Origin of the sequence: Nonomuraea sp. NPDC049480, from assembly GCF_044465905.1 — a bacterium.
Lineage (GTDB): Bacteria > Actinomycetota > Actinomycetes > Streptosporangiales > Streptosporangiaceae > Nonomuraea.
Genome location: NZ_JBITMD010000014.1, coordinates 169,293 through 284,635 on the forward strand (window position 1 = coordinate 169,293; position 115,343 = coordinate 284,635).

Annotated in this window: 96 protein-coding genes and 3 pseudogenes (1 of these 99 only partly in view); 59 read left to right on the plus strand and 40 right to left on the minus strand. The window is 69.4% G+C overall.

Going from position 1 to position 115,343, the window contains the following annotated elements; all coding sequences use genetic code 11:
• Positions 1-200: 200 nt before the first annotated feature.
• The 5 genes from ACIBX3_RS34870 (at position 201) to ACIBX3_RS34890 (ending at position 4,272) form a co-directional block, all read left to right on the plus strand.
• Positions 201-1,235 (plus strand): LacI family DNA-binding transcriptional regulator, encoded by a 1,035-nt coding sequence (locus tag ACIBX3_RS34870; RefSeq protein ID WP_397124587.1) that lies wholly within the window; start codon positions 201-203, stop codon positions 1,233-1,235.
• A gap of 324 nt (positions 1,236-1,559) precedes the next feature.
• Positions 1,560-2,381: an LLM class flavin-dependent oxidoreductase gene (locus ACIBX3_RS34875; protein ID WP_397124589.1), complete on the plus strand. Its 822-nt coding sequence runs from the start codon at positions 1,560-1,562 to the stop codon at positions 2,379-2,381.
• A gap of 91 nt (positions 2,382-2,472) precedes the next feature.
• Positions 2,473-2,967: a methylated-DNA--[protein]-cysteine S-methyltransferase gene (locus ACIBX3_RS34880; RefSeq protein ID WP_397124591.1), complete on the plus strand. Its 495-nt coding sequence runs from the start codon at positions 2,473-2,475 to the stop codon at positions 2,965-2,967.
• A gap of 13 nt (positions 2,968-2,980) precedes the next feature.
• The gene (locus tag ACIBX3_RS34885; RefSeq protein ID WP_397124593.1) at positions 2,981-3,712 is read left to right on the plus strand and encodes a 2OG-Fe(II) oxygenase; all 732 of its coding nucleotides are present in this window, start codon (positions 2,981-2,983) and stop codon (positions 3,710-3,712) included.
• 59 nt (positions 3,713-3,771) lie between these two features.
• Complete coding sequence (locus ACIBX3_RS34890; RefSeq protein WP_397124595.1) at positions 3,772-4,272, plus strand: hypothetical protein; 501 nt, start codon at positions 3,772-3,774, stop codon at positions 4,270-4,272.
• A gap of 286 nt (positions 4,273-4,558) precedes the next feature.
• On the opposite strand, the gene ACIBX3_RS34895 is transcribed toward ACIBX3_RS34890, so the two are convergent.
• Both ACIBX3_RS34895 and ACIBX3_RS34900 read right to left on the minus strand, forming a co-directional pair.
• A complete protein-coding gene (locus ACIBX3_RS34895; RefSeq protein ID WP_397124597.1) occupies positions 4,559-5,728 on the minus strand; it encodes a sensor histidine kinase in 1,170 nt (389 codons plus the stop codon).
• Positions 5,725-6,387, minus strand: coding sequence for a response regulator transcription factor (locus tag ACIBX3_RS34900; protein WP_397124599.1), 663 nt, complete (start codon positions 6,385-6,387; stop codon positions 5,725-5,727). The genes ACIBX3_RS34895 and ACIBX3_RS34900 overlap by 4 nt, the downstream gene beginning before the upstream one ends.
• A 133-nt stretch (positions 6,388-6,520) precedes the next feature.
• Between ACIBX3_RS34900 and ACIBX3_RS34905 the strand changes: the two genes are divergently transcribed.
• From ACIBX3_RS34905 to ACIBX3_RS34970, 14 genes are all read left to right on the plus strand, one after another.
• Positions 6,521-8,044 carry a hypothetical protein gene (locus ACIBX3_RS34905; protein ID WP_397124601.1) on the plus strand — a complete coding sequence of 508 codons (1,524 nt, stop codon included), beginning with the start codon at positions 6,521-6,523 and terminating at the stop codon, positions 8,042-8,044.
• Between the two features lie 160 nt (positions 8,045-8,204).
• Entirely contained in the window at positions 8,205-8,993 is a 789-nt protein-coding gene (locus ACIBX3_RS34910; RefSeq protein ID WP_397124603.1) for a S1C family serine protease, read from the plus strand.
• A gap of 25 nt (positions 8,994-9,018) precedes the next feature.
• A complete protein-coding gene (locus ACIBX3_RS34915) occupies positions 9,019-10,008 on the plus strand; it encodes an AAA family ATPase (RefSeq protein WP_397124605.1) in 990 nt (329 codons plus the stop codon).
• A 3-nt stretch (positions 10,009-10,011) separates the two neighbouring features.
• The gene (locus tag ACIBX3_RS34920; RefSeq protein WP_397124607.1) at positions 10,012-10,893 is read left to right on the plus strand and encodes a DUF58 domain-containing protein; all 882 of its coding nucleotides are present in this window, start codon (positions 10,012-10,014) and stop codon (positions 10,891-10,893) included.
• A gap of 97 nt (positions 10,894-10,990) precedes the next feature.
• The gene (locus ACIBX3_RS34925) at positions 10,991-11,941 is read left to right on the plus strand and encodes a VWA domain-containing protein (RefSeq protein ID WP_397124609.1); all 951 of its coding nucleotides are present in this window, start codon (positions 10,991-10,993) and stop codon (positions 11,939-11,941) included.
• On the plus strand, positions 11,942-12,991 hold the full coding sequence (locus tag ACIBX3_RS34930; RefSeq protein ID WP_397124611.1) for a VWA domain-containing protein: 1,050 nt from the start codon (positions 11,942-11,944) through the stop codon (positions 12,989-12,991). It abuts the gene before it with no gap.
• A gap of 325 nt (positions 12,992-13,316) precedes the next feature.
• A complete protein-coding gene (locus tag ACIBX3_RS34935) occupies positions 13,317-14,477 on the plus strand; it encodes a sensor histidine kinase (RefSeq protein WP_397124613.1) in 1,161 nt (386 codons plus the stop codon).
• Positions 14,474-15,151, plus strand: coding sequence for a response regulator (locus ACIBX3_RS34940; protein WP_397124615.1), 678 nt, complete (start codon positions 14,474-14,476; stop codon positions 15,149-15,151). Before ACIBX3_RS34935 ends, ACIBX3_RS34940 begins: the two co-directional genes overlap by 4 nt.
• Positions 15,152-15,642: 491 nt before the next feature.
• Positions 15,643-18,525: an AAA family ATPase gene (locus ACIBX3_RS34945; protein WP_397124617.1), complete on the plus strand. Its 2,883-nt coding sequence runs from the start codon at positions 15,643-15,645 to the stop codon at positions 18,523-18,525.
• Between the two features lie 15 nt (positions 18,526-18,540).
• Positions 18,541-21,303, plus strand: coding sequence for an AAA family ATPase (locus ACIBX3_RS34950; RefSeq protein WP_397124619.1), 2,763 nt, complete (start codon positions 18,541-18,543; stop codon positions 21,301-21,303).
• A 13-nt stretch (positions 21,304-21,316) separates the two neighbouring features.
• Positions 21,317-24,100, plus strand: a complete 2,784-nt coding sequence (locus ACIBX3_RS34955; RefSeq protein WP_397124621.1) for an ATP-binding protein — start codon at positions 21,317-21,319, stop codon at positions 24,098-24,100.
• A gap of 371 nt (positions 24,101-24,471) precedes the next feature.
• Positions 24,472-24,762 (plus strand): hypothetical protein, encoded by a 291-nt coding sequence (locus ACIBX3_RS34960; RefSeq protein WP_397124623.1) that lies wholly within the window; start codon positions 24,472-24,474, stop codon positions 24,760-24,762.
• 10 nt (positions 24,763-24,772) lie between these two features.
• Positions 24,773-24,898 carry a hypothetical protein gene (locus ACIBX3_RS34965; RefSeq protein WP_397124625.1) on the plus strand — a complete coding sequence of 42 codons (126 nt, stop codon included), beginning with the start codon at positions 24,773-24,775 and terminating at the stop codon, positions 24,896-24,898.
• 185 nt (positions 24,899-25,083) lie between these two features.
• On the plus strand, positions 25,084-25,737 hold the full coding sequence (locus ACIBX3_RS34970; protein ID WP_397124627.1) for an alpha/beta fold hydrolase: 654 nt from the start codon (positions 25,084-25,086) through the stop codon (positions 25,735-25,737).
• A gap of 103 nt (positions 25,738-25,840) precedes the next feature.
• Here ACIBX3_RS34970 and ACIBX3_RS34975 read toward each other — a convergent pair whose 3' ends face one another.
• A complete protein-coding gene (locus tag ACIBX3_RS34975) occupies positions 25,841-26,872 on the minus strand; it encodes a saccharopine dehydrogenase family protein (RefSeq protein ID WP_397124629.1) in 1,032 nt (343 codons plus the stop codon).
• A 100-nt stretch (positions 26,873-26,972) separates the two neighbouring features.
• Here ACIBX3_RS34975 and ACIBX3_RS34980 point away from each other — a divergent pair, with 100 nt between their 5' ends.
• Positions 26,973-27,983: a helix-turn-helix domain-containing protein gene (locus ACIBX3_RS34980; protein ID WP_397124631.1), complete on the plus strand. Its 1,011-nt coding sequence runs from the start codon at positions 26,973-26,975 to the stop codon at positions 27,981-27,983.
• 130 nt (positions 27,984-28,113) lie between these two features.
• Here ACIBX3_RS34980 and ACIBX3_RS34985 read toward each other — a convergent pair whose 3' ends face one another.
• Positions 28,114-29,310, minus strand: a complete 1,197-nt coding sequence (locus ACIBX3_RS34985; RefSeq protein ID WP_397124633.1) for an IS630 family transposase — start codon at positions 29,308-29,310, stop codon at positions 28,114-28,116.
• 98 nt (positions 29,311-29,408) lie between these two features.
• On the opposite strand from ACIBX3_RS34985, the gene ACIBX3_RS34990 reads away from it, so the two are divergent.
• Positions 29,409-29,729, plus strand: coding sequence for a hypothetical protein (locus tag ACIBX3_RS34990; protein WP_397124635.1), 321 nt, complete (start codon positions 29,409-29,411; stop codon positions 29,727-29,729).
• A 42-nt stretch (positions 29,730-29,771) separates the two neighbouring features.
• On the opposite strand, the gene ACIBX3_RS34995 is transcribed toward ACIBX3_RS34990, so the two are convergent.
• A complete protein-coding gene (locus tag ACIBX3_RS34995) occupies positions 29,772-30,314 on the minus strand; it encodes a DUF664 domain-containing protein (protein WP_397124637.1) in 543 nt (180 codons plus the stop codon).
• Positions 30,315-30,550: 236 nt separating this feature from the next.
• On the opposite strand from ACIBX3_RS34995, the gene ACIBX3_RS35000 reads away from it, so the two are divergent.
• The 3 genes from ACIBX3_RS35000 (at position 30,551) to ACIBX3_RS35010 (ending at position 33,710) form a co-directional block, all read left to right on the plus strand.
• Complete coding sequence (locus tag ACIBX3_RS35000; RefSeq protein ID WP_397124639.1) at positions 30,551-31,768, plus strand: MFS transporter; 1,218 nt, start codon at positions 30,551-30,553, stop codon at positions 31,766-31,768.
• 64 nt (positions 31,769-31,832) lie between these two features.
• Entirely contained in the window at positions 31,833-32,519 is a 687-nt protein-coding gene (locus tag ACIBX3_RS35005) for a CGNR zinc finger domain-containing protein (protein ID WP_397124641.1), read from the plus strand.
• Positions 32,520-32,657: 138 nt separating this feature from the next.
• Positions 32,658-33,710 carry a LacI family DNA-binding transcriptional regulator gene (locus tag ACIBX3_RS35010; RefSeq protein ID WP_397124643.1) on the plus strand — a complete coding sequence of 351 codons (1,053 nt, stop codon included), beginning with the start codon at positions 32,658-32,660 and terminating at the stop codon, positions 33,708-33,710.
• Between the two features lie 45 nt (positions 33,711-33,755).
• Here ACIBX3_RS35010 and ACIBX3_RS35015 read toward each other — a convergent pair whose 3' ends face one another.
• A complete protein-coding gene (locus ACIBX3_RS35015) occupies positions 33,756-35,018 on the minus strand; it encodes an MFS transporter (protein WP_397124645.1) in 1,263 nt (420 codons plus the stop codon).
• Between the two features lie 140 nt (positions 35,019-35,158).
• On the opposite strand from ACIBX3_RS35015, the gene ACIBX3_RS35020 reads away from it, so the two are divergent.
• Genes ACIBX3_RS35020 through ACIBX3_RS35035 form a run of 4 tightly spaced genes read left to right on the plus strand, consistent with a single transcriptional unit; the run spans position 35,159 to position 38,528 of the window.
• Positions 35,159-36,193 (plus strand): Gfo/Idh/MocA family protein, encoded by a 1,035-nt coding sequence (locus ACIBX3_RS35020; RefSeq protein WP_397124647.1) that lies wholly within the window; start codon positions 35,159-35,161, stop codon positions 36,191-36,193.
• 27 nt (positions 36,194-36,220) lie between these two features.
• Positions 36,221-36,691, plus strand: a complete 471-nt coding sequence (locus ACIBX3_RS35025) for a heme-degrading domain-containing protein (RefSeq protein WP_397124649.1) — start codon at positions 36,221-36,223, stop codon at positions 36,689-36,691.
• Positions 36,688-37,608 carry a TolB family protein gene (locus tag ACIBX3_RS35030; RefSeq protein ID WP_397124651.1) on the plus strand — a complete coding sequence of 307 codons (921 nt, stop codon included), beginning with the start codon at positions 36,688-36,690 and terminating at the stop codon, positions 37,606-37,608. Before ACIBX3_RS35025 ends, ACIBX3_RS35030 begins: the two co-directional genes overlap by 4 nt.
• A 17-nt stretch (positions 37,609-37,625) precedes the next feature.
• Positions 37,626-38,528 (plus strand): sugar phosphate isomerase/epimerase family protein, encoded by a 903-nt coding sequence (locus ACIBX3_RS35035; RefSeq protein ID WP_397124654.1) that lies wholly within the window; start codon positions 37,626-37,628, stop codon positions 38,526-38,528.
• 297 nt (positions 38,529-38,825) lie between these two features.
• Here the strand turns inward: ACIBX3_RS35035 and ACIBX3_RS35040 are convergent, their stop codons facing one another.
• On the minus strand, positions 38,826-40,577 hold the full coding sequence (locus ACIBX3_RS35040) for a potassium/proton antiporter (RefSeq protein WP_397124656.1): 1,752 nt from the start codon (positions 40,575-40,577) through the stop codon (positions 38,826-38,828).
• A 266-nt stretch (positions 40,578-40,843) separates the two neighbouring features.
• On the opposite strand from ACIBX3_RS35040, the gene ACIBX3_RS35045 reads away from it, so the two are divergent.
• The 3 genes and pseudogenes from ACIBX3_RS35045 to ACIBX3_RS35055 all read left to right on the plus strand — a co-directional run bounded on the left by ACIBX3_RS35045 (position 40,844) and on the right by ACIBX3_RS35055 (position 44,045).
• Entirely contained in the window at positions 40,844-41,326 is a 483-nt protein-coding gene (locus ACIBX3_RS35045; RefSeq protein WP_397124658.1) for a cation:proton antiporter regulatory subunit, read from the plus strand.
• 5 nt (positions 41,327-41,331) lie between these two features.
• Positions 41,332-42,492 (plus strand): cation:proton antiporter, encoded by a 1,161-nt coding sequence (locus ACIBX3_RS35050; RefSeq protein ID WP_397124660.1) that lies wholly within the window; start codon positions 41,332-41,334, stop codon positions 42,490-42,492.
• A 378-nt stretch (positions 42,493-42,870) separates the two neighbouring features.
• Positions 42,871-44,045 (plus strand): annotated as a pseudogene (locus ACIBX3_RS35055) (IS3 family transposase).
• A 175-nt stretch (positions 44,046-44,220) separates the two neighbouring features.
• On the opposite strand, the gene ACIBX3_RS35060 reads toward ACIBX3_RS35055, so the two are convergent.
• Positions 44,221-44,706 (minus strand): hypothetical protein, encoded by a 486-nt coding sequence (locus ACIBX3_RS35060; protein ID WP_397124662.1) that lies wholly within the window; start codon positions 44,704-44,706, stop codon positions 44,221-44,223.
• Positions 44,707-45,318: 612 nt separating this feature from the next.
• Between ACIBX3_RS35060 and ACIBX3_RS35065 the strand changes: the two genes are divergently transcribed.
• Together ACIBX3_RS35065 and ACIBX3_RS35070 are read left to right on the plus strand one after the other, a co-directional pair.
• Complete coding sequence (locus tag ACIBX3_RS35065) at positions 45,319-46,341, plus strand: zinc-dependent alcohol dehydrogenase family protein (RefSeq protein ID WP_397124664.1); 1,023 nt, start codon at positions 45,319-45,321, stop codon at positions 46,339-46,341.
• 99 nt (positions 46,342-46,440) lie between these two features.
• Positions 46,441-47,481: a helix-turn-helix domain-containing protein gene (locus ACIBX3_RS35070; RefSeq protein WP_397124666.1), complete on the plus strand. Its 1,041-nt coding sequence runs from the start codon at positions 46,441-46,443 to the stop codon at positions 47,479-47,481.
• Here ACIBX3_RS35070 and ACIBX3_RS35075 read toward each other — a convergent pair.
• Positions 47,475-48,224: a DUF1963 domain-containing protein gene (locus ACIBX3_RS35075; RefSeq protein ID WP_397124668.1), complete on the minus strand. Its 750-nt coding sequence runs from the start codon at positions 48,222-48,224 to the stop codon at positions 47,475-47,477. The genes ACIBX3_RS35070 and ACIBX3_RS35075 overlap by 7 nt on opposite strands.
• Positions 48,225-48,405: 181 nt before the next feature.
• On the opposite strand from ACIBX3_RS35075, the gene ACIBX3_RS35080 reads away from it, so the two are divergent.
• The gene (locus ACIBX3_RS35080) at positions 48,406-48,900 is read left to right on the plus strand and encodes a hypothetical protein (protein ID WP_397124670.1); all 495 of its coding nucleotides are present in this window, start codon (positions 48,406-48,408) and stop codon (positions 48,898-48,900) included.
• On the opposite strand, the gene ACIBX3_RS35085 is transcribed toward ACIBX3_RS35080, so the two are convergent.
• Entirely contained in the window at positions 48,853-49,656 is an 804-nt protein-coding gene (locus ACIBX3_RS35085) for a helix-turn-helix domain-containing protein (RefSeq protein WP_397124672.1), read from the minus strand. The genes ACIBX3_RS35080 and ACIBX3_RS35085 overlap by 48 nt on opposite strands.
• Before the next feature lie 88 nt (positions 49,657-49,744).
• Here ACIBX3_RS35085 and ACIBX3_RS35090 point away from each other — a divergent pair, with 88 nt between their 5' ends.
• A complete protein-coding gene (locus ACIBX3_RS35090) occupies positions 49,745-50,125 on the plus strand; it encodes a nuclear transport factor 2 family protein (RefSeq protein WP_397124674.1) in 381 nt (126 codons plus the stop codon).
• 91 nt (positions 50,126-50,216) lie between these two features.
• Here ACIBX3_RS35090 and ACIBX3_RS35095 read toward each other — a convergent pair whose 3' ends face one another.
• Positions 50,217-50,618: a winged helix-turn-helix transcriptional regulator gene (locus tag ACIBX3_RS35095; protein ID WP_397124676.1), complete on the minus strand. Its 402-nt coding sequence runs from the start codon at positions 50,616-50,618 to the stop codon at positions 50,217-50,219.
• Positions 50,619-50,685: 67 nt separating this feature from the next.
• Between ACIBX3_RS35095 and ACIBX3_RS35100 the strand changes: the two genes are divergently transcribed.
• Together ACIBX3_RS35100 and ACIBX3_RS35105 are read left to right on the plus strand one after the other, a co-directional pair.
• Positions 50,686-51,171 (plus strand): luciferase family protein, encoded by a 486-nt coding sequence (locus ACIBX3_RS35100; RefSeq protein WP_397124678.1) that lies wholly within the window; start codon positions 50,686-50,688, stop codon positions 51,169-51,171.
• Between the two features lie 14 nt (positions 51,172-51,185).
• A complete protein-coding gene (locus tag ACIBX3_RS35105; protein ID WP_397124680.1) occupies positions 51,186-52,100 on the plus strand; it encodes an NADP-dependent oxidoreductase in 915 nt (304 codons plus the stop codon).
• A 905-nt stretch (positions 52,101-53,005) separates the two neighbouring features.
• On the opposite strand, the gene ACIBX3_RS35110 is transcribed toward ACIBX3_RS35105, so the two are convergent.
• Entirely contained in the window at positions 53,006-53,728 is a 723-nt protein-coding gene (locus tag ACIBX3_RS35110; protein ID WP_397124682.1) for a TetR/AcrR family transcriptional regulator, read from the minus strand.
• A 97-nt stretch (positions 53,729-53,825) separates the two neighbouring features.
• Here ACIBX3_RS35110 and ACIBX3_RS35115 point away from each other — a divergent pair, with 97 nt between their 5' ends.
• Both ACIBX3_RS35115 and ACIBX3_RS35120 read left to right on the plus strand, forming a co-directional pair.
• Positions 53,826-54,776, plus strand: coding sequence for an NADP-dependent oxidoreductase (locus ACIBX3_RS35115; protein WP_397124684.1), 951 nt, complete (start codon positions 53,826-53,828; stop codon positions 54,774-54,776).
• 25 nt (positions 54,777-54,801) lie between these two features.
• Positions 54,802-55,065: an SDR family oxidoreductase gene (locus tag ACIBX3_RS35120; protein ID WP_397124784.1), complete on the plus strand. Its 264-nt coding sequence runs from the start codon at positions 54,802-54,804 to the stop codon at positions 55,063-55,065.
• Here the strand turns inward: ACIBX3_RS35120 and ACIBX3_RS35125 are convergent.
• Both ACIBX3_RS35125 and ACIBX3_RS35130 read right to left on the minus strand, forming a co-directional pair.
• On the minus strand, positions 55,057-55,917 hold the full coding sequence (locus ACIBX3_RS35125) for an LLM class flavin-dependent oxidoreductase (RefSeq protein ID WP_397124686.1): 861 nt from the start codon (positions 55,915-55,917) through the stop codon (positions 55,057-55,059). The two genes, ACIBX3_RS35120 and ACIBX3_RS35125, sit on opposite strands and share 9 nt — an antisense overlap.
• Before the next feature lie 78 nt (positions 55,918-55,995).
• Positions 55,996-56,925: an alpha/beta hydrolase family protein gene (locus ACIBX3_RS35130; protein ID WP_397124688.1), complete on the minus strand. Its 930-nt coding sequence runs from the start codon at positions 56,923-56,925 to the stop codon at positions 55,996-55,998.
• Between the two features lie 127 nt (positions 56,926-57,052).
• Between ACIBX3_RS35130 and ACIBX3_RS35135 the strand changes: the two genes are divergently transcribed.
• The 6 genes from ACIBX3_RS35135 (at position 57,053) to ACIBX3_RS35160 (ending at position 69,134) form a co-directional block, all read left to right on the plus strand.
• Positions 57,053-57,664 carry a TetR/AcrR family transcriptional regulator gene (locus tag ACIBX3_RS35135; protein WP_397124786.1) on the plus strand — a complete coding sequence of 204 codons (612 nt, stop codon included), beginning with the start codon at positions 57,053-57,055 and terminating at the stop codon, positions 57,662-57,664.
• 496 nt (positions 57,665-58,160) lie between these two features.
• Entirely contained in the window at positions 58,161-58,760 is a 600-nt protein-coding gene (locus tag ACIBX3_RS35140) for a hypothetical protein (RefSeq protein WP_397124690.1), read from the plus strand.
• A complete protein-coding gene (locus ACIBX3_RS35145) occupies positions 58,761-59,693 on the plus strand; it encodes a zinc-binding dehydrogenase (protein ID WP_397124692.1) in 933 nt (310 codons plus the stop codon).
• A gap of 326 nt (positions 59,694-60,019) precedes the next feature.
• Positions 60,020-60,859, plus strand: a complete 840-nt coding sequence (locus tag ACIBX3_RS35150) for a prephenate dehydratase (protein ID WP_397124694.1) — start codon at positions 60,020-60,022, stop codon at positions 60,857-60,859.
• A gap of 908 nt (positions 60,860-61,767) precedes the next feature.
• Positions 61,768-68,442: a DUF5615 family PIN-like protein gene (locus ACIBX3_RS35155; protein ID WP_397124696.1), complete on the plus strand. Its 6,675-nt coding sequence runs from the start codon at positions 61,768-61,770 to the stop codon at positions 68,440-68,442.
• Positions 68,439-69,134, plus strand: coding sequence for a DUF3027 domain-containing protein (locus tag ACIBX3_RS35160; protein ID WP_397124698.1), 696 nt, complete (start codon positions 68,439-68,441; stop codon positions 69,132-69,134). Before ACIBX3_RS35155 ends, ACIBX3_RS35160 begins: the two co-directional genes overlap by 4 nt.
• 357 nt (positions 69,135-69,491) lie before the next feature.
• Here ACIBX3_RS35160 and prfH read toward each other — a convergent pair whose 3' ends face one another.
• Together prfH and ACIBX3_RS35170 are read right to left on the minus strand one after the other, a co-directional pair.
• Positions 69,492-70,115, minus strand: a complete 624-nt coding sequence (gene prfH, locus ACIBX3_RS35165) for a peptide chain release factor H (RefSeq protein ID WP_397124700.1) — start codon at positions 70,113-70,115, stop codon at positions 69,492-69,494.
• The gene (locus tag ACIBX3_RS35170; RefSeq protein ID WP_397124702.1) at positions 70,112-71,305 is read right to left on the minus strand and encodes an RNA ligase RtcB family protein; all 1,194 of its coding nucleotides are present in this window, start codon (positions 71,303-71,305) and stop codon (positions 70,112-70,114) included. The genes prfH and ACIBX3_RS35170 overlap by 4 nt, the downstream gene beginning before the upstream one ends.
• Before the next feature lie 572 nt (positions 71,306-71,877).
• Between ACIBX3_RS35170 and ACIBX3_RS35175 the strand changes: the two genes are divergently transcribed.
• From ACIBX3_RS35175 to ACIBX3_RS35190, 4 genes are all read left to right on the plus strand, one after another.
• Positions 71,878-73,107: a cytochrome P450 gene (locus ACIBX3_RS35175; RefSeq protein ID WP_397124704.1), complete on the plus strand. Its 1,230-nt coding sequence runs from the start codon at positions 71,878-71,880 to the stop codon at positions 73,105-73,107.
• A gap of 216 nt (positions 73,108-73,323) precedes the next feature.
• Positions 73,324-73,764: a cupin domain-containing protein gene (locus ACIBX3_RS35180; protein WP_397124706.1), complete on the plus strand. Its 441-nt coding sequence runs from the start codon at positions 73,324-73,326 to the stop codon at positions 73,762-73,764.
• A gap of 104 nt (positions 73,765-73,868) precedes the next feature.
• On the plus strand, positions 73,869-74,087 hold the full coding sequence (locus ACIBX3_RS35185; RefSeq protein ID WP_397124708.1) for a hypothetical protein: 219 nt from the start codon (positions 73,869-73,871) through the stop codon (positions 74,085-74,087).
• A 171-nt stretch (positions 74,088-74,258) separates the two neighbouring features.
• Complete coding sequence (locus ACIBX3_RS35190; RefSeq protein WP_397124710.1) at positions 74,259-77,057, plus strand: AAA family ATPase; 2,799 nt, start codon at positions 74,259-74,261, stop codon at positions 77,055-77,057.
• Between the two features lie 106 nt (positions 77,058-77,163).
• On the opposite strand, the gene ACIBX3_RS35195 is transcribed toward ACIBX3_RS35190, so the two are convergent.
• From ACIBX3_RS35195 to ACIBX3_RS35235, 9 genes and pseudogenes are all read right to left on the minus strand, one after another.
• Positions 77,164-77,478 carry a hypothetical protein gene (locus ACIBX3_RS35195; protein ID WP_397124792.1) on the minus strand — a complete coding sequence of 105 codons (315 nt, stop codon included), beginning with the start codon at positions 77,476-77,478 and terminating at the stop codon, positions 77,164-77,166.
• Between the two features lie 32 nt (positions 77,479-77,510).
• Complete coding sequence (locus tag ACIBX3_RS35200) at positions 77,511-78,806, minus strand: Na+/galactose cotransporter (protein ID WP_397124712.1); 1,296 nt, start codon at positions 78,804-78,806, stop codon at positions 77,511-77,513.
• Between the two features lie 70 nt (positions 78,807-78,876).
• A pseudogene (locus ACIBX3_RS35205) lies at positions 78,877-79,182 on the minus strand (Na+/galactose cotransporter); the annotation flags it as partial.
• Between the two features lie 109 nt (positions 79,183-79,291).
• On the minus strand, positions 79,292-80,356 hold the full coding sequence (locus ACIBX3_RS35210; protein WP_397124714.1) for a ferritin-like protein: 1,065 nt from the start codon (positions 80,354-80,356) through the stop codon (positions 79,292-79,294).
• 111 nt (positions 80,357-80,467) lie between these two features.
• Positions 80,468-80,755, minus strand: a complete 288-nt coding sequence (locus ACIBX3_RS35215; protein ID WP_397124716.1) for a WhiB family transcriptional regulator — start codon at positions 80,753-80,755, stop codon at positions 80,468-80,470.
• 318 nt (positions 80,756-81,073) lie between these two features.
• The gene (locus tag ACIBX3_RS35220; protein WP_397124717.1) at positions 81,074-81,232 is read right to left on the minus strand and encodes a hypothetical protein; all 159 of its coding nucleotides are present in this window, start codon (positions 81,230-81,232) and stop codon (positions 81,074-81,076) included.
• Positions 81,233-81,239: 7 nt separating this feature from the next.
• A complete protein-coding gene (locus ACIBX3_RS35225) occupies positions 81,240-81,959 on the minus strand; it encodes an alpha/beta fold hydrolase (protein ID WP_397124718.1) in 720 nt (239 codons plus the stop codon).
• A complete protein-coding gene (locus ACIBX3_RS35230; RefSeq protein ID WP_397124720.1) occupies positions 81,956-82,918 on the minus strand; it encodes an alpha/beta hydrolase in 963 nt (320 codons plus the stop codon). The genes ACIBX3_RS35225 and ACIBX3_RS35230 overlap by 4 nt, the downstream gene beginning before the upstream one ends.
• Positions 82,919-83,283: 365 nt before the next feature.
• The gene (locus tag ACIBX3_RS35235; RefSeq protein WP_397124722.1) at positions 83,284-86,034 is read right to left on the minus strand and encodes an AAA family ATPase; all 2,751 of its coding nucleotides are present in this window, start codon (positions 86,032-86,034) and stop codon (positions 83,284-83,286) included.
• Positions 86,035-86,511: 477 nt separating this feature from the next.
• Here ACIBX3_RS35235 and ACIBX3_RS35240 point away from each other — a divergent pair, with 477 nt between their 5' ends.
• Positions 86,512-87,171 (plus strand): sigma-70 family RNA polymerase sigma factor, encoded by a 660-nt coding sequence (locus ACIBX3_RS35240; protein WP_397124788.1) that lies wholly within the window; start codon positions 86,512-86,514, stop codon positions 87,169-87,171.
• A 119-nt stretch (positions 87,172-87,290) separates the two neighbouring features.
• On the opposite strand, the gene ACIBX3_RS35245 is transcribed toward ACIBX3_RS35240, so the two are convergent.
• The 5 genes and pseudogenes from ACIBX3_RS35245 to ACIBX3_RS35265 form a co-directional block, all read right to left on the minus strand.
• On the minus strand, positions 87,291-87,413 hold the full coding sequence (locus tag ACIBX3_RS35245; protein WP_397124724.1) for a hypothetical protein: 123 nt from the start codon (positions 87,411-87,413) through the stop codon (positions 87,291-87,293).
• A gap of 100 nt (positions 87,414-87,513) precedes the next feature.
• A complete protein-coding gene (locus ACIBX3_RS35250) occupies positions 87,514-88,269 on the minus strand; it encodes an SDR family oxidoreductase (RefSeq protein ID WP_397124726.1) in 756 nt (251 codons plus the stop codon).
• Positions 88,266-88,703 (minus strand): tannase/feruloyl esterase family alpha/beta hydrolase, encoded by a 438-nt coding sequence (locus ACIBX3_RS35255; protein ID WP_397124790.1) that lies wholly within the window; start codon positions 88,701-88,703, stop codon positions 88,266-88,268. The genes ACIBX3_RS35250 and ACIBX3_RS35255 overlap by 4 nt, the downstream gene beginning before the upstream one ends.
• Before the next feature lie 41 nt (positions 88,704-88,744).
• Positions 88,745-88,855 (minus strand): annotated as a pseudogene (locus ACIBX3_RS35260) (hypothetical protein); the annotation flags it as partial.
• Positions 88,839-88,997: a hypothetical protein gene (locus ACIBX3_RS35265; RefSeq protein ID WP_397124728.1), complete on the minus strand. Its 159-nt coding sequence runs from the start codon at positions 88,995-88,997 to the stop codon at positions 88,839-88,841. The gene ACIBX3_RS35265 and the pseudogene ACIBX3_RS35260, both read right to left, overlap by 17 nt.
• A gap of 148 nt (positions 88,998-89,145) precedes the next feature.
• Here ACIBX3_RS35265 and ACIBX3_RS35270 point away from each other — a divergent pair, with 148 nt between their 5' ends.
• Positions 89,146-91,902: an AAA family ATPase gene (locus tag ACIBX3_RS35270; protein WP_397124730.1), complete on the plus strand. Its 2,757-nt coding sequence runs from the start codon at positions 89,146-89,148 to the stop codon at positions 91,900-91,902.
• 107 nt (positions 91,903-92,009) lie between these two features.
• Complete coding sequence (locus ACIBX3_RS35275) at positions 92,010-92,972, plus strand: ankyrin repeat domain-containing protein (RefSeq protein WP_397124732.1); 963 nt, start codon at positions 92,010-92,012, stop codon at positions 92,970-92,972.
• Here ACIBX3_RS35275 and ACIBX3_RS35280 read toward each other — a convergent pair.
• From ACIBX3_RS35280 to ACIBX3_RS35290, 3 genes are all read right to left on the minus strand, one after another.
• Positions 92,960-94,123: an acyltransferase family protein gene (locus tag ACIBX3_RS35280; protein ID WP_397124734.1), complete on the minus strand. Its 1,164-nt coding sequence runs from the start codon at positions 94,121-94,123 to the stop codon at positions 92,960-92,962. The two genes, ACIBX3_RS35275 and ACIBX3_RS35280, sit on opposite strands and share 13 nt — an antisense overlap.
• A gap of 137 nt (positions 94,124-94,260) precedes the next feature.
• Positions 94,261-95,259, minus strand: a complete 999-nt coding sequence (locus tag ACIBX3_RS35285; RefSeq protein WP_397124736.1) for a glycoside hydrolase family 43 protein — start codon at positions 95,257-95,259, stop codon at positions 94,261-94,263.
• A 411-nt stretch (positions 95,260-95,670) separates the two neighbouring features.
• On the minus strand, positions 95,671-96,270 hold the full coding sequence (locus ACIBX3_RS35290) for a TetR/AcrR family transcriptional regulator (protein WP_397124738.1): 600 nt from the start codon (positions 96,268-96,270) through the stop codon (positions 95,671-95,673).
• 79 nt (positions 96,271-96,349) lie between these two features.
• On the opposite strand from ACIBX3_RS35290, the gene ACIBX3_RS35295 reads away from it, so the two are divergent.
• The 3 genes from ACIBX3_RS35295 (at position 96,350) to ACIBX3_RS35305 (ending at position 99,142) form a co-directional block, all read left to right on the plus strand.
• Complete coding sequence (locus ACIBX3_RS35295; protein ID WP_397124740.1) at positions 96,350-97,180, plus strand: alpha/beta hydrolase family protein; 831 nt, start codon at positions 96,350-96,352, stop codon at positions 97,178-97,180.
• The gene (locus tag ACIBX3_RS35300) at positions 97,177-98,346 is read left to right on the plus strand and encodes a YbfB/YjiJ family MFS transporter (protein WP_397124742.1); all 1,170 of its coding nucleotides are present in this window, start codon (positions 97,177-97,179) and stop codon (positions 98,344-98,346) included. The genes ACIBX3_RS35295 and ACIBX3_RS35300 overlap by 4 nt, the downstream gene beginning before the upstream one ends.
• 67 nt (positions 98,347-98,413) lie before the next feature.
• Entirely contained in the window at positions 98,414-99,142 is a 729-nt protein-coding gene (locus tag ACIBX3_RS35305) for an alpha/beta hydrolase (RefSeq protein WP_397124744.1), read from the plus strand.
• A gap of 34 nt (positions 99,143-99,176) precedes the next feature.
• Here ACIBX3_RS35305 and ACIBX3_RS35310 read toward each other — a convergent pair whose 3' ends face one another.
• The 3 genes from ACIBX3_RS35310 to ACIBX3_RS35320 all read right to left on the minus strand — a co-directional run bounded on the left by ACIBX3_RS35310 (position 99,177) and on the right by ACIBX3_RS35320 (position 102,146).
• On the minus strand, positions 99,177-99,557 hold the full coding sequence (locus tag ACIBX3_RS35310; RefSeq protein WP_397124746.1) for a hypothetical protein: 381 nt from the start codon (positions 99,555-99,557) through the stop codon (positions 99,177-99,179).
• A 47-nt stretch (positions 99,558-99,604) separates the two neighbouring features.
• On the minus strand, positions 99,605-100,420 hold the full coding sequence (locus ACIBX3_RS35315; protein ID WP_397124748.1) for an oxidoreductase: 816 nt from the start codon (positions 100,418-100,420) through the stop codon (positions 99,605-99,607).
• Between the two features lie 373 nt (positions 100,421-100,793).
• Positions 100,794-102,146 carry an esterase/lipase family protein gene (locus tag ACIBX3_RS35320; RefSeq protein ID WP_397124750.1) on the minus strand — a complete coding sequence of 451 codons (1,353 nt, stop codon included), beginning with the start codon at positions 102,144-102,146 and terminating at the stop codon, positions 100,794-100,796.
• A 74-nt stretch (positions 102,147-102,220) separates the two neighbouring features.
• Between ACIBX3_RS35320 and ACIBX3_RS35325 the strand changes: the two genes are divergently transcribed.
• Positions 102,221-106,183 (plus strand): hypothetical protein, encoded by a 3,963-nt coding sequence (locus ACIBX3_RS35325; protein ID WP_397124752.1) that lies wholly within the window; start codon positions 102,221-102,223, stop codon positions 106,181-106,183.
• Between the two features lie 259 nt (positions 106,184-106,442).
• Here the strand turns inward: ACIBX3_RS35325 and ACIBX3_RS35330 are convergent, their stop codons facing one another.
• From ACIBX3_RS35330 to ACIBX3_RS35340, 3 genes are all read right to left on the minus strand, one after another.
• Complete coding sequence (locus tag ACIBX3_RS35330; protein WP_397124754.1) at positions 106,443-107,129, minus strand: DUF4097 family beta strand repeat-containing protein; 687 nt, start codon at positions 107,127-107,129, stop codon at positions 106,443-106,445.
• A gap of 104 nt (positions 107,130-107,233) precedes the next feature.
• On the minus strand, positions 107,234-108,427 hold the full coding sequence (locus tag ACIBX3_RS35335) for a lipase family protein (protein WP_397124756.1): 1,194 nt from the start codon (positions 108,425-108,427) through the stop codon (positions 107,234-107,236).
• A 249-nt stretch (positions 108,428-108,676) separates the two neighbouring features.
• Positions 108,677-112,165 (minus strand): helix-turn-helix domain-containing protein, encoded by a 3,489-nt coding sequence (locus ACIBX3_RS35340; protein ID WP_397124758.1) that lies wholly within the window; start codon positions 112,163-112,165, stop codon positions 108,677-108,679.
• 191 nt (positions 112,166-112,356) lie between these two features.
• Between ACIBX3_RS35340 and ACIBX3_RS35345 the strand changes: the two genes are divergently transcribed.
• A complete protein-coding gene (locus ACIBX3_RS35345) occupies positions 112,357-112,752 on the plus strand; it encodes a hypothetical protein (RefSeq protein ID WP_397124760.1) in 396 nt (131 codons plus the stop codon).
• A gap of 20 nt (positions 112,753-112,772) precedes the next feature.
• Positions 112,773-113,147, plus strand: coding sequence for a hypothetical protein (locus ACIBX3_RS35350; protein ID WP_397124762.1), 375 nt, complete (start codon positions 112,773-112,775; stop codon positions 113,145-113,147).
• A gap of 661 nt (positions 113,148-113,808) precedes the next feature.
• Here ACIBX3_RS35350 and ACIBX3_RS35355 read toward each other — a convergent pair.
• Entirely contained in the window at positions 113,809-114,138 is a 330-nt protein-coding gene (locus tag ACIBX3_RS35355; protein WP_397124764.1) for an FHA domain-containing protein, read from the minus strand.
• Between the two features lie 255 nt (positions 114,139-114,393).
• Here ACIBX3_RS35355 and ACIBX3_RS35360 point away from each other — a divergent pair, with 255 nt between their 5' ends.
• Positions 114,394-115,343 carry the 5' portion of an alpha/beta hydrolase family protein gene (locus ACIBX3_RS35360; protein ID WP_397124766.1) on the plus strand. 334 nt of this gene lie beyond the right edge of the window, so 950 of the gene's 1,284 nt are visible here — the first part of the coding sequence; it begins with the start codon at positions 114,394-114,396; its stop codon lies off the right edge, out of view.

Here is a 115,343-nt window from a genome sequence, read left to right on the forward strand (position 1 = left end):
GCGAGGCTTCGGCGGGGATGCATGATGCTCCTTCGACGGGGGGTGAGGGAGACTACGAAGAAACAAAATGAAACAAGTCTGTAAAATGTTTCGTGTCACATGAGTACCCGCATGGTTCCGCCCTGTCAAGAGTCCCGTGTGCACCGCCCTGGAGATCGAATAACGGTATGCTGTGGCTGTGAAACGAAGTGATGTAACACATGGCTAGGCGGAGCAGTGGCAAGGTCACCGTCCGAGCCATCGCCACCGAGGCGGGCGTATCGATCGCGACCGTTTCGCGGGTCATGAACGGCCATGAGTACGTCGCGCCAGAAACGCGCGCCCTGGTGCAGGAAGCTCTGAACAGGCTCGGAGGCACGGCTCTGATCCCGGGCACCGCTTCGGAGGACTCTTCCGCGGGCGCCGTCTACGTACGCTGCCCCTATCTGCTGACCGACTACTTCGGGATGATCGTCTCCTCGGTGGCCGAGACGCTCGACCTGCACGGCCGCCGCCTCATCCTCAGCGCAGGCGACGCGGCCCGCGAAGCGAGCGTCATTTCCGGGCTTCCCGACGACCCGGACATCGCCGGAGCGATTTTCATCGTCCCCTCGGAGAGCAACGAGGAGCTCGAGGAGCTACGTGCCCAGGGGTTCCCGTTCGTCGTGATCGATCCGCGCCTCCAGCCACCACGCGACATCGCCTCGGTCTCGGCCTCCCATTTCGCCGGCGCACGGAACATCACTGCCCACCTCGTCCAACTCGGGCACCGCCGCATCGGCGTCATCGGCGGCCCTCAGGAGTGGCTGGCCAGCGAATACCGTCTCGCCGGCCATACCTCCGCCCTCGCCGACGCCGGACTCCTCACCTCTCCCGAGCTCATCGTCCGCAACCGCGAACCGGCCACCGACTGGGGCTACGACTCCGCCTGCCGCCTCCTCGACCTTCCCGAACGCCCTACCGCCATCGTCGCCTTCAACGACAAGTCCGCCGTCGGCGCCCTGCGTGCCGCCTTCGAACACGGCCTCCGCGTCCCCGAAGACATCTCGGTCACCGGGTTCGACGACCTCTACCTCAGTCTCAGCACCCTTCCCAGGCTCACCACCGTCCGCCAGCCCCTCGAAGAGATGGGTCGCATGGCCGTCAGCCTCCTCATGCGTCTCATCGCGGGTCACGCCGTCGAGGCCCTCCACATCGAACTCGCCACCCACCTCGTCATCCGCGACTCCACCGGTCCCGCCCCGGCCCCGCTGTAGGACGAAAGGGCGTGCGCCGCGAGGCGCTGCCGGCCGACATCGCCATGCCGGCGGATGAGTGGTTCATGGCCGCGCATCAGGAGGCGATGGCCACGGTCCGGCAGAGCGACAACCGACGTCGGCGGGGCCTGGCGAACTGGAGGCTGGTCCCCGGGCCGCATCGGGCAGGTGCGTGTGTCTGGCCGCCTCTGGATCACCCTGGCGAACGTGTTCACCGTCATCCCGGCGCGGCAGCTGAGTTCTTGGCGGGTAAGTTCCGCAGGTGAGGCGTGATCGAGGAGGGCGAGCATGCGCGGGTGCCGGCCGGCTGACATACGCGTTTCGGTGCTGGATACCTCCCCGATCGTGCAAGGGTCCACGCCGAGGCAGGCGCTGCACAACACGGTGGATCTCGCGATACTGGTCGACGCACTGGGCTATCACCGCTATTGGGTGCCCGAACATCACGGCATGCGCGGCGTCGCCAGCTCCGCCCCCGCTGTCCTCGTCGGCCACCTCGCGAACGCCACGCAGCACCTCCGCGTCGGCGCGGGCGGGGTGCTGCTGCCCAACCACGCCCCGATCGTGGTGGCCGAGCAGTTCGGCACGCTGGCCGCACTCCACCCGGGACGGATCGACCTCGGCCTCGGCCGCGCGCCGGGCGGGCCCCGGCCGGCCGTGGACGCAGTCCGTCCCGAGGGAGAGCGGACCGCGAAGACCTTCCGCCAGCAGCTCGATGAGCTTCTGGCCTACCTTGACCCACCCGAGGACGCGCGGGTCAAGGCGATTCCCGTCCTCGGTGGGAACGTCCCGCCGATCTGGCTGCTCGGCTCCACGACCACCAGTGCCGAGCTTGCCGGCGAACTCGGCTTGCCCTATGCCTTCGCCCACCACCTCAACCCTGAGATGGCAGCGGACGCCATGCGCGTCTACCACCAGCGGTTCCGCCCCTCAGACCACGCCGCGACACCGGCAACGCTGGTCAGCGTGTCCGTCATCGCCGCCGAGGACGACGAACGCGCCGAACGGCTCGCCGGCTCCACTCGCCGTCTGTCCTACGAGTTGGTTGCCTCCATCGCTGACCAGCTCCGCCCGAGCGCGAAACGCATACGGGCGGGTCCCGACACCATGCCCCGGCGTGCGCGACCCGAGCAGCGGGACCGCTGAAGGTCAGCCATGACCCAAGCACGATGTCCGAATACCGCCGGGATTGGCGGCCGGCTCAGCGTTATACCTGGTAGGAGCGAAAGGACAAACGATGACCGTCTATACGATCATGAAGAGTCCGCTGGGTGAGCTGCTGCTGGTCGGCGAGGAGACGGCGGCGGGCGTCACGCTCACGGCGCTCGGTTTCCCCGGCGAGGACGACGGCCGGCCGGGCCGGCGGCGTGCCCCGGAGCTCTTCACGGAGGCCGAGCGGCAACTGCACGAGTACTTCGCGGGCGAGCGCACCACATTCGACCTGAAGGTGGCCGGCGGGGGCACCGCGTTCCAGGAGCGCGTGTGGGCGGCGGTCGACGTGGTGCCGTACGGCACCACGATCACCTACGGCAAGCTGGCCGCGCAGGTCGGAGCGCCCCGTGACCGCATCCGCGCGGTCGGCGCGGCGGTCGGCGCGAACCCGCTGCTGATCGTACGGCCCTGCCACCGCGTGATCGGCGCGGACGGCTCGCTGACCGGGTACGCGGGCGGCGTGGAGCGCAAACGGCGGCTGCTCACCCACGAGGGAGCGCTGCACCCCCTGTTCGTCTGATGGAGAACTGTTCATGACCACGACAACCGATCTGACTGGTAAGCCGCGCGAGCGGGTGGCCCACGCCGACTGGCCGGCGATGGCCGCCGAGGTGAACGAGCTCGGCTGTGCCCTGACCCGCCGAATCCTGACCCCGGCCGAATGCCGGAGCATCGCCGGCCTCTACGACGAAGCCGGGCTGTTCCGCTCGACCGTCGACATGGCCCGCTTCCGATTCGGATCCGGGCAGTACCGCTACTTCGACAACCCCTTCCCGGAGCTGGTGCAGCAGCTGCGGGAGGCGTTCTACCCGCACCTGCTGCCGATCGCCCGGGACTGGGCGGCCAAGCTGAACCGGCCCGCGCCGTGGCCGGACACGCTGGCTGAGTGGCTGCAGCTGTGCCATGAGGCCGGGCAGTCCAAGCCGACCCCGATCCTGCTGCGCTACCAGCCGGGCGACTGGAATGCCCTGCACCGCGACCTGTACGGAGACCTGGTGTTCCCGCTGCAGGTCGTGATCGGCCTGGACGAGCCGGGCCGCGACTACTCCGGGGGCGAGTTCCTGCTGGTCGAACAGCGGCCCCGGGCCCAATCGCGGGGCACGGTCACCATGCTGGAGCAGGGCTGCGGCCTGATCTTCACCACCCGTGACCGGCCGGTCCGCTCGGCGCGGGGATGGTCGGCCTCGCCCGTACGGCACGGCGTCAGCACGATCCGTACCGGCCTGCGGCACACCTTGGGCCTGGTCTTCCACGACGCCGCCTGAATCCTGATAAATCACACGAAAGGGCGTGTAACGACATGCCGGCCGCAGTAGCCTCGCCGTTGATCCGAACCCAGCACGTCGCCGCACCGCCAGCACCCACGACCGCCGAAGTGGCCGCGCTCATGGACCTGCTGACCGGGCACCGGCCCCGAGTCGAGACGATCACGCTCGGCCACGGCCGCGACGCCGCCTCTGCCGCGGCCGCTCGGTTCTTCGCCCGCGCCTGGCTCGCTCGCGGCGGGCAGATCCTGACGGTCGTCAGCTGGCCGGAGGAAGCCGCCTCCTGGCTGCGCCAGGCCACCCGCTTCGCCGCGGGCGATCCCGACGCCTGGGTGGTCGCCGGAGCGGCGCCGGGATGGGCGCAAATGAGCCGCCGCCTGCGGCACAGCACCACCTGGGACCCGGCTCGGACCTTCGCCTTCGCCTCGATCGGCAGCGCCGAGACCGTACGGCTGGCCGGTCCCGGCACCCTGGACGGGCTGCGCGGCGCCGCAGCCTACGGCGGCACCTGGCGGATCAGCCGCCATTCCATCACCCATGTCGGGCCGGACATGCCATGAGTTCTCAAGGCGAAGCTTGGGAGAGTGCGGGCTGACCCTTGTGCACACGTCTTGAGCTGGGAAAAGCCCGCTTCATGCGTGCGCTGTGGAAGATCATTCCGTGTATGTCCCAGCGTGAACAGGGATCCGGACTGCCTCCCGGTCACACCACACAGTGCCGTCCACATAGACCCGATGACGCTGCAACGCGGCGATCCGATTCCGTAGTTTCGGTGGCCGCGGCTGCCGCGACGTCCGTGGTTTCGGTGGCCGCGGCTGCCGCGACGGTGGACCGTCGAGGGGTCCTTCAGCCGGATGATGCGCTCCGGCCTCGGTCGCGAGTCCCCGCGTGGTCGTTCCCTGACGTCAGGGAAGGTTCGGATCCGTACGCGAACCGCACGGTGATGGACAGGCCGCCTTCGGGGCGTGCGGCGGCGGTGAGGGTGGCATGGTGAGCTTGGGTGACGGCATGGACGATGGCGAGGCCGAGACCGTAGCCGTCGCGGCGGCCCTGACGTTCGGGCGCCAGTTTCTGGAAGGGTTGAAAGAGGCGCTGGATCTGGTTGTCGGGGATGACCGGCCCGGTGTTGGTGACCGTCAGGGTCGCCTGCGTGCCGGAGGCCTCAGTGGTGACCTTTACGTGCCCGTCTGGGTGGTTGTGGCGGATGGCGTTGTCGATGAGGTTGGCGACGAGGCTTTCGATCAGTCTCGGGTCCCCGGCCGTCACTGAGGGCGTCAGGTGTCCGGCGAGGTCGATGCCTGTCTCCGTTGCTTGGTCGCGGCGGGAGGCGAGCACTCCTTCGACGACGTGGGCGAGGTCGAAGGTGTCCCAGCGGGTGACGCCGCGCTCGCTGGTGGCCAGGGCGAGCAGTGCGTGGACGAGCCTCTCCTGGTGTCCGCCGAGAGCGAGGGCCTCCTGGCAGGCCGAGCGCAGGGTGTCGGTGTCGGCATCGGGGTCGGCGAGGGTGACCTCGAGGAGGGTGCGCAGGCCGGCGAGAGGGGTGCGCAGCTCGTGGGAGGCGTTGGCGACGAAGTGTCGTTGGGCGTCGAAGGAGGCTTGAAGGCGGGCGAACAGGCCGTCGAGGGTGTGGCCGAGTTCGGTCAGCTCGTCCGTGGGCTCGCCGAGGTCGAGGCGCTGGTGGAGGTTTCCGGCGGAGATGATTTGGGCGGTGGCGGTGATGGCGCGCAGCGGGTGCAGGAACCGGCCGGCGACGTACCAGCCGAGAGCCAGGGCGACGGGAATCAGGATGACCAGGGCGACGGCGGATCCCGTGAGGAGTTGGGGCAGGCTGATCCCGGGCCCGGTTTCGGTGATCGTGCTCGATGTGGGGCGGTCTTTGGGGATGGCCGCGTTGATGCTGGCGAGCGGGACGGCGACGAGTACGAGCACGAAGACCCCGGCGGCGTAGATGCCCGCCGCGTAGGCGAGCCCGAGCCGCGTCTGCAGAGACCTTCTGGCCAGCCGCTGGGAGGTCATGGCGATCCGATGCGGTAGCCGCCTTCGCGGATGGTCTCGATCACGGGCGGGTCGCCGAGCTTGGCCCGCAACCGATGCATGGTGTGCTTGACGGCGCTGCTGAAGGGGTCGGCGGCCTCGTCCCAGACGCGTTCGAGCAGTTCCTCGGCGGAGATGACCAGGCCGGGCGCGGCGAGCAGGCATTCGAGCAGGGCGAACTCCTTGGGGCTCAGCTCAAGGCGCCGGCCGGCCCGGAACGCGGTGCGGCGGGCCGGGTCGAGGGTGATGTCCCCGCATGCCAGGGTGGGCGGCAGCGGCGGGGTGGCGCGGCGGGCCAGTGCACGGACGCGGGCGACCAGTTCGGCGAACGCGAACGGCTTGGGCAGGTAGTCGTCGGCGCCGAGGCTGAGCCCGTCGACGCGGTCCTCGATCGTGCCGGAGGCGGTGAGCATCAGGACGCGGGTCTCGCAGCGGCCGTGGGCGAGTCGCCGGCAGATCTCGTCCCCGTGGACGCCGGGCAGGTCGCGGTCGAGGATCACCACGTCGTAGCGGGTGACGGCCAGGCGCTCGAGGGCGGCGGTTCCGTCCAGGACGACGTCGACGGCCATGCCCTCGCGGCGCAGCCCGGTTCCGATGGAGCGGGCGAGGACCTCGAAGTCCTCGACGACGAGGACCCTCACCGCCACTCACCGCCGGTGGTCGTACGGGCGCGGGGCCGAGGTGTCATGCGTCAACGATGGCAGATCCCAGGTCTCAGCCGGGTCGCAGCGGCTGCGACCGTGCTGGAACCGGGTGCCTCGTACAACCGTCGGCATGAATCCATTCACGCCTCACCGATCCAGCCAACGGGTCGAGCAGGACGGTTTCCCCCAGGTGCTGCGCGCGGAGTGGACCAAGTTCCGCACCGTGCGGGGCTGGGTGCTCGCCATGGCGGCCTCCGTGCTGGTCACCGTGTCGCTCGGACTGCTGATCGCCGGGGGTGCCCACAGCGCCTGCGTGACCGGGAAGGGCGAGGGTCCCTGCCCCGCGCCTTTGGTGGGTCCCGATGGTACGGCGGTGAACGACAGGTACTACTTCGTGCACCAGCCGCTCAAGGGGAACGGCAGCATCACCGCCCGCGTGTCGGACATGACCGGGCAGATCCGGCTGCCGGATGTCGTACCCGGGGTGCGCAAGGTCGAGGAGGGGGTGGTGCCGTGGGCGAAGGCCGGACTCCTGGTCAGGCCGAGCCTCAAGCAGGGCACGCCGTATGCCGCCGTCATGCTCACCGGAGCCCACGGCGTGCGGATGCAGCACAACTACATCCACGACGTGCCCGGCGGTCCTCACAATGGCCCGCAGTGGCTGCGGCTGACCAGGTCGGGCGACACCATCACCGGCTACGAGTCAGACGACGGCAAGAGGTGGACCGAGGTCAGCACGGTCAAGTTGACCGGGCTGCCGGAGACGGTCGAGATCGGGCTGTTCGCCGCCTCGCCAGGCGTCTTGTGGGAGATGGCGCAAGCCTTCGCCCAGGTCACCGCCACCTTCGACCAGATCAAGCTGCAGGGCGCGAACGGTTCGTGGCGGCGTGACGACGTCGGCGTCGTCATGGAGTCCGACGGCAAGACCCCGCATCACCCCGGCGGGGTCGTCGAGTCCGGCGACAAGCTCCTCGTGACCGGGGTCGGTGACATCGGGCCCGCCACGGTGGGTGGCGGTCTGCGCGCTGACCTCATGCTGATCGGCGGGGTCGTGGGGCTGATCCCGGTGCTCGTGGCGGCGGTCATGTTCTTCACCGCGGAACACCGGCGGGGGCTGATCGGGACCGGTCTGCCGGCCGAGCCGCATCCAGCGCGGCTGCTGGCGGCCAAGGCCGCGGTGGTCGGCGCGGTCGCGTTCGTGGCGGGGCTGGTGACCTCGGGGGTCGTGGTCCCCGTCGGCCTGGCGATGTTGCGTGCCAATCAGAACCCGATCCAGCCGATCACCCTGGGTACCGAGCTGCGGGTGATCATCGGCTACGCGGCTCTCACCGCGGCAGCCGCAGTACTGGCTCTGGGCCTCGCCGCGCTGGTCCAGCGGGCCGTCGTCGCCATCGGGCTGGCCATCGGGCTGGTCGTCGTGCCCTACCTGCTGGCGACCGCGGGTTTGGCGCCATGGCTGCTGGTGATCACCCCTGCCGCCGGGTTCGCGATCACGCAGAGCGTCCCCACGTTCGCGCATGTGGACGTGAACATGTCACTGCTCGGGAGCTATTACCCGCTCCCGCCATGGGCAGGGTTGGCCGTGACCTGCGCATATGCCGCCCTCGCCCTCGGGGCGGCGATTGCTGCACACCGCAGGAAGGTGCCCAGCTAGGCCGGCTTACCTAAAGGTGCAAGCTCCACCGGCTCAGACAGAGCAGTCGGCGCCGCCATCCTCGTCTCCGTGCTGCGTACGTTGGGCTGCGGGGCGCTTCTCATGGAGTTCTTAGGTGGGGCTTTACGGCATTTTTCGCTGAGTTTTATACCGTGGTGGGATGGAGCGCGCGCCGCAGGAGGCTGGTGCGGCCGAGGCTCAGGGAGCCGTGGCCGGGAGGGCTCGGCGGTTTGTCGTCGGGGGCGTCGCACTTGTCGTCGTGGCGGTGCTGGCGTACTGGGTGGGAAGCAGCGGCGGGAACGGCGAAGGGGCCGCGCCCAGGCCGAGCGCGACGCCGACGCCCAGTGCGACGCTCACGGTGCCCGAGGTCTTCAAGAGGGTCGGGCCGTCGGTGGCGGTCATCCAGGCCGGGAAGTCGCTCGGAACCGGGGTGATCGCGGCCGAGGACGGGACGATTCTGACGGCGTACCACGTCGTCAAAGGCACCAAGGACGTCACGGTGACGTTCGCTGACGGCACCAAGACGAAGGCCGTTGTCCTGTCGTCGAATCCCCGGCGCGACGTCGCGACCCTCAAGCCCGCGGAGCTGCCGGAGATCGTCGTCCCGGCGACGCTCGGCGGCGGCGTGGCCGTGGGCGCGCCCGTCGTGGCGATCGGCAATCCGCTGGGCCTGACCTACAGCGTCTCCACCGGCGTTGTGTCGGGCCTGAACCGGAGCGCCGAAGACGGCGACCTGAGCGGGCTCATCCAGTTCGACGCCTCCGTCAACCCGGGCAGCTCCGGGGGTCCCCTCCTGGACGCTCGCGGCCTGGTCATCGGGATCGTCGTCTCGATCGCCGACCCGGGAGGCGACGAGGCGTTCGCCGGCATCGCGTTCGCGGTGCCGATCGGCGCGGCCCTGGGCGGCGACGAAGGTGACGGCCCGCCGGGTGACGGGCCGCAGATCTGATCGAAGTGTCACGAGAAGGGACACCATGACCTCGACGAAGCCCCCCGAGTCGGCTCATCCGCTCGAACATGTGCTGTTCGAGGTCAAACGCACGATCGTCGGCCAGGACGTCCTGCTGGAGCGTATGGCCGTCGCGCTGATCGCCGACGGCCACCTGCTCGTCGAGGGCGTGCCGGGCCTGGCGAAGACGCTCGCGGTGCGGTCGCTGGCCGCCGCGATCGCCGGGAGTTTCCAGCGCGTCCAGTTCACCCCCGATCTGGTGCCCGCCGACCTCGTGGGCACGCGGATCTACCACCAGCACTCCGGGGAGTTCCGGACCGAGCTCGGCCCGGTGTTCGCGAACCTGCTGCTGGCCGACGAGATCAACCGCGCCCCCGCCAAGGTGCAGAGCGCCTTGCTGGAAGTGATGCAGGAGCATCAGGTGACGATCGGCCGTGAGACGTTCCGGGTGCCCGAGCCGTTCCTGGTCATGGCGACGGAGAACCCGATCGAGTCGGAGGGCACCTACCCGCTGCCGGAAGCGCAGGTCGACCGTTTCATGATGAAGGTGATCGTCGACTATCCGACGCAGGCCGAAGAGCAGGCGATCGTCCAACGGGCGATGCGTCCGCCCGAGCCGCCACAGCCGATGGTGACGGCCGGGGACCTGATCGAGATGCGGGTCCGCGCTCAGAAGGTGTACGTCGATCCGGCGATCGTCGACTACGCGGTACGGCTGGTCGCCGTGACACGTTCCCCCGCGACGGCCGGGCTCGGCGAATTGGAACGGTATGTCACCTACGGGGCGAGCCCGCGGGCGTCCATCGCGCTCGTCACGGGCGCCCGGGCGCTGGCGTTCCTGCGCGGCCGCGACTACGTCCTGCCGCACGACCTGTCCGAGCTCGCGCTCGACGTGCTGCGCCACCGGCTCGTGTTGTCCTACGAGGCCCTCGCGGACGACGTCGACGCCGACACGATCATCACCAGGGTGCTCGGGGCGGTCCGGGCACCCGACGTCGTCCTGCAGAACCGCTGAGCCATGGCCACCGCCCCCGAAAGGCTCCTGCTCCGCCTGGAGTGGAAGGTCGTCCGCAGGCTCGACGGCCGGCTCCAGGGCGCCCACCGCACCACGCACCGCGGCTCCGGGATCGACTTCACCGGGCTGCGCGCCTACAGCGACGGCGACGACGCCCGTCACATCGACTGGAACGTGACCGCACGGCTGGACGCGCCGCACCTGCGAGTGTTCACCGAGGACCGCGAGCTGACGGTGTGGCTCGTGCTCGACCGGTCGGCGTCGATGACGGCCGGCCGGCCGGGACGCGGCAAGCACGACGTGCTCGCCGAGCTCGCGCTCGTCCTGGCTCGGATGTTCGGCCGGAGCGGCAACCGCGTCGGCGCCCTGCTGTTCGACACCGGGATGCTGCGCGTCGTGCCGCCTGGCACCTCCCGGCGGCACGCGCTGCGGATCGGCGCCGAGGTGGAACGCACCGAGGCGCGCGGTGGCTCCACCACCGACCTGGCGGAGATGCTCGATGCGGCCGGACGGCTCGCGCGCCGCCGCGCACTCATCGTCGTGTTGTCGGACTTCATCGGCGACGGCGACTGGGAGCGCTCGCTCCAGCGCCTGGTCCGGCGGCACGAGGTAGTCGCCCTGCGGATCGTGGACACCGCCGACGACGTGCTGCCGGAAGCCGGGCTGATCGTGGTCGAGGACGCCGAGACCGGCGAGCAGCTCGTCGTCGACTCCGCCGACCCGCTGTTGCGGGTCCGCTTCCGCGCCGCCGTCGACGCCCGCGACGCCCGGCTCACGGCGGGCATGCGCCGGGCCGGGGTGCCTGTCCACCGCATCGACACCGACCGCGATCTTGCCGAGGCGCTCGTCGAGGTCGTCGCCCGAACCCGGGACCGGTCGATATGACCGAGCTTGTCGAGGTCATCGATAAACACAGCACCGAGCTTGTCGAGGTCATCGACAAACACAGCACCTTGGTCATGAGGCCGACGCAGGAGGTCTCATGACCCTGTCCTCTCCGCTGCTGCTGGCCGTCGGACTGCTCGTCACGGCGGCGCTCGCCTGGGCGGCCGTCGTCTCGGCGCGCCGCCGGACGGCAGCGCTCGCCGCGGCCGGGGTCGCCGTGCCGGGCGGCCGCCGGGCGTACCTCGGAACCGGCCTGACGATCGCCGGCGTCGCCGTACTCGCGATCGCCACCGCCGGACCGGCGGCCATGGTGCCGGTCCCGCGGACCGCGGGCACCGTCATCCTCGCCATCGACGTCTCCAACAGCATGGGTGCCGACGACGTCGCGCCCACCCGGCTGGCGGCCGCGCAGCGGGCTGCCCGCGCGTTCGTGGCGGCGCAGCCCGACAGCGTCGACATCGGCGTCGTCGCGTTCGAGCGGGGCGGGCTCACCGCCGCACGGCCCGACGCCGACCACTCCATCGCGCTCGCGGCCATCGACCGGCTGAAGATCACCGGCGGCACCTCACTGGGGACGGCCATCACGGCCTCGCTGTCGGCGATCACCGGCAAGCCGGTGGCCGTCGGCCGCGACGGCATCGCGCCCGACATCGGCTACTGGCCGTCGGCGACGATCGTGATGTTCTCCGACGGCCAGAACACGAGCGGGGACGTCGAACGGGCCGCCACCCTGGCCCAGCGGGCGGGCGTCCACATCCACACCGTCGGTGTCGGCACCACGGCAGGGGCCACGGTGAAGGTCGACGGCTACCAGCTGCAGACCTCGCTCGAGGAGGAAACCCTCACCTTGATCGCGCAGACCACCGGCGGCGCCTACCACCCCGCATCCGACGCCGCACGGCTCGGCGGGATCGCCGACACGATCGATCTGCGGCTCACCGTCTCCGACGAGCCGCTGCCCCTCGCCGGCGGGCTGATCGGGCTCGCCCTCGCGCTGCTCACCGCAGGAGCTGCGCTCACCGTGCTCCGGTCTGGACGGGTGATCTGAATGGTGTTCTCATGGCCGTGGGCGCTGCTGTCAGTCCTGATCATCCCGCTGATCTTCGCCATCCGAGAGTGGGCGCGCCGCCGCCGCCGGCGGGCCGCCGTGCGCGTCACCTCGATCGCGCTCGTACGGAGCGCCCTGCCCGGCCGTACGCGCTGGACGCGGAAGATCCCCGCGGCACTGTTCATAGCCGGGCTCGCGCTCCTCGTGGTCGGGGCCGCGCGACCGCAGGCGTCGGTGCCGGTGCCGATGACGTCGTCGACGATCCTGCTCGCGCTCGACACCTCCGGCTCCATGTGCTCCACGGACGTCGACCCCAACCGCATCACCGCCGCGAAGAAGGCCGCCGCGGAGTTCATCGAGTCGCAGCGGGGCGGGCCGCGCATCGGCCTGGTCACCTTCGCGGGCACCGCGGGTCTGCTCGTCCCTCCCACCGACGACACCGACTCGCTGATCGAGGCGCTGGACAACCTCACCGTGGCCCGCGGCACCGCGATCGGGCAGGCCATGCTCACCTCGATCGACGCCATCGCGGAGGTCGACCCGTCGGTCGCACCCACCGGGGCGAACCCCGGCAACGGCGGCGAAGGCTACGCCGGCGCCGCGATCATCGTGCTCACCGACGGCGCCAACACCCAGGGCGTCGACCCGCAGACCGCCGCCCAGCAAGCAGCCCTGCGCCGCGTCCGCGTCTTCACCATCGGCTTCGGCACCACGAATCCGGCCCCGATGGTCTGCGACAACTCACAGTTCGACGGCGGCTTCGGCGGCTGGGGCGGAGGCGGCCGCGGCAGATTCGACAGCGGCCGCAACATCCGAATGATCGACGAGCCCGCGCTCAAACGGATAGCCCAGACCACCGGCGGCTCCCACCACCGCGCCGAGAACGCCGACCAGCTCCACAGCGCCCTCGACGCTCTCCCCAGCAGCTTCACCGTCGTCAACCAACGGATCGACACCGCCGCCGCCTTCGCCGCCGGCGGCGCCATCCTCATCACCGCGGCCCTGTCCCTCTCCCTCTGGTGGAACCGCCCCCGGACCCTGACCCGCTGACGGTGCCCGTGGCCGAAACGCCTCAGCGGTCCCCGCCGGTTCGCGGCCGTCCACGTCCGCCGGGTGGGGCTGCGGCGACGGCGAAGTCCCAGCCGCATGATGGGGCCTGACACCGGAGCCACGGACCCAACAGGCCGGAGGTGACCGAGATCAGGGCACACGGCATCGAAAGAGGCCTCGGCGTCGATCATCCCCGCTCGAAGCACAGGCGCGAAGCAGGCGATCGTCACGGCCTCGGCACAACCGAGGCATGCAGCGGAGGGCGGGGCGTCTGAGGGACGCGAGTGGCGGAACCCGAGGGGCTTCGAAGGCGTAATCTCGCGGGATGGAGTATCGCGCCTGGCTCACCCGCTGCCTGCTGTGTGTGGGCCTCGGTCTGAGTGGGCTGTACGACCTGGAGATGTATCGGCATGCCGGGCACTTTGATCACCTTCCGTTCCCCCCGCTCATCTCCGGGCCCGTCGCGGCCCTGCTGCTCTGGTTGAGCTTCCGGCGAGGGGCTCTGGAGTGGTCCACCGGCATCACCGCCGGCGGCTCCCTGCTGCTGACCACGGCTCTGGGCCTGACCCACCCGGCATGGGCGAGCATGCTGGAGATGAGCTGCCTGCTGGTCCTTCTCGTGCGCGTGATCTACCGGGTGCCACGGCCGGCCGCCGTCGTCGCGCTGTGCGCCGCGCTCTGCGTCGCCCTGGCCGCCCTATCCGTCAGGGAGGCGGTCGAGCCGCACGACGTCTACGACGGCGCCACCTTTTCCGGGTTGCTCGCCAGCGCGGCGATCGGATTCGGGTTGTACCTCCGGATGCTCGACGGCCGCAGGACCGCGGCGATCGCGGCCGCGCGCCACAACGAACGACTGGAACTCGCCCGCGAGCTGCACGACTTCGTCTCGCACCACACGAGCGCGATGGTGATCCAGGCACAGGCGGCCCGCGCGATCCGCGAGACCGCCCCCGAACAGCTCGACGGGATCCTGGAGAACATCGAGCGGGCCGGCGTGGAAACGCTGGAATCCATGCACCACTTGGTATCCCTGCTCCGCGAGGAGACGCCCCCACCTGTTCAACCCGACCAGTTCGTCGCCCGCTTGACCGAGTTGGTCGCCGACTTCTCCAGATCGGACGACCCCGGCGCCACCTTGCGGGTCACCGCGCCGGCCCGCCGGGCGCTGCTCACGTCAGAAGTCCAACTGGCCATCCAGCGCATGATCCTGGAGGCCTTGACGAATGCGCGCCGCCACGCGCCCGGCGCCCCGGTGACCGTTTCCGTCACCGTGCGAAGGGGCCGGCTGTGCGTCGAGGTGAGCAACAAGGCGCCGGTCGAGCGCCCCAGGGTTCTGGCCACCGGCGGCGGAGGCTTCGGTCTGGTGGGCATGCGTGAGCGCGTGACGGGGGTCGGCGGCGAGCTTCTCGCCGGCGCGGCGGCCGACGGCGGCTGGCGCGTGGCCGGGATCTTTCCGGCCGTGCTTGTGACACCATCGGACGCGTGAGCGACTCGACCACAAGCGTTCTCATCGCCGACGACGTGGAGATGGTCCGCACCGGACTCCGGCTGATCCTCGACGCGGAGCCCGGCATCGAGACCGTCGGCGAAGCCGCCGACGGTGTGGAGTGCGTCGAGCTGGCCCGGCGGCTGCGTCCGGACGTGTGCCTGGTGGACATCCAGATGCCGAAGCTGGACGGCCTGGAGGTGACCCGGATCCTCGCCGGTCCCGACGTGGCGGACCCCATGCGGGTGGTGGTCGTGACCACCTTCGACCAGGACGACTACGTGTACCGGGCGCTGCGCAACGGTGCGTGCGGGTTCCTGCTGAAACATTCGGGCCGCGGTCTGCTCGTCGAGGCCATCCGCGCCGCTGCCCGCGGCGACGCGCTCGTCTCACCTGCCGTCACAGTACGCCTGCTCCAGCATCTGGGCATCCAACAGCCGGCACCGCGCAGAGGCGGCGCCCAGCCGGACGACCAGCTGACCACGCGCGAGACGGAGGTCGCGCGGCTGGTGGCGATCGGTCGTACCAACCAGGAGATCTCCGCCGAGCTCAACCTCTCGTTGTCGACGGTCAAGACGCATCTCGAGAGCATCCACAAGCGGCTCAAGGTCCGCAACCGCGTGGAGATCGCCGCATGGGCCTGGGCGGTCGGGATCATCGGCTCGTCGCTCTGACCTTCCGGCCGCAAATCAACGGCATGGGACCAACCGCATGGGACCGTTCCGATGCTTTGCGGCGGATCGGCATCGGCTGGGCTTTTGTGATGTATCGACCTTTTGACCGATGGTGTCCTGGATCGCGGTACAGCATGGTGACTTCATGGTCACGGCAGCCCTTCCTGACACACGCCCGCGCAGCCCCACAAGCACGAAGACCACCGCGACCGGCGCCTCGCACCGCTTCCTGCGGCGCGGGAACCTGATGGTCGAGCCTCCGGCTCGCTGGGGTGCCGACCCGATGGCCGCCGTACTTCTGGCATGATCGCCGTACTGCCCGAGGTGCGCGCTCACCCCTGATGGTGATAGAACTGCGAACTCAAGTGACGAAAAGCAACCCGAACGCGTTTTGCCCGGATAGCTTGATCTTGTACCGTAGCGGCCCTTTGCCGGAGAAGCCGGCTCCGGCCGTTGCTCGATCGCACGCTTCACGTCACGAGGAGCGGGCCATGGTGGACGACGTTTCCCTTTCACAGGACACCTTCATCGACCGGACCACCGAACTGGAGTCGCTGGGCGCACACGCCGCGGCCGCCCGTGCCGGACGTCCCAGGCTGGTCCACCTGACCGGTAGCGCAGGCATCGGGAAGACGAGTCTGCTGCGCGCGTTCCTGGCCGGAGACGCCTGCCGGGGCATGACGACCCTGGACGCATCGTGTCGTCCCGCTCAGGTCGGCACTGCCTGGAGCACCGTACAAGAGCTGTTTCGCCCCGTCGTCCCCGCAGCTGATCGGGCACCGGCGTCCCCGCTGTTCCGGGGCGCTCAGCACGCCCTCCCCGCACTCCTTCCCGGGACGCCCGGCGAGCAGCCGCCCGCCCCGACCCATCCCGTCCTGTACGCGCTGCACGTGCTCGCGGCGAACCTCATGGCCGACGGTCCTCTGGTCCTCGTGCTGGACGACGTCCAATGGTGCGACGAGCAGTCACTGCGGTGGCTGGACTTCCTGCTCCGCCGGGCGTCCGAGCTGCCGCTGCTGGTGGTGCTGGCCCAGCGCACTGAGACCCGCCTGGTCGCTTCCGGCACCGCGACCGAGATCGCCGCCCGCCACCCGGTCACGACCATCGCCCTCGCCTCTTTCACCGCCACGGAGGTCGCGGAGATGGTGGGAAGGGTCCTTCCCGGGCCCGTCGAGCCGTCCTTCACCCGGACCGTCGCGGCCATGTCCGGCGGGCATCCGCTCGTGCTCACCCGGCTGCTGCGCGCGCTGCGTACGGCCGGCGTGCGGCCCGATGAGGACGAGGGGAGGGTCGTCGAGATCGGCCGGGCAGTGGTGGCGGCGTCGGTGCGGGAGGTGCTCGGTCATCTGCCGGATCATGTCCGGGATGTGGCCAGGGCGGTCGCGGTCCTCGGTGAGGAGTCCGCCGACCTGGTCGGCGCGCTGGCCCGTGTGCCCGACGTACTCACCGGAAGCGCCGTGGCGGTGCTGCGCCGCGCAGGCTTGGTGGCGCGCGACCGATCCGATCTGGTTCACGACGTGGTGCGCTCGGCGGTGCTCCAGACGATCGGCGCCCACGGGCAGGCCAACCTGCGGAACACGGCCGCGATACTGCTCAGCGACGCCGGCCGGCCCGCTGACAAGGTCGCCGAACAGCTGATCCGGATGCCCTACGGCACTCGGCCATGGATGGTCTCGATGCTGCGCGACGCGGCCTGCCTGGCAGAGCGTGAGGGCGCGCCCGCGGCAGCGGCGCGCTACCTGCGCCACCTGCTGGAGGCGGAGCCGGGCGACGTGCCGGTACGCGTCCATCTCGCCCGGTTGCTCGTCGAGACCGACCCGTCCGAGGCCACCTTGCTGATCAAGGAGGGCCTCACGCTGACCCCCGATGTGCGGACGCGGGCGGAGGCGGCCGTGGAGTTCGCCATGGCCTGCATCGCCGTGGACCAGTCGGCGGCCGCCGTTCCGGTGCTCATCGAGGTCCTGGACGACCTGGACCTCGCGCTGGGGTCCGGTTCCGCCGATGTCGACCAGGAGCTGCGCACCCTTGCCGAATCGGCGTTGTTCCTCACCGGGTCCGCCGAGCGGTCGACGATGGCCTCGCTCCGGGAGCATATCGATCGGATAGGCAACCTGTCGGGTCACACCCTGGAGCGACACCGGCTGCTCGCGGTGACATCTCTGCTGACAGTGACGGGAGACTGCTCGGCGGAGGAGGCGGTCGAACAGGCCCGCCAGGCGCTGCTCCTCCCCGAAGACACCCTGGCCGGTTGGCCTCAGATCGTCTCGGCGCTGGTTCTCAGCTTCGCCGACGAGGTCGAGGAGTCGCTGGGCGCATTCGACGGCGTGCTGCGGTACGCGGAGGAAAAAGGTGCCGTGCACACCTACGCGCTCGCGCTGTCCAGCCGTGCGAGCGTGCTGTACGGCCTCGGCATGATCCCCGATGCGATGGCCGACGCCCGTCTGGCAGTCAAGATCGCCGATACGCAGCCGCAGGGCAAGAGCTCGCGGACGACCCGGATCACCCTGGCGGGCCTGCTGATCGACCGTGATGAACCGGAGCACGCGGAGACGCTGCTCGCCCAGATCGAGCCGCTCGCCCTGGACAGATCGGTCTGGGGTCACCCATGGTTCCTGATGGTCCAGGCGCGTGCCCGGCGGGCGCTCGGCGACCAAGACGGTGCGCTTCGCCTGCTGACCGCGTGTGCCGAGTCGATCGACGAGACGGGCTCCGTCAACCCGGTGTTCCTTCCCTGGTGGGCCGACACGGCCTGTCTGCTCGCGGAGATGGACCGCAGAGATGAGGCCGGGCAGGTCGCTGAACGCGGAACCGAGGTGGCGCGCCGCTGGAGGACCGCCCGTACGCTCGGACTCGCGGCCCTGGCCCGTGGAGTGAGCGCCTCAGGCGGAGCGAGCGTCGACCTCCTCACCGAATCGGTCGAGATGCTGTCCCGCTCGCCTGCCCGAGGAGAGCACGCCAGAGCCGAACACCTGCTCGGACGGGCGTTCCTCGCGATCGGCGACCAGAACGCGGCACGCAGGCATCTCCGTGCCGCGGCCGACCTGGCGCGGCGCTGTGGTGCGCTGGCCCTCGCCAAGGCCGCCCGGCGGTCGCTCATCGACGCCGGCGGGCGGATGCCGGAGATCACTTCCTCGATGGTGGACATATTGACCAGGACCGAGCGGAAGATCGCCGGTCTCGCCACATCGGGGATGAGCAACCAGGCGATCGCACAATCGCTGTTCGTCACGATACGCACCGTCGAGATGCACCTGACCAGTGTGTACCGGAAGCTCGGCGTCAACGGCCGGGCGGAACTCCGCTCGGTGCCATGGGCGCAGGACGGCGATTTGCGGGTACCCGAATGGGTGCTCGCCTCGCTCGGCCGGCGATGAGCGGAGATCACGACCATGCGTACGACGAGCGGACCGGGTGATCGTGGCAGGCGCGAACTCCTGCTGCTCGGCCGCGATCGTGAGCGGGAGACGCTGAGTTCCTTGATCAGTAGGTTGCCCGGGAACCGTCCGGGCGTGGTGACATTGATCGGCCGGCCGGGTGACGGGCAGAACGCCCTTCTGCGATGGGCGGCCGAGCTCGCCACGGAGCGCGGGATACGGGTGCTGCGCGCGGCGGCGACCCCCGCCGAGCGCGACCTGCCGTACGGCGTCGCCCTGCAGGTGCTGGCGACGATGGACGCCGGTCTCGAACGTTCGCCGCGGGCAGTGCTCGACCAGGAACGGCAAGGCCGGCCGCCGGGCCTGGCCGAACTGCTGAGCAGCGCACGAGAGCTGCCCACGCTGGTGGTCGTGGCGGACGTCCAGTGGGTGGACGCGGCCTCGTCGCGCTGGCTGCACGCACTGGTACGGCGCCTTGCCGGCGCACCCGTCGCGCTCCTGACGAGCCGGAGCGGCACCTGGTTCGAAGGCTCGGACCCGCTGCTCGAACCCGGATTCTCCCCCGGCACTGCGGCGATCACCGAACTCGCGCTGGCCCCGCTGAGCGGCCGCGACGCCGCCGCCGCGGTGGAACTGATCTGCGGCGCGGAAGGGGAGGACCGGTTCACCGCGGCGGCGGTGGAGATCAGTGCCGGCAATCCCTCCGTGTTGCACGACACGTTGCGCCGTTTCGTGGACCAGGGCCGCAAGCCGATCACCGCTCACCTACCGGAGCTGCGTGCGATCGCGGCGACCGTGATCGGCGATCATGTCACCCGGGTGCTGGACGGGCTGCCCCGGGAGGCGGTGGCGGTCCTGGGCGCGGTGGCCGTCTGCGGCGACCTGCTGGACTTCCCTCTCGTCTGCCGCATCGCCGGGCTGCGCACGGTGCCCGAGTGGAAGGTGCGGGCCATGGTGGAGGCGACCGGGCTGACCATCCCGAGCGGGGCGGGCCTGCGGCTCCGAGACCCGGTCGTGACGGCTCGCGTGCTTTCGGAGCTCTCCGCCGACGAACGGGCCGACCTGCACTCCCGAGCGGCGCATCTGGCGCACCGGGCGGCCGTGAACGACGACGACCTGGCGCGGATCCTGCTCTTGGCACCGCCGATCGGCGCGGGATGGGCGACCCACGCGCTGCGCCGCGGCTTCGCCGCGGCGCTCCACAAGGGCGAGCACGGCCAGGCGGTCTCCTATGCCGCGCGCGCGTTGGAGGAACCGCTGGACCACGTGGAACGCCTGCGCCTGAACCTGGAGCTGGCCACCGCCGAAGTGCTGGCCGCGCCGGAAGCGGGCGACCGCCGGCTCAGCCGGATCGCCCGCACCGCCGACGACGGGGCCGGGGTCCGAATCCGTGCGACCGAGCTGCGGCTGGCCTGGGGAAACGCGCGTGGCGTGCGCCAGATGGTTGCCGAAGTGCTGCCTACCGCCCACGGGGGAGAGCGGGATGACCTGATCGCGCTGTTCTGGCTCGCCGATCAGGCGCTACAGGACGACGGCGAGCAAACGCTGCCCGAAGTCCCGGAACTCCACGAGCATCCTCCGGCCGCAGCGCAGATGGGCGTGCGCGCCTGGCAGCTCGCGCTGCGGGGCGAGGACCTGAACTCGAGCCGGGCGCTGGCCCGGGGCGCCCTGAGCAAGGCACACGATGGCGGGCTGATCCTCCCGCGGCTGGCGGCCTGCATGGCGCTGCGGCTGGCCGATGAGAGCCAAGAGGCCGAGGCGCGGCTCGACGCCTTGCTCGCGGAGACCGCGCGGGCACACGTCGCCGTCGCCTCCGGTCGCGTGCTGGCCACGCGCGCCGAACTGCACCTGCGCAGCGGCAGGCTCGACGCGGCGGCGCGGGACCTCGCCGCCGCCGAGCACGCGTTGCCGCCGGCGAGCCGGCACCCGGGCGTCGTGCCGTACATGACGGCGATACGCATCGCGGTCGACCTCGAAATGGGCCTGTTCGACCAGGCCCGGGAGCTCGCCGCCGCGCCGGCTCCCGCCGCGGCGGCGGACAGCGCTTACTGGCCCTACCTGCTGTACGCCAAGGGGCTGGTCGCCACCGTCGACGGGGACCTCACCAAAGCGATCGAGCTGTTCCGCGAGTGCGGTCGATGGTTGTCACAGCGGAACCGGCTCAACCCCGCGATCATGCCCTGGCGCTCCATGGCCGCCCGTGCCTGCCGGAGGCTCGGCGACGTCGAACAGGCTCTGCGGCTGGGCCAGGAGGAGCTGTCACTGGCCCGCCGCTGGGGCGCTCCCAGTGCGCTCGGCTGGGCCGAGCTGACCGTTGGGCTCATGGCCGGCGAAGCACAGCCGGCCAGGGCCCGCATGGCGATGCATCTCCTTCGCGGCTCCCCCGCGGGGATGACCTTCCTCGCCTGGGCTCTCGTGGAGCTGGCGGTCGCGGAGCACGAGGCGGGAAACGAGCAGGCGGCCGCATCCCTCCTGGGCGAGGCGTTGACGGTCACCGCGACGCATCCGTCGTGCCGTGCCGCGCGCCTGGCGCACGCGATCGCCGAGCGACTGCGCACGTCACCGGCACCGGCTCCCGGCCGGCAGCCGGCGGACTGGACCCTGTTGACGGAGGTTGAGCGACGGGCCGCGATCCTCGCCGGGCAGGGACACAGCAACAGGGACATCGCCCGGCTGCTGTCGGTGACCACGCGCACCGTGGAACAGCGTCTGAGCCGCGTGTACGAGAAACTGCGGATCAGCACGCGCGAAGACCTGCGCGCGCTGTCCCCGCGATGAAGGGGCCGAACAGATGTTGCTTGAACGGGACGCTCAGCTGGCCCTGGTGGAGACCGCTCTCCACGCGGCCGTCGAGGGCACGTCCTCGCTGATCCTGCTGAGCGGCCCGGTCGGCATCGGCCGGACAGCTCTGCTGCGGCGGTTACCGCGCCTGGTCACCGGCCAGGACGTGCGGGTGCTGCGCGCGAACGCGGGTCCCATGGAGCAGGACTTCGCCTTCGGCGTGGTGCGCCAGCTGTGCGACGAGCTCCTCGCCGGTCTACCGGAGCAAGCCCGCGAGCGCTCAGTGCGAGAGTACGCGGTGCTGGAGCGGGTGTTCGCCGACGACGACATGCCCGGTGGACTCCCCGCCGCCGACTCCCAGGCGGTGCTGCACGACCTGCGGACGCTGTTCGTCAATGCCGGCGCGGACACCCCGCTGCTGATCCTGGTCGACGATCTGCAGTGGGCCGACACCCCGTCACTCCGCTGGTTCGCCTATCTCGCCAAACGGCTGCGCGGGCTGCGCATCGTGCTCGTGTACACGGTTCGTGAGGGCGATCCCGGCGCGCAGCACCCACTGATCCAGCAGATCACGGATTTTTCGGCGCATGTGCTGCTACCCGGACCGCTGTCGCTGGACGGCACCAGCACCGTGATCCTCAACCGGTTCGGCGAGCCCGGGGACGAGGAGTTCGTCCGCGCCTGCCACGAGACCTCCACGGGCAATCCGCTGTTCCTGATGTCGGTGCTGTTCTCCATGCCCTCCGGGACCCGGCCGACCGCCGACGCGGCCGACGTGGTGCGTTCGCTGCTTCCCGCGCAGCTACGCGATCGGCTGGCGGCCTGCCTGCACTCTCTGCCTCAGCCGATCCAGGCCCTGGCGGCGGCCATCGCCGCGGTGGGCGAGCATGAGGATCCCCGGCTCGTCGCACGGCTGGCGGGTCTGGACGAGATCGGGTACGCCGCGGGGATGCGCACGCTGTACCAGTTCGGGGTGCTGGCGGGTGAGCATCGGCCGCGCTTCTCCCACTTCGTCGTCCGCGACGCGGTGGAATCCTCACTGACGATGGTGGAGCGTGAGCAGCTGCACGACCGGGCGGCGGCCCTGCTGTACGGCCAGGGCCATCCCGCGGAGCATGTGGCCGCCCAGCTGATGACCGTGGGGACCTCAAGCCGACCGTGGTCGGTATCGGTGCTGCGCGCCGCGGCGGACACGGCACTGCGGCGCGGCGCGCCGGACACCGCGGCCCGCTACCTGCGGCGCGCCTTGCTGGACAGCCCGGCGCAGAGCGAGGAACGGGCCTGGCTGCTGATCGAGCTCGCCACCGCGGAACGCGCGTTCGACCCGGCGGCGTGCGAGCGGCACATCTCGCAGGCGGTCCCCTTGCTGACCACGGCCAGGGACAGGGCCGTCGCGACGTTGCGGGCAGCGCCGACATTCTGGGGGACGACATCCCCGTCGTTCATCCAGTTGCTCCGGGAGGTCGCCGAGGAGCTCGGTCCACTGGACTCGCTCGTCGGATCCGCCCACGAGATCGGTCTGCGGCTGGAGGCACGGCTGCGCTACTACGACCACGAGTGTCCGTCCGCGCTCTCGTCAGCGGTCGAGCGGCTGCACGGGCTGGGCAAGGAGCCGCCGCTCCAGTCGGGCGCCGAGCGCGAGTTGCTCGCCGTGCTCCTCCACGCGGGGACGCTGACCTGCCGGTTGCCCGCAGCCGATGCGGCTCTGCTCGCGGGCCGCATCCTCGATCGGGAACCCGCCACGTCGGCGCGCCCGCCCTACATGCTGCCGCTCCTGGCGACGACCTTGATCGCGGCGGACTCGTTGCAGGACGTCGACTCCTGGTTGTCCCTCGGGCAACGGCTCGGCAGCGAGAAAAGCGGCATCGACGGCGAACTGCTCCACGCCCTGCGGGCGATGGTGCTCACCGCCCGCGGTCAAGTGCGCCTGGCCCGCGAGCACGCCGAGCGTGCCGTACACCTCACCGAGGCGGAGTCGCCCGAGGTCAGGGCAAACTTCGCCATCGCCCTCGCCACGGTCGCGCTCGAAGTCCGCGATCTCGGACTGAGCGAGCAGATCCTCACCGCCGCCGACCGGCAGCCGTCGAAGAGCTTGAGCGTGTCGGCGATCCTGCAGATCCTCAAGGCGTCCACGGATGTCCAGCGGGGCGACCTGGCCGGCGCCCTCGACGGGCTGCTGGCCTGCGGGCGGCAGGTGGAACGCAGCGGCTGGCGCAACTCGGTGCTGTTGCCGTGGCGCCCCTGGGCGATCAGCCTGAACCACCGCCTGGGCGCTTCCCACGCCGCTCGGGCGCTCGCGGAGGAGGAGCACGCGCAAGCGATGGCGTGGGGAGCACCCGCCATGCTGGGTCGTGCCCTGCGGTTGAAGGGCATGGTGCTCGGCGGCATCGAGGGCGTCGCGCTGCTGCGAGAGGCGGTCGACGTGCTGCGGAACTCGGACAATCAGCTCGAACTCGCCCGGGCGCTCGTCCTGCTGGGACGGATGTCGGGCGATGACGCCGAGGCGGCGGCGGCTATCCGGGAGGGCGGCGAGCACGCCGTGGCCTGCGGTGCGCCCCGGCTGACGGAACGCGCCCAGCAGGGTCATCGGGCGCCCGCCACACGCACGGCCGTGCTGACCAGAGCGGAACGTCGGGTAGGCGAGCTCGCCGCCCGTGGCCTGACCAATCAGGAGATCGCCGACGAGCTGGGCGTCACCTCTCGTGCCATCGAGAAGCACCTCACGAATTCCTACCGGAAGCTGGGGGTCTCGGGCCGGAGCAAGCTCATCGAGGCGCTGACGACCCTCGTCTGACGCCGGCCGGGTCGCTGACGCAGACGGCGTTGATACGGGCCGGCCTGCGTCCCGCGCTGGTCATCACCGCCGAAGCCGACGTGCTGCACGGCACGCATGCCGCGGACGGTTCGGTGCGTACGGGGGGTGCGGTTCCGAAGGCTCCAGCGCCGAACCGTACCGAACACCGAAGCGATGACCGGCGACCGAACCTTTTCGGCGGCCGCCCACAAGGTTAGCGAGAAGGAGAGGGAACTTGTTGACTGAAATGATCCAGATCTGTAATAAATTAGATACGCGCCTGCAATTCGGCGGTTTCGAGGCAGGATCCCATTCCACTGCGAACTGCGCAGTGATCGCGAACGTCCACTGCGAATGAAAGGGTTAATCCTTTGGCTATCCTCGAACTCCCGGACATTGCACCTGTCGCGACCGGCGGGCGGCACGGCGAGACCGATTACGCCGAGGTTCACCTGCTTCTCCATGATCCCGAACCGTGCATGACCTTTCTTGAGCCGAACCTTGCGACCCGGCAGGCGAATCCGGAATTCATGCGGCGCTTCGGCGGTCCCCCTGCGGACGTGTGCGGAAATGAATTCCAGACCTTCGTGCACTCCAGCGTCCGAAACCCGCCGTCGCGCGAGTTCTCCCGTTCGCTCGAGCAGAAACTCCCGATGGGGTGAGCGCGATCATGTGAGCAGCCCGCTCCGCAAGATCAAGGCGCCCAACCGCACCGCGCCGGCTTCCCGCGCCTGTGCGATGGGCGCGGTGCTCGTGGGCGCCCGGGGCCGGAGAGTCCTCGAAGACGTCGTCAAGTGAGCTCGCCCGTGCACCGCCGACCCGCCTCGAAAGGCCTGCCGGGATACTTCCCGCCCCCGTAGACATTTGCCCCCTCACGTACGCTCCGATCCACCGTCACCGGGTCGAGCAATGAGACGACCACGTGTCGACGAACAGGTGATCAAATGGCTCCCACAATGCAATCCACTCGGCTTGCCACTGGAGTGCGGCTCGATTTCGTACAGTATGGCGATCCCGCCGGAATACCTTTGCTCTTCCTGCCCGGCCTCGCCCATTCATGGCGGTCGTTCGAACACGTACTGCCGTTCTTGTCGAAATCCATCCATGCGATCGCCGTCACCCGGCCGGGCCAAGCCGGCTATCACGGCGGCGACTTCGCCGCCGGCTCGATGGCGCTCCTGGACACCCTCGGCATCCGCCAAGCCGTGATCGTGGGGCATTCGCATGGTGCGGTGGTCGCCCGGCAGATGGCTGTGCGGCACCGGGACCGCGTCACCGGCACCGTGTTCGTGGGGTTCCCCAGCGTCGCATCGGAGCATCGTCCGGCGAGCGAACATGGCCTCGAACACAACCGGGAGCGCGGCGGCACCCACCGCGAGGCCGCCGTGCGCGAGATCAGCACGGAACTGAACGCCGTCACATCGCCCATGATGCTCATGTGGGGGGACGCCGATCCGCATGCCGCCGAGATTCAGCGCATCTGCGATACCACGCCGGAGGCGATACCGGTGATCTACCCCGGGATCGGGGACGCACCTCACTGTGAGGACCCGGAGCTGTTCGGCAGCGACCTGTCCATCTTCGCCGTGCTGGTCGCCCGCGGCCCGCTGAGCGCCTCGTGGAACAGCCGGAGGTGAACGGCCGAGCCGTCCCGCAGCAGTTCTACCGGTGATCACCGGCTCGCACAGCGAGTGCCGGCAACCACGGCAGTCCGGCGTACAGCGTGGGGCGGACTGCCCGCTAGGGGAGCAGTTCCAGGGAAATGTGCGGGGAGAGCGCGCGGAGGAAGTCGGGTGCGTCGAAGATCTCGCCTGCGGAGGCGACGCCGACGGTCCTGGTCCGTCCGGTGAGGATGCGGTCAACCGCTTCCACGACGAGCGGGGCGGTGATGGCATAGATGTCCTGGCCGCTTGCCACAGCGCGCCGTTCACTGCCACCGGAGCGCACGACGACGTCGACGAGGAAGGTCTGCGCGGACCGCCCACGCTCGTCGACCGCGGCCGGCGTCGGTGTGTCCGGGTCCGATATGCCCCTGGCCGCCTCGATCGCCATGTAGGTGCACACCTCGGGGATGGACAGGTGGCTGGGAATGGTGACGACATCAGCCATCGTGAACTCCCCGATGACCTCCTGGGTGCCCATCGGGTCAGGGAAGGGCCACTTCAGGGTGGGCGGGTTGTCCGCGCGGTACTCCAGTTGCCCGTTCGCGTAGCGGACGCGCCGGCCGCCCCGCCGCTCCCGGGAGACCTTGCCCGCGGTGCGCGTCCCGGCGGTGGGGTGCCAATTGCTCAGCCCGTACGCGATGTGCGCCTCGTCGGCCGCGCTCCAGTCGCCCATCGCGGCGGTGGTCAGCAGGTCGCCGAGGCCGCCGTAGAAGGCCATCGCGGGGACGATCACCGCTCCCGCGGCGCGGGCGCGGTCCGTGAAGTGCGCGAACGTGTCGACGTTGGCCTCGATTTCGGCCGCCACATCCACATACGGGATCCCGGCGCGCAGTGCCGCCTCGATCACGGGGGCGGCCGTCGTGGCGAAGGGCCCGGCACAGTTGATCACGGCTGCCGCGCCGGCCAGTGCGCGGTCGAGCGAGACCGGATCGTCGACCGACGCCGGCCGGGCGTCGAGCCCGGGATGGGACGCCGCGAACGCCTGCAGCTTGCCGGCGTCGCGGCCGGAGAGAACCGGGACGAACCCGCGCTCCCGCAGCTCTGCCACCACGAACTGCCCGGTGTGCCCGTACGCGCCGTACACCGCCACCATCTGCCCCGATCCCATGGGTTCTCCCTGTGCTCGAATGATCCGCTGCGGACATCCTGACGGGGGCGGGCACCCAACCGTGAGTGGCCGGAACGCCATTACTCGTACAATTCCGGACATGGGTACTGTCGCGCTGGCCGTCACCGACGGCATGCTGCATTTCGAACTGTCCCTGGCGTACGAGGTCTTCGCCGCTGTCCCGGACGGCGTGACGGTCCCGTGGTACGAGGTCACCGTCTGCGGGCCGGTCGCCGTACGGGTCGGCCGGTTCCGGCTGGAGCCTGACCACGGCCTCGACGAACTCTCGCGCGCCGACACCGTGATCGTCCCCGGATTGGCCGACGTCGACGAGGATCCACCCGCCGACCTCGTCGAGGCGGTGCGTGCGGCTCACCAGGCAGGCGCACGCGTGGCCTCCCTCTGCACAGGCGCGTTCGTGCTGGCCGCCGCCGGCCTGCTGGATGGAAAGCGCGCGACCACACACTGGGCGCACACCCGAGACCTGGCCGCCCGCTACCCCCAGGTCCAGGTGGACCCGGACGTCCTGTACGTGGACAACGGCAGCCTGCTCACCTCCGCCGGCAAAGCCGCAGCCATGGACCTGTGCCTGCACCTCGTGCGCCGCGACCACGGATCCTCGATCGCCAACACGGTCGCCCGCCGCCTGGTCGTGCCGCCGCACCGGGACGGCGGCCAGGCTCAGTTCGTCACCACCCCGGTGCCGGCCCCGGACAACCACCCGCTCGCCGAACTGTTCCCCTGGGTGATCGAACGGCTCGACCAGCCGCTGACCGTGACGGACCTGTCCCGCCAGGCGCGGATGAGCTCGCGCAACCTGGGCCGCCACTTCAAGTCGGTGACCGGCACCACCCCGCTGCAATGGCTGCTGACGCAGCGGATCCGCCACGCCCAGGAGTTGCTGGAGACCACCGACGACAGCATCGACACCATCGCGGCGGTCACCGGCATGGGCACCGCAACGACAATGCGCCGGCACTTCAACCGCACGGTCGGCGTGCCCCCGGACACCTACCGCCGTACCTTCCGCTCACGGACCCGCCCCGGCCCGGACGACAGCGGGCAACGCCACCAACACCCCACTCGGCCCGAGACCGGTTCAACCCGATAGGGCCTTCCGGATCATGGTCTACCTGAGATCCACCCCACTCCAAGCGGCCGGGTGGACGGTCGTCACCAAGTCGGAGTTCGCCCATGGGCGTCTCGGCCTTAGTGGTCCGGTTCGTAAGTCATTCGAGGGTTCACGCGGCTGCTGGTAGTGCGGCAGGCTGGTGGCCGCAGCCGGTTGGCTGCTGGGAGTGGTGCTCCTTCTGTTCGTGTCGCTCGATCCGGGCCATCAGGTCCTCGAGGTCGGCCGGGGTGAACTCCCATCTGAAGGGCCGGGCGGTCTCGTTGTAACGACGCTCGAAGGCGATCAGCCGGTCTTCGACCTGGTCAAGACTGGCGAAGTCGTTGGGTGTGACGACCTTGCGCTGCACGATGGAAAAGAAGATCTCTATTTGGTTCAGCCAGGACGCGTGCACGGGGGTGTGGACCATCACCGCGTTGGGGAACTGCGCGGCGAGCCGGTCGGCCGCCGCCTTGCCGCGGTGAGAGGAACCGTTGTCGACCACCCAGAACACCCGCTTGGCGGAGGCATAGGGTTCGGCGGTCATGACCTTCTCGACGAGGGTCATGAACGGGACGATGCCGGTCTTGGCCGCGCAATGTCCGATCACATGCGCTTGGTGGACGTCGTAGGCGGCCAGGTAGGCTAGCGACCCGCCCCGGTCGTATTCGTGGTTGATCCGCATCCTGCGGGCGGTGCCGGGTGGCAGGGTGGGGTGGCAGCGGCAGCGCGCCTGGATCGAGGTCTTCTCGTCGGAGGAGATCACGTACTCGTTGTCAGCGAGGGGCTGCCCGTCCCAGATGCGCTGGTAGAGATCCAGCACGCGGGCGGCTTTGGTGGCGAAGCCGGGGTCGCGGATGAACACCCATGAGGCGTACTGCCAGGGCTTGAGCATGTCAGCGGCCAGAATCCGGCGGACGGTCGAGGCGGACATCGCCTCGGTGATGCCCCTGCCGACCACTTCGCAGGCCAGGTCGGTGCTGCTCCACCGTGACAGCGGCACTCCGGTCTCGGCCGGCAGCTGACAGGCCAATGCCTTGACCTCGGCCCGCTGGAGGGCGGTGAAGCGGGGTGGCCGGCCCGTCCGGGGCCGGTCCTTGAGCCCGTCGATGCCGTGGTCGGCGTATCGGCCACGCCACAGGCGAACGGTATCGAGGTGAAGGCGCTGTCGTGCGGCGATACGGGCGTTGGAGTAGCCGTGCGCGGCGTCCAGCACGATCCGGACACGGACGACCTGCTGGTAGGGGGCGGTGTGAGAGTGAGCCAGCTTCTTGAGCTGCCGCCGGTCGGAGGCGGTTAAGACGATCTGGCGGGCGCGGGGGACGGGCACGCGGAACGCTTTCCGTGATCTATTTCAGGGACGCCACAACTTTGCTCCGATCCTCACCATCCGGGCATGATCGACACGCCCGGCGGCAGGATAGGCTCATGCCTGCCATCCCGGATTCGACCAAGACCTCCCTGGCCCAGCGGCTGCGCCAGCACGCCCGCGACCGCTGGCCCCAGCTGGCAGGCCTGCACGTCCGCTACCACGGCCAGTTCGCCTACGTCGAAGGCGAACTGGTTGATGGCCATCGCCTGCCCCTCATTCGGCTCCGCTACGGCGGATCAGCCTCCATCTGGGGATTCGGGCTCTACCTCGCCAGCAGCGGCAAGTACGAGAATCAGATCCTGCCCACCGGCATGTCCGCTGGGACACCTCAAGAAGCCCTTGACTGCGCCTGCGGCCTCTACCTCAGCCAACATTGAGGCGGAGGCTCTACCCCCCGAGGGACTTACAGGCGGCACCACTTAGTCCGGCTGGGGCGGGTCCTCGCCCACCAGGCCGTCGATCGTCTCACGGAACAGGTCCGCGTGGCCGACGTGCCGGGCGTACTCGTCGTGGACGTCGACCAGGATGCGGCGCACGTTGGGCGATCGGCCGTCCTCGGTGACGGTGAACCCGGCGGGCCGGTCGAGGCCGCCGTCGGCCAGGACCTTGGCCACGGCGGCCCGGGTGCGGGCGACGGCCTCACGCCAACGGGTGTAGAGCTCGTCGGGCGTGTCGTCGGCGGCGGCTTCCCATTCCCAGCCGTGTTCGGCGGTGTCCCAGGGCGGTGTGGGCCGCTCCCCGAACAGGCGCCAGGCCGCAGTCTCCTCCTCGACCCGGGTCAGGTGCTTGATCAACCCGGCCAGGGTCATCGTGCTCGGCGGGTGTGGCCGGTTCAGGGCAGCGGCGTCCAGGCCGCCGGTCTTCCAGGCGAACGTGGCACGGGAGCGGTCGAGGGCGAACAGCAACATCTCGACTTCGCCGGCGGTCAGGGACGGCTCGTTGATGACGGTGTCGTCGGTCATGGTCCGCATGCTAGGCCGCATTCCGGACGTTTTCCTTCCGGAATGCTCACAACATCCGGGTCGCTCTCAGTCCCCAAGCGGAGGGCCAGCCGGTCGCCGTACCACACCACCTAAACGAGGTTGACCGGTAGCACATAGGCGTCTACGTTCATATCAGCCAGGGAATTCCATGATGCAGACGCGACCGAGCTACCTTCATTACTCAGAACGATGGTGATCGTACCGAGGGAGGCAGTGTGCGAGAACGGTTCGGAAGCAAGTCGGCGATCGTCTCTCTGATCGCCCTGACCCTGGCGGTGTTCACCTACGTGACGACCGAGTCGCTGCCGATCGGCCTGCTTCCCTTGATCGCGAAGGATCTGGGCACCAGCGCGTCGGCGGTCGGGCTGCTGGTCACCGGGTACGCCCTGATCGTCGTGGTGGTGTCCCTGCCACTCACGCGGCTGACTCGCCGGCTGCCTCGACGGCGGCTGCTGTGCATCCTGTTAGGCGTCTTCGTCGTGGCGACCTGCCTGTCGGCAGTGGCGTGGAACTACTGGCTGCTCATGGGGGCCCGGATGGTGATCGCGCTGAGCCAGGCGGTGTTCTGGGCCGTCGTGACGCCGGCCGCCGCCGGCCTGTTCCGGGCCGAGGTGCGCGGCCGGGCGATGTCCATCCTGTACGCCGGTGCCTCCGTCGCCGCGCTGGCCGGCATCCCGGCCGGCACGTGGCTCGGCCAGCAGACCGACTGGCGGGTGTCGTTCTTCGCGCTCAGCGGCCTGGGCCTGCTCGTACTCGTCACGGTCGTGTCCGGGCTGCCCAACACGCCGGCCGGTCAGGGCACGGCGGACCGGGGCAGCGCGCCCGACCGCGGCCGGTATCTGTCGATCGTGGCCACCACGGCGATCGCGGTCACCGGCGCGTTCGCGGCATTCACCCACATCAGCCCGTTCCTGACCGGCATCAGCGGCTTCGCCGAGTCGTCAATCGGTCCGCTCCTGCTGGTACGCGGGATCGCGGGCCTGGCCGGCGTGGTCGTGGCCGGCTACCTCGTCGACCGCCACGACTGGCTCACCATGGCCGGGCTCATAGGCCTGCAAGGGCTGGCGCTCGCCGGTCAGTTCGCGTTCGGCGCCTCCCAGGTGGGGACCGTTGTCACGATCTCCCTGTCCGGCTTCACGCTGGCGGGCCTGACCGTCGCTCTGGGTTCGCGGGTGCTCGTGTACGCACCGGGCGACTCGGACATGGCAAGCGCCGGCACCTCCACGGCGTTCAACGTGGGCATCACCGCGGGCGCGTTCTTGAGCAGTGTGCTGCTGCCCGGCCCGGGCCTGCGCAGCACGGCACTCGTCGGGGCGCTGCTCAGCCTGGCGGCGTTCGCCATGGCGCTGGCCGAACCGGTCTTCTCCAGCCGGCGGAAGCTCGCGCCGGCGACCGCCGACGAGCCCCTGCCCGATCACACCCGAGCCGCGTGACCCGATGCTCAGCGAACAGCACCGTGCAACCTCCATCAATGCTTTAGGTGGTAGCCTGGCTGGCATGCGACCCGACGTGTGCCAACTGCCGATGGTCGGCGGACACCCCGCACTCGATCTGGTCAACACGCTCGAACGAGGGGCGCCGCTCGACGGTGAGCCGCCCTACGACTTCCTGTCCGACACCTCCGCATTGCTGCGCTGGACGGTCAGGGCAGGCCTGATCGGCGACGCCGAGGCCGACCGGGCCGGCCGGGCATGGCGCGACGATCCCGCGGCGGCACACGCGGGACTGGCCGCTGTGCGGGACATCCGGGAGGGGCTGCACCTCGTGATGCTCGCGGCGATCCTGCCCGCGGACGGCGGGGCGGCGGGCGGCCCCGTCGCGGGCGACCCGATCGCGGCCGGGGCTGCGCTGGTCGGGCTGCACGAGCGGTGGTCCGGGGCGGCCGCCCGAGCGACGCTGGTGCTCGACAGAGGCGATCCGCCACAGGTACGGCTCGTCTACGGCACGGTACCGGCCATGCTCATACCCGACCGGGTCGCCGAGGCCGCCCTCGACGTACTGCGGACTGCCGACCTGACCCGGGTACGCCGCTGCCCCGTACACGAAGGCGGCTGCGGGTGGTTGTTCCTCGACCAGAGCCGCAACGCTTCCCGCCGCTGGTGTCGCATGGCCGACTGCGGCACCACGGCCAAGGCCCGGCGGCTCACCCAGCGCCGCCGCGCCGCACGGGTCGGCGCCCCGTAGTTCTCCTGTCCGCGTACACGATCGAACGATCGGCGGGCGTGGCCGGAACTTCACTCGCGGAACCGGCAGCTGGGCCCGGCCGCACCGGCCGCTTCGCTCGAAACACACGCGCGATTAGCACGTGCGAGACTGGTATGCATGACGATCGGCGTGGACGGTGCGCGGACGCGGCGGAGGAACAAGGGTTCCGGCCGGCTGCCGACGATGCAGGACATCGCTGACCACGTGGGTGTGTCGCGTCAGCTGGTCTCGCTGGTGATGCGGGATGTTCCCGGGCCGAGCGCGGAGTCGAGGGAGCGGATCCTCGCCGCGGCGAGTGAGCTCGGGTATCGGCCGAATGCTTCGGCGCGGCTGCTTCGCCAGAATCGCACGCGCCTGATCGGGGCGGTGTTCGAGATCCGCCATCCGTTTCAGGTGCGCTTCGTGGAGCGGCTGTTCGTCCGGGCGGCGGAGAAGGGCTTCGGGTTGGCGCTGGGCCCGAGGACGGTTGAGCGGTCGACGGATGTCGTCGTTGCGGAGCTGATGGAGCAACGGGTGGAGGCGCTGGTCGCGTTCAATCCGGATCCGGCGTCGAGCGCTCTGGCGGAGGCTTGCGATCTCGTGCCCGTGGTGTGGCTCGGGGAATGGGTGCGGCAGCCCGACGTCGACAACGTCCACGTGGACGAGGTCGAGGGCCTTCGTCTCGCGATCGAGCACCTCGTGGAGCTCGGGCATCGTGACATCGTCTACGTCGGCGGGCTCGGAGGGAACGTAGGCCGGGATCGTGCCGACGCCTACCGGGATGCCATGGCCGCGTTCGGGCTGGCGGATCGGATCGAGGTGCTCTCCAGCGGCTTCTCCGAGGAGAGCGGCGCGACCGCGGCGCGCGAGATCCTTGGGCGCAGCCGGCGTCCGACCGCTGTGGTGTGCTGTGGCGACCAGTGCGCGGTGGGTGTGCTGGCGGTGTTCGCGCGAGCGAATGTGCCGGTGCCCGGCGAGATCTCCGTGGTCGGGTTCGACGACAGCTATCTGGCGTCGCTGTCGTACCACCGGCTGACGTCGGTTCGGCAGGATGTCGAGGCGACCGTCGAGGCGACCTTGACGTCGGTGCTGGAGCGGCTCGAGTGCGATGACGGGCCTCGCAGGGTGAGCGCGACGCGGACGAAGCTTGTGGTTCGCGAGTCGACAGGGCCCGTCCGGGCCGGGTCGTGACGTGCGCGTGGAACGCCACGACCCGGCTGCGGCGCTGGGCGGGGTTCAGCGGACGCTGCGGATGGGGATGATGACCGCGGCGCCGACGGCGGTGATGATGCCCGCGCCCCACAGCAGCGCCGGGTAGTTGTCGCCACCGCCGATACCCAGCAGCAGCAGCCCGAGCGCGGGGGCGAGAGACTGCGGCAGGGAGTTGGCGATGTTCATGACGCCGAGGTCCTTGCCCGGCTTGTCCGGGTCCGGCAGGACGTCGATGACCAGAGCGGTGTCGACGGCCGCGTAGATGCCGTACGCGAGTCCCATGATGATCTCGGCGATGTAGAACGCGGTCACGCTGTCGGCGAAGGCGAGGATGACCAGCCCGACGCCGAACACGAGTGTGGAGCCGCCAACGAAGATCTTCCGGCGACGGAGCTTGTCGGACAGCCAGCCGGCGACGGCGGTGCTGATGAACAGGGCGATCGTGTAGAAGAGCACGCCGTTGGCGACCGCCGCGACCGCGTCGTTCGCGCCGAGGCCCAGGTGGTCCTGCATGTAGAGCAGCCGATAGGTCGTGAACATGAAGGTCGCGAGGATCATGCAGAACCGCGACCACCAGGCCAGGCCGAAGTCGGGGTACTTGATGGGGTTCGTCCAGAAGGTGCCGAGGATCCGCGCGAAGGAGAACGGGTGGACCGGTGTCTCCGGGAGGCGATCGGGGGTGACGAGGACGTAGACGACGACACAGGCGACGCCGATGACGCCGGGCGCGATGAACAGGATGGGCAGGTTGTTCACGAGCAGGACGGCGCCGTAGGTGCCGGCGAGGATCGACACGTTCATCGCGAGAGCGATGACGCTGGATGCGCGGCCGCGCTGTGCTTCGGGGACGTTGTCGGCGAAGCTCGCGACGAGCGCCGCGGATGCCGCGTTCGATGCGAGCTGGCAGACCAGCCAGGCGATGGTCAGCGTGAGCACGTTCGTGCTCACCGAGACCCAGGCGAGGCCGCCCAGCAGCGCCATGATGCCGCCGAAGAGCCAGGGCCGGCGGCGCCCCCACCGTGTCTTCGTCACATCGCTCAATGCTTCGAAGAGTGGGTTCCCGATCAGGGCTCCGATCGCGCCGATGGGCAGCACGGTGCCGATGACGGATGCGGGGTTGTCCGGGTTCAGCTCCTGCGCCTTGAGCTGCATGCTGACGAACACCGGCGAGACAATCGCCACGAAGATGCCGAACTGCGCCAACCCGAGGGCGGCGATGTACCAGTTGCTGACCGGCTGGGTGGGGACGGGGGGTGTGTGCGAGCGCGCCGGCAGTTCTGTCGACATCGACGCCTCCTTCGGGTGGTAACCGAACGCCCAGAAACCCGATCATGGTGACCAGATTTAGCTCGTGCTAACCTGCGCGTAGAGCACGTTAGCTCGTGCTAAATAGTTTTTCCATAACCCCGTCGACCTGGAGCGTGGACATGCTGCCTGCTCACCTGCCCGACCCCGAGCTCTACCTGCCTGGCACGGGGGAGCCGTCACTCCGGTGGGGCATCGTAGGACCCGGGTGGATCGCGGACAAGTTCGCGAAGGCCCTGCGCGCTCACACCGCGCAGCGCGTCGTGGCGGTCTCGTCCCGCTCCCGCGACCGGGCGGCTTCGTTCGCCGCCGATCACGGCATCGAGCTCGCGCTCGGCTCCACGGAGCAACTGGTGACCCATCCAGAGGTGGATGTCGTCTACGTCGCGACGCCGCAGAGCGAGCATCTTTCGATCGGGCTGGCGGCGATCGCCGCGGGCAAGCATGTGCTGATCGAGAAGCCGATCACGGTGAGCGCAGCCGAGGCGCGGACGCTGGCCGATGCCGCACGTTCCGCCGGGGTGCTGGTGATGGAGGCGATGTGGAGCCGCTATTTGCCCCAGACGTCGGTCATCCGCAAGCTGCTTGCCGACGGCGTGCTCGGGGAGGTTCGCGTCGTACTCGCCGATCACGGGCAGGCGATCACAGCGGGTCCGCAGCATCGCCTCTACCGGCCCGAGCTCGGCGGCGGGGCGCTGCTGGATCTGGGCATCTATCCGGTGCAGTTGTCCTCGATGGTGCTCGGCGCCCCGACCCGGGTCATCGCTGTCGGCGGCATGACGAAGACGGGCGTGGACGCCTGCTCGACGCTCGTGCTCACCCATGAGGGCGACGCGCAGTCCACGCTGTACTCGTCGATCCTGGCTGCGACTCCGACGACCGCCGCGATCGCCGGATCGGAGGCGACGATCAGCATCGACCGCAGGTTCTACACCCCCACGTCCTTCACGCTCTCGGACAGCAGCCCGTTCGGTCCCCTGCTCACCTGGAGCGACCCGACGGACCTGAAGCTCTTCGACGGGCTCTCGTGGGAGGCCACGGCGCTGGCCCGGTTCGTCGGCGAGGGCCGCACCGAGTCGCCCGTGCACACCCTGGACGAGAACGTGTCGATCCTCGCCACCATCGACCAGGCGCGAGCCCAGATCGCCGCCTCCTGACCACCCACGACTCGAAGGAGAGCGGCCATGACCGATCTCGTCACCACGCTGGAACGTCAGGAGCAGGAGCTGCTCTTCGACGCGTTCGACCACGCGCACGCCTGGCTACTGGGCACACGGATCACCGCGATCGCGCAGGAAGCCGGCCACAAGGTGGGTATCGACATCCGCCGGCCCGGCCTGATCCTCTTCCGCGCCGCCCTGCCGGGCATCACCCCCGACCAGGACACCTGGATCGCCCGCAAGGCCGCCGTCGTCCTGCGCATGGAGGCCAGCAGCGCACTGGTGGACGCCCGCCTGTCCGCCGCGGGCGTGAATCCGGTCGCGGCCGGATGGCTGGGCGCCGAATACGCGGTGACCGGCGGATCGTTCCCCATCCGGGTCCGAGGAGCCGGGGTGGTCGCGGCGGCGACCGCCTCCGGGCTGTCCTCCCAGGAGGACCACGACCTCATCGTCGAAGGCATTCGCGCCTACCTGGCCGACGGAGACGGCAAGTGAGCGACCAGAAGGGGCCGCTGCGACAGTTGCAGCCCGGGCAGCGCGCCCGCGTCCGCGTCTGGGATCGCCACACCGGAGCGGTGCGCACGGTGTTCGAGTCGCGCGACCGGCTCTACGAGGCGCCGAACTGGACGGCCGACGGCCGGCTGCTGGTCAACGGCGACGGGAAACTCTGGCTCCTGCCCGCCGACGGTTCCGCGCCTCCCCGGCGAATCCCCGCGGAAGGGCTGCCGGACGTCAACAACGACCACGTCCTCGCCCCCGGCGGGGCGACCGTGTTCGCGTCGGCGAACGACTGGCACATCTGGGAGGTCCCCCTCGCCGGAGGCACGGCGCGTCGCGTCACCGTCGATGACGGCGGGATGCACTTCCTGCACGGCGTCAGCCCCGACGGGCAACGGCTCGGCTACGTGCGGTTGGACCCGGACGGGGACAATTGGTGGGCGTCGGCGACCATCCACACCGTCGGCGTCGACGGGCGGGGGGACGTCGCCGTCACGACCGACCCGGGCCCGGCGGACGGATGCGAGTGGACGCCGGACGGCGCGTGGATCGTGTTCAACACCGAGCAGTTCTCCACCACGCCCGGGCACGCCCAGCTGGCCCGCGTGCGGCCGGACGGGACCGGGTTGGCGCAGCTGACCTTCGACGAGCGCGTGAACTGGTTCCCGCATGTCGCTCCGACCGGCGATGTCGCGGTCTATCTCAGTTACCCGCCGGGCACCACCGGGCACCCCGCCGACCTGCCGGTCGAGCTGCGGCTGGTGTCGGTCGACGCCTGGCAGGAGCCCACCACGCTGGTCGCGCTCGACGGCGGGCAGGGCACGATCAACGTGCCCAGCTGGGCACCGGACGGATCGGCGTTCGCGTTCGCGGACTACCCCTTCGACCAGCGGAACGACCTGGTGGCCGAGTGACCGGCAAGGAGACTCCCATGACCCTGGAGCGCCGCACCGCGATCAATCCGCTGCCGTGGATCCTCGGCGAAGGCGGCTACCGGCTCGATCGGGCCATCCTGGAGGAGGCGATGACCGCGCTGTCGGAGGTGGGGTTCACGCATCTGACGATCGAGCTGCCCCCGGACATGACCCCGGAGGCGTACGGTGCGCTGCTGGCGGAACATTCCCTCGCGGCCGCGCCGGGGTACTTTTCCGCGCCGTTCCATGACCGGGATCGCCACGGCGAGGCCGTCGAGGCGATCAAGCGGCACGCGCGGGCGCACCTGGAGCTCGGCGTGGACAGTGCCTTCATCGCCACCGACCTGCTGCCCGACCGCATGGCGCACCCGGCCGTCGGCACCGGATACGACGCGGACCGGACGCTCGTGGTGGCTGACGGGCTCGCGGCCGCTGCCGAAGCGGCCGCCGCCGAGGGCGTGCGGTACGGGCTGCACCCCCATGTCGGCTCCGCGGTGGAGGTCGAGCGGGAGGTGCGTGCCGTGCTGGATGCCACCGCGGGCAGCGCACTGTGGTTCGGCCCCGACACCGGCCACCTGCGCTGGGCCGGTGCCGCGCCGGAGAAGGTCATCGCCGCCTACGCCGACCGGGTGCTCAACGTCCACCTGAAGGACGTCGATGCCGCGGCTGCGGAGACCGCACGGGAACGTGACGAGGACTACGCGGCGGCCACCTGCGGCTCGAAGGTCTGGACGGAGCCGGGACGCGGGGCGATCGACTTCGACGCCGTCCTCGCCGCTCTCCCACAGGGGTTCGAGGGCTGGTTCGTCATCGAGGTGGACGTGCCCAACCTTCCCACGCCGGCAGAGAGCAGCGCCGCGTCGCTGGCGTTCCTGCGGCAGCACCCGTACTTCACCACGGCGGCCGGAGGCGACGCATGACCGTCGGGTCGGCGCCGCTGCGGGTGGCGATCACCGGGACCGGGATGATCGCGGCCGCACATCTGCGTGTCACCCGCTGACGCCGGGGCCTGCACGATCGGCGTGCTCGGCTCGCGCCCTGAGCGGTCGAGGGAAGCCGCGGAGCGGTGGGGCGTCCCGGCCGGATACGCGAGTCCATCGCCCCGGCCATCTATGGCGAGGACCGAAGCCGGCACCGGCGATCGTTCCGATTCCCGCCGAACACTTCATCGCGAGTGAGAACGAGACCGTCCAGGCGCCGTCGGTCCTGGTGGCGGATCATTTGACCGCGTGATCAGACTCCGACCCGTGAACGGTCTGATCATCGAGTGGAGGCGGCTCGGGCAGCTCGGATGGTGGTCGCCGAGGAGCAGAGGACGACGAGGTCCCAGGGTGCCGTGACCGGCCGCCGATCAGGCCCTTGCGCCATGTCGGACCCATCCGCCCTGCGCCGCCGACGGAGGCGGGTGGTTCTGTCTGCGTCGATAACGCCTGGGTGATCGTAGTGCCCGGCCTCGCCGGGGTGGGGCCGGGGTCGGGCTCGCCGTGCTCGCCGTACCAGTGGGCCAGGCGGCCGCCCCGGCCGACGGCGCGCAGGCGTCGTTCGACGTGGGTGCGGGTGGCGGGGGTGGTGACGATGAGTACCTCGTCGCCTTCGCGCAGGAGGGTGTCGGGTTCGGGGACGATGGTGTCCCCGGCACGGATGATCAGGGTGACGATCGACGGCTTGGGCAGTCGCAGCTCGAAGATCTCCACTCCGTGCAGGCGGGAACCGGGCGGGATGGTGAGGGTGAGCAGGTCGGCGTGCAGGACGTCGAGGGGTGCGGCTTCGATGTCCACGTCCCTGGCCTGGTGCGGCTGGGTGACGCGCAGCAGCCGGGCGAGCAGCGGCAGGGTCGGTCCTTGGATGAGGGTGAAGACGACGACCAGGACGAAGACGATGTTGAGCAGTTGCCGGCTGCCGGGCACGGCGGCCACGATGGGGAAGGTGGCCAAGACGATCGGCACCGCGCCGCGCAGGCCGGCCCAGGAGATGAACGCCTGCTGCCGCCAGCTGGTCCGGAAGCCGGTCAGGCAGGCGATCACGGAGGCGGGTCTGGCCAGCAGCAACAGGACCAGCCCCACGATGGTGGCCGGGAGCAGCGCCGTGGGCAGCTCGCGGGGGGTGACGAGCAGGCCGAGCATGACGAACAGGCCGATCTGGGCCAGCCAGCCGATGCCTTCGGCGAAGGAGCGGGTGGCCGCGCGGTGCGGGAGAACGGCGTTGCCCAGCACCAGTCCGGCCAGGTAGGCGGCCAGGAAGCCGGAGGCGTGCGCGGCGCCGGCGGCGGCGAAGGCGATGACGCCCAGGCCGACGGTGGCCAGCGGGTACAGGCCGGTGGCGGGCAGTGCGACATACCGCAGCGCGAGCACCCCCGCCCAGCCGACTGCCAGCCCGATCGCGGCCCCGGCCGCCAGCTCGAAGGCGATCTGCCCGGCGATGGCGGGGACATCGGGTGAGCCGGTGGTGACCGTGCTGAACACCAGCACCAAGATGACGGCGGGGGCGTCGTTGAAACCGGACTCGGCCTCCACCAGGCCGGCGACGCGGCGCGGCAGCGGCAACGCGCGCAGGACGGAGAAGACGGCGGCGGCGTCGGTGGAGGAGACGATCGCGCCCAGCAGCAGGGCCAGCTGCCAGTTCATGCCCAGCAGCAGGTGTGCCCCGGCGGCGGTGATCAGCACGCTGACGGCCACGCCGAGGGTGGCCAACAGCGCCGAGGGCAGCAGCAGCCGCCGGATGTCGGCCCACTTGCCGCTCAGGCCGCCCTCGATGAGGATGATGGCCAGCGCCGAGGTGCCCAGTGTCTGCGCCAGCTGGGCGTCGTCGAAGTCGATGCCCAGGACGTCTTCGCCGAGCAGTACGCCGAAGGCGAGGAACAGCAGCAGGCCGGGCAGTCCGAGCCTGCTGGCGGTGCGTGCCGCGGCGATGCTGGCCAGCAAGACGATGCCACCGGCCAGCAGCACTCCATACAGCTGCTGCAAGCTCATCGCGCCCCCTCGATCGACATGGGCATTCCTTGTGCCGTGCAAGCCCATCGTGCCCTTCGCGGAGGCACTCGCACGCAAGACGTTGACCGGTGCTACGCGGATCATGACGGCGGCGACGCTGCTGCCGTGCTCTCTCGGCGGCTTGAGCGTCACCGACCGCAGGTATGGCAATACCCGTTGCCCTGATCCGTCTCGATACTGGTGGTAGAGCTCGGGATTGGTACGGTTCGAGCAAGAAAGGGCGCCTTGACGGGATGAGGTAAGCGGTGGAGATCGAGCAGACGGCGTTGCCGGGCATCGGGCTACGACACGAGTTCACCACGAGATCTGGGCGGCGCATCGGGGTCGTCTCTCACCGCACCGGCCGCCGGGATCTGGTGATCTACGATCCCGACGACCCCGACCGCGCGTGTGAGACCGTCAAGCTGAACGACGAGGAGGCCGACGCGCTGGCCGAGCTGCTCGGCGCGCCGCGGGTGGTGCAGCGCCTGAACGACCTGCACCGCGAGGTCGAGGGGCTGGTCAGCGAGAAGCTGCCGATCGCGGAAGGCTCGCCGTACGCGGGGCGGCCGATGGGCGACGCGCAGGTGCGCACCCGCACCGGTGCCTCCATCGTGGCCGTGGTCCGCGGCGGGCAGGTGTTCACCAGCCCCGCCCCGGACTTCACGCTGGCCGTCGGCGACCTGGTAGTCGTGGTGGGCAGCGCGGACAGCGTCAACGCCGTCGCCGACATCCTGGCCCACGGGTAGGCCCGGTGCAGCACACGGCACTGCTGTTCCTGGAATTCGGCGCGATCATCCTCGGCCTGGGCCTGCTCGGCGCCCTGGCCCTGCGGGTGGGCATCTCCCCGATCCCGCTGTATCTCATCGCCGGGCTCGCCTTCGGCACCGGCGGCATCTTGCCGCTGGCCACCAGCGAGGAATTCGTCTCTGTCGGCGCCGAGATCGGCGTCGTCCTGCTGCTGCTCACCCTCGGCCTGGAATATAACGCCGACGAACTGGTCGCCAGCCTCAAGGGCAACGCCCGCGCCGGCATCATCGACCTCGTGGCCAACGCCGCACCCGGCGCGATCTTGGCATTACTACTCGGCTGGGGACCGGTTGCGGCGGTGGCCATGGCCGGGGTCACCTACGCCACCTCCTCCGGCATCACCGCCAAGGTGCTGTCGGATCTGGGGTGGATCGGTAACCGCGAGACCCCGGTGGTGCTGTCGCTGCTCGTCTTCGAGGACTTGACGATGGCGATCTACCTGCCGCTGCTGACCGCCCTGCTGGCCGGGCTGAGCTTCGTGGGCGGTGCGGTCACAGTGGGCATCGCGCTGGCCACCGTCAGCGTCGTGCTGCTGGTGGCGCTGCGGTTCGGTCGGTTCATCGAGGCGTTCGTCCGCAGCCCCAACTCCGAGGTGCTGCTGCTCAAGGTGGTCGGGCTGGCCTTGGTGGTGGCCGGGGTAGCCCAGCAGATGCAGGTGTCGGCAGCGGTCGGCGCGTTCCTGGTCGGCATCGCCCTGTCCGGCGAACTCGCCCACGAGGCTCAGGCGCTGCTGGCCCCGCTGCGGGACCTGTTCGCCGCGGTCTTCTTCGTCTTCTTCGGCTTGCAGACCGACCCCACCAAGATCGGCCCGGTCGCGGGGCTGGCCGCGCTGCTGGCCGTCGTGAGCATGGTGACCAAGCTGCTCACCGGTTTCTACGCTGCCCGCCGGGCGGGCATTGCCCGGGCCGGCCAAGCGCGGGCGGGGATCGCGCTGATTCCGCGCGGCGAGTTCAACATCGTCATCGCCGGCTTGGCGGTGGCCGCCGGCGCCCACCCCGACCTCGGCCCGCTGGCCGCCGCCTACGTGCTGATCCTGGCTGCGTTCGGACCACTGGCCGCACGCCTGGTCCAACCGTTGATCACCGCGATCGCCAAACGCGCCTGAACCGCTGCCGGTGGCCGGGGGCAAAACGCCGTGGCCTGCCGCCGGCGGCAGGCCACGGCAAGCCCGGGCTGTTCCCGCCCGACCTGACCGGCTACCACGATGGCGCGCAGGTGCCCATGGCCGTCGCCCACAGCGCCTCACACTGGCGCCGGATCACAACCATCGATGAGGTCGCCGCGATACGGGGCCCGGCTCGCCCCCGCGCAATACTGGTCCTTTCCCGCCACGAGGACGAGCACCATCCGCTGATGGCCGCCGTGCTGCGTGACCCCGACGGAGCGCCCCGCGCACGCTGGACGCCATAATCCCCTTGAGGTGCCCAGCAGTTTCCAGACAGTCGGCTACATAAGCTGACAGAAGTCTGGAAGAGGTAGGTACGTGACGAGGCGTCGCAGGCAGTTCTCGCCGGAGTTCAAGGAAGAAGCCGTCCGCATGGTGCTGGAGGGCGATCGGACGGTCGCGTCGGTGGCGCGGGAGTTCGACATCAACGCCAGCACCCTGGGCAGCTGGGTGAATCGGCACCGGATCGCGAGCGCGCAGGAGGAGCAGCAGCCGAGTTCCGGACCGGATCGGGCGCGGATCCGGGAGCTGGAGCGGGAGAACGCCGAGCTGCGAGAGAAGTTGATCTTCTTGAAAAAAGCGGCCGCCTTCTTCGCGTCCGAGACTCGATGACGCTCGCCAAGTACGAGCTCATCGACGCGGAGAAGGCCCGTCACTCGATCCTGAAGATGTGCGCCTGGCTGGGCGTGTCCCGCTCGGGCTACTACGAGTGGCGTGGGCGGCCGGCCTCGGCCACCGCGCAACGCCGCGCACTGCTGGCCGCTCTGGCCGCCGAGATCTTCGCCGGCTCGCACGAGACCTACGGCTACCGGCGGGTGCACGCAGCCCTGCAGCGTCGCGGTGAGCACTGCTCGGCCGAGCTGGTCCGCGCCCTGATGCGCGAACAGGGCCTGATCCCGGCGCAGGTCCGGGCGTTCCGGTCGGCCACCACCGCAGCGGGCGACTTCCGCGGCATCCCCGACCTGGTCAGCCGCGACTTCACCGCCACCCGGCCGGGCACCAAGCTGGTCGGCGACATCACCTACATCCGCACCTGGGAGGGCTTCCTCTAGCTGGCCACCGTGATCGACTGCCACAGCAAGGCGGTCCTGGGCTGGGCGGTGGCCGATCACTACCGCACCGAGCTAATCAAGGATGCGGTCCGGATGGCCGCCGGCACCGGCCTGCTGCAGCCCGGCGCCGTGTTCCACACCGACCGCGGCTCGAACTACACCAGCGACGAGTTCGGCCGCTTCCTGACCGGCCTGGGCATCCGCCGCTCGGTCGGCCGCACCGGGGTCTGCTACGACAACGCGATGGCCGAGTCGTTCTTCAGCGTGCTCAAGAACGAATGGCTGCACCGCTTCGTCTTCACCACCCGAGCCAAGGCAAGACGGCAGGTCATCCGCTACATCGAAGGGTTCTACAACCATCGGCGCCTGCACTCCGCGCTCGGCTACCGGCCACCCCTGGAAGTACTCAACGAGTCCCTTTCAACCCAAACAGCCGCATAGGCTACGCCCATAAGACGGCTGTCCGGAATCTCCGTGGCTCCTCACCTCCCGAACAGGACTTGACGGCTTAGGCAGATCGGATGTTCGCGGCACACGCTTCAGTCCCTGATGTCCCTGCGGTGATGCACGTTCCGGGCTGAACATCGGGATCAGGCGGCGGATCTGTCGCAACCGCTCATGCCGTCGCGGGCGGCCAGAGTTGCACTCGGTAGAGATCGACCTCGACGATGTCGGCGGGGAAGTCGGGTTCCTCGGTGTTGGACAGGACTCTGTTCAGCACACGAGCCGACCAGGCGCTGTCACGCTCGCCGGTGTCGAACTCGAGGTATTCGTCCCACTCCTCCGCGAAATGCTGCGCAACGCCGATCAGGCCGGTTCGCAGGTGGAGACGGCCTTCCCACATGCGATCCCAGGAGGGGAGCGGGCCCGGCTCGGCGTCCCAGAGTTCGTAGCGAACGTGGATCGGACCGCCGGGGGGCACGGCACTGGTGACGTCGACGCCATTGGGCCCTGCTCCGATCCTGGGGAGCGTCTGTCTGCCCAGGACCTCTCCTGGCCCAGGGCTGCCTGTGGGCACGCCGTCCTCCACCTGGGTGACGAGAAAATCCGAGCCCTGGTGAATGCGCAAGCTGTCGTGGGCGCTCCTGCGAAGGACTGCCATGAGGGTTTGCCTTTCCTGCGGTCAGGGAGAGCCCCCGGCGCGCGTCGTGGATGCACGCGCCGGGGCGTTCATGCCGGTCGGACAAGTTGATGGAGAACCGGTCGCCGGGCGGCGGTGAAACCGTAACGTAGCGGTGGATCTTGTTGTTTGTGAGCTCGTCGTCGCTCGCCGGTGGAAGTCCCGTCCGGGTAGCTGCCAGGAGGCCCGGTCATCCGTGCTTCGGGACGGGACAAGGGAGAGCCGAGCCCCTCCGAATCGGGGGAAAGCTCCTATACGTGGGTCGTCGTGGTTGGAAGCAGTTGAAGTGAAGGGACGCGGACGCGACCCTCGCGGCCGCTTGTCGATTGATCGTGCGTAGCGGCCGGAATCGGTGGTATCGGGCCGCAGAAAGGCCTTCTCCTGTCCCTAGCCGCCTGTGACGGTCCGTGACGGGGAGCAGGAGTGACGTAGCCGGCCTGGGTAGTTGGTCGAACTGGGGGGTGCTGTCAGACCCTGCCAGTGAGCGCGTTCACCGGGTTCGATGGATCGCGAAAGGCGCGAATGACGCGCTACGGGACGAAGTGGTTGTCGGCGTGAGCGAGTGCCGATGCAAGAGCAGCAAGGAGAATATTCATGCGGGGAGTGGTGATGCACACCGCTGGAGACGTCCGCGTGGAGGAGCGCGAGGATCCGAAGATCATCGAGCCGACGGACGCGATCATCCGGCTGACGGCCACGTGTATCTGCGGGTCGGACCTGTGGCCCTACCGTGGCGTCGAACCGGCCGACCACCAGGTGATGGGGCACGAGTACGTCGGCGTCGTCGAGGAGATCGGCGCGGACGTGAAGAACGTCAAGGTCGGCGATTTCGTGGTCGGGTCGTTCGTCATCTCCGACAACACGTGCGAGATCTGCCGGTCCGGCTACCAGTCCAAGTGCGTGCACGCCTCCTTCGTGGCGCAGACGATCGGCACCCAGTCCGAAAGGGCCCGCATCCCGTACGCGGACGGCACGCTGGTTCCCACGCCGGGGCAGCCGGACCCGGAGCTGATCCCGTCGCTGCTGGCCGCGTCGGACGTGCTCGGCACCGGCTGGTTCGGTGCCGTCGCCGCCGAGGCCGGCCCCGGCAAGACGGTTGCGGTCGTGGGTGACGGAGCGGTCGGCCTGATGGGTGTCCTGGCCGCCAAGCAGCTCGGCGCGGAGCGGATCATCGCGATGTCCCGCCACCCCGAACGGCAGGAGCTGGCCCGCTTCTACGGCGCGACCGACATCGTCACCGAGCGGGGCGACGAAGGCGTAGCGAAGATCAAGGAGCTGACGAACGGGCTCGGCGCCCACAGCGTGATCGAGGCGGTCGGCACTCAGGAGTCCACCATGCAGGCCATCGGTGCGACCCGGCCCGGCGGGCACATGGGCTTCGTCGGCGTGAACTACGACGTCAAGATTCCGGGCATCGACTTGTTCTTCGCCGGCATCCACCTCCACGGCGGCCCTGCCCCGGTTCGCCGGTTCCTGCCCGAGCTGATCCAGCTCATCTGGGACCGCAAGATCGATCCCGGCAAGGTCTTCGATCTCAGCCTCCCGCTGGAGGACGCCGCGCAGGGGTACACGGCGATGGACGAGCGTCGCGCCATCAAGGTCTTGCTGACCGTCTGACGCACCCCGCCCCCCGCCCTCCGCCCAGGCGGCGAGGCGCGGTGTGGCGGACGGCACCGGAGCGCTCATTCAGATCAGGTGACAGATCGAGGGGAGGACATGAGTAGGAAGGACGAGGTGCGGGAGTTCTTGATCTCCCGCAGGGCACACGTGACCCCCGAACAGGCGGGACTACCCGACTACGGCGACGAACGGCGCGTGCCCGGCCTGCGCCGCGAAGAGGTCGCCATGCTCGCCGGCGTCAGCGTCGACTACTACACCCAGCTCGAACGCGGCAAGATCCGCGGCGCCTCCGAGAGCGTGCTCAACGCCATCGCGCGAGCGCTGCAACTCAACGACGTCGAACGCGAATACCTGTTCGACCTCGCACGCACCACCCCGGCAACGCTGGCCGCACGCAGCCGACGGCGGGGCGGGCCGTCGGTGCGGGCCTCGGTGCAACGGGTCCTGGACAACCTGGCCGTGCCTGCTGTCGTGGTCAACGCGCAGCAAAACCTCGTCGCCGCGAACCTCATGGGCCGCGCGCTGTTCGCCCCGCACTTCGAGGCCGACAAGCCGAACCTGGCCCGGTTCGTCTTCCTCGACCCCCGCGCTCGGGACTTCTACCTCGACTGGCCTCTTGCTCGCAGCATGACTGCCGCGATGCTGCGGCTCGAAGCCGGACGCGACCCGCTCAACCAGGAGCTCACCGCACTCATCGGAGAGCTCTCCACGCTCAGTCCACAGTTCCGTACGGATTGGGGCGAGCAGGACGTGCACGAGCACCGCACCGGCCAGAAGGTCTACCGCCACCCCGAAGTCGGCGAGATCGACGTCACCTTCGACGTGTTCGAACTGCCCGGCGAACCAGGCCTGGCCATCTGCACATTCAGCGTCGAAGAGGGCTCACCGTCCGCCGACAGGTTCGCTCTCCTGTCCAGCTGGGCGGCCACCCAAGAGTTCGGGAGCCGGCATCGCGACAACGTGGCCCACGGTGAGGAACCAGCAGACAGCGCCCCGCCCACCACGGAAAGCCGATGGGTGTGGCTCGTTTCCAGTGAGTCATCCGCCCAGCTCACGAGGTCCCTCCAAAGGAGCAGCACCACCACCGCCGACGAGGTCGAGACCCGATGGTCTCAGGCCGGATGGCCAGATCAGTAATGGCTGTCGCTTTCGTGCTCGACGTTTGTGAACTTGCCGGTTCGTAGGGCCTCTGTGGGGACCATGACGCGGGTGAGCCCGTCGCCGCCCCACAGGAGGTTGGAGATCGTGGCAAGGTGGCTGTACCCCTTTGCCCTGTCACTGATGCCCTGGTGGATGTGGGGCCAGCCGAATGCTTGGGCCTCCCCGAGCTGGAACCCGAACGCCTCCTCGCAATAGGCTTCCCACGCGCCGCCGAACGGCTCCATCACGAATCTGATGTGGTCTGGGGTGTAGGGGCTGTCGGTGTCGTAGCCGGGCTCATCGCGGAAGTCCAACGTCTCCAAGATCGGATCACCGCGGTCACCCGACATGGCGGGCAGGGTGACGATCGGGTCGGCGCCCAGTAGCACGTGGTCGTTGAAGGCCGGAGCCGCGGGTGGGCTCGGCGTCCCCACGGCCCGGGCCGGGTCGGCGGTGACGATCTGGCAGTCGTCCGCCGCACGGTGCTCCGGGTGCAAGGCGAAGATGTTGACCAGGCCGAGCCGGGTCGGCAGTTCGTCACCGAGCCAAGGAGCGAGTTCGTTGGTGTCGAGCACGGCGAGGACACTGAGCGGGCGGCCCTGCTGGTCCTGCGGCCACGGTGTGCCCTGTTCCAGGAAGGCAATGTCGCCGCCAGCCCGACAGCGTCCGGTCTGGAAGTCCTTGTCGGCGGGTTCGAGCACGAACCCGGGTTTGGCCAAATCGACCAACTGTGAGCCCACTCGCTCACCCAGGTGTTCGATGCACAACGAGCGGATGTCAGCGAGAGCGTCTTGATAATTCACGTGCTTATCTAAGCAGGGTGTAGTTCCTCTCCAGGGACTGGTTGAGCTGGGTGTTCGTGCCTGGACTGTTTGATCGCGGGGTTGGCTTCTACCGTGGATGTAGGCGTGTGAGGCGGTGGTGGCGTTGGGGTCGTTGCAGGAGGAGTTGGCGCGGCGGCTGACTGAGTCCCGACGGCGGATCGTGGAGCTTCGCGAGCAGTTGGCCGAGGTGCAGTCACGTCTGGACGCCGAGGAGGACCGGTTGTCCCGGCTGGTGATCACGCAGGAAACGGTGGAGGAGATTCTGGGTGAGTCGGCCTCGCCTGCCGCCGAACCTGTGCCAGCAAGCGAGGGCGTTGACGCCGAGACGCAGGAAGGCGGGCCGGAGGCCGGGCTCCGGGGCAGGCAGGCGGGTGAGCAGCCGGTTGAGGTGGGGCGTCGGGGTGTGGTGACGGTGCCGTCGTGGGAGCCGGAGCTGCACCCGTCGGTGTTGCCGCGGGCGTATCGGGATGTGCTGGAGGTGCTGGCCGATGCCGGTGGGGCGATGCGGGCGGGCAAGATCTCGATGGCGGTGGAGCGGGGTGAGTCAGCGGCCAAGGTGGAGAGAGAGTGCTGCGGCTCCTGTCCGGAATAAGCGGGCGGTGTGGTCATCGGCGGGGAAGTACGCCTCGACGGCGATCTCTTCGAGGGTGACGTCGAAGGCGGCGCCGAACGTCGTGATGGTGTTGATGAAACACAGCTCCGCTCCGCGATGGCAGATGCGGATGGGCAGCGCGATGTCGGTGGGATCGGGCGGCGCCGGATCGCCTTCGGGGCCGTAGGACAGCAGTTCGTCATACAGCGCGCTCAGCTCCGGATCGCCGGTCTGCGTCACCTGGCGGGCGAGCCGGGGCAGCAGGTACGCGCGGACCTGCCCGAGGTTGCGCAGCCGCGGCGCGAACCCGCCCGGATGCAGGCCCAGCCGCATCATGTTGACCGGAGGTCGCAGCAACGCCGCATCGACGCCCTCCAGGAAGACGTCGATCGCGGTGTTGGCCAACAGCAGGTTCCAGCGGCGGTCCACGACGAGCGCCGGATACGGTTGGTGCCCTCGCAGGATCTGCTCCAGGACATTCCGCGCAGAGGCCAAGTGCGGATCTTCCAGTGGTCGCTCCCGGACGACGGGTGCGTGCCCGGCCGCGACCAGCAGGCGGTTGCGTTCCCGCAACGGGACGCCCAGATGCTCGGCCAGGCGCAATACCATCGCGCTGCTGGGAATGGTCCGTCCCGTTTCCACGAAGCTGACGTGCCGGGCGGACACCTCCGCCTGGATCGCCAGATCGAGTTGGCTGAGCCGTCTGCGGTGCCGCCACTCGCGCAGCAGCTCACCGACCGGCCGGTCCTGCATCATGCGGCGATTATCGCCCCGCCTCGTCGAGGATCTCGATTACATGCCATGTAATCGACAGGCCGGGGCGGCGGCTGCGACGGTGGCCCGCATGAGCGAAAACGGCAAGGCCGCAAGCAACAAGCAACGTGCCCTCCATGGGTTCACCCAGTTCGCGGCGGGGAACATCGACGTACTCCGTACCCTGCTGCACAAGGACTTCATCGAGCACAGTCCGGGAAATCCCTCAGGGCGGGAGGCTTTCATCGCGTTCATCGCCAAGGCTCCCGTGGCCCGCGCCCGGCTCGACCTCAAACGGGTGATCGCTGACGACGAGCACGTGGTGATGCACTACCACATGGCCACGGACGACGACCCGCGCGGCGTCGCCGTCGTCGACATCTGGCGGATGATCGACGGGGAGATCGTCGAGCATTGGGATGTCGTCCAGCCGGTGCCGGAAGCCGCCCAGGTTCCCCACGGAATGTTCTGACCGGACGGCATGGAGCAGCGATCCGCCTCGATCGAGACCAGACCGCCCGCAGACGGCGGTCTGGTCTGCCCCGCATGCAGTTCGACGCCGGTCAGGACGCGTCGTAGCGCAGGCGGGAGGCGGCGACGTACGCGCGGTGCTGCTCGGCCCATGTGATGAGTCCGGAGACCTGGGTCGGGAGCGTCTCCCCGACCGGGGTCAGGGCATAGTCCACCCGGGGCGGCGAGGTGGGGGTGACGGTGCGCTCGACCAGGCCGTCGCGCTCCAGGCTGCGCAGGGTGAGAGTGAGCATCCGCTGGGAGATGCCCTCGATGGAGCGCTGCAGTTCGGAGTAGCGCTTGGGCCCGCCGCCGAGCAGGTTCATCACCAGCACGCTCCACTTGTCCCCGACGCGGTCGAGGATGTCGCGCAGTTGGCAGGTCGGGTGGTCCACGCCGACTGTTTCGCGCACATCGGTGTGCCTTCCGCGGGTCAAAGTGCCTTCTTCCGTCATGGGAGCAGTGTGGACCAGACTTGATGCACGCACAAGAAGTAACCAGCGCACAGAAAGTGCTGTTGCGATGAGCATCGACTTGACCGATCCCCCGCCCAGGCCGGGACCTCGCCCGCGGACCACGGGTCTGGAGATCCCGCACGACCAGCTCGACCAGTTCTCCCCGCCACGCATCAGGGCCGCCCTGGTGGCGGAGGCACAGGCGCTGGCGGGCGTGTTCACCGGCCCCAGCCAGGTGTCCGAGCCCGCTTCGCTGGCGCTGCGGCTGCACGAGCCCGCCGGGCCGTGGGCGGCGTTCCTGCACCCCAGCCGCGACGAGTTCGGGCACATCCACCGCTCGGGCTTCCTCCACCTCACCGTGCCAGGGCCGCTCATCGAGCCGCTGGAGCGGGCCGGGTGGATCGAGCCGCATCCGATCAGCCGGCGCCCTGAATGGCCGGACACGATCGTGATGTTGTACGCCCCCCGCGACGAGGCCGACCTGGCCATCGCCCGCGCCGTCCTGCGCGCCTCCTGGCGGCAGGCCACCGCATCTTTTACGACAACGGAGTGATCATTATGCGTGCCATGGCTTTCACCGCCTTCGGCGCTGACCTGGAAGCCGCCGACCTGCCCGTGCCCGAGCCGGGTCCCGGCGAGGTGCTCGTCCGGGTGCTGAACTCCTCGGTCAACGGCTTCGACCTTGGCGTGCTGGGCGGCTATCTCAAGGGCGTGTACGACTACGAGTTCCCCGTCGTGCTCGGCAAGGACTTCGCCGGCACCGTGGCGGCCGTCGGTGAGGGCGTGACCGGCCTGACGCCAGGTGAGGACGTGTTCGGCGTGGTCATGCGCCCGACCCTGGGCCAGGGCGGCTTCGCCGACTACGTGGTGGTGAGCGAGCAGTACGGCCTGGCCAAGATCCCCGACGGGCTCGGCCACACCCACGCGGGCGTACTGGGCCTGGCCGGGACCGCCGCGCTCAACGCCATCGACGCCGTCGCCCCGACACACGGGGAGACCGTCCTGATCTCGGGTGCGACAGGCGGCGTGGGCGCGTTCGCCATCCAACTGGCCGCCGCGCGCGGCGCCCGGGTGATCGCCACCGCCCGCCCCGGAGCCGAAGCCGCCTTCGTCACCGGCCTGGGCGCCACCTGGGCCGTCGACCACACCGACCTGCCGGCGCAGGTACGCACGATCACGCCCCGCGGGGTGGATGCCGCGCTGCACCTGGCGGGCGACGGCCCAGCCGTAGCCGCCCTGCTGACCGACGGCGGGCGGCTGGCCTCCACCCTGCACTACATGCCCGATGAGCCAGGCCGGGACATCAAGGCCACGGTGGTAATGGCCGACCCGAACCCGGCAACCCTGGCCCAGCTCGCCGCGGAGGCGGCCGAGGGACGTCTGCGGGTGCCGGTGGCCCGCTCCTACCCGCTGGCCGAAACACCGCGCGCGATCGCCGACTTCACCGCCGGGACTGTCGGCAAGCTCGCCGTCACGATCTGAGCACATCGACATCTGGCGGGTCGAGCACGGGCTGTTTGCTGAGCACCGGGCGAAGTGACCACCTTGGAAGTGTTCCAGCAGTTCGGCGCGTTGCCCTCTGGGTGACGGCAGGTGACTGCAGGACTTGACAGCACCTGATTCCACATAACCTGCCGCACCACCCTTGACAAGGTGAGGGCGGTGGCAGCGACAGTGTCAGCCCTCCGCCGACTCCCTCGGAGATGGAGTCGGCAAGGAGAGCGGCCCACGCCATCGCCAAGGCAGGGTCCGCCGTGTTGATGGGCCTCTATCCTTGGCAGGCGCAGGGAGCAGAGCAGGGCTGGCGCCAGCGGAGTGTCTATGCCTCACCCTCGACGAGGCCCTCGTTGCTCGCTGGCAGGCCGAATCCCCGGGCCTCAGCCGGGGAGCGCGTCAACACCAGGTGCCACCTGCCTAGCGTTTTGTACGGCGTGGAGTCCGGCGTGATCAAGCGGCTGCCGAGCGGTGAGTTCATCGAGGTCCACACGCCGCCGACCGACGACATCGAGGCCCACATCCGCGCGGCAAGGAGCCGGTGCTGATGCTGCCGGTGGGTCAGGACAGCTCGGGCATCCCGCCGAAGGACATGCGCGGGCCGCTCGCCAAATCATGGGCAAGACTCGCCACAAGAATCCGCGCACGCCAGGTGCTACGGCAAACCCGGCAGCGAAGCCATCGCCGCCGTCACCGAGCACGTCGCTTCGCTGCGGCGCCGGCTCTGACCTGCGATCAGCCCGCAGGCAGCGACATCGGCCTGATGTGTCTCGCGTACTGCGGCGACCTCGCAGAGCGGCGATGACGAGGCAGGGTCAAGGGATGGCCGGCGCGCGCGTTCGAGTCCGGCGGATGGACACGAGACACTCACGATGATCGTCTGGCGAGCGAGGTCACCGGCCGTCTGGTCGCTCCGTGTCTTCACCGGTGCCCGGGGCGGGGCGGGCGAGGCGGATCATGGCCCGATACAGCGCGGTGGGCGTGGGAGCCCGCTCCAGTGGCGGCAGGTCGGCGCCGGGGGCGGCGTAGGCGCGCAGCATCTGGCCGACCAGGCGGCGCCAGGCGCCCGGGGCGGCGTCTTGGGTGGCGGCGACGACGCCGGCGTTGGCCATCAGCAAGATGACGAGGTCTTGTGAGGTGAAGTCGGCGCGCAGGTGGCCGGTGGCCTGAGCGCGGGCGATGAGTTCGAGGAAGCCGTTGTAGGCCTCGGTGCGGCGCTCTTCCAGGGCTTTGGCGGCGGGGAAGGTCATGGTCAGCACGTCGGCGAAGCCGCGGTCGGCGGCCTGCATGGCGCAGACGGCGTGGACGTAGCCGGTGAAGCCACGCCAGGGGTCGGGGTCGGCGAGGGCTTCGGCGACCGCGGCGGCGTAGGCGTGCATGCGGTCGGCGAAGACCGCGTTGATGAGTTCTTCGCGGGTGGCGAAGCGGCGCGACAGGGTGGCCTTGCCGACGCCGGCTTCGCGGGCGATGCAGGCCATGGAGACGCCGAGCCCGTGGCTGGCGTACAGGCGGCGGGCGGCGGCCAGGATGCGCTCGCGGTTGCGTTCGGCGTCGGCGCGCAGCCCCGGTTCAGGCTGCCGGTCCAGGGACGAGTCGGGGTCTGCGGCGGATGTCATGATTCCACTCTACAAGTGGAACAGGCTACCCGGTTTCGTTGTTAGGCTGTCGTCATGGAAGCGGGAAGCCCGTTCCAGTTCCTGAAAGGTGCAGAACATGCGTGCAGTGACCCTGGACTCCGTCCCCACGACCCCGGCCGTGACCGAGGTCGACACCCCCCACCCCGAGGCCGGTGAGCTGCTGGTGAAGGTGGCCGTCTCCTCGTTGAACGGCTTCGACGCCGCCACCGCGGCCGGCTATCTGCAGGGGTTGATGGAGCACCGCTTCCCACTGGTGATCGGCAAGGACTTCGCGGGCACCGTCGAGGCGCTCGGGGAGGGCGTGGACGGTTTCGAGGTCGGCCAGCCGGTCTTCGGCGTGGTGATGAAGCCGTTCCTGGGCACCGGCTCGCTGGCTCAGTACGTCGCCGTGTCCGCCGCCTACGGCGTGGCCCCCGTCCCCGACGGCCTGTCCGTTCAGGAGGCGGGCGCGCTGGGCCTGGCCGGCACCGCGGCGCTGGACAGCCTCAACGCCGTCGCCCCGGCCGACGGCGAGACGGTGCTGATCTCCGGCGCCACCGGCGGGGTGGGCGCCCTGGCCGTGCAGCTGGCCGCCGCCCGCGGCGCCCGCGTCATCGCCACCGCCCGCCCCGGCGCCGAGACCGACTTCGTCACCGGCCTGACCGGCACGCCGATCCACCTCGTGGACTTCACCGGCGACCTGCCGGCCCAGGTTTGCGCCCTCGCCCCCGAGGGTGTGGATGCCGTGCTGCACCTGGCGGGCGACGGCCCCCAGCTCGCGAGCCTGCTGCGGCCGGGCGGCCGCCTCGCCTCCACCCTCGGCCTGACCGCCGACGCCGTCACCGGCACCGTCCCCGGCGGCAACGTCACCGTGCACACGATCATGGCTGACCCCAATCCGCACACCTTGGCCGTCCTGGCCGAGCAGGCAGCCTCCGGCGCGCTGCGCGTGCCGGTCACCGCCACCTACCCGCTCGAGCAAGCACCCGAGGCGTTGGCCGCCTTCGGCGCCGGGACGCTCGGCAAGCTCGCCGTCGCCTGCGCCTGACCCCGGGGCCCTTGTATCCGCCGCCCTGGAGGCCGCAAAGGACCGCACTTCGCGCGGCACCTCGCCCCTGGGGATCACGGTCAACACCGTGGTCCCCGGCATCACGGACAATGGCAATGAGATCTTCAAGATCCCCGAGGTACGGGAGCAGATGTCCCAGCTGTCGGCGTTCAAGCGCCTCGGTGAGCCGGAGGAGGTCGCCGACGTGGTGGTCTTCCTCGCCACCGATCAAGCGCGCTGGATCACCGGCGCGTCCCTCGACGCCACCGGCGGCAGCCTCCTAGGCTGACGCGGTGACGAGTTCGTCGGCGACCCATCGTGCGACGTTGGTGGGGTAAGGCGCCGGCAGCCCGAGGACGATGTGCTGGAAGCCGGCGGCGACCGCCTCGGTGATCGCCTCCCGGCTCATCCGGGGCTGTTGATAGGAGACCGGCAGGTGGATCGAGCGGGTGATCGAGGCGGGGTCGCGACCGATCTCGGCGCAGTAACGGTCCAGCAGTGCGCTGCGGCGGACAACGTCGTCGATGTCGCCGCCGGGGATGTTCCACAGGTCGGCGTGCTCGGCGACCACGCGCAGCGTCGCGGACGAGCGTCCGCCGATCAGGATCGGCGGGTAGGGGCGCTGAGCCGGCTTAGGGTTGCAGAACGCGCCGGTGAGCTGGACGTAGGTGCCGTCGAAGTCGAACGGCTCGGTCTCGGTCCACAACCGCCGGATAACGGTGCACGCCTCGGCGAGGCTCCCCACCGAGTGGGCGAAGTCGTGGAAGGGCAGGCCGTGTGCGTCGTACTCGCGCCGGGCCAGCGGGTGGTCGGGACGTGAGCCCGCGCCGATACCGAATTCGAGCCGCCCGCCGGAGACGACGTCGACGGTCGCGGCGATCTTGGCCAGCATCGCGGGCGGCCGGAAGCGGTTGCTGGTCACGAGCAGGCCGAGGCGCAGCCGTCGGGTCTGGGCGGCGAGCGCCGAGAGCAGCGTCCAGCCTTCGTAGGCCGGCCCGTCCGGGCTGCCGCCGATCGGCATGAGGTGGTCGAACAGCCACGCGTGCTCGATCTCGGGAACGGCGTCCGCTTCCTGCCAGACCCGCAGGATGTCGCGGTAGTCGACCTGCATGGGGGCGGTCATGATCCCGAAGCTCGGCATGGGGTGGTGGGTCCTTTCTGGTGATCGGAGGTCGGCTGACCGCCCCGTCGAGGGCGGGGCAGCGTGCTTCTCGGAGCGTCACTTGGATTCGGTACGGCCCAGCGGATCGGTGCTGTCCGCAAGTTCGGCGCTCGCCGCGGACCAAGCCGGGTCTGCGGGGTAGAGCGCACTGCGGAGGTACGCCCACGTGAGCCGCTGGATCAGGGCGACCCGTTCGGAGCTCTCGTCCGTGGTCTCCGTGGAGGCGTACCCGGAGATCCCGCCCAGCGAATGCTCCGCCCCGAACAGGGTGAGCAGGTTCTTGGTCCCGGGGCTCAGGAAGTACGCATCCGTGAACCACTCCGGCCCCCGGACGGTCAGGGCGGACTGGTCCTTGTCCCCCGCGACCATCAGGGCCGACGTGGTCATCTCCGCGAAGTCCGGGCTCATGAAGGAGAAGTGCTCGGCGGCGAACGGCGTCAGGTCGGCGCCGCCCGTACCCGGCACGGCAAGCAACACACCGGCCTTGATGCGCGGGTCGGACATGTCCTCGCCCGGGACGCCCTCGGCGTCGAGGACCCGCGCGCCCAGCAGCATGCTCGCCGTCTGTGCGCCCCACGAGTGCCCGGCGGCGGCGATGCGGCTCCGGTCGAGGCGCCCCGCGAGGCCCGCAAGGGAGGCTTCGATGAGGTCCAGCTGATCGACGATGCGCGTCAGGTCCTCGACCCGGAAGCGCCAGATCTGCGGGTGACGGGGATCATCGGGCGTGACGTTCAGCGTCCGCGAGTCGAGGTGGGTGGGCTGAACGACCACGAAACCGCGGGCGACCCAGAAGTCGACCAGCGGGGCGTAGCTGTCCAGCGACCCGCCGAAGCCGTGCGAGAAGACGATGACGGGCAGCTCGTCTCCGGTCGCCGGGGCTGACACCCGTACCAGCAGGTCCTCGCCGCGGCCAGGGGCCGGCAGCGTCACCGGGCGTACCGAGATGACGGGAACCGGCGTGCTGACGACTTCATCGGGGCGGCGCATGGGTGTTTCTCCTTGAAATAACGTGAGTGGCGATGTGTGGGCATGGTCACGGAACGCCTGTCCTGGCATCATGGGCAAAGCGGATCCGTGTTCCGCAACCATACGGATCCGTGTTCCGGTTGGCAAGATGAGTGACGGAGGCAACGGAGCAGTGGCTGACATCGGCAACGGATCGAAATCGTCAGCCCCCCGGAAGCGGGCCGACGCCCGTCGCAACGAGAAGACCCTGCTGGAGGCGGCCGCTGCGGCTTTCATCGCCTCCGGCGTCGAGGCGCCCGTGCGTGACATCGCGGCCAAGGCCGGCGTCGGCATCGGCACGATCTACCGCCACTTCCCGACGCGGGCCGATCTCATCGTCGCGGTCTACCGGCACCAGGTCGAGGCATGCGCCGAGGCGGGCCCGGCCCTGCTGGCGAACAGCGACTCACCGCACACCGCCCTGGCGCGGTGGATCGACCTCTTCGTCGATTTCCTGGTTACTAAGCATGGTCTCGCCGAGGCGCTGCAGTCCGACGACGCCACCTTCGCGACTCTGCACGCCTATTTCATCGATCGCCTCGTGCCCGTCTGCGCCGAGCTGCTGGACGCCGCCACCAGGGCAGGCCAGATCCGGCCCGACATCCAGGCCCTCGAACTGATGCGTGGCGTCGGCAACCTCTGCATCGGCGCGGACAAGGACCCCCGGTACGACGCCCGTCGCATGGTCGAACTCCTCCTCGCCGGACTGCGCCTCCACTGATCGGCCTGTTCCAAGAGATCGGTGGTCGTAAGCGATGAGGGAACGTCGGCCCGGGCGGTGCAGGGGAACGAAATTCGGCGTTCAGCTGCGCGCGGACGGCTTTCACAGTCGTCGCTGTGTAAGGAGCCTCCCGGTAAGGACCACCCTCGCGACGTCCCCAATGGCCTGGTGGCCGGAGGAATCGATACGGGTGTCATCCTCACCGGCGTACACGGGCGTGGCCGGAGTGACGGTGCAACTCACAGAGTCCGAGCCACCCCCTTCCAGCCAAGGAGTGGGACTGTACGGTTTTCGGCTCTGGCACGAATCCGGTGGTGACGGTGTGTGTCAGGAGAGCAGGATCATCTGTCTGAGCAGTGGGAATCCGGCGCGGCCATACATAGTCCTCTTAATCAGCTTCGTCTTCATGTGGAATCTGATCTGTCAAGCGGAGGTCCACGATGCGCGATGGATATCGGCTGGCCAGCTCGGTGAGAGACCTGGACAATCAGCAATCGTGAAGGGGATCTCCGGCTTCGAGCCGACCTTTCTCGTCGGACTTGAAGCCGTCCGCGAGGAACATGGACCAAGCCTGGCAGAGCTTGGTGGCCGGCGGCTGACGGGGTTCGCGCTTGTGCGTTTCGTCGAGGACAGGGAATGGTACGCCGAGTGCCCCGTCGTCCTGGACTTCGACGGCGTCCAGGTAGAGGTGAGCCACTGGAAGTTCGACGAGCTGTCGATCGGCTGGAACACCATCGACACGACGGCTGCGATCAGCGGATGGGAGGAGTATGACGAACTCACCCCGGCGTGGTCCAGCGCCGACGAACGGCTGGAGCCGTTCGTCGGCCAGGAAATCCGCGAGGTCGCTCTGCTCGAGTGGCATCCATCGTCGCGTCATGACGTTGCGGGCGGCACTATCGCCGTGGAGTTCGTCTTCGATGCAGGCCGTTTCCACATCGCCAACGCTCTTGATGAGAACAGCATCGATGTCGGTGATGCTCATCCAAACTTCGTGCGGCACCGGCTGGGCCGGGGCGCCGATTTGCCGGGGCGTGGGCCCCGCGGGGGTGGAAACATCGGCGAGCTGGCAGAGCTCGAAGCGGACGGAGAATGAATGCGCGCTGCGATCAACACCGACGACGGCATCCGCACTGTCGAGGTCGATGAACCTGGTGGAGCAGGGGTCCGGCTCTCGGTGGCCGCTGCGGGAATCTGCGGCACCGATGTCATGTTCGCTGGTGCCGGCGTGACCGGATTCATCTATGGACACGAGTTCGCCGGAGTCGACGAAACCGGTAACCGCTATTTCGTCGAACCGACCATCTACGGTGGGGAATGCGCGGAATGCCGCGCCGGTAACCCGCAGCGGTGCACTGAAGCCGGCCACGGAAACCTCGGGATTTACCGCGACGGTGGCCTGGCCGAAGCCGTGGTGGTGCCGGAATACACGTTGCTGGCTCTGCCCCCGCAACTGGACGTCAAGGACGCATGCTTGGTCGAACCCGGCGCCGTCGCCTGGCACGCGGTGCGCCGCGCGCAGGCGCGACCAGGAGAGCGCATTCTCGTGGTCGGTGGGGGGTCGATCGGGCTCCTGACAGCCGCAGGGGCCCGGTACCAAGGGTTGGACGTCGATGTGGACACCCGGCACAGTCATCAGCTGACCGCGGCCGAGCGGCTGGGATTCGGCCGGCCGAGCGGGACCTACGACTTGGTGATCGATGCGGCCGGCAGCGAGTCGAGCCTGGCGCGATCCGCGGAAGCAGCACGACCAGGAGGCCGGATCATCTCACTGGGCGTATACAGGCCGACGATGCCGATCCCCGGGACTGTGAGCTTGGTCAAGGAACTGACCTACATCAACAGCATCGCCTACGGCAGGAACAAGGGGGTCCGCGAAGTCGAGGAGGTCGCCTCCATGTTGGCCAAGAAACCCGAAATCGCGCAGACGCTCATCACGCATCGGTTCTCACTCGGGGAGGCTCGGGAAGCGTTTCGTGTCGCGGCTGACCGCGCAGCCGGTGCGATCAAGGTGGTCATCGAGCCCTGATCTCAGGCCGTGCCAATGCGGTGCCGGGCGGCGAGCTGGTGGCCGAACATGGCATCCCGGTCCTCTACGACCACGCTGTAGGTGTCGTACCCGAGATAGGTCACAGTGCGGCGATGTTGTCGCTCATCGTCGCGGAGTCGTAGCCGTCCGCTGGACACGCTGAGTGCCCGAGACCACGGGGACCCCCTGGCGTAGGTTCTCGACTAGCGGTGCGACTCAGGGATCGAGGGCGGTGCCGGGCCGGCTCTCGAGGCGGGCGGCCAGCGACTCCGGGCGAACGGGCCGTCGCCGGGCAGCCGCGCCCGGTTGCATGGGAAACTGCTGGGGTGACCGCACGACGTATCGCCTACCAGGGCGAGCCCGGCTCGAACTCGCACTTGGTGTGCAAGCACCACTACCCCGACTGGCATACGGTGCCGTGCGCGTCCTTCGAGGACGTGTTCGCGGTGGTGGAGAACGGGGAGGCCGAGCTGGCGATGATCCCGATCGACAACTCGATCGCCGGCCGGGTCGCCGACATCCACCACTTCCTGCCGACCTCGGACCTGTACATCATCGGCGAGCACTTCCTGCGCATCCAGTTCAACCTGATGGCGCCGCCGGGTGCGACCCTGGACACGATCAAGGCCGTGTACAGCCACGTGCATGCCCTCGGCCAGTGCCGCCGGATCATCCGCGAGCACGACCTGGTGCCGGTGATCGCCGGTGACACCGCCGGCGCTGCGCGCGAGGTGGCCGAGGCGGACGACCCGACCCAGGCGGCGATTGCGCCGCCGCTCGCGGCGGAGATCTACGGCCTGCACATCCTCGCCCGCGACGTCGAGGACGAGGAGCACAACACCACCCGGTTCGTGGTGCTCAGCCCGGACTTCGTGCAGGCACCGCGCGGCGAGGGCCCGGTGGTCACCTCGTTCGTCTTCAACGTCCGCAACCTGCCGGCCGCGCTTTACAAGGCGCTCGGCGGGTTCGCGACCAACGGCATCAACATGACCAAGCTGGAGAGCTACATGGTCGGCGGCCACTTCGCGGCCACCCAGTTCCTCGCCGAGGTCGACGGACACCCCGAGGATCCCGGCCTGAAGAACGCGCTGGAGGAGTTGGCGTTCTTCACCACGGACGTGAAGATCCTCGGGGTCTACCCGGCCGACCCGTTCCGCGCCGACTGAGTCTCGAGACGGGCGCCAGGGCGCCTTCCTGAACCACCGTCTCTCCGGCGGACTGGGCTCTGCAGGATCGGGCCGCATCCGGAGGCGCCACGCCCGTTGCGGGATCCGGTCGCGTACGGCGCCGACCGCCGGATCCTGTGCGGGGGCCGGATCGTGTGAGGACGGTGTCTCCGCGCGGAGTCACGGCGTCCAGGTCGCGGCGGATGCCGTGTCCCCGGTTTCGCCTCATCAGGGGCCTACTTCTGCTGTTCGTGATCGGTGCCCCCGGCAGGATTCGAACCTGCGGCACCCCGCGTCAGGAGAGCTCGAGTCGTACGGAGTCCTTTATCTATTGATGGGTTATATGTAGCTGCCCCTTGACGTTTATCGGTTCCTCGACCACAACCTCCTGTCACCGATCGCCTGGCTGCTGTTCGGCTTGGTCAAAACGATTTCGTGACGCGTCTCTCACAAGGTGCTCCAGCTCTTCAGATGCGAGTGTCCCGGGCCACTCGGTGCGGATCCTCGTCCGGCTCCTGGGCTGCAGTGATGTTGCACGACGGGGGTGCGGTATGCCGGCGCGGGCCACCGGTGGGATGGCGTGCCTCTCGTGTGTTGGGTGGGCGGTGTGGCCGATATTGCGCTACCTCTACATATTTTCTACATTTGGCCAAAGGTCTCTGATGTGATGTAAGTCACATGGGTGATGCTGGGTATGGCGCAGCCGTTTGTGTGGGTCGATTGACGTGGAGTTCGCCTCGCTGTGAATTGCGAAAGTGACATTCCGTAATACTCGTGGACGGTATGTAGGTATTGACTGCATGGTGACTGTCGATCAAGATCCAGGCGATCGTCTTTATCAAGTCCTTATGGCGCGGCTCGGCCCTTTCTCCAGGGTCTGCGTCAGCGTGCCTTGAAGAGGTGGCGACATGCGGATCTGGCGGCGGTTACGCACGACGATGCTGGTCATCGCGGTGGCGATGGCGGTGGTGATCTCCGGATTGGGGGTGCCGGACAACCTCGTCGTCCCCGCGGCGGCGTCGGTGGGGGCGCCGGACCCGGAGACGTCGGTGGACGGCCGCCCGGTGGCGAAAGCACAGGTGGCCAAGGGGGCGGAGGAGTCCCAGCCGGAGGTCGACCGCAAGGAGCCGGTATGGCCGAAGCCGGGGAAAGCGGAGGTGGATCCGGGCGAGAAAGCGGTCGCGGCGGGTGCGCTGCCGGTGATGCTCTCCGAGCTCAAGGGCGCCGCGGACGTCGGCAAGGTGAAGGTGGAGACGCTGCCCGCCGACACCGTACGCAAGCTCGGCGGGGTGGGCATCGCGGCCCGGCTGACCGGTGAAAGCGCCGGCAAGGTGCGGGCGGAGTTCTCCTACGCGGGCTTCCGCGACGCCTACGGCGGCAACTTCGCCACCCGCCTGCAGGTGCTCCGAGTCCCGGCGTGCGCACTGACCACGCCCCGCCCACGCGATTGTGTGGTGCGTCCGCAGCAGGTGAAGGCGTACAACGACGTCAAGACCGGCACGCTGACCGCCGACCTCGACACCGACCCGGCCTCCGGCAAGGCGGCCCCGCTGACGCTCCCGAAGAGCCAGACCGGCAAGGACACCAAAGCGGCCGACGCCCGCGCGGCGCAGGCGTTCACCTCGGGGTCGGTGTACATGCTGGCGGCAGGAATGACGGGCCCGGACGGCAACTTCGGCGCCACCGACCTCAAACCGTCCGGCACCTGGCAGGCGGGCACCTCGGGCGGGGGCTTCTCCTACGACTACCCGCTGCCGGAGGCGGCGTCGCCGGTGGGCAACGGGCCGAACCTGTCGCTGCAGTACGACGCCTCGTCGGTGGACGGCGAGGGCCACTGGACCAACAACCAGTCCGGTGTGGTGGGTGTGGGCTGGAGCCTGTCGGCGGGGTTCATCGAGCGTAAGTACAGCCGCTGTACGGCGCGGAACGAGTATGACGAGGAAGCCAACCTCATCTGGTATGCCGACGAGAACGGCCCGTACGGCCCGGCGGTGTGCTGGGAGTCACCGGACGAGCGGGCGAACGACGTCGCCAAGGACTACACGCAGTCGGAGCTGGTGCTGAATCTGGCCGGCCGGTCGGCGTCGATCGTCAAGGACCGCACGTCCGGGGCGTGGAAGACGGTGCCGGACTTCGGCTGGAAGATCGAGCAGCTGACCGGCGGCGCGGACGGCCTGGAGTACTGGAAGGTCACCTCCAGCGACGGCCAGGTGCACCGCTTCGGCTACACCAAGGACGCCCAGTGGCAGCTGCCCTACATCGGCAACCAGTCGGGCGAGCCCTGCTCGGGCCGCTACTGGAACAACGACATCCCGCCCACCTGCACCGGCGTGTGGCGGTGGAACCTGGACCAGTCGATCGACGCCAACGAGAACGTCATCGACTACACCTACGAACGCGAGACCAACTACTTCTGCATGCCGGGCTGCAACTACGAGGTCTACGTGCCGCTGCCGTACGACCGGGGCGGCTTCCTCAAGCAGATCAGTTACGGCCACAACACCCAAGTAAGTGGCAGCACGCCGACCTCGCGGATGACGTTCACCACCTCCGATCGCGGCGGCCTGGACGTGCCGTCGGACCTGACCTGTGGCCCGACCTGCGCTACCAACAACGCGATCGCGTTCTACTCCACCCGCAAGCTCGACTCGATCCTCACCGAGTCCAAGAACCCCACCAGCGGCGCGTGGGAGCCGGACACCCGCACCGACTTCCGCTACCGATGGATCTACACCCGCACCGACTTCGGCCCCGCCTACGACCCGGTGTTGTGGCTGGACAGCGTGCAGCAGACCGGCCTGGCCGGCACGACCTCGCAGAAGCTGCCGCCGGTCAGCTTCGACGCGACGATGGTCGCGGGCCGGATGGACTACGACAACTGGTCGGACTGGACCGACTTCCTGTCCTGGCGCATGGTGCCCCGCGTGGCCGGGATCGGCAACGGGATGGGCGGCCGGATCGAGGTCACCTACGGCCAGGCCGACCCGTGCGGCGGCGGCAAGGGCCGCGACGGCACCAACTACTTACCCGACGCCACCGGCGACTGCTACCGGGTCGACTACGACTACAACGAGGAGACCGGCCAGGAAAGCTGGGGCCGCTTCTTCAAGCAGCTGGCGATGAAGGTGGTCGAGCGTGACCTGGTCGGCGGCTCGCCCGACATGGTCACCAGCTACGACTACCTGGGCGGCCCGCGCTGGACCAACCCGGTCGCCTTCGCCCAGCCCGACCTCGCCCCGGCCGGCAGCGACTGGCGCGGCTATGGCACCGTCCGCACCACCCGAGGCTCCGGCAGCGACCCGAACGGCTACACCGTCACCTCCGACACCTTCTACCGCGGCATCGACGGTGCCACCATCACCACCTTCGAGGGCACCACCGCCACCGACTCCCGCGCCCTGCAAGGCCAGCTGCTGCAGGAGCAGACCTGGAAGCTGACCGCCACCGACCCGCGCGCCTACACCGAGGCCGAATCCACCCGGTATGAGTACCAGGTCGCCGCCACCGGCACCGGCCCTGGCGTCCTGGACCCGGCCTTCGTGCACCGCACCCGCGAACGCACCCGCGAACTGGTCACCGGCGGCACCTGGCGCTGGAGCGACCAGCGCACCGTCTACAACGGTGACGGCCAGCCGACCACGGTCAACGACTACGGCGATACGTCCGTCACCACCGACAACACCTGCACCAGCATCACGTACGCCCGCAACCCGGCCAACGGCATCACCAGCCTGCCCTCAGTGGCCGAGAAGCGCTCCGGCGACAGCTGCACCAGCGGCACGCTGATCGGCAAGTCCATCACCTTGTATGACGGTGGCACCGACCCGGCCACCAACACCCCGTCGGACGGCAACGTCACCGAGACGCGTTCCTACGCCAGTGCGACGTCGATCTCGGTCACCAAGGGCACCTTCGACGAATACGGCCGCCCGCTGACTGCCACCGACGCCATGGGCAAGGTCACCACCACCACCTACCAGCCCGCGGTGGGATGGCCGTACCAGGGAGTCACGGTCACCAACCCGCTCGGCCACACCGTGACCACCACGTCCTCGCACCGGAATGGCCTACCCACCAAGCTGGTGGACGCCAACAACAAAACCACTGAGGTCGGCTACGACGCACTCGGCCGCGCGTCGGCGCTTTGGGAGCCCGGTCAGCCACGCAGCACCCCGACCGCGACCGTCGCCTACGACATTCCCTTTGACGGCAACCTTGGCCAGCCCAACGCCCCGGCCAAGACCACGCTGCGCAAACTGCTGCGCGGCACGACGTACCTGTCCACCTACAGCTATGAGGACGGCTTCGGCCGGCCGCGCGAAACCCAGACTGAATCGCCGGCCGGTGGCCGCGTGGTCCAAATGACCACCTACGACGCTCGCGGCCTCGAGACTGCGTCCTCCCAACCGGTGCACAACACCGGAGCCCCCGGCAGCGGCTTGCTGAACCCGTCATTGACCGCGCTCCCGTCGTGGACCAAGACCGTCTACGACAGCATGGAGCGCCCGACTGCGGTCATCGACTACCACCTGGCCACCGAGTTTCGCCGCACGACGACCGCCTACCCCGGCTTAGACCGCATCGAGGTCGTTCCTCCGGTGGGCGGTAAGACCGTCACTGTCTCCGACGTCTTCGACCGCACCATCAAGACTGAGGAGTGGAAGGACGGCACCACCCACCACGACACCACCTACACCTACAACGCGGCCGGCGGCCTCTCCAAGATCACCGACGCGAACGGCAATGTCCGCACGTTCACTTACGACTGGCTCAGCCGCCGCACGGCGGCCACCGACCCCGACGCCGGGTCGTCCTCGTACGGCTACGACGCCGCAGGCCGGCCGGCCTGGACCATTGACGGCAACGGCGGCAAGGTCTCCACTGTCCACGACGATCTGGGCAGGCGCGTCAGCCAATGGGCAGGTGAGCCGCAGACGGGAACCAAACTCGCTGAATGGACTTATGACTCCGTTGCCAAGGGGCATCCCACGGCCGCCATTCGCTACGTCGGCTCCAGCGCCTATGTCGATGCCATCACCTCGTACGACAACTCCTACCGAGCGACCAGCACCAAGTTGAGCATTCCGGCCGCCGAGGGGGCGCTGGCGGGCGAGTACGAGTTCACCGCAAGCTACGACGCGGCCGGCAACCTGATCCGTCAGGGCATGCCCGGCAAGGGCGATCTGGCATCCGAGACGCTCACTTTCGGTTATACCGACCTCGGGCTGGTCAAGGACCTTACCTCCGACTACGGCGGTGGCACCACCTACGTCAAGGACACGGTCTTCTCGGCCACCGCCCGGCTCAACGAGCGCTCCTACGGTGCCAACTCCCAGGTCAAGCGCACCTACACCTGGGACGAAGGCACTGGCTGGCTCAGCCGTCTCACTACGACCTCCGGCTCGCAGATCGCTCAGGACGACACCTTCACCTACAACAAGGGCGGCCAGCTCACCCGCATCCAGGACACACCGGCCGGTCAGTATGAGTGCTTCGGATACGACGGCCTCGACCGGTTGACCACTGCCTTCACCACCGCCAGCGCCACGTGCACGGCCAGTGACGGCCAGGGCATCGACCCGTACAACCAGTCATTCACCTACGACGCGGTCGGCAACCTCCAGACCATCACCGACAACGGCGTCACCTCTACCTACGGCTACCCGGCGCCAAGCGCCTCCGCGACCCGGCCCAATGCCGTCACCTCCATCACCCGCCCCGGCCGTACCGACACCTACGGCTACGATGCCGCCGGTCAGCTCGTCGCCCGCACGGTCAACGGCAAGCAGTCCACGTTCTCCTGGAACGCCCTGGGGCAGATGGACAAGGCCGTCGTCAACGGCGCCGAGACGTCGATGGTCTACGACGCCGAAGGCGAGCGGCTCATTCGCCGCGACCCCGACGGTTCCTCCACCCTCTACCTCGGCGGCATGGAGGTACGGGCGACCAGTGGCATCGCCAAGGCCACCCGCTACTACTCCGGTCCCGATGGCGCCGTGGTCGCGATGCGGACCTCGGCTGGCATCCAGTGGCTGGCCTCGGGCATGCACGGGTCCACTCAACTCGCCGTGGACGACAGCACAGGTCAAGTCTCCCGCGAGCGCTACCTTCCCTACGGTCAGCGACGCGGAAGCGATGATCTGCCCTTTACCGACAGGGGGTTCCTCGGCAAGGTCGAGGACTCGGCCACCGGCCTGAATTACCTGTCAGCCCGCTACTACGACCCCGCGATCGCCAAGTTCGTGTCCACGGACCCGCTCCTGGACTTGACCAAACCGCAATGGACCAATCCCTACTCTTACGCCGGCAACAATCCCGTGGGTGCCTCCGACCCCACGGGGTTGAAAGTGATCGACGACGCGGGCTCCGCTGACGCGTGTGCCAAGCCCAAGAGCGTCGCATGCAAGGTCAAGCGCAAGCAGGAGGCCGACGCCGCCCTGCGCGCCGCCCAGGCCGAAGTGCAACGGCAGCTCAAGGCGCTCATCGACGCCGTCCTGGCCATCGCGAAGATCGCGGCCGACGAATTGGGCATCACCGCCGGAATCAAGTGCTTCACCACCGGAGACCTGGGAGCCTGCGGAGAGACCGCACTCAACATTCTCGGCTCGCTGGCAGGCGGCCTCGCGGGCAAGCTCGCGGTGAAGTACGCCCTGCCCTGGAAGTGGAAGAAGGCTTACGAACTAGGCAAACGCGTCTGGAAGCATGCCGGCGACGCCATCAGCGCCTTCAAGAACTGGCTCGCCGCGAAGGACAAGCTCAAGATCGCCGAGCGAGTCAGGGAAGCGGCGACCAAGGAATTAGGCGACTGCAACAGCTTCGTTCCCGGGACCTTGGTCGTGATGGCTGACGGAAGCACCAAGCCGATCGAAGACATCGACGTGGGCGATCATGTCCTTGCGACCGATCCGGAAACGGGTGAACGGTCGGCCCAGCCCGTGCTGGCCCGTATCACCGGTGAGGGCGCCAAGAACCTTGTGCGGATCTCGGTCCGGACCGAGGACGGCTCAGGAGTGGTGATCGCGACCGCCGAACACCCGTTCTGGGTGGAGGATCTGAAGGCATGGGTGGGCGCCACCCGGCTGTCGCCGGGCATGTGGCTCAAGACCGGAGCCGGTACGCACGTCCAGGTCGCGGCGGTCGCCAAGTGGACCAGCGCCAAGCAGGACGTCTACAACCTCACCGTCGCGGGCCCGCACACCTACCACGTGGCGGCGGCGAGCACCGACGTCCTGGTTCACAACAACAACCCGTCGTGCGACCTCGCGGCGGCGATGAAGCGGGCCCTGGCGAAAAAGGCCGGGTTCAGCGGGGTGGGCGAGCGACTGCTCGTCGACGAGAACCTCTCACCCGGTTTGGCCGCCTTCCTGCGGAAGCAGGGATTCGACGCCCGGAGTGTCCAGGAGATGGGCCTCAAGGGCGCGAAGGACCCAGAACTCGCTCGGCTCGCCGAGCAACTCGGGGCGAAGGTGGTGACTCGGGATCGCGGACGGCAAATGGATGGCGGTTTTGGACGGAACGCGATCCAGATAAACTCGAAGATTAATAGTTTCGCGGCGATCCTGAGGATCATTACCGGCAAATGACAGGCATTCCCGGCCACGCCGGCCCGAACGTATCCGAGCTTTCCGCGATCCACCGGCGGTGGATCGCGGAGCGGCATCGGCGTACCGAGGATCCCGATTATCGGGAGGAGTGGTACTACGAGCAGTGCGGCAGTTGCCGGTTCTGGTTGCCGCTGTCCGGGGAACTGGGCAGAGACTACGGCGCGTGCGCGAACCCGGCTTCACCCTTCGACGGCCGGGTCCGTTTCGAGCATGACGGGTGTGAGGCGTTTCAGGAGGCGGGAGCCTGGTCCACGCCGGAGGATCACGAGGCTCATCGGCGGTGGAGGCTGTACCTGCACGCTCTGGACGGTATGGACGAGCGCGGCCTGGTGTTGCTTCGCGATGCCCTCGCTGCGGAGCCTGACCGGGAGATGGCGCTGGCCGTGGTTTTGCGTGCGCTGGAGGCGGTAGGCGCGAGTGAGCGGCAGGAGTGGATCGAGCTCGTGCCGCCGGGGCAGGACCGGGAGCATGCTGAGTCACGAGCAAGAGATCTCGACTTCTTGGCGGGCGGACCGAGGGGTGTGCCCGACGATTGGTCGGACTGGATGCAACAACGGCTGGCGGCGACGAGTTCGGACCTCGCGATGCTGGACATCCTTGCCCAAGCGGGGCGCACAAAGCGCATCAGGCGGATGGCCGCCGAGCGCAGACAGGCGATGGGCGGTCCATGATCTTCCCAGCAGGGCGGCAACTGCCGCGATCTTCTGCCGTAACCCCGGGTACGGCGCCCAGGAGCTTCCACGGTCGCGATGCGGCCCTGGCCGAAGTCCGCCTTCGCAGCCATGCGTGCCCGAGAACGTGCGCCATCCGCAGGATTCCCGGCTGCGGCGGCGAGGTGTCGCCGGCCCTTCTCGAGAACCCGCAACACGTCGATGCTGATGGCGCCCGAACCGCTCACGTCCACTCGCAGCATCACCGCAAGCCGCAACCCTGCCCCTCGTAGCGTGCGCCCTTGATAAAAGGAGCTCTCCTCGCTGGTCGGCGGGTGCTGCTGCTGCCGCGCGTCTGGTTGCGGTCCGATTCTCGAGTCAGTGTGGAGACCGAACCGGGCGTTCGACGCGGGTGGGGTTGCCGCGTACGAGTTCATCGTGGATGCGCCAGCGGGCGGTGGTGACGGCCCGCTCTGCCGTCTCGTCGCCGTGTTCGATGCGCTGTCGCAGCAGCCGCATGGCGATGCGGCGGTTGAGGTGGAACTGCCGCTCGGTGTCGACCACGACGACGATCCCTGTGGGGCGGTGGGTCGCTCGTACGGCCGTGCTGGCCTTGTTGCGGTGTTGGCCGCCGGGGCCGCCGGTGCGGCAGGCGACGATGTCGACGTCTGCTTCCGCGAACGTCGTGCGCGGGGTGTCGAGCCGGCACGGTTGGGCGATGACGTACCAGTTCTTTCGACTGGTGTTGGCCCGGTATGGGCTGGGTGCCTGCCAGCACAGGGTTCCGCTCCACGAGGCGGCGAACGCCTCGGCGCCGGCACCTGCGATTCGGATGAGGACCGATCGGTAGGTGCCGGACCGGTCACCGGGAACGGTTTGGACCCGATGGATCTGCAGATTCTGCCGGGTGGCGTCGGCTTCCAGGCGGCACAGCAGCTGGGCCAACGCCCAGGCACACTCCTGCGGGCCACGCCCGGCCGACAGGAGCAGGTGGACGCTCACGGACGCCCCCGCCGCTTGCGGCGCTGCTCCCTGCGCGGCGTGGACGCGAGGTCGGGCGTTTTGTAGGTGACCAGAGGGATCGTAGCGGCCACGGGCGTGGCCAGGTCGTGGTCGACGAGGTCGGCGATCACCTGCTCGATGCGCTTGTAGGCCGTGGGCGCCTCTTCGAAGAGCAGCTGGCGGTCGCCGCATACCACCAGCGACCCGACCGGTGTGCGGCGCAGCTCCTCGACCGTGTGCTTGGCCCGTCCCCGGCGCAGGGCGTCCGCGCGTGACATCTTGCGGCCCGCGCCGTGCGCCACGGAATGGCCGGCGTCCGGCCCGGCGTGGGCGGCCACGAGGTAGGAAGGGGTGCCTCGCGTACCGGCGATGAGCACGTCGCGGCCGTCACCCGGTGCCGCCCCCTTGCGGTGCAGGTAGATCCCGTCGCGGAGCTCGACCAGGTTGTGGCACTGGTCGACGATCGGCTCGGTGGGCTCGGCCCCCAGGGCATGGGCGACCCGGGCGGCCAGCAGCCGCCGGTTGAGTGACCCCCAGCGTACGGCGTCGTCATGCATCGCCAGGTAGGAGCCGGGATCAGGGGCAGGGCCGGCGCCGTGGGCCTCGGTGTGCGCCCGCAGGATCCGTTCGCCCAGCCCTCGGGAACCGCTGTGGACGATGAGCACCAGGTCGCCGGCGGCGAGCCCGAGACGGCTCGAGTGGCCGGGCTCGAAGACGGTCCCGATCCGCGCCAGCTCGACGAAGTGGTTGCCCCGGCCGACCGTCCCGAGGCCTTCGACGTGACCGGCGGGGATATCGCCCTTCACCACGGCCCAGGCGGGATCGTCGGCATCCTGCTCGGGGTCCAGCGCGCGATCGAGATCGGGGAAGCGGGCGGCGAGCTTCTCGGGTACGGCGCGCTTGAGCTTGATGGGGAACACGGCGATGCCGCAACCGATGTCGGAGCCCACCAAGAACGGGTACAAGATGGTCGACGCCATGGCGGCGCCGATGGGGGCGCCCTTGCCGGGGTGCAGGTCCGGCATGGCGGCGACGTGCATCATGCCGTCGAGGGCGGCCACCTGGTGGCACTGCGCGACGGCATCGGACTCGATCCAGCTTGTGGGGGAGGCGAACACGGTGACGGTGGCCGACCCCATGGCCTGGGTGGACGGCAGCGGGGACTCCTGCCGGGAGTGTTGCTGAGACAAAGACGCTCTCTTCGCTGAACGGGGTATGGGCGGGCGGCATCACGGCGCGGGCCGGCGCCGTGGCATCTCGAAGTAGCGGGGTGCTGTCCGTCAGAGCCTCATGGACACCACATTCTCTGATCCCTGCCGTGCGATGCAAACGATTTTCAGCTGAGGCCAGGGCGGATGAGTGGATCCCTTCCGACGCTGCCGGAGTTCGCCATGCCGTCGGCAGGACCACGCGCAGATGGCCTCACCGGAGCGTCCCGCGTCCATGATTCCAGGGGATTGACACTGATGAGACGCACGTCATACCCGGCTTCCTGTCACACATAGCCCGGGCTACCCGGTCAACCGTGTGTAGAGCCTCGGCCTCATCGCCGTCATCAACGCCTGCAACCGCATCGATGTCATCAACCAGCAGCCTTGATCACTAGCCTGGCCAGTTCGGCCAGGACCAGATCGCCCCGACACGGCCCAAGACAGACCAGGCCATTCCGCACAAGACCCGACGCGGCGAGCCAGAGCGATCCAGCGTGCCCGCGAGGCCCCTTTCCCTCTGCTTCGCTGCTGCGACCTGAAGGAGAAGACACATGTCCCAGCCTCTCCCGTTCGTCATCGATCCCACCGGTGCCGACCGGCATGCTGAATACCAGGCCCTGCGGGCTCGTGGCCCGGCCACCCCCGTGGACATCCTCGGCCTGCGCGCCTGGGCAGTCACCGACCCCGCTGTCCTCAAGACTCTGCTCACCAGCCCCGATGTCTCCAAGAACGGCCGCGCTCACTACCCGGCCTTTCAGCAGACGATCAGCACGTGGCCGCTCGCCCTGTGGATCGAGGTGCAGAGTATGTTGACCGCATACGGCGCCGACCACCGCAGGTTACGGCGGATGGTCGCGCCCGCCTTCAGCGCACGCCGTATCGCCGAGCTGAAGCCGACCATCCAATCCCTGGTCACCGAGTTGATCGACGACCTTGCCGCGCTGCCCCCCGGCCAGGTGGTGGACCTGCGCGAGCGACTGGCCTACCCGCTGCCCATCGCCGTGATCGGCCACCTGATGGGCGTACCAGAAGACCAGCGGGACGATTTCCGGCAGCTCGTCGACAACGTCTTCGACAGCACGCTCACGCCTGAACAGGCCAAGACCAACACCGCACGCCTTTTCGAGGCCACCGACCAGCTGATCGCCACCAAGCGCAGCGACCCCGGCGACGACATGACCTCCCTCCTCATCGCGGCACGCGACGAGGAGTCGGACGGTACCGGCTTCACCGATGTCGAACTGCGCGACACGATGATTCTGATGATCAACGCCGGATACGAAACGACCGTCAACGTCATCGACCAGGCCGTCTTCGCGATGCTGACGTCCCCCGACCAGCTCCACCTCGTCCGCACCGGCCAGGCCGCCTGGGAGGACGTGGTAGAGGAAACCCTCCGCGCCGAGCCCGCTATCAAGTACTTGCCGCTGCGCTTCGCCGTGACCGACATCAAGCTGCCCGACGGACAGGTCATCGCCGCGGGAGATCCCATCCTCGCCGCCTATGGGGCCGCCAACCGTCACCCGGACTGGCACGGGCCGGACGCCGACACCTTCGACGTCACCCGCAAGGTGAAGGACCACCTGGCGTTCGGCTACGGCGTGCACTTCTGTCTCGGCGCTCCTCTGGCCCGCCTCGAAGTCGCCGAAGCCCTGCGTCAGCTCTTCGAGCGTTTCCCCGCTATGTCACTCGCGGTACCGGCCGGCTCGTTGCGGCCGGTACCCACTCTCATCAGCAATGGTCACCAGGGACTCCCCGTGTACCTGCGCGTCGCCGAGTAGCATGGCCGGCCGTCGGCCCTGACCGTCAAACTGAAACGTACGCGGACAAAGGCCGGCTCGGCGGAGCTTACGAGTGCCAACATGCCGCTTGAAACGCGCGGATGAGGTTTACGGCAGGCGTACTGTTCAGGGCGTTGTCACACATCGGGGCGCTGTCTGGTCTGAGCTGGTGCACGGCCGGATCCGAGCCGGCCACTGTTTCGCGAAGGAATCCTGATGAGCACGGATCACGCTCACGCGCACCACCTCGAGAACCCCGACAAGAGCGGGCCGCCGCCGAAGATCGACGTGGTCGCCACCGTGCCGGGCGCGCCGCCTGCGCCGGAGGGTGCCGAGGCGATGACGCTCCTGGTCACGTTGCCACCGAACAGCCCTGGCGCGCCGCCTCACCGGCACTCCGGGCCTGCGTACGGGTACGTGGTCAAGGGCGCCGTCAACTTCGAGCTCGAAGGCGAACCCGTACGGGTGGTCCGGGCCGGTGAGGCGTTCTGGGAGCCTGGCGGGGACGTGATCCACTACCAGGACGGCAACCACCTCGCCGAGGAGGAGTCGGCGTTCGTGGTGACGATGTTCTGCGCGCCCGGGCAGCCGATGTTGATTCCGGTCAGCCCGGAGGAGTTGGAGGCTCGGCGAGACCGTCGCGCGCCACAGTCATGACCAGGGTTTCGTTGACTGCGCTCGTTCGCGATCTGCTCTCGCTCGCCCGTGAGGCGGACAGTGGTCGAAGCGCCGGCACTGTCCACGGTGGACACGATCGTTCGTTGCGGCAGACCGTGATGGCGTTGCGGCAGGGCGAGCACATGCACGAACACGAGCATCCTGGCGAGGTCACGGTGCACGTGCTGCACGGGCGGGTGCGGCTTGTCGCCGGGCCTGACTCGTGGGACGGGCTGCCCGGTGATCTGCTGGTCATGCCCGAACGCCGCCACCGTGTGGAGGCCATGGAGGACTGCGCGTTCCTGTTCACCACCGCGCGTTGAAAGTGAAGAAGGCGGGAACCGGGTTCGGTTTCCGCCTTCAGCTTTGTCCGATGAAACTCCGCCCCCGAAGACCCGCGGCGGATGTCGCCGCTCATGAATCGCCAATGTCTCAGATAGGATCTGGCGCGCCAAAGGCACCATGCATCGGTAAACCCCAGCGGAGGCGACACCGTGACAGAGACCGCGCCGCTGCGGGGACGGCATCGAGAGTTGGCGGAGCTGGACACGCTGGTGGACCGTGCCCGCGCCGGTCACAGCGGCGCGCTGGTCGCCTCCGGCGAGGCCGGCATCGGCAAGACCGCGCTCTTGGAGCGCATGGCGGCACGCGCCGCGACCGACGTCCGGGTCGAGCGCATCGTCGCGTCGGAGTCCGAGATGGAGCTGGCCTACGCCGGCTTGCAGCAGTTGTGCGGGCACATGATGAGCTCGGCCGGGCGCCTGCCTGCCCCGCAGCGCGAGGCGATCGAGGCGGCGTTCGGCCTGCGCCAGGCCTCCGCCCCCAGCCCGTTCCTCGTCGGGCTCGCACTGCTCGGGCTGCTCACCGAGGCCGCGGGCGACCGGGCGCTGCTGTGCATCGTCGACGACGCGCAGTGGCTCGACGAGGCCTCGGCGCGCGCTGTCGCGTTCGCCGCCCGGCGTCTCGACGCCGAGGGGATCGCGATCGTGCTCGCCATGCGCACGGTCGACGAGGTGTTCGCCGGGCTTCGGCAGATGGTCGTCGAAGGGGTGGGCGACGACGACGCGCGCGAGCTCCTGCGCCTCTCGGCGCCCGGCGGCCTCGACCGGCGGGTGCGCGACCAGCTGATCGCGGAGGCGCGCGGCAACCCGCTGGCGCTGCGGGAGCTGCCCCGGTCGCTGAGCCCGGCCGAGATCGCCGGCGGGTTCGCTCTCATCGGCGCGATGCCGTTGGAGAGCCGCATCGAGCAGAGCCTGGTCGCGCAGCTCGAGCCGCTGCCCGAGTCGGCGCGCCTGCTGTTACTGCTGGCGGCTGCGGACCCGACCGGCGATCCCGGGCTGCTGTGGCGTGCGAGCGCGGCACTGGGACTGGGCCTGAAGGACTTCGACGCCGCCAAGGACGCCCACGCGCTCGTCGTCGGCACGCGCGTCGGCTTTCGCCATCCACTCGTGCGGTCGGCGGTCTACCGGTCTGCGTCGCCGCAGGACCGGCGGCGCGTCCACGCCGCGCTGGCCGACGTCACCAGCGTCGATCACGACCCGGATCGCCGCGCATGGCATCGTGCCAGCGCGACGCTGCACCCGGACGAAGAGGTCGCCGCTGACCTCGAGCGGTCCGCGGTGCGTGCGCGGACCCGCGGCGGCGCGGCCGCCGCTGGTGCGTTCCTGGAGCGGGCGGCGGAGCTGACGCCTGAGCCGGTCCGCCGCGGGCACCGGCTGCTCGCGGCCGCCGAGGCCAAGCACGAGGCGGGCGCGCCCGCAGCCGCCCTGGGCCTGCTCGACACCGCCCGCGACCATCCCCTCACCGCATTGCAACAGGCGCTCGTCGCCCGGCTGCGCGCCCGCGCCGGATACGCACTGCGGCGCGACAGCGGCGGGCCGCAGCTCCTCCTCGCCGCGGCGCAGGGCCTCGAAGGGCTCGACGCGGTGCTCGCCCGCGACACCTACATCGAGGCGCTGGCGGCCGCGATCTACGGCGGTCGGCTCGGTGACGCCGAGCAGGTGGCCGCCATCTCGAACGCGATCCTGGAGGCGACGACCGCCGCCGAGGAGTCCGACCGCGCGCGGGACCTGATCCTGCGCGGCCAGGCGCTGCTCGCCGCCAAAGGGCAGGAGGCCGCGCTCGAGACCCTGCGCCTGGCGCAGCGCGCTTTCCTCGAGCAGGCCCCGGACTCTCTCGAGCTGCACTGGATGTGGTTCGCCTCCCGCGCCGCGCAGGACCTCTGGGACGCCCGCGGGCTCCGCGCGCTCGCCGATCGGCAGGTCGAGCTCGCCCGCGCCCAAGGCGTCGTGACGGTGCTGCCGATCGCCCTCAGCCTGCTGATGCTGGCGCAGACGGTCGACGGCGACCTGGACGCGGCCGAAGCCTCCTGCGACGAGATCGACGCCATCAAGGACGTCACCGGCCACCCGCTGCCGCCGTACGGGCGGCTCTTCCTCGCAGCGTACCGAGGGCAGGCCGGCGAGACGGAGCGCCTGGCCGAGCAGATCCGACCCGACGCGCTCGCGCGGGGCGAGGGCTACGGGCTGAGTGCGGTCAACTTCGCGAAGGCCATCCTCTACAACGGCCTGGGGCGCTTCGCCGAGGCGGTGGCCTCCGGTCGCCGTGAGCTGCCGTACACGCACGAGCTGAACCACGCGATGCGCACGCTGCTCGAGCTCGTGGAGGCGGCCACACACACCGGCGAGCATGTGCTCGCCGAGGAGGCGTTCGAGAAACTGGCGAGCGTCACGCGGACGGTGGGGACCAACTGGGCGTTGGCCGTGCTGACGATGGCGGAGGCGCAGCTGCGCGAAGGCGACGAGGCCCAGGCCCTGTACCGGGATGCGATCGAGCGATTCGAGCGCGAGCGGATTCCGATCATGGTGGGGCGCTGCCGCCTGCTGTACGGGGAGGAGCTGAACCGCCGGGGCCTGCACGCCGATGCGCGCGAGCAGCTCCGGGCCGCGTACGAGCTGTTGTCCGGCATGGGCATGAACGGCTTCGCCGAGCGCGCCGCACGCGAGCTGAGCGCGAGCGGCGAGACCTTGCGCGTGCGCGCGCATGGGTCGGCGGCGCAGCTCACCGACCAGGAGCTCAATGTGGCGCGCCTGGCGCGCGAAGGACTCACGAACCGGGACATCGGCGCACGGCTGTTCATCAGCGCGCGCACCGCCGAGTACCACCTGCGCAAGGTCTTCATGAAGCTCGGCATCAGGGGGCGCGCCGAGCTGAAGACCGCGCTCGCCGAGCTCGACCACGCGGCGCCGGGCACCGGAAAGCCCATGGGCACGGGACCGATGGCCGGGCCCTGACCGCCCCCCTCGAAGATCCGGATAGCCGCCCTCGCATGATGCTCGCCGCGATCCGAAGGGATGCGCGGTCGCAAGGCCTCGGGGTACCGGCTCTGGCGCGCAAGGTTCACCGAGGCGGCCCAACGGCCTCCACGGGTTGTGCGGGGGATTCGATGATGACAGGGCGCAGGCGTACCGAGATCGCGAAGGCGGCGGCGACGGCTGCCATGCCGATGCCGGCCCACAGGTTGGCGTTCACGTCGCCGGTCTTGGCCCGGTTCGCGGCCGAGTCCATGACGAGCCCCATGATGATCAGCACGGTGCCGTAGAAGCCGATCAGTCCGGCGATGACGACGCGGATGTCGAAGGCGCCGGCTTTGCGGGGTCCGGCGTTTTCGCCCGCGGCGCCCTGCCGGCTCGTGGCGGGCTGGTCGTTGGTCATGTACCCGGCTCCATTCCAGTGAAGAACGGTGGTCATCGGAAGATCACGTTGAGGGCGGTGACGAGCACCAGGGAGATGCCCGCGAGCTTCGCCGGCGCCCGGTACCAGGGCAGGCGGCTCGCCGCCGGATCGGTGCGCCGTTCCTTGGGCGTCTCCGAGAAGACGAGCCCGCTCAGCTCGCTCACCGGCTTGGGGGCGGTCACCAAGCTGACCAGGATGCTGACGGCGATGTCGACGACGAACGCCACGCCCGCGGACACGAAGGCCGCTCCCTGCCCGGGCAGATGGATGACGTCCAGCTCGTTGAGCAACCAGACGGCGACCGCGCCGAGCGTCCCGGACACCAGCCCCACCCACCCCGCGGTCGCGGTCATCCGCTTCCAGAGGATGCCGAGGATGAAGGTGGCGAACAGCGGGGCGTTGAAGAAGCCGAACAGGGTCTGGAGGTAAGTCATCAGGTTGCCGTAGCCGGCGGCGATGAACGCGGTGCCGATGGCCAGGAACGTCGCGCCGACCGTGGCCCACCGGCCGACTTTCAGGTAGTAGCCGTCGGAGCGGCCCTTCTTCACGTACTGCTGCCACAGGTCGTAGCTGAAGACGGTGTTGAAAGCCGAGATGTTGGCCGCCATGCCGGCCATGAACGCGGCGAGCAGGCCCGTCAGCGCGATGCCCAGCAGCCCGGTGGGGAGCACGTCGCGGATGAGCAGCAGGATCGAGTCGTTGTACGTGATGCCCGCACTTTGATCGCCCGCCTTGAGCTGCACCACCTCGGGCACCAGCACCCCCGCGATCATCCCGGGGATCACCACGATGAACGGGATGAACATCTTCGGGAACGAGGCGATGATCGGCGTGCTGCGCGCGGCCGACATCGAGTTGGTGGCCATCGCCCGCTGGACCTCGACGAAGTTCGTCGTCCAGTAGCCGAAGGAGAGCACGAAGCCCAGGCCGAAGACGATGCCGATGACGGACAGGACGGAGCTGCCGAACCCGGCCAGTTCGTTGCCCGGCCACGAGTTGAGCTGCTGCGCGCCGCCCCCTACGGCCGTCCGCACCCTGTCGACCAGGCCGCCGACACCGCCGACGCGGTGCAGCCCGATGAGGGTGAGCGGCAGCAGCGCGGCGACGATGACGAAGAACTGCAGGACCTCGTTGTAGATGGCCGCCGACAGCCCGCCGAGGGTGATGTAACTGAGAACTATGGCGGCGGCGAGGAGCAGGGCCACCCACAGCGGCCAGCCGAGCAGGCCGTTGACCACCGTGGCCAGCAGGAACAGGTTGATCCCCGCGATGAGCACCTGGGCGAGGGCGAAGGTGATCGCGTTCACCAGGTGCGCCCGTGCCGAAGCGGCGGCGCATGAACTCGGGGACGCTGCGTACCTTGGAGCCGTAGTAGAAGGGCATCATCACGATGCCGAGGAACAGCATGGCCGGGACGGCGCCGATCCAGTAATAGTGCATGGTCGGCATGCCGTACTCGGCGCCGTTGGCCGACATTCCGATGACCTCGACGGCGCCGAGGTTGGCCGAGATGAAGGCCAGCCCGGTGATCCAGGCGGGCAGCGACCGCCCCGACAGGAAGAAGTCGAGACTGTTGGAGACCCTCCGGCGCGCGGCCACTCCGACCAGCAGGACGACGGCGAAATAGACGAAGATCAGCGCATAGTCGACGAGTTCGGCGCCGATCCTCAGGGGGTTGTCCACGGGGGTTCTTCCTTCCCGGTCAGGGGACGCGCTGTGCCGGGCGTGGTCATGCGAGCGCCTTTCCGGTCGTGAAGGGTGGCGCGCGGCGGGGAGGCGGTGGCCTGGGCGCTCATGAGCGCTGCGCCGGTGGCACGTAGTCGAAGGTGGGGCCGGCCGTGGTGCCGTCCTCCTCGGGCATCAGCATCAGGGCGGCGCCCTGCCCCTTGAGCGTGTACATGGTGCCGACGGCGGCCCCGAGCAGTTTCGGGTCGCCGTTGAAGGCCTGCTCCAGCTGGTTCAACAGGGTGCAGTAGGTGCGGTTGAACTCCTCCTGCGCCGTACGGATGGCGCTGCCCGGGGCATGATCGGACAGCCGCGGGTCGGGCCGCATCGGGCGCACGGCGGCCAGGTTCGCAAAGATCGGTTCGCCGGTGGGCCCGGACTGCGGGGTGTCGCCGCGCCGATACCGCCGGCCGAGTTTGAGCTCCTGGAAGCGGTAGTAGTGGGCGACCTCGTCGCGATCAGGGTGGAAGACGTCCTGGTCCCCGTCCCAGACCTCGCCCCGGGCCGTGCCCTCGCCCTGTTCGACGATCTCCTCCAGCGCCCCCAGCGCCGACTCCAGATCCTCAACCGCGAACAGCGACCCCGCGGTGTGCCGGAAATGGCTGCCGTTCACCTGGTGGGCGGGGTCGCCGCAGAAGACCTCCCGCTCGCCGAGCTGCTCGCACAGGTGGCGCAAACCTTGTTCGATCGCGTCGTAGAACTGCCCGATCGTCTCGTAGCCGTCGCCTTCCGCCGGGGCGCCGGGCGGCGCCGGCCGTTCCAGGCGCAGGAACATCTCCAGGGCCTCCGGGCCGAACGGGAGCAGCGACACTTCCAGATCGCTGTGGGGCAGCCGCCGGGGATGCGGCGGCAACATCCCCGGCGTGTCGAGGCGCGGCCGGCCGCCGACGGCGTTGAGCAGGTTCGCGGCCAGCGCCAGGTGCAGCATCTCCTCGGCGAAGACGCTGCCCACCACCTCCACGGCCTCCGGGTTGCGCTCGGGGTCCAGGGAGTACAGCGCGCACAGGTACGGCGGCAACGTCGCGTGTTCCAGCTCGACCGCCCACTGCAGGTGCTCACGAAGACTGTCGAGGGTGTCGATCCGTGCCGGCCCGGGAACAGCGACAGTCCCCCGCGGTTCCAGGTTTTTCATCAGAGTCCTACTTCCATTGTCAGAAAGGGTGTTTTCGCGCAGCGTGATCGCCGGCGGCATCCTTGCTGCCGGGAATCTCTTTGTCGTCCATGAGTTCTGCGTCGGGCACCGTCAGGCCGTGGCCAGCCGTTGGCGGGCGCGTAACCGGCGGCGCTCTTCCGGAGTGGTGCCGCCCCACATGCCGTCCGGTTCGCCGGTGCGCAGGGCCCAGTCGAGGCAGGCCGCTCGTACGGGGCAGGTCTGGCAGATGCACCGTGCCTGATCTTCGCGTCGACCGGGGTGGTCGTCCCACGTGATCGGGAAGAACAGGCCGGGGTCCGCATCCTGGCAGGCCGCGCGGGCCATCCAGCGCAGAGGGGGTCGAGGCTCTCGGTGCTGATGGATCTGGTGAACGGTCATGATCTCCACCTCCATGAACGATGGGTCGGTGTGGGCCGGGTAATTCAGCTGGTCGGGGCGACGGTCAGGACGGCGGCGAGGGCCAGTTCACGTAGCAGGCGGGAACAGGGAGCCGTTCTCCAGCTCCGTGATCGCGGCCAGGATGCCGCGCGGCCCACCTGCGCGCGCTCGGTCTCGATGGGGTCGAGCAGCCACTCGGTGACCGGCAGATCATGGGCGAATGAGGTGCGAAGCGCGAGGGGCCGGCAGGCCCGGGTGCCGGATGGGTCTCATCGGCGCGGCTGCCGGCCCGTCGTCCGCCGGATCAGGCGGAGACGATCAGTGCATGCCCGGCATTTCGCCGTGCGCTGTTCCTGGGGACCTCAGGATCGCCAAGCCGATCAGAGACGCTTCCACATCCGAGCGCATCAGGTGCCGGAGGACGCCCGCCCAGACGCGGTGGGTGTCGGGCACGCCGTGAATGAGGATCGCGGGCATGGGAGTGTCACTCCTGCGCGTGGTGGGCGGCATCGAGGATGACGGCGGTCACGGCGTCGGGCTCCGAGGCGGCGAGCGCGTGCGAGGCGCCGGCGACCTCGCGGGTGCCGCGCGAGCCGGCGCGTTCGGCCATGAAGCGCAGAGCGGCGGCCGGGATGTTGAGGTCGAGCTCGCCGTGGACGAACCAGGACGGCGTGGTGCGCCAGGCGGGCTCGTCCGCCGTCAGGGCGTCGGTCAGCGCCTGCTCGGTGACCGGCCGCTGGGTGGCGGCCATCAGAGCGGCCTCGCCGGCGTCCACGTCGGCGCAGAACTGGTGGTGGAACTTGTCCTCGTCGATGCGGAACTCGTTGCCGCCGGAGGCGACCGGGTAGGCGACCAGCGCGCCACCCAGGCTGCTGCCCGGGAATTTGCCGGACAGTAAGAACGCGTTCTCGCCGGGTTCGGGGGCGAAGGCGGCGACGTAGATCAGGGCGCGCACGGCCGGGTTGCCGGCCGCGGCCTGGGTGATCACCATGCCGCCGTAGGAGTGGCCGACCAGGACGACCGGGCGGCCGAGGCCGGCGATCACGTCGCGCACATACGCGGCGTCGCCCTCCACGCTGCGCAGCGGGTTCGCCACGGCGACGGCCGACAGCCCACGGCTGTGCAGGCGCTGGATGACGCGATTCCAGCCGGCCGATTCTGCGAAGGCGCCGTGGACCAGGACGATGACGGGCTGCTCGCTCATGAGATGGCCTTTCCGGTGTTCAGGGCGGTTTTGAGGACCTCGATGGCTTGGGCGATGGCGGCGCCGGACGCCGCGGTGGAGCGGACGGGGTTGAGCATCATGAAGTCGTGCAGCGTGCCGTTGTAGCGGACGCTGGTGGTGGGAACGCCGGCCGTGGTCAGTTTGCGGGCGTAGGCCTCGCCCTCGTCGCGTAGCACGTCGTTCTCGTCGACGATGACGAACGCGGGCGGCAGCCCGGTCAGGTCCTCCAGGGTGGCGCGCAGCGGTGAGGCGGTGATCTCGGCGCGCTGGGCGGGGTCGGTGGTGTAGGCGTCCCAGAACCAGGCCATCGCCTTGGCGGTCAGGTACGGGCCGTCGGCGAACTCGCGGTAGCTGCCGGTGTCCTGGCCGGCGTCGGTGACCGGGTAGTACAGCGACTGGTGCACGAAGGTCACGTCGCCGCGCCGCTTGGCCAGGAGGGTCAGCGCTGCGGTCATGTTGCCGCCGACCGAGTCGCCGGCCACCGCCAGCCGGGAGGCGTCCAGTCCCTCGTCGGCGCCGTGCCGGGTGATCCACTGCGCGGTGGCGTACGCCTGCTCGATCGCCACCGGGTAGCGGGCCTCGGGCGAGCGGTCGTACTCGACGAAGACCACCGCCGCTGCCGTCCCGACGGCCAGCTCACGCACCAGCCGGTCGTGGGTGCCCGCGTTGCCCAGCACCCAGCCGCCGCCATGGACGTACAGGACGGCCGGGAGCGGGCCGGACGACGCGGCCGGCTTGACGATCCGCACCCGCACGTCACCGGCCCCGGCCGGCACGATGATCCACTTCTCGTCCACGTCCGGCTTGGCGACCGGGGCGGCCTGCAGGTCGTCCAGCACCTTGCGGGCGCCGTCGGGGCCCAGCTCGTACAGGAACGGGGGCTTGGAGGTCGCCTCGGCGAGCTCCTGCGCCGCCGGCTCCAGGACGTTGTTGTTCATGCGGAATTCTCCGTCTCCATCTGGTTTCTCCGTTCGGACCTCGCGGATCTCCGCGCACGTCCGCGCGGGCCTTCGGAAGGTGGGCGGCCAAGGCCGGTGGTGCGTCGCCCGGCATCGGGCCGACCCGGTCGATGGCTCATCTCGATCACCATGGTTTGGATCGACTCGCCCACTTAGACCGGGCGGCCCACGGATCCGTGACACCAGGGATCGAGAGGAAAGGAATTGTCACGAACCTGCGCGGTCGTCGGGTCCGAGAGGGCCGCCTGGACGACATCGGCGGCCTGGATCTCCCCAGAGCACAAGCTCGCATCGTCGGCGCCCTGCAGGCGTGACCCCGCCTGCCGACGGCAGGCCACAGTGTCTCAGGCCGTGGCCGCAGTGCCTTCGAGCAGCGTGGTGCTGATCTGTTTGCGGGACACGATGCCGAGCTTCGCGAAGACCTTGCGCAAGTGCCATTCGACGGTGTGCGGGCTGATGAAAAGCTGAGCGCCGATCTCGGGGTTCGTCAGCCCGTCACCGGCCAGGCGCGCTATCTGCGCTTCCTGGGCGGTGAGAGTGGCGCGCGCCTCGGCGGTGCGCTTGCGTACCGTCTCTCCGGTGGCCTGAAGCTCGCGCCGGGCGCGGTCCGCGAACGCGTCGGCCCCCATCTGGCTGAGCATCTCGTAGGCGATGCCCAGTTGCTCGCGTGCGTCGACGCGGCGGTTCTCCCGACGCAGCCACTCGCCGTAGAGCAGCCGGCTACGGGCCAGCGTCACCCGGACCTCGGTGCGGCTGAGCCGCTCGATCGCCTCACGGTACAGAGTCTCGGCGGCCGGGCCGTCGCTCACCTGGGCACGCGCGCCCGCCGAGGTGCCGAGGGCCCAGTCGGTGCCACTGGCCTGTGCCATCTCGTCGAGTTGCTGGGCGGCCTCGGCAGCGCGGGCCGGCCTTCCGCTCCTGGCCGCGGCCTCGACGAGCTCGATCGAGGACCTGATGAACGGGCCTCCCAGCTCCTGTGGGTGCTCGGAGCCTCGCTCGGCCGCGACGTACGCCTCCTCGTAGCGACCGAGGCCGTTGTAGAGCACCGCGCTCGCCCATTGGGTGGCGGTCACCACCTTGCCTTCCCCTTGAAGGGCCGTGTCTCGCGTGAGCGCTTCGATCGCTTGACGTGTCGCGGCTTCCCGGCCCCTCCAGGGCTCGAGCACCAGGGCTGTGTACCGGGCGAAGAAGCGGCTGCCCGTCACCTCACCGATCGCCTGTGCCTCGGCGAGCAGCGCATCGGCGCCGGCAAGCTCACCGGCGAGTGCCCGATTCGACACGAGCATATGGAGAGCCAACGGCAGCACCGACAGCGCCCCCGTCTCGCGTGCCAGGTCGACCAGCCTTGCCGAGAGCACCGACCAGTTGTCGAAGTCCCAGACGTTATGGGCCATGCGGCACGCGAACGAAAGCCAGCCAAGGCCCTCTTCCCCGGAGACCCCTTCGGCGTGGAAGGCGTCCAGGGCCTGCAGCACCATCGGCACGCCCGCCGAGTAACCCTCAGTGGCCACCACCGCCACGCCCTTCAGGAACAGGTCGTTGCGCTCCGGTGGCGGCCCCGGCGGTGCGGCGAGCGTCGCCTTGGCGACGTCCGCCAACTGGGCGCCGCTCGGCAGACGGCCGGCCGTCATAGCCGCATTCAGCGCGTCACGGTAGGTCTCGCGGGCCAGTCCTGGGTCCAGCGGCTCGAGTTGTTTGCCGGCTTTGAGCAGCAGCGGCAAGGCGGCGCCGGCACTTGTGGAGGCGAACACGATCTGACCGCGCAGCAGCTTGGACTGGGCGAGTTCGCGTTCGTCCAGGGGGCTGAGTTCCGCAGCGTCCAGCAGTTCGAGCGCGGCGTCGTATCCACCGGCCTGATACTTGGCCCGCGCCGCCGCCAACGCTCTGGGTCCGCGGCGTGCGGAATCGGGGGTCAGCTCGGCCGCCCGCTCGAGGAACGCGGCCGCCGCCGCGACTCCGCCGCGTGCCTGCGCCCGATCGGCGGAGCGCTCCAGCTCGGCGGCCACCGTCTCGTCGGGGCCGGCCGTCGCGTTGGCCAGATGCCACGCCCGGCGGTCGGGATCCGATTGGCGATCGGTCGCGTCGGCCAGCGCGCGGTGCACATTCTGCCGGTCCTGCGGGGCCGCCACGCGGTAGGCCGCCGAGCGCACGAGAGGATGGCGGAAACGCACCCGGGTTCCTATGGTGATCAGTCCCGCCGCTTCGGCCGGCGATGCGGCGGCCGCTTCGATTCCCAGCAGCTCTGCCGCTCGCGTCAGCAGAGCCACGTCGCCTACCGGCTCGGCCGCCGCGACAAGCAGCAGCTGCTGCGTTTGGGTCGGCAACGACCGGATCCGTCGCAGGAAGCTCTGCTCGATCTGGCCGGCCAGTGGCCGCGCGTCGGGCCGCCCGAACCCACCCGCCAGTTCCGCCAGCGTCAATCCCCGGGGCAGTTCGAGCAGGGCCAGCGGGTTTCCCTGCGTCTCGGAGACGATCCGGTCCCGGACCCGCTCGTCGAGTCGTCCAGGAGTCACGGAGTCCAGCAGGGCGCGGGCGTCGTCGTCGCTCAACCGTCCCACTTCGAGCTGGGGCAGTCCCGTCAACTCGGGTTCGAGGTGGTGCTCGCGCACCGCGAGCACCAGTCCGATCGGCTCCGCGAGCAGGCGTCGCGCGACGAAGGCGAGGGTCTGCGCGGAGACGTTGTCCAGCCACTGGGCGTCATCGACGAGGCAGACCAGCGGCTCTCTCACGGCCACGTCGGCGAGCAGGTTGAGCACCGCGAGCCCGACCAGGAAGCGGTCCGGTGGAGTCCCCGCGCTCAGGCCGAACGCCGTCCCGAGCGCGTCGCGTTGCGGCGCCGGCAGGCGATCGAGATGATCCAGAAACGGGGCGCACAGCTGATGCAGGCCGCCGAAGGCCAGCTCCATCTCGGACTCGACGCCCGCCGCCCTCGCTATCCGGCAGCCGGACGCGCTGCTCCGCGCGTACTCCAGCAGCACCGTCTTGCCGATGCCGGCCTCGCCGCGCAGGACCAGGACCGAGCTGTGGCCGGCCTGCACCGTCGCCACGAGCTGGTCCAGCGTCTCGCACTCGATCTGCCGCCCGCGAAGCTGCAACCCGGGATTTCTGCTTGCCATGGGCACCCCCGCCGACCGTTTGCCCGATGATCGATGACTGCCGAACGAACGTAGGAGGCTACCGGCGCTACGTCTTAGATCGACGGGCAGCCTACCGTTCTGATGTCAAGCCCAGCAATTTGCCGTTGACACCGGCCGCGGGGTCAGCCGGTGCACCGGTCATCGAGCAGGCGGACACTGGGCGACTGCCGATAGGGGTTCCTGGGATGGCGGCGCGGCCGACGCCCGGCCCTGAACGCTGCACACCGGCTGTCGGCTGAGGTCCCAGGCGGCGCCGCCGCGGACCTCACTGAGCGAAGCGGCTCGTGCTGCGCCCCGGTACCCACCACGGGCCCCAGTGCTCCGGACCAGGGTACCCACCAGTCTCTCCCCAGGGCGCGATGGAGGGGCCCAAGAAACGACCCTCATCCCAGTGGCATTGCCGGATGCCGAGGGTGAACGGAGCCGATCGTGACCATGAACCTGTTGGAGTTGCACGGAGACCACGCGCAGCCGACCGATGACCGGTCGATCAGAAGATGGGACGGAGCCACTTCGGTGTTCGTCAGTGCCGCGCCCCGGCTCTTCGCGATCGGTCTGCGCGTCCTGCACGACGTGGGCGAGGCCGAGGATGTGGTGCAGGAGACGTGGCTGCGATGGGCCCGCGCCGACCGCTCGGTCGTCATCAGCCCGCCCGCATTCCTCGCGCTGACCACCACGAGGCTCGCCATCAATGTCGCCCAGTCCGCCCGTTGGCGCCGCGAGACCTCCGCCGGCCCCTACCTTCCCGAGACGACGGACCGCTCTGTCAGCCCCGAGACGGCAGCCGAACGATGCGAGGCGGTCGACACCGCGATCCAGTTGCTGCTGGAGAGACTGACGCCCGTCGAACGAGCGGTCTATCTCCTACGCATGGCCTTCGACTACCCCTACCGCCGGATCTCCGAGATCCTTCGCCTGGGAGAAGACCACGCGCGGCAACTCGTGCGACGCGCCCGCGATCATCTCGCCAACGGGCGACGCCACCAGGTGAGCACCGCCGCGCACCGGCGCCTCGTACGGACGTTCCTCGCCGCCGCGCAGACCGGCGACCTCGCCGGCCTGGAAGAACTGCTCGCCGCCGACGCCGCCCGCTAGGTCGTCCGGCCCTCAGCGTCGCTTCGGCCCTCTCGCGGCCCAGGTACGGTTCAGCCGGTGCGGCACCTCAGGTCAGGTCGCAGCGGGCCCGCAGCATTGCGCAGGCCCGGTGTCCACGCTCAGGCCGGGCGAGGAGCGTGGCCGGCACGTACGATCCGCCCCGGCTCGCCCTCCGGCATGGACCCGAACGCGGGACCGGAGTGCGGGTGCGGCGGCGCGCCCGGGTAGGTGACCACGGTCATCGCGTGCACACTCCGGTCCCGCGTTCGGTCTCCTGACCATGGTCAGCGCCGTTTCCACGCGGCCGATCTCGAGTTGGGCGTGGAACTGCTTTTCGCTGGTCTATTTGCCGGTCGCGTTCCGGCCGAGCCAGTCGTGGTAGCGGATCGTGCCGAGGGTGGCGCCGTCACCCGGGACCAGCGACCGCTCGCTCAACTCGCTGCCGAAGTAGCGCGCGTGCGGGTCGGTGACCACCTCGCGCGGGTCACCCCAGGCGGCCAGCGCCTGACGGAAGAACTCGTCCATCCGGAACTGCTCCGGCCCGGCGATCTCGACCCTGCCGTTCAACGGCGCCCCCACTGCGGTCCGGCCGAGCGCCTGGGCCACGTCGTCGCCCGCGATCGGCTGGAAGAGCACCGGGGCGATGTGCACCTTGCCGTCGACCGTGGCCTCGTCGGCGATGCCGCGGGAGAACTCGAAGAACTGGGTCGAGTGCACGAGCGAGAACGGGATTCCCGACTTCTCGATCAGCTGCTCCTGGGCGATCTTGGCCGCGAAGTAGCCGTTGTCCGGCATCCGCTCCGTGCCCACGATCGACACCGCGACGTGGTGACCGACGCCCGCCGCCGCCTCCGCCGCGAGCAGGTTGCCCGTGGAGGTCTCGAAGAACTTCAGCACCGCAGCCCTCTCGAACGACGGCGAGTTCGACACGTCGATCACCACCTGCGCACCCGCCAGCACCTCGGCCAGCCCCTCGCCGGTCAGCGTGTTGACGCCGGTGTTCGGCGCCGCCGCCACCGCCTCGTGACCGTGCTCGCCCAGCTTCGTCACCAGCTTCGACCCGATCAGGCCCGTCCCGCCGACTACCACGACCTTCATCGCGATCCCTTTCGTCCGCCAGGCCACCTCGTTGCCGCCCGGTCGCCAGCTAAGACCGGACAGCCTCCAGGCTCGTGACAGCTGCCGCGAGGTTCGTTTCGCTGGTCGTACGCCGTGCAGGTCAATGGACGGCCCGGGCGAGTCCCGGGCGGCCGCGCGGTGCGGCCGCCCAGTCGTCCCTTCGCGCGGGCAGCGTGACGGGAACGACGAACGCGCATGGACGGAGTCAGCGTTGCCCTTGGCCGGCACACGCACAAGGGGCGTGTGCGGTTCTTTGCGGCGGGGTTGGCGTCGGTCGCCACTGGGTTGGCCGGAGGGTTGTTTCGGCTCGTCCAGTCGTCCAGGGCTGTGAGAGAGTCCCAAGCCAGGTCGAAGCGTCCGGTCCCATGGGCGTAGCCGGCTGGACGTGGTAGCGCACGAAGCGGCGGATCGATGGGCCGTAGCGTTGGACCATCCGCTCGTAGTAGGCGTTGGTCAACGCTTCTGGGACCGCCATGTCGGTGGTGCCCTGGACGATGATGAGCTCGCCGCCGTGGTGTGCGAACCGGTCGGTGTCGGGGTTCGTCGCGTTAAGAAGCCCGGACAAGTTCCTCGACTCGCTTCTCGTACTGGCGATGGTCGAAATTCACCAAGGAACCGTCGGCGTCCTGCTCGATGAAGTAACGGATCACCGGATCGAAGGGCATGCGGTAGCCGGTGGCTTCACCGTTTCCCACGCTGTCGAGCATCAGGGGGCGCGATCGGCGCCCCGCAAGGGCCTATCCCGGTGACTCCGTTGCCAGCGAGAACGCGAGCGTGTAGCGGGAGGCAACTTGGGCCGCCGTATGTCTTGGGTGTATTCAGAGTGGTGCAATTGGGACAAAAGTGCGGGGGACTGTGGACCAACGTAAGCGGGGCGCCGGGCACGGTGACAACGTCGGGTTGCTCGGGCGGGGGTCGGAGTGCGCTCTCCTCGATCAGATGATCGCAGCCGTCCGCATGGGGGAGAGCCGCGTGCTCGTGGTGCACGGCGCGCCGGGAGTCGGAAAGTCGGCGCTGCTGGAGTACGCGGAGAACTCGGCGGCCGGCATGCGGGTGCTGCGTGCGGTCGGCGTTGAGTCCGAGATGGAATTGGCTTTCGCCGCATTGCATCAGTTATGTGCGCCGCTGCTGGATCGGCTGGAGAGCCTTCCCGCGCCGCAGCGCGATGCGCTCGAGACGGTGTTCGGGATGCGAGGGGGAAGGCCGCCCGAACGCTTCCTGGTGGGGCTGGCGGTACTGAGTCTGCTGTCGGACGCCTCGGAGGAGCGTCCCCTGCTCTGCGTGGTCGACGACGCGCAGTGGATGGACCGGGCCTCGGCGCAGGTCCTCGGCTTCGTCGCCCGGCGACTGCTGGCGGAGTCGGTCGCCCTCGTCTTCGGCTCACGCCAGCGGGCTCAGGACTTGCTCGGACTGCCGGAGCTGGAGATCACCGGGCTGAAGGCCGCAGACGCACACGCTCTGCTGAGCTCCGTGACGCACGTCCGGATCGATCAACACATCCGCGATCGGTTCGTGGCCGAGACCAGGGGCAACCCGCTTGCCTTGCTGGAGCTACGGGGTGAGCTGGCCGTGACCCAGATGGCGGGCGGATTCGGCCTCCTGGGCACCGGCACGCTGCCGGGCCGGATCGAGCAGAGCTTCCTGGCCCGGATCGAAAGCTTGCCCGAGCAGACCCGGTTGCTCCTGCTGATCGCCGCCGCCGAGCCGGTCGGCGACCCCTCGCTGGTGTGGCGTGCCGCCGAACGGCTCGGTGTCACGCCGGCGACGGCCCTGGCGAGCGGGACGGACGGGCTGCTGGAGTTCAACGTACGGGTGATCTTCCGTCACCCGCTCGTGCGGTCGGCCGTGTACGGGTCGGCGAAGGAGGGGGATCGCCGGGCGGTCCATCTTGCGTTGGCGGAGGTCACCGACGCGCAGGCCGACCCGGACCGCCGTGCCTGGCACCTCGCCTCCGCGACGGCCGCGCCGGATGAGACCGTCGCAGCCGAACTGGAACGGTCTGCCGGCCGGGCACAGGCGCGCGGTGGGCTGGCCGCCGCAGCGGCGTTCCTGCAGCGATCCGTGGCACTGACCATCGACACCTCGCGGCGCGCCGAACGTGCCTTGGCGGCGGCGGACGCCGGCCTTCGGGCGGGCGACATCGAAGCCGCGCGCCGATTCCTCGACATCGCCGACCGAGATGCCCAGAGCGAGTTCCAGCGCGTGCGAGCCCACCTGGCACGCGGTCACATCACGTTCTCGGCCGGCTTCAACAACGAGGCGCCGCTGATGTTGCTGACGGCCGCGCAGCGGCTGGAGCCCTTCGACATGGATCTGGCGCGGGAGACGTATCTCATCGCCTGGGCCAGCGCATCCTATGGGGCCGCGAACCGGGACAGCCTCATGGCGATCTCGCGGGCGATGAGGGAACTCCCCTCTCCCGAAGGGAGTCCGCGTGCCCTCGATCTCGTGCTCCAGGGCCACGCGCTGCTCATCACCGACGGCCGGAGCGCCGCGCTTCCCACCTTGCGAAGGGCGATGGCCGCGCTCATCGACGCTCCCCTGCAGGACCTCCTGAAATGGAGCTGGGCGGCCGGTGGCTTGACCGCGCTCCTCTGGGAGGACCGGATCATGGCCGAGTGGCCCGTCCGGGTGATCGAGGGGATGCGCACGGCCGGTGCCCTGTCCGAGCTTCCCATCTATCTCCACGCGTTGGGACTACCGATCGTGTTGAGCGGTGAATTCGCCACCGCGGCCACGATCGTCGCCGAGTCCGAAGCCGTCGCCGCTGCGACGGGCGTGCCCATGACGCAGCACACCCAGCTCCTGCTGACGGCACTGCAGGGTCAGGAGGCCGAGGCCTCGACGCTGATCGCCGCTACGATCGAGGAGGCCGGTGCCAGTGGTCAGTTGAATGGCGTCGCGTCCGCGCACTGGGCGGCCGCGGTCCTCTACAACGGCCTCGCGCGACATGAGCAAGCGCTGTCGGCGGCCCAGGCCACCGCCCGGAGCGCCAACCTGCTTGTCTCCCAATGGGCGCTGCCCGAGCTCGTCGAGGCGGCGGCGCGCGTCGGCGATGACACGGTCGCTCACGGGGCGCTCGAAGGTTTGGCGGACTCGGCAGAACCGTGCGACACGGACTGGGCACAGGGAATCCTGGCTCGCTGCCGCGCGCTGCTGAGCGACGACGCCGCGGACGACTTCTACCGCGAGGCGATCGAGCGGTTGGGCCGGACGATCCTGCGCCCCGAACTGGCGCGCGCTCATCTGCTGTACGGCGAGTGGTTGCGCAGGAACCGCCGGGGGGCCGAGGCGCGGGTTCACCTGCGTACCGCGTATGAGATGTTCGTGTCGATCGGGATGGAGGCGTTCGCCGAGCGTGCCCGGCGCGAGCTTCTCGCCACGGGCGAGACCGTTCGCAAGCGCAAGAAGGGGGCCTCGACGAGTGAGGAGTTGACGGCGCAGGAGAAACAGATCGCCCTGCTCGTGCGGGACGGCCTCTCCAACCCGGAGGTCGGGGCTCACCTCTTCCTGAGCCCGCGTACGGTCGAGTGGCACCTCCGCAAGATCTTCACCAAGCTCAGGATCAGCTCCCGAAGGCAGCTCGGCGACGCCCTCGGTGGAGGAGTTTGAGAAGGCGCCGAGCCGGGAGCGCAACGGCTGCCACACCGGAATTGTCACTGCCCTCCGCCATGATGGCCCCGCTCGTTATCCGCTCACGTGATCTCGAAGGAGCCGTCATGACCGCCAACGAAACTGACGGATGGTCCAATTTCAGGTGGCAGTCCTGGAAGGACCTCGACCTTGTCCGCGCCAGGCTCGACGCGGGCGCCGACCCGAACGATGGGGCGTACGCCTACGAGCGGCCGCTGCACGCCGCGGCGGAGCGCGGCTCGCCGGAGGTGGTCTCCGAACTGGCCGGCCGAGTCGATGATGTCGACGCGGAGTGCGAGGGCCGCACCGCGCTCTGGGAGGCGGTCTTCAACGACCGGCCCGAGAACGCCCGTGCCCTGGTCGCTGCCGGTGCCGACCCGTGGCGGCCCATGATGAGTGGCTGGTCGCCCGGCCGGCTCAGCCTGGCGGGCCCCACGCCTGGCCTGTTCTTCCCGTTCCCGCAGGGTCATGCCGGCCTGACCGAGGCCGAGGCCGACGCCGTGACGGAGGCCGGTCGCCTGACCCGCGCGCTGGGCGACATCGAGTGGGACGGTTTCAGCCTGTCGTGCGTACGCGGCGTCCGCGCCGCCGAGGCGGCGCGGCGCCTGGCCGCCGAGCCGGCCAGTGAGGAAGAGCTGGAAGAGATCATGGAAGACCCCTTCGACGACGAAGCCATGCAGTTCGTCGGGTTAACCGACGTGCCAGGCGGCTGTGTCGTCAGCCAGCAGTGGGGATACATGGCCTCCACTCCCGGCGTCATGAAGGCACTGTCGGCGGGCACGGTCGCCTATGGCATGTACGCCAACCCCAAGAGCGGCAACCAGGGCCGCGTCTACCGCAACGGAGACGTCGTGGACTGGGACACCCACCCGGGCGGCGGCGACGCGTCCTCAGGCGACTCGGCCGAGGAGATCCTGCTCAAATACCTGTACGACGGCCACGCCGAGGCCTACTGCTTCGCCGGCGCGGGCCTGCGCCCGACCGACGCCCGCGCGATCACCGATCCGGACACGCACCTGCGGCTGCCCGAACGGGACTACTGGCACTGACCTGGCGGCTCCCCGGCATGCCGGTGGGCCAAGCGACGGCCCAGCCGCTGCAGCGGCAGCTCCACGAAGCGGTGCGTCACCCAGCCGACCGGCACCAGCACGCCGAGCACCAGCACGCCGATGCCGATCTGCGCCGGCAACGCCGCCCAGCGCATCTCCCCGACCAGGTACATGACGATCAACAGGATCGGCAGATGCACCAGATACAGGGAGTAGCTGATGACGCCCAGCCGGACGAGCACGGCGGGCACCCGCCGGGCCCGCAACGCCATGGCAGCCGCGAAGGTGAGACCCGCCAGCACGATGGTCAGGCTCCACACCTGTGGCTGCACCCACCACCAGCCGGCGTTGAGCGCCCACACCGGCGTCAACGCCACCAGCACCGCGGCCACACCCACCGGCCACAGCCGGCCCAGGCCGCGCTCCCACCGGTGGATGGCCGTACCGGCGAACATGACAGCGACGATCGCCGCGCCGAACCAGGGCACCCGGCTGCTCAACAGCAGCAAGGCCAGCGCCATGACGCCCAGCACGACGGCGGCGAGCCTGCTGGCGCGCCCCGACAACACGCACGCCAGCCCGACGCCGAATACGGCCAACGACAGCCAGGCCAGCCACGTACCCGACAGCGGCGGCGCCGACAGCACCACCCCCGCCACCACGCCGGCCAGGGCGAACAGCACCGGCAGCAGGCCACGCCCAGAACGCACCCCGGCCACGAACAGCGCCCCCGTCAGCAGGTAGAAGAGCATCTCGTACGACAGCGTCCACATCGTGTTCAGCACGCCGCCCACCCCCACTACATCCAGCAGCATCGTGGCGTGCGCGGCCACCGCCGAGGCGTCCCTGGGCACCTCCGCCCGCAGCGCGATCCACGGCGACAACGCCAAGACCACACCGATGACCGCCAGATACAGCGGATACAGGCGAAACACCCGGCCGATCCAAAAGGCTCGCAGGTCGCCGTGCCGTTCCAGCGAATGCGGAATGATGTAGCCGCTGACCAGGAAGAACACCAGCACCCCGTACACGCCCAGGTTGAAGGCGGTAGGGCGTAACCACGGCATGGCCCACGTCGTCAGGTGCTCTCCCACCACCGCCAGCGCGCCCACGCCGCGCAGTGCGTCCAGCCACGCGAGTCGGGAAGGCACCGTCTGAGTGGCTTGGCGGGCATCACCAGGGGCGGTCAGCATACGCCCCAACGTATCGGGGGCGGTCCGTCGAGGAGGCCATCGACGGAGCCATCCGAGCGCTCGTTTGGGGACGCATTGGGGACGATCAACCGCTGTCATGGTGCTTGCTGCGATTGCGAGCGGCGGATCAGCAGCCGGTCGTACTCCGCCTGGGTGAGGGGGAGCACCGAGCCGTGCTTGGCTTCAGGGGGCAGTTGGCAGCTCTTCGACGGAATCCACTTCCCGGAGTCGAGGTCGGTGGTCTCGAACGGGACGTAGTTGCGCCCCCCGAACTCGTCGATGAACATGTACCACTTCTCCTCCGTGTTCGACTTGAACACGGCTGGGCCCTCACCACGGTCGATCTCCCCTTCGCCGATGCGGTCGGCTACGAAGTCATACGAGTTCGAGGTCAGTTCGCGAGACTTCTCGGCGGTGATGAGCTTGGCGCTGGGCACGGAAGGCGTCGGGTCCCGCTCGTCCTTGGTGTAGCGGTAGTAAACGCCGCTGTGCTTGATCACGGCCGAGTCGATCACCGCATGGCCCGGATCGTGCCAGACCCTGGGCTCGCTGAATGTGTGGAAGTCGGTGGTGGTGGCGTACAACATCCGGTTGTAGGTCGTTCCGGTATGGTCCGGGTCGTCCTGGGCGTAGAGCTTCGAGGCCCAGAAGACGACGTACTTGCCGAGTTCTTCGGCGTGGCAAGCCTTCGGCGCCCAGGTGTTGCCCGCGTTGTCGTGAGACACCTTGACCAGCCGCTGACCGGTCCAGTTGACCAGGTCCGTGGAATCCCAGACCACGATCGACTTGCTGCCGGCGCGCTGGGCCCTGTCCCAGGTGAGCTGCACCGGGTCCGCGTTGCTGCCGGACGTCCGCAGGTCCGTGGCGATCAGGTGGAACCTGTCGCCCTCGGGGGAGCGGATCACGAAGGGGTCGCGCACTCCCTTGGTGCCGAGGCTGGAGGTCAGGACGGGCCTTCCGGCGTTCAGTTCCCGGTAGTGCAACGGGTCGTTGCCGCAGCTGAGCGCCATCCGGATCCGTTCGTCGTCGGCTGTCCGGTTGCCGGCGAAGTAGACGAGCAGGTAGCCGGCGTAGACCGGTTCAGGCTGATGCACAAGTGCTCCTGATCAGGGTGAAAGGGCAGGTACGGCGGCTCATCAGCGTGACGTCCCGGGCTCATGTGATCACCTTTCCGCCTGTTGTCGTACGGGCCGTGTAGCGGCGCGCTGGCGTGCCGTTCCATGACAGGCGGAGGCGTCCGGGGATCGCTCCCTCGGCCTTGGTATGAGTCACTATGATGCCGTTTTCATCGACGATGTTCAGGGGCGGGGTGTCGCCGGGTATCTCGATGATCGCCGCTCGGGGACCCGGCAGGACGCGGCGACCTGGGGCCAGGGGGACATCGCCCCGTTCGGAGTGTTCCCGCTCCGCTCACGAAACTCGCCGGCAGCTAAGAGTCATGCGCGGTCGACGGCAGGGGCGACTGGCTGTCGCCAGCGTGGCAGGCAGGCCATCACAAGAGGCTCCTAGCCACAAGGGCTGGCTGCGGAGGCGGCGGACAGCAAGATCAGTGCGGCTTGACGGGCATGCTCACCCGCGCCGACGCTGTCGTGGTGCGCGGCGACGACGGTCGCGCCCTCGACCAGCATCAACAGCTGCCGCCCCAGAACTGGTGGATCGGCGGCTCCGGCGCCCTCGGCGATGCCGGTCAGCAGCTCGAGGTAGCCGTCAAGATGGCGCGCGGTGATGGTGCGTACGGGCTCGACGTGGTGCTGAGCGGCCGCGTTCAGCATCGCGCACCCGCGGAAGACCGGGTCGTCGTACCACAGCTGGAGGGCGTCGAACACGGCGGCGAGCTGGTCTCGGGGGTCGTCGCCGGCGGCTTCGACGGCCGCGGTCAGCCATTGCGTGACCCGCTCGCTGCGCTGCCGGAGCATGACCTCGACCAGGCCCTCCTTGGTGCCGAAGTGCCGGTAGAGCGTCTCCTTCGACACGCCGATGCGGGTGCACAGCTCGGCGACACCGATGCCGTCGAGCCCGCGCTCGTACAGCACCGCGGTGGCTGCTTCGACGATGGTGGCGCGGGTGCGTGCGGGGTCGATCGTCGAGCCTTTGGCGACTGGCATGCATAGATGGTACCGCTCGGTTCGATCTGATGCTAACGTGTCGGAGCATACCGATCGGTTCGATCTCGGGAGTTCTTCCATGTTCGACCCACTTGCCGCCGACCCTCCGCGCGACCCTGACTTTCCGGCCACCACGCCGGCGCTGACGTTCGACAGTGGGGGCGCGTCCTTGCTCGGTGTGTTGCACGTGCCGGCAGGCCGAGGGCCGCACCCCGTCGTCGTGCTGCTGCACGGATTCCCCGGCAACGAACGCAATTTCGATCTCGCGCAGGTGCTGCGCCGTGCGGGCTACGCGTCCTTGGTGTTCCACTATCGCGGTTCGTGGGGCGTCGGCGGCTCGTGGTCGTGGGCCCACGTGCTGGAGGACGCGGCAGCAGTCGTAGCCGGCCTGCGCGATGAGGAGCTTGCAGCCGCCCACCGGCTTGATCCGCGGCGGTTGGTGCTGATCGGCCATAGCATGGGCGGCTTCGCCGCGTTGATGACCGCGGCGACCGAACCGTCCGTCGCCGCGGTCGCCTCGGTGGCTGGGTTCGACTTCGGTACGGTAGCGGCGCTCTGCCGTGCCAACCCGAGTGTCCGAGCGAGCTATGTCGAGGCGTTGACCAGAGAACTGGGTCCCCTCCGGTGCACCAGTGGGGAGGCGCTGGTCAGCGAGATGGAGGCGGCCGGCGACTCGTGGCGGCTGGCCGGGCTCGCGCCGCTGCTGGCGGAGCGCTCGGTGCTCCTGATCGGCACGGGCCTCGACACCGTCACCCCGTACGACGTGCATCACGAACCGGTCGTCACGGCGTACCAGGCACAGCCCGTCGGATACCTCGAACATCATCTCTTCGCGACCGACCACGCGTTGTCGGACCATCGCGTGACCCTGGCACGTACGATCTTGAGCTTCCTGGCACGGTGCCCATGAGGCAGGCACAGTGGCAGGCGCTGCGGTTGGCTCTCGGCACCGCTTCGGCGCTCGGGCTGGCCCGCTTCGCCTACGGGCTGCTCCTTCCGGCCATGCGTGACGATCTGCACTGGACCTTGTCCGAAGCCGGGACGATGAGCGCCGCCAACGGGCTCGGCTACCTGTTCGGCGCGCTGCTGACCGCCGTCGCCGTCCGCCGGATGGGCGCCGCCGCCACCTTCCGTTGGGGCATGATCCTCACGGCGGTGTCGCTGGCCGCCACCGCCGCCAGCGACCACTCTCTGGCGCTGCTGGCCGCGCGAGCCGCGGCCGGGGTGGCGGGAGCCGCCGTGTTCATCACCGGTGGTGTGATCGCATCGCGCATAGCCATGCGCGCAGCCTCCGACTCGCCCATCACCATCTATTTCGCGGGCACCGGCCTGGGCATCGTCTTCAGCGGCGTCACCATCCCGCTGCTGGCCGACCACTGGCGCCCCGCCTGGTTAGGCCTGAGCGTCGCCGCCGCTCTGGCAACGCTGATCAGCTGGCGCGTCGCCCATACCAGTGAGGAAGCGACGGCCGCCGGCGCCGGCCGGGCGTATGTGCGCCCGCTTTGGGGGATCGCCCTGGCCTACCTGCTGTTCGCCGCCGGCTACATCACCTACATCACGTTCCTGTCCGCCTACCTCGCCGATCGGCACGCCCCGCTCGGGCAGGTGGTGCTGACCTGGACAGCTCTGGGACTGGCCGTCGTGGCGGCACCAGCGCTGTGGAGCCGTCCAACCGCACGCTGGCCGGGTACCCGGGCCCTGACCACCCTGCTCGGCCTGTTGGCCATCGGCGCGGCGCTGGCCCTGGCCGCGCCTGCACCACCGGTCGTCCTCGCCTCCGCGGTCGTCTACGGAGCGACGTTCATGGGCGTCCCCGCCGCCGTCACCACGCTCATCAAGGCGAACACCCTACCCGCCGACTGGACGGCCACGCTGGCGGTCTTCACCACGCTGTTCGCGGCCGGCCAGACGGCCGGCCCCTGGCTCGCCGGGCTCCTCGCCGATCACACCTCGACCAACGCGACCCTGGCGTGGACCGCGGTCCTGTGCGCCGCGGCGGCTCTGATCGCCGCGATCGCGGGCCGCTCGAGCCTCTTCGCAGCGTCTCAGTCGAGTGTCATCGAGGCGAACGCTTGACCCGGGCGCCCGCTTACCCCGCCCGCACCAAGAGACCAATGTCCAACAAACGATAAGGAGCACGGCTATGGCCACCTACGTCCTCATCCCCGGCATGTGCCACGGCGGCTGGTGTTTCGACGGACTCATCCAACCGCTCCGCGACCACGGACACCGCGCCTACCCGCTGACGCTGACCGGGCTCAGCGAACGCGCCCACCTGCTGCAGGGCACCGTGAACCTCGACACGCACATCCAGGACGTGACCGATGTCCTGGAAGCCGAGAACATCCACGACGCCGTGCTGGTCGGCCACAGCTACGGGGGAATGGTGATCACGGGGGTCGCCGACCGCATGCCCGACCGCGTGACCGCCATGGTGTACCTGGACGCCATGGTGCCGGAGAACGGTGACTCCTGCTGGAGCCTGGTCTCTGATCGAGAACGGCAGTGGTACGCGGACGTGGTGGAGAGCGGGTACGCGGTGCGACCACTGCCGTTCTTCGACGCCCGGGCCACGCCCCACCCGCTCGCCTCGCTGCTCCAGCCGCTCCGGCTCACCGGCAATCTCGCACAGATCCGGCGCCTGGTCTACGTATACGCGGCGGCGTGGGACGGCGAGTCCCCCTTCACCCCTGTATACCAGCGGCTACGCGAGGACTCCTCGTGGGCGACGCACGCGCTGGACAGCGGGCACAACCTCATGCGGGATGCATCGCAGGACCTGCTGAAGATCCTTTTTGACGCCGCAGAATATGATCACCCGATCAGGAACCCTGTTCGACCCGAACCGCACCATGCGTTCCTCCATCGGTAGCCGGGACTTGCGCCCGGATACCGCCCTGGCCAGGTCACTGTGCCGCGTTGGCAAGAAGAGCAGCGATGTTGATCCTCCCGGTCTGCAGTTTCGCGTCGTGGGGCTCGGCGACCCCGCCGTCGGTGATGTACAACCGGTCGCCGCGAACCGCGGTCGCAGAGGGCGAGGCGAGACCGTCCGAGCTGGTCAGAACGGCCTTGTAAGGGCCGTTCGGGTAGACCACCACGATCCTGTCCGGACCGTTCTGCGAGGAGGAGCCGTTCTGCGCCACGAACACCACATCGGACCAGGGGGTCAGGAAGCTGAAATCGTCGATGTTGGGCAGGCCGCCCGCGACAAGGCGGAGAGGACCGGCGGCGCCGGCGGGGGTGACCGGTACCCGCAGCAGTGTTCCCTTGTTGAAGTTGCTGCACATGGGAGACATCCGGGTGGAATCGACGCCCTTGACGCCGGACCGGGATGTCAGGTGGGCATGCGGTTGAATTTGCGGATGCCTTTGTCGAAGGTGGCAGCGGGGGCGAGGCGGCGCAGTGTCCTCATGCGGATGGCGAGGGGGCCGGCGGGGTAGCGGAGTTTGGGTCTGCTGTGGGTGGCTGCGGTGAGGATGACTTTGGCGACGACGGCGGGGTCGTCGCCGTTTTTCATGGCGGCTTCGATGACTTCGTCGAAGATGCGGCGTCGTTCGGTGTAGAGGGGCAGGGGGGTGTCGGGCTGGACGGCGTTGGTGTCGAAGCTGGTTTTGGTGTAGGCGGGCTGGACGAGGAGGACGCGGATGCCGTGTTCGCGGACTTCGTGGTCCAGGGACTCGGAGTAGCCCTCGATGGCGTGCTTCGACGCGACGTAGATGGCCATGTAGGGCTGGGGGACCAGGCCCAGGACGGAGGAGACGTTGATGACGCGTCCGCCACCCTGGGCGCGCATATGCGGTAGGACGGCCTTCGTCATACGGATGACACCGAGGACGTTGATGTTCAGGACGCTCTGGGCCTGGGTGACGGAGTTCTCCTCGACGGCGCCCGCCGAACCGATGCCTGCGTTGTTGACCAGGACGTCGATGCGTCCGAACCGGTCGATCACCTCTCCGACCGCGGCGGTGGCCGAGTCGTCACTGGCCACGTCGAGATCGAGGTACGTCACACCGGCGGGCGGGGTGAGTCCGGAGGTCTTGCGGCCGGTTCCGATCACCTCGAAACCCGCCGCGACGAAGGCGCGGGCCGTCTCCTTGCCGATCCCCGATGAGGCGCCTGTCACGAGCGCCACCGGGCGAGTTGTCGCCATCACGAATTCCCTTGGTTTAAATTACGATCGTATACCTTACGTTCGTACGACCATATGATGGTCGCCGGTCGATTGGCAAGTGGTCACGTCCGGCGATCCGAGAAAAATCCGGGAAACGTGTGATGTGGTACGGGATAGACCACGAGCGGACGACGAGCAGTTGACCGAGACGGCCGGTCCTCGCATCACCCGAGACGGCAAGCGAACGGTTCGGGATCACAACGGGTTGCCCAGGGGGCGCCACCGGGTACAGCTGGTGGCGCAGTCCCGGCTGTCACTGTGGACGACGGACCGGTGGTTTGATGACTGCGCGGCGGTCCTCCAGCGACGGCTTGCAACCGGCGTGGTCTTGACTGTTGCCGACAGGCAGTCCTCACCATTCAGCCGCAGGGTCAACAACCACAACCACATCGCTGACGGGTTCGACCGGCACCCGGGTCAAACTCTTGACCGTCACGCGCCATACGCCGGTACGAGGCAGGATGGCGCTGGCCCGGTAGCGTCCGTCCCCGAGAGGACGAAGTCTGGGACCGTGCCAGCTCTCATCCGACTCGTCGTGAACGCCGAACACGCCCAAGACAAGGCGATCATCTTCGGCTTCCACCTCGATCTCGGCTTCCTCGCCCATAGTGATCAGATCCGGCAGGTCCAGCGCGAGCACGTGTTCGGGTGCTTGATACGCACGAACAGGACGAGCAGTGAGAATCGCGTGCAAGGCATGGTGGGTGGGAGCAGCACTGGCCAGGACGGCATGCCGATCGCCGGAGTACCGCACGGCGAGGTCGTCGGCCTCCTCCGGCGGTACTGCGGCGAAACGCGGCACCGTGCCGTCGCCTCGCGGGGACTCACCGTTCCACGTCGTCAAAGGGGCGACCCCGGCGGCGTCGTGTCGTACGCTCAGCACGGTCTTGTGCAGGTGGCCGCCGAACAGATGTGTCGTATAGGGCCGGAGACCATTGCGTTGGATCGACTCGGAGATCTTCCGGTGAAAGGCGACTCCGTGGCGTACGGCGTGTGCGCCGATTCCAGGCAGTCCCACGTCCGACAGCGTATGAAGCCCGTCACCAGTGTCAACGCATCGGTAGGTCGGCAAGAGCTCGTGCACCGAGGGAAACTCGCTCATCACCTCGCCGAGCCGGTCGAGGAACTCGCCGAACCGCCCCAGCCGGGCCCTGGCCTGAGGTGCCAAACCCAGGCTGAGTGCGACGGCGGCCTTGGCGGCCCCTTGGTGCGGCGTCCCGATGGTGACCAGTCGCCGGGCCGTGCTCCTGCCGCCCAGCACTTCCAGCGAGTATCGGGCGATGAGGCCGCCCATGGAGTGGCAGAGGTAGCTGACCCGGGCCTCGGGGACGGTCTCCCGCCACCGTGTGAGCTCCCGTTCGACCGTTTCGTCCAGCCGAACGGCATTGTCTGCGCATGACAGCCGCCAGTCGTACGGGAACTCGACAAGGTTGCCCCGGCTGAAGTCCAGTGAACCACGCAGATAACGCAGCAGGCTGCCGTACCCGTCGATCTTCCACAGACCGGGCATGAGGTGGACACCGTTGATCAGCCGGGCGGGTTGCAGCGGCTCATCGATCTGAAGTGCGGCGGCGAGGCGGCGCGGTGGAAGCACACGGCGCATGGCTGCCAAAGAGTGGTCCCACACGGCGGTTCCGTTGTGTTCCAGCACGCTGCCGAGGATGCCTGGCAGCACGACCACCAAGTCGTCGACACGATCAGACATATGGCTCGTCCTCCGTAGGACATCATGTCAGTGGAAAAAGCGACGGAGCTCGGATTCTGATCAACGGAGCCGGTATGGCGGAGGTTCCCGCGGGCGAGGCGACGTTCGTCATCGTGGGCATGTCGGTGTACGACCATCATGAGGATCTCGAGTTCGTGAAAACGGCCGTGCCCGAGTTGCGGGACGCCTTCACCGCATGCGGCTTCACCCACGAGCTCCCCGAACTCTTGCATGGCGGCACCTTTCACGAGGTCGGTGAAACCCTGTCCGGGTCGGCTCCCGGACGCGGACGGTCACTGATCCTGTACTGGGCCGGGCACGGGGCACGCGAAGCCGCCGGCGACTACCTGCTGGCCCAGGACTCGCCCGCGAAGAACTTCACCCAGTTGAACGCCATGACCGCGTCGATGCTCGCGTCGTTCATGGCGCAGTGGCGCTTCGCGCACGCCTTGGTCGTCGTGGACGCCTGTTACGCCGGAGCCACGTCCGCCGAACTAGCCCGCAAACTCGAAGACACGTTTGAGCAGCACCCCCCAGAAGTACGCGCCGCCGTCGAGGTCATCGCGGCCTGCGGACCTTCCGAGCGCATTCAGGACGGCCGTTTCGCGGAGCGGTTCGTACGAGTGCTCAAGGAAGGCGGCACGGGACGATCCTGGGACGCGGGCAACATCCAGGTCTACGCGCACGAAGTGCTCCAGGCGATCGAGGAGCTCCACCTGCAGCCGCCGCTCCCGGCTTACCGCGCGTACGGGTACCCGCAGCGCCTGTTCCCCAACCCGAAGGCGATCCCGGGGCTGCCACCCGCGGACGCCCCCACCCAGCAAGACCGCCAGAGACGCATCCTCACCGGCGGGCTGCGCGACCATTTCAGCAGGGCCGCGCGAAGCATCGAAGTCGATGAGACCGGCTGGTACTTCATCGGCAGGACGCAGCTGCTCCGTGAGGTAGTGTCCTGGCTCGGCCAGGACCGGCCGAGCGGCCTGAGTGTGCTCACCGGCTCTCCCGGGACGGGCAAGTCCGCCGTCCTCGGCCGGATCGCCACGCTCTCCGACCCCAACTATCGCCGCCTCGCGGAGGAGGAGGGCGCGCTGGACGGCGCTGAGCCCGGCACCGTGCCCGTCGAAGGGCTGATCGACGTCGCGCTGCACGCGAAGAACAAGTCCCTCGCCGAATGCCGTGAACTCCTCGCAGCCGGACTCGCCCTCTCCACGCCGCAAGGCGGCCGGCAGACCAGCCACGAACTCATCCAGGCGATCCGAAGCCTGAACCGCCCCCTGCGGATCGTCATCGACGCACTCGACGAGGCCCGCCCCGATGCGGTGCTCGCCATCGCCAGCGACCTCATCCTGCCTTTGGCGCAGGTGCCGAACCTGCGGGTGCTGGTCGGCACCCGTACCCGCACGGCCGGAACGACCGACGGTCGGCGTCCTCTCATCGACCTGCTGGCCCCCGTCAGCCGCCACGTCTGGGTCCTGGACGAGGACCCAGACGTGAAGCAGGACATTCACACCTACGTGACCCGGCGGCTCATGGGCGCTCCCACCTCTCCCTACAGGGGCGATGCGGAAGGAGCGCGGGTGGTTGCGACGGCTGTCGCCGCGGCCAGCGGCAAGATCTTCCTGTTCGCGCGGATCGTGACAGGGGTGCTGCTCCGCATGGAGCGGCCGCTGCGGCTCGCCGGCGAAGGTGCCGCACGCCTGCTCAGCGGGGCGGTACGAGACGTCTTCGAAGCGGACCTGGCCCGGTTCGGTGACCAGGAGATACGGGTACGGGAACTGCTCGCGCCCCTGGCCTGGGCCGAGGGTGCGGGCCTGCCACGCCATCCGGTCTGGACGGTGATGGCCGGCGCGATGTCACCGACCGGGGCGACCTACGACGTGACGGACGTGGACTGGCTGCTCGACGCGGCCGGACATCACGTCAGCCAGTCGAGCGAGGACGGACAGGCCGTCTTCCGGCTGTACCACCAGGCTTTCGCCGACTACTTCCGGGAACGGGACGAGAGCGCCGTCGGCATCCAGCGGGCCATCACCCAGGCGCTTCGCGGCACGCTGCCGGCAGACCCCCGGCTACGCCACTGGGCCTCCGCCAACCCGTACCTCTTGCGTCACCTGTCCTCGCATGCCGCGGCGGCGGGCCGGCTCGGAGGCCTGACCAGCGAGCCCGGTTACCTCGCACATGCGGACCCGCTGCGGTTGCTGGAGGTGCTCGGCAAGGTCGATCCTGCCTCCTACCCGCAGACCCGCGTGTTCTGGCGGGCGGCGCACCGGCTGCAGGATCCCGCGCAACGTGCGGCCGTACTTCACCTGACAGCCCTGGAGCATGAGCCCGACCTGGTGCCGGACATCTTCCCACCGCCGGTGGGAGCTCCGCTGTCGCCTCGGTGGACGCGAGTGGCGCCCACCCCCTTCCACCGGACGTTGACCGGCCACGACGCGCCGGTGACCGCGGTCGGGGTCGGTGAGTTGCCCGGTGGCGACACCATCATCGTGAGCGGAGACAAGGGCGGAGCGGTGCGCGTCTGGGACGCGGCAACCGGCATCCCCCGTACTACGCTGGCCGCCCACGACCACAAGGTCACGGCGGTCGCGGTCGGCACTTTGGACGACGGCACACCCTTCATCGCGTCCAGCGACCACACTCACGTACGGCTGTGGGAGGCGACGACGGGCGTTCCGCTCGGCCTGACGATGACGTTCACGCGGTCCATCCGGCACATCGAGATCAGGGACAACGAGGTCATCTGCTCAGGCAGCCGATGGGGACAGGCCTGGAACGTCGCCGGCGGCACCGTCCGCGAGATGCCGCAGCCTTACGCCGCCGGCTACGAGACAACTGCCGAAGGCGACTTCGAGGTCTCGACAGTCCACGGCGCGACCGCCTACACGATTCCCGAGGGCGCGGGCCTGACCACGGCGATCTCGGCCACCTTGGCGGACGGCGCTCTCATTGTCGTCGCGGCGGGCAAGAACGGAACGGTGCGGATATGGGACGTCGAGACCAGGGCCCTGCGCGCCACCCTCACGGGCCACGACCATGCCGTACGCTCCGTCGCGGCGGGCAGGTCTCCTTATGGCGGCACCATGATCGTCAGCGGCGGCGACGACCGGACGGTACGCGTCTGGGACGCCTCGATGAGGACCGCGGAGACGTCGGCGCCGCGTCACAATCCCCTGGTGGTGGCGGCGGGCCCCAAGGTTGTCGCCAGCGGTGGCGACGACGGAACCGTATGCCTCCGGGACACGGACACCGGCCGACTGGTCTCCGTTCTGACTGGTCATGAGGGCAAGGTCTGGGGGGTGGCCCAGGGAGCCCTGCCGGACGGCACCGCGGTCGTCGCCGGCGGTGGCGAGGACGGGACCGTGCGTCTTTGGGACACGGACACCGGCCGGCCGCGAACTGTTCTGACCGGACATGAGGGCAGAATCTGGGGGGTGACTGTCGCAGCCCTGCCCGACGGCGGCACCATCGTGGCCGGCGCGGGCGCCGACCGCACGGTCCGCACCTGGGACGCGTCGAGCGGCGCGCCTCGGGCCACCCTCGTAGGACACCAGGACGAGGTGAACGAGGTCGCCGCGGCCACACTGGCCGACGGCACGGCCATCCTCGTCAGTGCGAGCCGCGACCGGACGGTTCGTGTTTGGGACGCCGTGACGGGTAGGCATCGCGCCACCCTGACTGGTCACAGCGGATGGATAGAAGCGGTGACGACCTGGAGGGCCGCGGACGGAACAGTGCTGATCGCGAGCGCGAGCCGGGACGGCACCGCTCGTGTGTGGGATGCCACGACCGGCTCCCTCCGCCACACCTTCACTGGACACGAAGGCCCTGTCTGGGGCGTGGCGTTCGGTCACATGGGCGACGGCACGCCCGTCGTCGTCACCGGCGGCAGCGACACGAACCTGCGCGTGTGGGAGCTGAGCGGGAGCATGATCACGCAACTACCGATGCCATGTGTGATCACCAGTGTGGATATCCACGGGTCCACTCTTGCGGTAGGTACCAGCACAGGTGTGAGCGCCTTCAGCCTCGCCTGAACACCCGGGCCACGCGCCCCACCCGTCCCGACGAAGCACCGCCCGCCGCCCCTGGCCTGATCCCGCTGACGATCGCAGAGGTCAAGCGCCTGTTCAACGCCGTCACTGGCCACACATCGACCCTGGAACACTTGCTCACTGGTCAGCCTGGCGACGCCGCCATCAAGCACGCGCCCGCTGGTTCCATCGCCGCGCCCGCCTGGCCACCGCATACACCCAGCTCAGCCAACGAATGGCGGCTGTCGATAAGAGGCGCCCGTCAGGGTGTCCTGACCTCCAGGTCCCCGGAGTCGCTGGACAGCGCGATCGTGCGCTGGGCCGAGGGGAGGCGCGCGGCCTTGATGTTCTTGTGGCCGGAGTCCGTCTTGGCCACGATGTTGTACGACCCCTGAGGCACCTGGATCACGGTCTTGCCCGAATCCGTGGTGGTGGTGACCTGGTCGGGCGGCCCGGCGAAGGCCAGGTTCATATCACCCGACCCGGTCTTCGTGGCGACCTTTCCGCCTGTCAGCTCGGTGGCCTCGATTGCCCCGGAGTCGGTGGTGGCTTCCAACTCGCCCGACAGGTTCTTCAGCGTCAGGTTCCCCGAGTCGGAGCTCACCTTGATGCGGAGTCCTTTGGGCACCTCGATCTGGTAGTGCACGTCGCAAGACGCGCCCAAGGCGCCCCACCCCCAGGTGGTGGGACAGGCGAACGTCAGCTCCAGCGTGTCGCCTTGCACCTTGTGGCTGGTCTTCGGCTTGTCCTTGAGCCAGCTGAGCCGCTCCGTCACGTGGATGCCCCGACGATGGGACTCGACCACTTCGACGGTCCCGGCGTTGTCGGCTTCGACGTGCAATGCCGTTACCTTGTCGGTGACGTTGTACGACACGGTGTCCTCATCCAGCGGGTCGCTGGTACCGCAGCCGGTCAATACCGCCACGAGCCCGATAGAGCACGCGATCATCGCTTTTGCCTTCATTTTCATGGTGCAATCCCAAGTCATCCGGATGTACCGGCCTTGATTGATCCCTGGAGTTGTTCCTGAGGACATCGCTGAGACCGGACGGATCAAGCCCGGTTGCCCGTGAAGCCGGCGACCACCAGCGGCAGCGCCTTACGGACGGTCTGGTTGTGATCCACGCTGCCCGCGTCGGTGAGGGTCTGCGTGGCGCCGTGGGAACGCAGTTGACGCTGGCAGTACAGCGCGTTGTCGTAGGCGACGTCGGTGTCGCCCTTGGCGTGATGCAGGCGGACCGGAACGGCCGGCTTCCAGTTGCAGGTGGAGTCGAGCGCGGTCAGCAGTTCTTTCAGTTTGCCGGTCGGCTTGCGCACCCTGTCCAGGAACTGCGCGGTGAACAACTTCTCGGACGTGGGCGGCAACGCCTGGGCGATCTCCGCGGCCTGGTGGTTTCCGTCGAAGAGCTTCTCCACCTGCTCGTCGTACGGGGCACGGAAGGCCTCGCTCGGCGTGCGGTAGACGTCGGTATAGCGGTCCGCCGAGATCACGAAGTAGGCCAGGTAGAGCGAGGCCATCCGAATCTTGTCGTCCGCCGCGGCGGCCTCGAAAGAACTCAGGTCGAACGGACCGGCGATCGGAGCCAGGCCGCCCAGCCGGAAGTACGGGTCCTGGCCCTGCTGCAGGAAGCGCCCCACCATCATGGTCGCGGGACCGCCCTGTGAGAAGCCGCTGACCAGCACGCGCGAGTCGAGCCGGCGCTCGTGGCCCCTGGTGAAGGCGCGGGTCGCGCGCAGGGCGTCCACCGGGGCGGAGACCGTGGTCCGTGGGTCTCCGTAGGTGTGGTGGCCGGGCCCTGTGCCCAGGCCGAGATAGTCAGGGGCGGATACCGCATGCCCGGCCCCCGCGAACAGCAGCGCCGCGGCGCGGTCGGTGGATTTCTCGTTCACCGAGGCCACATCACCCCGGTAGACGGTGGTGCCGTGCAACCAGGAGACGACCCGCAGGTCGCGCCGGCCGTTGTCAGGCAGGGCGACCAACTGGCTGGCGGTGGTGGACCGGCCCTTGGCGTCCACGGTGCGATAGACCACGCGATAGGCGCTGACCCCGTACTTCACCTGCGTCGCATCGATGCCGGCCGCCTTGAGCCGCTCGGCGATCTGGCCCTTGTCCAGCTTCTCCACGAGAGTCGAAGAGACCACGGCGCCGCGTGCCACGGTTTGTGCCCCTGAGGCTTCGGCGGGGAACGTGGTGGCAAGGCAGCCCAGGGCGAGCCCGGCGGTCACTATGGCGCGAGAAAAGGTCATGCCGAAACCCTAGATACAGCCGCAAAGAGCGGCATTGCTGGCGGCACCCTGGTTCTTGGTGGTGCCAGCCTTACCCCTGCGCCGCCGTGGAGCGTGAACGGCGTCTTCGCCCCGCCTGGACCGCACCTGCCGGCATCAGCCGCTGACGCTGCTATGGGCGCTCGGACGGGCCGCACAAGGCGTGCCGCGCCTGGAGACCTGGGCACGGACAAGAGCTGAGGCGCTTGCGCATGGCGCGTCGCGCGGCGGTCACTGCCGGCGGCACAGGGCGGGAGCGACCGCTGTCCGGTCCACGGCGGGCAGGAGCCTGCGCCACTCCTGCGTAGAGGGGACGTCGGCGATGTCACAGGCGTGGCCGAGTGTGACCTCCTCGTCCAGAGTCCACTCCCGGGTGGTGCGGAGCAGGCCGGTGATGGCGATGCGCCGCCGGTCTGGCGCGAAGTGCAGGCCGCGGACGATGCCCTGGCGGGTGGTCAGCGTGAGAATCTCGCGGTGGTGGCGCGGGTCCCAGAGGATCACCGTGCCGTCCTCGGTGCCGATGGCAAGCCGTTGCCGGTCGGCGCTGTAAGCGAGCGCGGTCACCCGGGACGTGGTGGGAATGGAGGGCTCGTTGATCTCAGGATGGCCGAGCCGGCGGAACGCAACGCCGCGGTCGGCGCCCACGGCCAGGGTCCGGCCGCCGGGATCGAAGGCCAGCGCCCGGACGGTCCCGGGGGCGCCCCAGCCGTCCTTGGCGCGGCTGCGGGCGGCGTGGCCGGTCAAGTCCCAGACCTGGACCTGGTTGGTGTTGCCGCCGGTGGCCAGGAGGGTGCCGTCACGGCTGACGGCCAAGGCGAACGGCTGACCGGCGGTCACGGGGACGTCGAAGGTGTAGTGGTGCTCGGGCTGTTCGCGCGTGTCCAGGAGCCGTACGTGCCCGGCTGCGCCGCCCACGGCGAGCAGGTGATCGTCCGGGCCGCCACGGGCCAGGCCGTGCACCGGCTCTGTGCCGACCGGCAGCTCTCGGCACCGGCCGGCGAGCCGGTATCGGACGACGGCGTCGCCCGCGTCGTACGCCATGGTCAGGCCGGCGGCGCCGTACGACATGGCCTCGGTGTCGGCGCCCGCGCAGGTGTCGGTCTGCCAGCCCCCGGTGTCCCACAGGGCCGCGGTCGTGTCACTGCTGCCGCTGGCCAGGACGGTGCCCTGGCGGGGGAATTCGACCGTGTGCACCGCGCCGCCGTGGCCGTTCAGCGTGGCGAGCGGGCGGCGGGAGCGGACGTCCCACAGCAGGACCTGCTGGTCTTCTCCCGCGGTGGCCAGCACGTGGCCGTCGCCCCGGAACGCCACGTCCCAGATCGTGCCCTCGTGTCCGCGCAGCTCGCCGGACGGCTTCCCGTCAGAGGTGCGCCACACCAGCACGGCACCGTAGTCGCCGGCCGCGGCCAGCAGCCTACCGTCCGGGCTGAAGGCCACGTCGTGGAGAGCATGCGGGGCGTTGGGCGGTCGCAGCACGCGCAGGTCCCGCCCGCCCTTCCACAACCGGACGGTGCCATCGCGATGAGCGGCGGCCAGCAGGGCGCCGTCCGGGCTGAAGGCGACGCCCTCCACCGCCCCGCGCGTCTCCGGCGGCGGCAGCGGGCGCATGCCGGCGACCTGCCACGACTCGACCCCGTCCGCGCTTCCGACCGCCAGGACGGCGGCGTCCGGGCCGAAGGCCATCGCGCCCATGGCGGGCACGCCGCGTAGCGAGCGCTCGGCGAGCAACTTGCCCGTGCCGACCTCCCACAACCACAGGTCGCGCTGAACGCCGGCGGCCGCCGCGAGCCGTCCATCGGGGCTGACGGCGATCGAGACGAGCGGATGAGGCAAGTCCGCGAGCAGGCGCGGCCGTGCGTGCTCCCACACCAACGCCTCTCCGCTGAAGTCGGTGGTGGCCAGCACCCGGCCATCCGCGCTGAAGCTCGCCGACCGCAGCGGGCCTTCGTGGCCCGTCAGGCGCCGGGCGAACCCCTGTGCCTGGACGTTCATCAAGGCGCTGAGCGTCCGGGTCGTCGGAGCCTGCCGGTAGGCCGCAGCGGCCAGCAGCGCCGACACCTCCGGCCGGGATCCGGCGAGCCGCGCGGCCTCCGACGACAGCTGCGCGGCCAGGGAGTGCCGTAGCTCCCGCTCGGCCTCCCCAGCCTTGCGAACGGCCGTGGCGGCGCTCACCACGGCCACCACCAGGAGAATGCCGAGGCAGGCCGCCAGGCGGCGGGTGTTGCGGTGCCGCCTGCGCACCGCCGCGCGTTCGGCATTGTCGCGCTCCCGGCTCGCGTCCAGAAACGCGCGTTCCACCGGGGCGAGCTCTGCGGCCCATTCCCCGACCGCGGTCAGGCGGGAGCCGCGCAGCAGCAGCGACGGATCCCGGCCTTCGGCGTTCCAGACACCCGCGGCATCGGACAGCCGCTGGCGCGCCCGCAGGTCTGCCCGGCCGGTGTCGATCCATGTCCGCAGCCGCGGCCACGCACCCAAGAGCGCCTCGTGGCTGATCTCGACGTGCTCGGTGTCGGCGGTCAGCAGGCGCGCCTGGGTGAATGCCTCCAACACCGTCTCGGCGTTCTCGTCCACCTCGCCCAGCGGCAGCGGGCGGCGGGTGTCCTGCCCGCTGTCACCGACCTGGATCAGGCGCGGCAGCACCTGGCGGGCAATGTTCTGCTGCGCGGGCGTGAGCTGGCCGTACACGTGTTCGGCGGTGGCGGCGACCGCGCCGTGAATGCCGCCGGTACGCTCGTAGCCGGCGACCGTGAGCGGCCCGTCGGAGCGCTGCTGCCAGGTGGCCATCAGGGCGTGGGACAGCAGCGGCAGCGCGCCGGGCTCGTACGCCTCACCGCCACGCCTGCCCAGGTCGCGCAGCAGCAGCTCCACCAGCCCCGGTTCCACCTCCACGCCCGCCGCCCGAGCCGGGCCGGTGATGGCCTCCCGCAGCTCGGCCACGGACATCGGGCCGAGAGGATACTGGCCGGTGCGCAGCGCGTCCACCAGCTCGGGGTAGGCCAGACAGCGGCCGTAGAAGTCGGCGCGTACCCCGAGGACCACCGCCGCGCCCTGCGCGGCCAGGGCCTGCACCGAGTCCAGGAAGTCACGCCGCTCGGCCTCTTCGCCGCAGAGGGTGAAGATTTCTTCGAGCTGGTCCACGATGAGCAGCAACCGCCGCCCGGTCAGGCCCTGGGCGGGTGACTGCCGCAGCTCGTTCGCGCCGAGCCGGTCCAGCAGCCGCTCGGCCGGGCGCGGCCCCGGGCTGAGCACGACCGCGGGCCAGGAACGCGAGCCGGGCAGCGGCAACTCTCCCCGGCGTACGGCGGGGAGCAGCCCTGCCCGCAACAGCGACGACTTGCCCGCGCCGGAGACCGCCACCACGGTCACCGGCCTGCCGGCACAAGCGCGCTGGGCCAGCAGCTCCGCCAGCGCGCCCACCGCCCGTCGTCGGCCGAAGAACCAGCGCGCGTCCTCCTGATCGTAACCGCGAAGCCCCCGGTACGGGCACGCCCGTGCCGCTCGCGCGACCAGCGCGGCCAGCTCGCCGCCAGTCCCGAGCGCCTCGTCGCACTGCCGCGCGACCCCGTCCGTGAGGCTCTTCTCACCGGTCTCGACCTTGCTGAGGTACCCCTTGCTGTAGTGCGTCAGCCCCGACAACCTGGCGAGCGACAGCCCGCGCGCCTGCCGCAGCCGCCGCAGAGCGGCTCCGGCCGCCTCCTCACCACCGTCCGATGCGACCATGCTCTGATTACACAATGTAGTCGATTCGGTACGCGCCGGAACCGGGATTGTCGTCTAATTCGTCCGGATATGCCCGCTGTCTCCTGTTGCCCACGGGCCGAAGGCGACGGGAAACCCCTGGCGGCCACTTCGGCGCGGTGGCGACGATCGCCCTGTCGAACTCGCAACCGAGACCGAAAGGCAGGTCCACCATGAAGATCCGCACCTATGCCGCCGTCGCTCTGCTGCTGACCGCGGCCCTGTCGGCCGCCTTGCCCGCCGCCACGCGGGCCATAGCCGAAGAGTGCGGGGTTCGCGACGACGGCAGGCTCTACTGCCGCAACACGCCGGACATCGTCCTGTCGGCCGACGCCGTACCCAACGCCGACGACACCGGCGTGCTGAAGAGCGACTTCAGCTGGTTCCAGTGCTGGGTGGACGGCTATCCGCATGCCGGAGGCAACAACATCTGGTACCTGACCAAGGGCGACGAGGCCGTGGCGCCCTACCGAGGGTGGGGTTTCCTGGCCGCCAATCACCTGGCCACCGCCCAGGACCCCGCGCCGGGCCTGCGCGAGTGTGCCAAGGCCGACTACGACCTCATCTGACCACTGAGGAGACCTCCAAGATGAACATCCGTCACGCCATCGCCCTCCCCCTCGCCCTAGCCCTCGCGCTGCCCGGGCCCGCCTCCGCCACCGGCGCCTCCGCGGCAGGTTGCGGCGTGGATCCCCACGACCACAAGCTGTACTGCACCAACGACCCCGGCGGCATCCCGCTGTTCGACAAGCCCCGGCCCGTGGACACGGTCGACTTCCTCGACACCACGGAGAGCTGGTTCAGCTGCTGGGCGACCGGCGAGCAGCACACGGGAGGCAACACCACCTGGTACGGAACCGTCGGCGACCGGTTCGGCGAGTTCGGGTACGCGGCCGCCTCTGCGGTCCATACCCCGAGCGGCTTCGACGCCGACCCCAGCCGGTACGGCCTGAAGCGGTGCTGATCTGGCACCGCTGACCGAGCGGCGTCGCCGTCTCCCATCCCGCGGGGGCGGCGACGCCTCGTCACGACGGAATTCGTCCGGCACACTGCCGTCTTCCGGGGAGTGAATGCAGGTCCATCCTGGCCTGCCCATTGCCAGGACCTTCCCTTCGGTGGCCGCGGGGCTCGCCACCGCGACATCCCGCACCACAGGGCGCCCGACCGCGACATCCGCTTCCCGCAACACGAGTCGACCGGTTGGATCAGGACTTGGCCGGTCCCCGCTCAACCGATCTGCTGCGAACTCGCCGCGCCTGCCGGCTCGACGCCCAGTCGGCAGAGACGACGGGCACCGAGGTCGTGGCTGCGAAAGCGCAGAAGCGGCTGGATATCCACCCCGCACCGCTGATGTGGTTGAGCAGGTTCATCATGGTGATCTCGGCCGCGGCCCACTCGTCGGCGAGCGTGAGCTCGGGGACGTACCGGCGCCAAAGGACAGAGCCGTGGGGAACGCTCCGGCCGACCGCGTTGTGAGCCTCAGCGCCTGGTGGCTTCGAGCAGGTGGAATGTGGGGCACTCATCTGTCCAGGTCCGGTAGCACCTCATCCCTGTACCGATCAGACTGGGACAAAGGATGAACACCCTCTCCAGGGCCGCCGGTGCGTCACCTGCCAGGCGGGCGGTCAGGCCGTGCGTCCGCGATAGGTCATCGTCGCCTCACTACCCAGGCGGATCGACATCCCGGGATGCATGCTCACGGTAGCGCCGGGCGGAAGGCTCTGGAACTCCCCACCTTCGGCGAACCTGATCGCCGTCCCGCTTGCCGAGTCCAAGTCGTGGGCGTAGAGATGCCAGCCGTCCACCTGGATCGCCAGATGCTGCTCGTCGACGCCGTCCACCAGCACCTGGACCGTGAGGTCCTGCGGGTCGACGTAGTCCCTCGCCTCGCCGCCGAACACGTAACTCCGGTCGAGAGGGAAGTCGCGGCCGTCGTCCAGCACGAGGTCGCCCAACTTGGGACGAGCGGCGACGTGGTGGGTCGGATACCGCCCCAGTTCCGCCTGGCACACCATGCACGTGCGTCAGCGTTGCGATCAAGGCGAACGACGATCCCCAGGGACCCGCAGGGCGGCCGGAGAACTCCTGACAGGGCCCTTCACGGGTAGGAGCACGGCTCCTTCCGAAGGGGGATGCGCGTAGTGCCGGGGCGCTGCCAGGGTCGGAAGCAGGCGGCCGCTGGGCCGCCCCGATCCGGAAGGACTCCAGCAGTGTTATCGAGACACACCAGGGTGGTGCGGGGTTCGGCGCTGATCGCGGGCCTCACGCTCGCGTGCGGGCTCACCGCGACCGCTCCCGCCGTGGCGGCGGAGCAGGCCAAGCTCACCGCGCCGACCCTCACCGGCCAGTACGACGTCGGCACCACCGACCTCCACCTCGTCGACCCGTCCCGCCCCGATCCGTGGAAACCGGAACGGCGCCGGGAACTCATGGTCACCGTCACCTACCCGGCGGACCGGTTCGCCAAGGGCCCGCGGGCACCGTGGCTCACGCCCGGCATGAGCACCGTCATCGACCAGGCGCTGGCGGGCGAGGACTACCTCGATCTCCCGGCCGGCTCCATCGACTGGGCATCGGCGAAGCGAAGGGCCGAGACCGGCGTCCCCGTGGCGCACGGCGCGCCGAAGCCGGTCGCGCTCTTCTCCCCAGGCTTCGGCTTCCCACGCGAGACGTACACGGCGATCGTCGACGACCTGGCGAGCCGCGGCTACGTGGTCGTCTCGCTCTCGCACACCTACGAGAGCGCGGCGGTCGAGTTTCCTGGCGGGCGGCTCGAACTCGCGGTGTCCGAGGGTGAGGACCCCGAATTGAAGAAGGCGCTCGACGCCCGGGTCGCCGACAGCCGGTTCGTCCTCGACCAGCTCACGAAGATCACCCGGGGCGAGAACCCCGACGCGGGGAAGCGGCCGCTCCCCCGCGGGCTCGGCCGGTCGCTCGACCTGTCCCGGGTCGGCGCCTACGGGCACTCCTACGGCGGGTTCACCGCGGGCGAGACGATGGTCCACGACCGCCGTGTCGACGCCGGGATCAACCTGGACGGCGCGATGGCGACCGCGATCGGCTATCCCCCGGGAAGTCCATACGTGCCGGGCGAAGTCACCGAACGCGGCCTGGACAGGCCGTTCCTCCTGATGGGCGCCGAGGGCGTCGACGAGAACGG

Excerpts from the sequence above, each read along its gene's own strand:
- ACIBX3_RS35025 (WP_397124649.1), top strand. The coding sequence starts at position 36,221 with ATGACCGATCTCGTCACCACGCTGGAACGTCAGGAGCAGGAGCTGCTC.
- ACIBX3_RS35180 (WP_397124706.1), top strand. The coding sequence starts at position 73,324 with ATGAGCACGGATCACGCTCACGCGCACCACCTCGAGAACCCCGACAAG.
- ACIBX3_RS35310 (WP_397124746.1), bottom strand. The coding sequence starts at position 99,557 with ATGTGCAGCAACTTCAACAAGGGAACACTGCTGCGGGTACCGGTCACC.
- ACIBX3_RS35295 (WP_397124740.1), top strand. The coding sequence starts at position 96,350 with ATGTTCGACCCACTTGCCGCCGACCCTCCGCGCGACCCTGACTTTCCG.
- ACIBX3_RS35195 (WP_397124792.1), bottom strand. The coding sequence starts at position 77,478 with ATGACCAACGACCAGCCCGCCACGAGCCGGCAGGGCGCCGCGGGCGAA.
- ACIBX3_RS35340 (WP_397124758.1), bottom strand. The coding sequence starts at position 112,165 with ATGGTCGCATCGGACGGTGGTGAGGAGGCGGCCGGAGCCGCTCTGCGG.
- ACIBX3_RS35090 (WP_397124674.1), top strand. The coding sequence starts at position 49,745 with ATGAGCGAAAACGGCAAGGCCGCAAGCAACAAGCAACGTGCCCTCCAT.
- ACIBX3_RS35085 (WP_397124672.1), bottom strand. The coding sequence starts at position 49,656 with ATGATGCAGGACCGGCCGGTCGGTGAGCTGCTGCGCGAGTGGCGGCAC.
- ACIBX3_RS35290 (WP_397124738.1), bottom strand. The coding sequence starts at position 96,270 with ATGCCAGTCGCCAAAGGCTCGACGATCGACCCCGCACGCACCCGCGCC.
- ACIBX3_RS34975 (WP_397124629.1), bottom strand. The coding sequence starts at position 26,872 with ATGGGATCGGGGCAGATGGTGGCGGTGTACGGCGCGTACGGGCACACC.
- ACIBX3_RS34885 (WP_397124593.1), top strand. The coding sequence starts at position 2,981 with ATGACCACGACAACCGATCTGACTGGTAAGCCGCGCGAGCGGGTGGCC.
- ACIBX3_RS34980 (WP_397124631.1), top strand. The coding sequence starts at position 26,973 with ATGGGTACTGTCGCGCTGGCCGTCACCGACGGCATGCTGCATTTCGAA.
- ACIBX3_RS35220 (WP_397124717.1), bottom strand. The coding sequence starts at position 81,232 with ATGCCCGCGATCCTCATTCACGGCGTGCCCGACACCCACCGCGTCTGG.
- ACIBX3_RS35265 (WP_397124728.1), bottom strand. The coding sequence starts at position 88,997 with ATGCTCGACAGCGTGGGAAACGGTGAAGCCACCGGCTACCGCATGCCC.
- ACIBX3_RS35250 (WP_397124726.1), bottom strand. The coding sequence starts at position 88,269 with ATGAAGGTCGTGGTAGTCGGCGGGACGGGCCTGATCGGGTCGAAGCTG.
- ACIBX3_RS35210 (WP_397124714.1), bottom strand. The coding sequence starts at position 80,356 with ATGAAAAACCTGGAACCGCGGGGGACTGTCGCTGTTCCCGGGCCGGCA.
- ACIBX3_RS34935 (WP_397124613.1), top strand. The coding sequence starts at position 13,317 with ATGGAGTATCGCGCCTGGCTCACCCGCTGCCTGCTGTGTGTGGGCCTC.
- ACIBX3_RS35135 (WP_397124786.1), top strand. The coding sequence starts at position 57,053 with ATGAGTGACGGAGGCAACGGAGCAGTGGCTGACATCGGCAACGGATCG.
- ACIBX3_RS34995 (WP_397124637.1), bottom strand. The coding sequence starts at position 30,314 with ATGACCGACGACACCGTCATCAACGAGCCGTCCCTGACCGCCGGCGAA.
- ACIBX3_RS35230 (WP_397124720.1), bottom strand. The coding sequence starts at position 82,918 with ATGAACAACAACGTCCTGGAGCCGGCGGCGCAGGAGCTCGCCGAGGCG.
- ACIBX3_RS35320 (WP_397124750.1), bottom strand. The coding sequence starts at position 102,146 with ATGTCTGATCGTGTCGACGACTTGGTGGTCGTGCTGCCAGGCATCCTC.
- ACIBX3_RS34990 (WP_397124635.1), top strand. The coding sequence starts at position 29,409 with ATGCCTGCCATCCCGGATTCGACCAAGACCTCCCTGGCCCAGCGGCTG.
- ACIBX3_RS35105 (WP_397124680.1), top strand. The coding sequence starts at position 51,186 with ATGGCTTTCACCGCCTTCGGCGCTGACCTGGAAGCCGCCGACCTGCCC.
- ACIBX3_RS35155 (WP_397124696.1), top strand. The coding sequence starts at position 61,768 with ATGCGGATCTGGCGGCGGTTACGCACGACGATGCTGGTCATCGCGGTG.
- ACIBX3_RS35130 (WP_397124688.1), bottom strand. The coding sequence starts at position 56,925 with ATGCGCCGCCCCGATGAAGTCGTCAGCACGCCGGTTCCCGTCATCTCG.
- ACIBX3_RS35335 (WP_397124756.1), bottom strand. The coding sequence starts at position 108,427 with ATGACCTTTTCTCGCGCCATAGTGACCGCCGGGCTCGCCCTGGGCTGC.
- ACIBX3_RS34910 (WP_397124603.1), top strand. The coding sequence starts at position 8,205 with ATGGAGCGCGCGCCGCAGGAGGCTGGTGCGGCCGAGGCTCAGGGAGCC.
- ACIBX3_RS34870 (WP_397124587.1), top strand. The coding sequence starts at position 201 with ATGGCTAGGCGGAGCAGTGGCAAGGTCACCGTCCGAGCCATCGCCACC.
- ACIBX3_RS35040 (WP_397124656.1), bottom strand. The coding sequence starts at position 40,577 with ATGAGCTTGCAGCAGCTGTATGGAGTGCTGCTGGCCGGTGGCATCGTC.
- ACIBX3_RS35325 (WP_397124752.1), top strand. The coding sequence starts at position 102,221 with ATGGCGGAGGTTCCCGCGGGCGAGGCGACGTTCGTCATCGTGGGCATG.
- ACIBX3_RS35125 (WP_397124686.1), bottom strand. The coding sequence starts at position 55,917 with ATGCCGAGCTTCGGGATCATGACCGCCCCCATGCAGGTCGACTACCGC.
- ACIBX3_RS35315 (WP_397124748.1), bottom strand. The coding sequence starts at position 100,420 with ATGGCGACAACTCGCCCGGTGGCGCTCGTGACAGGCGCCTCATCGGGG.
- ACIBX3_RS35225 (WP_397124718.1), bottom strand. The coding sequence starts at position 81,959 with ATGAGCGAGCAGCCCGTCATCGTCCTGGTCCACGGCGCCTTCGCAGAA.
- ACIBX3_RS35175 (WP_397124704.1), top strand. The coding sequence starts at position 71,878 with ATGTCCCAGCCTCTCCCGTTCGTCATCGATCCCACCGGTGCCGACCGG.
- ACIBX3_RS34945 (WP_397124617.1), top strand. The coding sequence starts at position 15,643 with ATGGTGGACGACGTTTCCCTTTCACAGGACACCTTCATCGACCGGACC.
- ACIBX3_RS35305 (WP_397124744.1), top strand. The coding sequence starts at position 98,414 with ATGGCCACCTACGTCCTCATCCCCGGCATGTGCCACGGCGGCTGGTGT.
- ACIBX3_RS35095 (WP_397124676.1), bottom strand. The coding sequence starts at position 50,618 with ATGACGGAAGAAGGCACTTTGACCCGCGGAAGGCACACCGATGTGCGC.
- ACIBX3_RS35100 (WP_397124678.1), top strand. The coding sequence starts at position 50,686 with ATGAGCATCGACTTGACCGATCCCCCGCCCAGGCCGGGACCTCGCCCG.
- ACIBX3_RS35005 (WP_397124641.1), top strand. The coding sequence starts at position 31,833 with ATGCGACCCGACGTGTGCCAACTGCCGATGGTCGGCGGACACCCCGCA.
- ACIBX3_RS35350 (WP_397124762.1), top strand. The coding sequence starts at position 112,773 with ATGAACATCCGTCACGCCATCGCCCTCCCCCTCGCCCTAGCCCTCGCG.
- ACIBX3_RS35240 (WP_397124788.1), top strand. The coding sequence starts at position 86,512 with ATGAACCTGTTGGAGTTGCACGGAGACCACGCGCAGCCGACCGATGAC.
- ACIBX3_RS35060 (WP_397124662.1), bottom strand. The coding sequence starts at position 44,706 with ATGGCAGTCCTTCGCAGGAGCGCCCACGACAGCTTGCGCATTCACCAG.
- ACIBX3_RS35035 (WP_397124654.1), top strand. The coding sequence starts at position 37,626 with ATGACCCTGGAGCGCCGCACCGCGATCAATCCGCTGCCGTGGATCCTC.
- ACIBX3_RS34880 (WP_397124591.1), top strand. The coding sequence starts at position 2,473 with ATGACCGTCTATACGATCATGAAGAGTCCGCTGGGTGAGCTGCTGCTG.
- ACIBX3_RS35070 (WP_397124666.1), top strand. The coding sequence starts at position 46,441 with ATGAGTAGGAAGGACGAGGTGCGGGAGTTCTTGATCTCCCGCAGGGCA.
- ACIBX3_RS34920 (WP_397124607.1), top strand. The coding sequence starts at position 10,012 with ATGGCCACCGCCCCCGAAAGGCTCCTGCTCCGCCTGGAGTGGAAGGTC.
- ACIBX3_RS35020 (WP_397124647.1), top strand. The coding sequence starts at position 35,159 with ATGCTGCCTGCTCACCTGCCCGACCCCGAGCTCTACCTGCCTGGCACG.
- ACIBX3_RS35145 (WP_397124692.1), top strand. The coding sequence starts at position 58,761 with ATGCGCGCTGCGATCAACACCGACGACGGCATCCGCACTGTCGAGGTC.
- ACIBX3_RS35300 (WP_397124742.1), top strand. The coding sequence starts at position 97,177 with ATGAGGCAGGCACAGTGGCAGGCGCTGCGGTTGGCTCTCGGCACCGCT.
- ACIBX3_RS34955 (WP_397124621.1), top strand. The coding sequence starts at position 21,317 with ATGTTGCTTGAACGGGACGCTCAGCTGGCCCTGGTGGAGACCGCTCTC.
- ACIBX3_RS35160 (WP_397124698.1), top strand. The coding sequence starts at position 68,439 with ATGACAGGCATTCCCGGCCACGCCGGCCCGAACGTATCCGAGCTTTCC.
- ACIBX3_RS34915 (WP_397124605.1), top strand. The coding sequence starts at position 9,019 with ATGACCTCGACGAAGCCCCCCGAGTCGGCTCATCCGCTCGAACATGTG.
- ACIBX3_RS35010 (WP_397124643.1), top strand. The coding sequence starts at position 32,658 with ATGACGATCGGCGTGGACGGTGCGCGGACGCGGCGGAGGAACAAGGGT.
- ACIBX3_RS35275 (WP_397124732.1), top strand. The coding sequence starts at position 92,010 with ATGACCGCCAACGAAACTGACGGATGGTCCAATTTCAGGTGGCAGTCC.
- ACIBX3_RS35245 (WP_397124724.1), bottom strand. The coding sequence starts at position 87,413 with ATGACCGTGGTCACCTACCCGGGCGCGCCGCCGCACCCGCACTCCGGT.
- ACIBX3_RS35110 (WP_397124682.1), bottom strand. The coding sequence starts at position 53,728 with ATGACATCCGCCGCAGACCCCGACTCGTCCCTGGACCGGCAGCCTGAA.
- ACIBX3_RS35065 (WP_397124664.1), top strand. The coding sequence starts at position 45,319 with ATGCGGGGAGTGGTGATGCACACCGCTGGAGACGTCCGCGTGGAGGAG.
- ACIBX3_RS34950 (WP_397124619.1), top strand. The coding sequence starts at position 18,541 with ATGCGTACGACGAGCGGACCGGGTGATCGTGGCAGGCGCGAACTCCTG.
- ACIBX3_RS35215 (WP_397124716.1), bottom strand. The coding sequence starts at position 80,755 with ATGACCGTTCACCAGATCCATCAGCACCGAGAGCCTCGACCCCCTCTG.
- ACIBX3_RS34905 (WP_397124601.1), top strand. The coding sequence starts at position 6,521 with ATGAATCCATTCACGCCTCACCGATCCAGCCAACGGGTCGAGCAGGAC.
- ACIBX3_RS35015 (WP_397124645.1), bottom strand. The coding sequence starts at position 35,018 with ATGTCGACAGAACTGCCGGCGCGCTCGCACACACCCCCCGTCCCCACC.
- ACIBX3_RS35115 (WP_397124684.1), top strand. The coding sequence starts at position 53,826 with ATGCGTGCAGTGACCCTGGACTCCGTCCCCACGACCCCGGCCGTGACC.
- ACIBX3_RS34925 (WP_397124609.1), top strand. The coding sequence starts at position 10,991 with ATGACCCTGTCCTCTCCGCTGCTGCTGGCCGTCGGACTGCTCGTCACG.
- ACIBX3_RS35345 (WP_397124760.1), top strand. The coding sequence starts at position 112,357 with ATGAAGATCCGCACCTATGCCGCCGTCGCTCTGCTGCTGACCGCGGCC.
- ACIBX3_RS34930 (WP_397124611.1), top strand. The coding sequence starts at position 11,942 with ATGGTGTTCTCATGGCCGTGGGCGCTGCTGTCAGTCCTGATCATCCCG.
- ACIBX3_RS35330 (WP_397124754.1), bottom strand. The coding sequence starts at position 107,129 with ATGATCGCGTGCTCTATCGGGCTCGTGGCGGTATTGACCGGCTGCGGT.
- ACIBX3_RS34895 (WP_397124597.1), bottom strand. The coding sequence starts at position 5,728 with ATGACCTCCCAGCGGCTGGCCAGAAGGTCTCTGCAGACGCGGCTCGGG.